The 115,343-nt window shown below is 42.8% G+C and carries 103 protein-coding genes and 1 tRNA gene (1 of these 104 running past the window's edge); 43 read left to right on the top strand and 61 right to left on the bottom strand.

Annotated elements, in window-relative coordinates; genetic code table 11:
• From dnaG to tgt, 12 genes are all read right to left on the bottom strand, one after another.
• Positions 1 to 857 carry the start of a DNA primase gene (dnaG, locus tag FHS68_RS22035; RefSeq protein WP_167275018.1) on the bottom strand. Its footprint begins 1,174 nt before the window's first position, so 857 of the gene's 2,031 nt are visible here — the first part of the coding sequence; the start codon lies at positions 855 to 857; its stop codon lies off the left edge, out of view.
• 10 nt (positions 858 to 867) lie between these two features.
• Complete coding sequence (locus FHS68_RS22030; protein ID WP_167275015.1) at positions 868 to 1,623, bottom strand: TerC family protein; 756 nt, start codon at positions 1,621 to 1,623, stop codon at positions 868 to 870.
• A 297-nt stretch (positions 1,624 to 1,920) separates the two neighbouring features.
• Positions 1,921 to 2,781 (bottom strand): glycosyltransferase, encoded by an 861-nt coding sequence (locus FHS68_RS22025; protein WP_167275012.1) that lies wholly within the window; start codon positions 2,779 to 2,781, stop codon positions 1,921 to 1,923.
• Positions 2,782 to 2,944: 163 nt separating this feature from the next.
• Positions 2,945 to 4,345 carry an O-antigen ligase family protein gene (locus tag FHS68_RS22020; protein ID WP_167275010.1) on the bottom strand — a complete coding sequence of 467 codons (1,401 nt, stop codon included), beginning with the start codon at positions 4,343 to 4,345 and terminating at the stop codon, positions 2,945 to 2,947.
• Positions 4,333 to 5,721, bottom strand: a complete 1,389-nt coding sequence (locus tag FHS68_RS22015) for a CDP-glycerol glycerophosphotransferase family protein (protein WP_167275007.1) — start codon at positions 5,719 to 5,721, stop codon at positions 4,333 to 4,335. The genes FHS68_RS22020 and FHS68_RS22015 overlap by 13 nt, the downstream gene beginning before the upstream one ends.
• The gene (locus FHS68_RS22010; RefSeq protein WP_167275004.1) at positions 5,691 to 6,416 is read right to left on the bottom strand and encodes an acylneuraminate cytidylyltransferase family protein; all 726 of its coding nucleotides are present in this window, start codon (positions 6,414 to 6,416) and stop codon (positions 5,691 to 5,693) included. The genes FHS68_RS22015 and FHS68_RS22010 overlap by 31 nt, the downstream gene beginning before the upstream one ends.
• Entirely contained in the window at positions 6,416 to 7,567 is a 1,152-nt protein-coding gene (gene neuC, locus FHS68_RS22005) for a UDP-N-acetylglucosamine 2-epimerase (RefSeq protein ID WP_167275002.1), read from the bottom strand. Before neuC ends, FHS68_RS22010 begins: the two co-directional genes overlap by 1 nt.
• A complete protein-coding gene (locus tag FHS68_RS22000; protein ID WP_167274999.1) occupies positions 7,567 to 8,571 on the bottom strand; it encodes an N-acetylneuraminate synthase family protein in 1,005 nt (334 codons plus the stop codon). Before FHS68_RS22000 ends, neuC begins: the two co-directional genes overlap by 1 nt.
• A complete protein-coding gene (locus tag FHS68_RS21995; protein ID WP_167274997.1) occupies positions 8,568 to 10,913 on the bottom strand; it encodes a GumC family protein in 2,346 nt (781 codons plus the stop codon). The genes FHS68_RS22000 and FHS68_RS21995 overlap by 4 nt, the downstream gene beginning before the upstream one ends.
• A 142-nt stretch (positions 10,914 to 11,055) precedes the next feature.
• On the bottom strand, positions 11,056 to 12,159 hold the full coding sequence (glf, locus tag FHS68_RS21990) for a UDP-galactopyranose mutase (protein WP_167274994.1): 1,104 nt from the start codon (positions 12,157 to 12,159) through the stop codon (positions 11,056 to 11,058).
• 120 nt (positions 12,160 to 12,279) lie between these two features.
• Positions 12,280 to 13,734: an OmpA family protein gene (locus FHS68_RS21985; protein ID WP_167274992.1), complete on the bottom strand. Its 1,455-nt coding sequence runs from the start codon at positions 13,732 to 13,734 to the stop codon at positions 12,280 to 12,282.
• A gap of 222 nt (positions 13,735 to 13,956) precedes the next feature.
• A complete protein-coding gene (tgt, locus tag FHS68_RS21980) occupies positions 13,957 to 15,090 on the bottom strand; it encodes a tRNA guanosine(34) transglycosylase Tgt (protein ID WP_167274989.1) in 1,134 nt (377 codons plus the stop codon).
• Between the two features lie 110 nt (positions 15,091 to 15,200).
• Between tgt and FHS68_RS21975 the strand changes: the two genes are divergently transcribed.
• From FHS68_RS21975 to FHS68_RS21960, 4 genes are all read left to right on the top strand, one after another.
• On the top strand, positions 15,201 to 16,331 hold the full coding sequence (locus FHS68_RS21975; RefSeq protein WP_167274986.1) for a glycosyltransferase: 1,131 nt from the start codon (positions 15,201 to 15,203) through the stop codon (positions 16,329 to 16,331).
• Positions 16,322 to 16,942 (top strand): 16S rRNA (guanine(527)-N(7))-methyltransferase RsmG, encoded by a 621-nt coding sequence (gene rsmG / locus FHS68_RS21970; RefSeq protein ID WP_167274984.1) that lies wholly within the window; start codon positions 16,322 to 16,324, stop codon positions 16,940 to 16,942. Before FHS68_RS21975 ends, rsmG begins: the two co-directional genes overlap by 10 nt.
• A 22-nt stretch (positions 16,943 to 16,964) precedes the next feature.
• Positions 16,965 to 17,246 carry a hypothetical protein gene (locus FHS68_RS21965; protein ID WP_167274981.1) on the top strand — a complete coding sequence of 94 codons (282 nt, stop codon included), beginning with the start codon at positions 16,965 to 16,967 and terminating at the stop codon, positions 17,244 to 17,246.
• A gap of 83 nt (positions 17,247 to 17,329) precedes the next feature.
• Positions 17,330 to 17,403: transfer RNA gene (locus FHS68_RS21960), tRNA-Asn, on the top strand.
• A 55-nt stretch (positions 17,404 to 17,458) separates the two neighbouring features.
• On the opposite strand, the gene FHS68_RS21955 is transcribed toward FHS68_RS21960, so the two are convergent.
• Complete coding sequence (locus FHS68_RS21955; RefSeq protein WP_167274978.1) at positions 17,459 to 18,208, bottom strand: Fic family protein; 750 nt, start codon at positions 18,206 to 18,208, stop codon at positions 17,459 to 17,461.
• A 71-nt stretch (positions 18,209 to 18,279) separates the two neighbouring features.
• Here FHS68_RS21955 and FHS68_RS21950 point away from each other — a divergent pair, with 71 nt between their 5' ends.
• Together FHS68_RS21950 and FHS68_RS21945 are read left to right on the top strand one after the other, a co-directional pair.
• The gene (locus FHS68_RS21950) at positions 18,280 to 18,735 is read left to right on the top strand and encodes a RidA family protein (RefSeq protein WP_167274976.1); all 456 of its coding nucleotides are present in this window, start codon (positions 18,280 to 18,282) and stop codon (positions 18,733 to 18,735) included.
• Between the two features lie 109 nt (positions 18,736 to 18,844).
• Positions 18,845 to 19,054, top strand: coding sequence for a hypothetical protein (locus FHS68_RS21945; RefSeq protein ID WP_167274974.1), 210 nt, complete (start codon positions 18,845 to 18,847; stop codon positions 19,052 to 19,054).
• Positions 19,055 to 19,314: 260 nt separating this feature from the next.
• On the opposite strand, the gene FHS68_RS21940 is transcribed toward FHS68_RS21945, so the two are convergent.
• Positions 19,315 to 19,959, bottom strand: coding sequence for a LamG domain-containing protein (locus tag FHS68_RS21940; RefSeq protein ID WP_167274972.1), 645 nt, complete (start codon positions 19,957 to 19,959; stop codon positions 19,315 to 19,317).
• A gap of 148 nt (positions 19,960 to 20,107) precedes the next feature.
• Between FHS68_RS21940 and FHS68_RS21935 the strand changes: the two genes are divergently transcribed.
• From FHS68_RS21935 to FHS68_RS21915, 5 genes are all read left to right on the top strand, one after another.
• Positions 20,108 to 22,021 carry an ATP-binding protein gene (locus FHS68_RS21935; protein ID WP_167274969.1) on the top strand — a complete coding sequence of 638 codons (1,914 nt, stop codon included), beginning with the start codon at positions 20,108 to 20,110 and terminating at the stop codon, positions 22,019 to 22,021.
• 41 nt (positions 22,022 to 22,062) lie between these two features.
• Positions 22,063 to 24,279 (top strand): phosphocholine-specific phospholipase C, encoded by a 2,217-nt coding sequence (locus FHS68_RS21930; protein ID WP_167274966.1) that lies wholly within the window; start codon positions 22,063 to 22,065, stop codon positions 24,277 to 24,279.
• 116 nt (positions 24,280 to 24,395) lie between these two features.
• Entirely contained in the window at positions 24,396 to 25,676 is a 1,281-nt protein-coding gene (locus tag FHS68_RS21925; protein ID WP_167274963.1) for an amidohydrolase/deacetylase family metallohydrolase, read from the top strand.
• 72 nt (positions 25,677 to 25,748) lie between these two features.
• Positions 25,749 to 26,984 (top strand): amidohydrolase/deacetylase family metallohydrolase, encoded by a 1,236-nt coding sequence (locus FHS68_RS21920; RefSeq protein ID WP_167274960.1) that lies wholly within the window; start codon positions 25,749 to 25,751, stop codon positions 26,982 to 26,984.
• Between the two features lie 5 nt (positions 26,985 to 26,989).
• Positions 26,990 to 28,750, top strand: a complete 1,761-nt coding sequence (locus tag FHS68_RS21915; protein ID WP_167274957.1) for a PQQ-dependent sugar dehydrogenase — start codon at positions 26,990 to 26,992, stop codon at positions 28,748 to 28,750.
• A 291-nt stretch (positions 28,751 to 29,041) separates the two neighbouring features.
• Here FHS68_RS21915 and FHS68_RS21910 read toward each other — a convergent pair whose 3' ends face one another.
• The 5 genes from FHS68_RS21910 to FHS68_RS21890 are packed head-to-tail and all read right to left on the bottom strand — an operon-like array spanning position 29,042 to position 33,182.
• Positions 29,042 to 29,449: a nuclear transport factor 2 family protein gene (locus FHS68_RS21910; RefSeq protein ID WP_167274954.1), complete on the bottom strand. Its 408-nt coding sequence runs from the start codon at positions 29,447 to 29,449 to the stop codon at positions 29,042 to 29,044.
• A gap of 58 nt (positions 29,450 to 29,507) precedes the next feature.
• Positions 29,508 to 30,533: an ABC transporter ATP-binding protein gene (locus FHS68_RS21905; protein WP_167274953.1), complete on the bottom strand. Its 1,026-nt coding sequence runs from the start codon at positions 30,531 to 30,533 to the stop codon at positions 29,508 to 29,510.
• A complete protein-coding gene (locus FHS68_RS21900; protein WP_229212018.1) occupies positions 30,530 to 31,585 on the bottom strand; it encodes a FecCD family ABC transporter permease in 1,056 nt (351 codons plus the stop codon). Before FHS68_RS21900 ends, FHS68_RS21905 begins: the two co-directional genes overlap by 4 nt.
• The gene (locus FHS68_RS21895; protein WP_167274950.1) at positions 31,582 to 32,733 is read right to left on the bottom strand and encodes an ABC transporter substrate-binding protein; all 1,152 of its coding nucleotides are present in this window, start codon (positions 32,731 to 32,733) and stop codon (positions 31,582 to 31,584) included. The genes FHS68_RS21900 and FHS68_RS21895 overlap by 4 nt, the downstream gene beginning before the upstream one ends.
• A 53-nt stretch (positions 32,734 to 32,786) precedes the next feature.
• Positions 32,787 to 33,182: a DUF5618 family protein gene (locus tag FHS68_RS21890; protein ID WP_167274948.1), complete on the bottom strand. Its 396-nt coding sequence runs from the start codon at positions 33,180 to 33,182 to the stop codon at positions 32,787 to 32,789.
• A gap of 131 nt (positions 33,183 to 33,313) precedes the next feature.
• On the opposite strand from FHS68_RS21890, the gene FHS68_RS21885 reads away from it, so the two are divergent.
• Together FHS68_RS21885 and FHS68_RS21880 are read left to right on the top strand one after the other, a co-directional pair.
• On the top strand, positions 33,314 to 34,357 hold the full coding sequence (locus FHS68_RS21885; protein WP_167274945.1) for a ligase-associated DNA damage response exonuclease: 1,044 nt from the start codon (positions 33,314 to 33,316) through the stop codon (positions 34,355 to 34,357).
• On the top strand, positions 34,354 to 35,952 hold the full coding sequence (locus FHS68_RS21880) for an ATP-dependent DNA ligase (protein WP_167274943.1): 1,599 nt from the start codon (positions 34,354 to 34,356) through the stop codon (positions 35,950 to 35,952). The genes FHS68_RS21885 and FHS68_RS21880 overlap by 4 nt, the downstream gene beginning before the upstream one ends.
• Positions 35,953 to 35,965: 13 nt before the next feature.
• Here FHS68_RS21880 and FHS68_RS21875 read toward each other — a convergent pair whose 3' ends face one another.
• A complete protein-coding gene (locus FHS68_RS21875) occupies positions 35,966 to 36,997 on the bottom strand; it encodes an acyltransferase family protein (RefSeq protein WP_167274940.1) in 1,032 nt (343 codons plus the stop codon).
• 233 nt (positions 36,998 to 37,230) lie between these two features.
• Between FHS68_RS21875 and FHS68_RS21870 the strand changes: the two genes are divergently transcribed.
• From FHS68_RS21870 to FHS68_RS21850, 5 genes are all read left to right on the top strand, one after another.
• Entirely contained in the window at positions 37,231 to 37,467 is a 237-nt protein-coding gene (locus FHS68_RS21870) for a DUF433 domain-containing protein (protein ID WP_310588628.1), read from the top strand.
• On the top strand, positions 37,467 to 37,817 hold the full coding sequence (locus tag FHS68_RS21865) for a DUF5615 family PIN-like protein (protein ID WP_167274938.1): 351 nt from the start codon (positions 37,467 to 37,469) through the stop codon (positions 37,815 to 37,817). Before FHS68_RS21870 ends, FHS68_RS21865 begins: the two co-directional genes overlap by 1 nt.
• Positions 37,818 to 37,872: 55 nt before the next feature.
• A complete protein-coding gene (locus FHS68_RS21860; RefSeq protein ID WP_167274935.1) occupies positions 37,873 to 40,335 on the top strand; it encodes a ligase-associated DNA damage response DEXH box helicase in 2,463 nt (820 codons plus the stop codon).
• Positions 40,325 to 40,966, top strand: coding sequence for a ligase-associated DNA damage response endonuclease PdeM (pdeM, locus tag FHS68_RS21855; protein ID WP_167274932.1), 642 nt, complete (start codon positions 40,325 to 40,327; stop codon positions 40,964 to 40,966). The genes FHS68_RS21860 and pdeM overlap by 11 nt, the downstream gene beginning before the upstream one ends.
• An 80-nt stretch (positions 40,967 to 41,046) precedes the next feature.
• Positions 41,047 to 41,550, top strand: a complete 504-nt coding sequence (locus FHS68_RS21850; protein ID WP_167274930.1) for a serine acetyltransferase — start codon at positions 41,047 to 41,049, stop codon at positions 41,548 to 41,550.
• Here FHS68_RS21850 and FHS68_RS21845 read toward each other — a convergent pair.
• The 7 genes from FHS68_RS21845 to FHS68_RS21815 all read right to left on the bottom strand — a co-directional run bounded on the left by FHS68_RS21845 (position 41,537) and on the right by FHS68_RS21815 (position 48,570).
• Positions 41,537 to 41,824, bottom strand: a complete 288-nt coding sequence (locus tag FHS68_RS21845) for a hypothetical protein (RefSeq protein ID WP_167274927.1) — start codon at positions 41,822 to 41,824, stop codon at positions 41,537 to 41,539. The genes FHS68_RS21850 and FHS68_RS21845 overlap by 14 nt on opposite strands.
• Before the next feature lie 129 nt (positions 41,825 to 41,953).
• Positions 41,954 to 42,166, bottom strand: a complete 213-nt coding sequence (locus tag FHS68_RS21840) for a hypothetical protein (protein ID WP_167274925.1) — start codon at positions 42,164 to 42,166, stop codon at positions 41,954 to 41,956.
• 394 nt (positions 42,167 to 42,560) lie between these two features.
• On the bottom strand, positions 42,561 to 43,478 hold the full coding sequence (locus FHS68_RS21835; protein WP_167274922.1) for an alpha/beta hydrolase: 918 nt from the start codon (positions 43,476 to 43,478) through the stop codon (positions 42,561 to 42,563).
• Positions 43,479 to 43,618: 140 nt separating this feature from the next.
• On the bottom strand, positions 43,619 to 45,622 hold the full coding sequence (locus tag FHS68_RS21830; RefSeq protein WP_167274920.1) for a response regulator: 2,004 nt from the start codon (positions 45,620 to 45,622) through the stop codon (positions 43,619 to 43,621).
• A 28-nt stretch (positions 45,623 to 45,650) separates the two neighbouring features.
• Positions 45,651 to 46,073 carry a response regulator gene (locus FHS68_RS21825; RefSeq protein ID WP_167274917.1) on the bottom strand — a complete coding sequence of 141 codons (423 nt, stop codon included), beginning with the start codon at positions 46,071 to 46,073 and terminating at the stop codon, positions 45,651 to 45,653.
• Between the two features lie 18 nt (positions 46,074 to 46,091).
• Positions 46,092 to 47,444, bottom strand: coding sequence for a sensor histidine kinase (locus FHS68_RS21820; protein WP_167274915.1), 1,353 nt, complete (start codon positions 47,442 to 47,444; stop codon positions 46,092 to 46,094).
• A gap of 1 nt (position 47,445) precedes the next feature.
• Complete coding sequence (locus FHS68_RS21815; protein WP_167274912.1) at positions 47,446 to 48,570, bottom strand: FIST signal transduction protein; 1,125 nt, start codon at positions 48,568 to 48,570, stop codon at positions 47,446 to 47,448.
• Between the two features lie 249 nt (positions 48,571 to 48,819).
• Here FHS68_RS21815 and FHS68_RS21810 point away from each other — a divergent pair, with 249 nt between their 5' ends.
• Genes FHS68_RS21810 through FHS68_RS21795 form a run of 4 tightly spaced genes read left to right on the top strand, consistent with a single transcriptional unit; the run spans position 48,820 to position 51,972 of the window.
• Complete coding sequence (locus FHS68_RS21810) at positions 48,820 to 49,866, top strand: DUF3500 domain-containing protein (protein WP_167274910.1); 1,047 nt, start codon at positions 48,820 to 48,822, stop codon at positions 49,864 to 49,866.
• A 15-nt stretch (positions 49,867 to 49,881) separates the two neighbouring features.
• Positions 49,882 to 50,547 (top strand): pseudouridine synthase, encoded by a 666-nt coding sequence (locus FHS68_RS21805; protein WP_167274907.1) that lies wholly within the window; start codon positions 49,882 to 49,884, stop codon positions 50,545 to 50,547.
• Between the two features lie 58 nt (positions 50,548 to 50,605).
• Entirely contained in the window at positions 50,606 to 50,974 is a 369-nt protein-coding gene (locus tag FHS68_RS21800) for a YccF domain-containing protein (RefSeq protein WP_167274904.1), read from the top strand.
• Positions 50,975 to 50,991: 17 nt separating this feature from the next.
• On the top strand, positions 50,992 to 51,972 hold the full coding sequence (locus FHS68_RS21795) for an NAD(P)H-quinone oxidoreductase (RefSeq protein WP_167274902.1): 981 nt from the start codon (positions 50,992 to 50,994) through the stop codon (positions 51,970 to 51,972).
• Here FHS68_RS21795 and FHS68_RS21790 read toward each other — a convergent pair.
• Together FHS68_RS21790 and FHS68_RS21785 are read right to left on the bottom strand one after the other, a co-directional pair.
• The gene (locus FHS68_RS21790; protein WP_167274899.1) at positions 51,969 to 52,724 is read right to left on the bottom strand and encodes an alpha/beta hydrolase; all 756 of its coding nucleotides are present in this window, start codon (positions 52,722 to 52,724) and stop codon (positions 51,969 to 51,971) included. The two genes, FHS68_RS21795 and FHS68_RS21790, sit on opposite strands and share 4 nt — an antisense overlap.
• A gap of 54 nt (positions 52,725 to 52,778) precedes the next feature.
• Positions 52,779 to 54,758 (bottom strand): TonB-dependent receptor plug domain-containing protein, encoded by a 1,980-nt coding sequence (locus tag FHS68_RS21785; RefSeq protein ID WP_167274897.1) that lies wholly within the window; start codon positions 54,756 to 54,758, stop codon positions 52,779 to 52,781.
• A gap of 139 nt (positions 54,759 to 54,897) precedes the next feature.
• On the opposite strand from FHS68_RS21785, the gene FHS68_RS21780 reads away from it, so the two are divergent.
• From FHS68_RS21780 to FHS68_RS21765, 4 genes are all read left to right on the top strand, one after another.
• Positions 54,898 to 56,385 (top strand): aminotransferase-like domain-containing protein, encoded by a 1,488-nt coding sequence (locus FHS68_RS21780; protein WP_167274895.1) that lies wholly within the window; start codon positions 54,898 to 54,900, stop codon positions 56,383 to 56,385.
• A gap of 63 nt (positions 56,386 to 56,448) precedes the next feature.
• Positions 56,449 to 57,861 carry a D-arabinono-1,4-lactone oxidase gene (locus FHS68_RS21775; protein ID WP_167274892.1) on the top strand — a complete coding sequence of 471 codons (1,413 nt, stop codon included), beginning with the start codon at positions 56,449 to 56,451 and terminating at the stop codon, positions 57,859 to 57,861.
• A gap of 160 nt (positions 57,862 to 58,021) precedes the next feature.
• Positions 58,022 to 58,696, top strand: a complete 675-nt coding sequence (locus FHS68_RS21770; protein ID WP_167274890.1) for a TetR family transcriptional regulator C-terminal domain-containing protein — start codon at positions 58,022 to 58,024, stop codon at positions 58,694 to 58,696.
• Between the two features lie 2 nt (positions 58,697 to 58,698).
• Positions 58,699 to 60,000, top strand: a complete 1,302-nt coding sequence (locus FHS68_RS21765; protein ID WP_167274888.1) for an ABC1 kinase family protein — start codon at positions 58,699 to 58,701, stop codon at positions 59,998 to 60,000.
• A gap of 48 nt (positions 60,001 to 60,048) precedes the next feature.
• Here the strand turns inward: FHS68_RS21765 and FHS68_RS21760 are convergent, their stop codons facing one another.
• Positions 60,049 to 61,158: an AI-2E family transporter gene (locus FHS68_RS21760; RefSeq protein ID WP_167274885.1), complete on the bottom strand. Its 1,110-nt coding sequence runs from the start codon at positions 61,156 to 61,158 to the stop codon at positions 60,049 to 60,051.
• Between the two features lie 98 nt (positions 61,159 to 61,256).
• Here FHS68_RS21760 and FHS68_RS21755 point away from each other — a divergent pair, with 98 nt between their 5' ends.
• Both FHS68_RS21755 and FHS68_RS21750 read left to right on the top strand, forming a co-directional pair.
• The gene (locus FHS68_RS21755; RefSeq protein ID WP_167274883.1) at positions 61,257 to 61,529 is read left to right on the top strand and encodes a type II toxin-antitoxin system HigB family toxin; all 273 of its coding nucleotides are present in this window, start codon (positions 61,257 to 61,259) and stop codon (positions 61,527 to 61,529) included.
• 1 nt (position 61,530) lies between these two features.
• The gene (locus tag FHS68_RS21750) at positions 61,531 to 61,902 is read left to right on the top strand and encodes a helix-turn-helix domain-containing protein (RefSeq protein ID WP_167274880.1); all 372 of its coding nucleotides are present in this window, start codon (positions 61,531 to 61,533) and stop codon (positions 61,900 to 61,902) included.
• Between the two features lie 4 nt (positions 61,903 to 61,906).
• On the opposite strand, the gene FHS68_RS21745 is transcribed toward FHS68_RS21750, so the two are convergent.
• The 3 genes from FHS68_RS21745 to FHS68_RS21735 are packed head-to-tail and all read right to left on the bottom strand — an operon-like array spanning position 61,907 to position 64,306.
• Positions 61,907 to 62,275 carry a VOC family protein gene (locus FHS68_RS21745; protein WP_167274877.1) on the bottom strand — a complete coding sequence of 123 codons (369 nt, stop codon included), beginning with the start codon at positions 62,273 to 62,275 and terminating at the stop codon, positions 61,907 to 61,909.
• Between the two features lie 48 nt (positions 62,276 to 62,323).
• Positions 62,324 to 62,773 (bottom strand): GNAT family N-acetyltransferase, encoded by a 450-nt coding sequence (locus FHS68_RS21740; RefSeq protein ID WP_167274875.1) that lies wholly within the window; start codon positions 62,771 to 62,773, stop codon positions 62,324 to 62,326.
• Between the two features lie 45 nt (positions 62,774 to 62,818).
• Entirely contained in the window at positions 62,819 to 64,306 is a 1,488-nt protein-coding gene (locus tag FHS68_RS21735) for a cryptochrome/photolyase family protein (protein WP_167274872.1), read from the bottom strand.
• Positions 64,307 to 64,395: 89 nt separating this feature from the next.
• On the opposite strand from FHS68_RS21735, the gene FHS68_RS21730 reads away from it, so the two are divergent.
• A complete protein-coding gene (locus FHS68_RS21730) occupies positions 64,396 to 65,346 on the top strand; it encodes an MBL fold metallo-hydrolase (protein ID WP_167274870.1) in 951 nt (316 codons plus the stop codon).
• Positions 65,347 to 65,359: 13 nt separating this feature from the next.
• Here the strand turns inward: FHS68_RS21730 and FHS68_RS21725 are convergent, their stop codons facing one another.
• The 7 genes from FHS68_RS21725 to FHS68_RS21695 all read right to left on the bottom strand — a co-directional run bounded on the left by FHS68_RS21725 (position 65,360) and on the right by FHS68_RS21695 (position 74,503).
• Positions 65,360 to 66,256 carry a DUF72 domain-containing protein gene (locus FHS68_RS21725; protein WP_167274867.1) on the bottom strand — a complete coding sequence of 299 codons (897 nt, stop codon included), beginning with the start codon at positions 66,254 to 66,256 and terminating at the stop codon, positions 65,360 to 65,362.
• Positions 66,257 to 66,320: 64 nt separating this feature from the next.
• Positions 66,321 to 66,602: a PIN domain-containing protein gene (locus FHS68_RS26865; protein ID WP_167274865.1), complete on the bottom strand. Its 282-nt coding sequence runs from the start codon at positions 66,600 to 66,602 to the stop codon at positions 66,321 to 66,323.
• A 72-nt stretch (positions 66,603 to 66,674) separates the two neighbouring features.
• The gene (locus tag FHS68_RS21715) at positions 66,675 to 66,866 is read right to left on the bottom strand and encodes a hypothetical protein (protein ID WP_167274862.1); all 192 of its coding nucleotides are present in this window, start codon (positions 66,864 to 66,866) and stop codon (positions 66,675 to 66,677) included.
• A gap of 71 nt (positions 66,867 to 66,937) precedes the next feature.
• On the bottom strand, positions 66,938 to 67,453 hold the full coding sequence (locus tag FHS68_RS21710) for a cupin domain-containing protein (protein ID WP_167274860.1): 516 nt from the start codon (positions 67,451 to 67,453) through the stop codon (positions 66,938 to 66,940).
• A 108-nt stretch (positions 67,454 to 67,561) separates the two neighbouring features.
• On the bottom strand, positions 67,562 to 69,160 hold the full coding sequence (locus tag FHS68_RS21705) for a SusD/RagB family nutrient-binding outer membrane lipoprotein (protein WP_167274858.1): 1,599 nt from the start codon (positions 69,158 to 69,160) through the stop codon (positions 67,562 to 67,564).
• A 10-nt stretch (positions 69,161 to 69,170) separates the two neighbouring features.
• Entirely contained in the window at positions 69,171 to 72,356 is a 3,186-nt protein-coding gene (locus tag FHS68_RS21700; RefSeq protein WP_167274855.1) for a SusC/RagA family TonB-linked outer membrane protein, read from the bottom strand.
• Positions 72,357 to 72,682: 326 nt separating this feature from the next.
• Complete coding sequence (locus tag FHS68_RS21695) at positions 72,683 to 74,503, bottom strand: sodium:solute symporter family protein (protein WP_167274852.1); 1,821 nt, start codon at positions 74,501 to 74,503, stop codon at positions 72,683 to 72,685.
• Between the two features lie 187 nt (positions 74,504 to 74,690).
• Between FHS68_RS21695 and FHS68_RS21690 the strand changes: the two genes are divergently transcribed.
• Positions 74,691 to 75,575, top strand: coding sequence for an AraC family transcriptional regulator (locus FHS68_RS21690; RefSeq protein ID WP_167274849.1), 885 nt, complete (start codon positions 74,691 to 74,693; stop codon positions 75,573 to 75,575).
• Between the two features lie 67 nt (positions 75,576 to 75,642).
• Here FHS68_RS21690 and FHS68_RS21685 read toward each other — a convergent pair whose 3' ends face one another.
• From FHS68_RS21685 to FHS68_RS26860, 3 genes are all read right to left on the bottom strand, one after another.
• Positions 75,643 to 76,710 carry a branched-chain amino acid aminotransferase gene (locus FHS68_RS21685; protein WP_167274846.1) on the bottom strand — a complete coding sequence of 356 codons (1,068 nt, stop codon included), beginning with the start codon at positions 76,708 to 76,710 and terminating at the stop codon, positions 75,643 to 75,645.
• Between the two features lie 112 nt (positions 76,711 to 76,822).
• Entirely contained in the window at positions 76,823 to 77,383 is a 561-nt protein-coding gene (locus tag FHS68_RS21680) for a cob(I)yrinic acid a,c-diamide adenosyltransferase (protein ID WP_167274844.1), read from the bottom strand.
• 119 nt (positions 77,384 to 77,502) lie between these two features.
• On the bottom strand, positions 77,503 to 77,793 hold the full coding sequence (locus FHS68_RS26860) for a BrnT family toxin (RefSeq protein WP_167274841.1): 291 nt from the start codon (positions 77,791 to 77,793) through the stop codon (positions 77,503 to 77,505).
• 140 nt (positions 77,794 to 77,933) lie between these two features.
• Between FHS68_RS26860 and FHS68_RS21670 the strand changes: the two genes are divergently transcribed.
• The 3 genes from FHS68_RS21670 to FHS68_RS21660 all read left to right on the top strand — a co-directional run bounded on the left by FHS68_RS21670 (position 77,934) and on the right by FHS68_RS21660 (position 80,336).
• Entirely contained in the window at positions 77,934 to 78,446 is a 513-nt protein-coding gene (locus tag FHS68_RS21670; RefSeq protein WP_167274838.1) for a hypothetical protein, read from the top strand.
• A gap of 12 nt (positions 78,447 to 78,458) precedes the next feature.
• Positions 78,459 to 79,679, top strand: coding sequence for an S-adenosylmethionine:tRNA ribosyltransferase-isomerase (locus FHS68_RS21665; RefSeq protein ID WP_167274835.1), 1,221 nt, complete (start codon positions 78,459 to 78,461; stop codon positions 79,677 to 79,679).
• Positions 79,680 to 79,742: 63 nt separating this feature from the next.
• The gene (locus FHS68_RS21660) at positions 79,743 to 80,336 is read left to right on the top strand and encodes a Uma2 family endonuclease (RefSeq protein ID WP_167274833.1); all 594 of its coding nucleotides are present in this window, start codon (positions 79,743 to 79,745) and stop codon (positions 80,334 to 80,336) included.
• 6 nt (positions 80,337 to 80,342) lie between these two features.
• Here FHS68_RS21660 and FHS68_RS21655 read toward each other — a convergent pair whose 3' ends face one another.
• Complete coding sequence (locus FHS68_RS21655) at positions 80,343 to 82,022, bottom strand: discoidin domain-containing protein (protein ID WP_229212016.1); 1,680 nt, start codon at positions 82,020 to 82,022, stop codon at positions 80,343 to 80,345.
• Between the two features lie 263 nt (positions 82,023 to 82,285).
• Here FHS68_RS21655 and tyrS point away from each other — a divergent pair, with 263 nt between their 5' ends.
• From tyrS to FHS68_RS21640, 3 genes are all read left to right on the top strand, one after another.
• Positions 82,286 to 83,581 carry a tyrosine--tRNA ligase gene (gene tyrS, locus FHS68_RS21650; RefSeq protein WP_167275815.1) on the top strand — a complete coding sequence of 432 codons (1,296 nt, stop codon included), beginning with the start codon at positions 82,286 to 82,288 and terminating at the stop codon, positions 83,579 to 83,581.
• Between the two features lie 73 nt (positions 83,582 to 83,654).
• Positions 83,655 to 83,864 (top strand): hypothetical protein, encoded by a 210-nt coding sequence (locus FHS68_RS21645; RefSeq protein WP_167274830.1) that lies wholly within the window; start codon positions 83,655 to 83,657, stop codon positions 83,862 to 83,864.
• Positions 83,865 to 83,924: 60 nt separating this feature from the next.
• On the top strand, positions 83,925 to 84,194 hold the full coding sequence (locus FHS68_RS21640) for a hypothetical protein (RefSeq protein ID WP_167274828.1): 270 nt from the start codon (positions 83,925 to 83,927) through the stop codon (positions 84,192 to 84,194).
• A gap of 41 nt (positions 84,195 to 84,235) precedes the next feature.
• Here FHS68_RS21640 and FHS68_RS21635 read toward each other — a convergent pair whose 3' ends face one another.
• The 3 genes from FHS68_RS21635 to FHS68_RS21625 form a co-directional block, all read right to left on the bottom strand.
• Positions 84,236 to 84,646 (bottom strand): PIN domain-containing protein, encoded by a 411-nt coding sequence (locus FHS68_RS21635; RefSeq protein WP_167274825.1) that lies wholly within the window; start codon positions 84,644 to 84,646, stop codon positions 84,236 to 84,238.
• On the bottom strand, positions 84,643 to 84,882 hold the full coding sequence (locus FHS68_RS21630; RefSeq protein ID WP_167274823.1) for a hypothetical protein: 240 nt from the start codon (positions 84,880 to 84,882) through the stop codon (positions 84,643 to 84,645). Before FHS68_RS21630 ends, FHS68_RS21635 begins: the two co-directional genes overlap by 4 nt.
• Before the next feature lie 124 nt (positions 84,883 to 85,006).
• A complete protein-coding gene (locus FHS68_RS21625) occupies positions 85,007 to 85,822 on the bottom strand; it encodes a metallophosphoesterase family protein (protein WP_167274820.1) in 816 nt (271 codons plus the stop codon).
• A 120-nt stretch (positions 85,823 to 85,942) separates the two neighbouring features.
• On the opposite strand from FHS68_RS21625, the gene FHS68_RS21620 reads away from it, so the two are divergent.
• The gene (locus FHS68_RS21620) at positions 85,943 to 86,404 is read left to right on the top strand and encodes a regulatory protein RecX (RefSeq protein WP_167274817.1); all 462 of its coding nucleotides are present in this window, start codon (positions 85,943 to 85,945) and stop codon (positions 86,402 to 86,404) included.
• Between the two features lie 81 nt (positions 86,405 to 86,485).
• Here the strand turns inward: FHS68_RS21620 and FHS68_RS21615 are convergent, their stop codons facing one another.
• Positions 86,486 to 87,481, bottom strand: coding sequence for a ribonucleoside-diphosphate reductase small subunit (locus FHS68_RS21615; RefSeq protein WP_167274815.1), 996 nt, complete (start codon positions 87,479 to 87,481; stop codon positions 86,486 to 86,488).
• Positions 87,482 to 87,722: 241 nt separating this feature from the next.
• Here FHS68_RS21615 and FHS68_RS21610 point away from each other — a divergent pair, with 241 nt between their 5' ends.
• Both FHS68_RS21610 and FHS68_RS21605 read left to right on the top strand, forming a co-directional pair.
• Positions 87,723 to 88,607: a glycosyltransferase family protein gene (locus FHS68_RS21610; RefSeq protein WP_167274812.1), complete on the top strand. Its 885-nt coding sequence runs from the start codon at positions 87,723 to 87,725 to the stop codon at positions 88,605 to 88,607.
• Between the two features lie 14 nt (positions 88,608 to 88,621).
• Positions 88,622 to 90,040 carry a hypothetical protein gene (locus FHS68_RS21605; RefSeq protein ID WP_167274809.1) on the top strand — a complete coding sequence of 473 codons (1,419 nt, stop codon included), beginning with the start codon at positions 88,622 to 88,624 and terminating at the stop codon, positions 90,038 to 90,040.
• Between the two features lie 24 nt (positions 90,041 to 90,064).
• On the opposite strand, the gene corA is transcribed toward FHS68_RS21605, so the two are convergent.
• The gene (corA, locus tag FHS68_RS21600; protein ID WP_167274806.1) at positions 90,065 to 91,009 is read right to left on the bottom strand and encodes a magnesium/cobalt transporter CorA; all 945 of its coding nucleotides are present in this window, start codon (positions 91,007 to 91,009) and stop codon (positions 90,065 to 90,067) included.
• Between the two features lie 86 nt (positions 91,010 to 91,095).
• Between corA and FHS68_RS21595 the strand changes: the two genes are divergently transcribed.
• Complete coding sequence (locus FHS68_RS21595) at positions 91,096 to 92,283, top strand: MFS transporter (protein WP_167274804.1); 1,188 nt, start codon at positions 91,096 to 91,098, stop codon at positions 92,281 to 92,283.
• A gap of 75 nt (positions 92,284 to 92,358) precedes the next feature.
• On the opposite strand, the gene FHS68_RS21590 is transcribed toward FHS68_RS21595, so the two are convergent.
• From FHS68_RS21590 to FHS68_RS21580, 3 genes are all read right to left on the bottom strand, one after another.
• Complete coding sequence (locus FHS68_RS21590) at positions 92,359 to 92,523, bottom strand: hypothetical protein (RefSeq protein WP_167274801.1); 165 nt, start codon at positions 92,521 to 92,523, stop codon at positions 92,359 to 92,361.
• 108 nt (positions 92,524 to 92,631) lie between these two features.
• The gene (locus FHS68_RS21585; protein ID WP_167274799.1) at positions 92,632 to 94,395 is read right to left on the bottom strand and encodes a RagB/SusD family nutrient uptake outer membrane protein; all 1,764 of its coding nucleotides are present in this window, start codon (positions 94,393 to 94,395) and stop codon (positions 92,632 to 92,634) included.
• 34 nt (positions 94,396 to 94,429) lie between these two features.
• Positions 94,430 to 97,690 (bottom strand): SusC/RagA family TonB-linked outer membrane protein, encoded by a 3,261-nt coding sequence (locus FHS68_RS21580; protein ID WP_167274796.1) that lies wholly within the window; start codon positions 97,688 to 97,690, stop codon positions 94,430 to 94,432.
• Between the two features lie 324 nt (positions 97,691 to 98,014).
• Between FHS68_RS21580 and uvrA the strand changes: the two genes are divergently transcribed.
• Positions 98,015 to 100,867: an excinuclease ABC subunit UvrA gene (uvrA, locus tag FHS68_RS21575; RefSeq protein WP_167274793.1), complete on the top strand. Its 2,853-nt coding sequence runs from the start codon at positions 98,015 to 98,017 to the stop codon at positions 100,865 to 100,867.
• A gap of 16 nt (positions 100,868 to 100,883) precedes the next feature.
• Here uvrA and FHS68_RS21570 read toward each other — a convergent pair whose 3' ends face one another.
• Together FHS68_RS21570 and FHS68_RS21565 are read right to left on the bottom strand one after the other, a co-directional pair.
• Positions 100,884 to 101,618, bottom strand: a complete 735-nt coding sequence (locus FHS68_RS21570) for a LytR/AlgR family response regulator transcription factor (protein ID WP_167274791.1) — start codon at positions 101,616 to 101,618, stop codon at positions 100,884 to 100,886.
• The gene (locus FHS68_RS21565; RefSeq protein WP_167274788.1) at positions 101,615 to 102,685 is read right to left on the bottom strand and encodes a sensor histidine kinase; all 1,071 of its coding nucleotides are present in this window, start codon (positions 102,683 to 102,685) and stop codon (positions 101,615 to 101,617) included. The genes FHS68_RS21570 and FHS68_RS21565 overlap by 4 nt, the downstream gene beginning before the upstream one ends.
• A 359-nt stretch (positions 102,686 to 103,044) precedes the next feature.
• Here FHS68_RS21565 and FHS68_RS21560 point away from each other — a divergent pair, with 359 nt between their 5' ends.
• On the top strand, positions 103,045 to 106,026 hold the full coding sequence (locus FHS68_RS21560; RefSeq protein WP_167274785.1) for a TonB-dependent receptor: 2,982 nt from the start codon (positions 103,045 to 103,047) through the stop codon (positions 106,024 to 106,026).
• A 71-nt stretch (positions 106,027 to 106,097) separates the two neighbouring features.
• Here FHS68_RS21560 and hemC read toward each other — a convergent pair whose 3' ends face one another.
• The 7 genes from hemC to FHS68_RS21525 form a co-directional block, all read right to left on the bottom strand.
• Positions 106,098 to 107,030, bottom strand: coding sequence for a hydroxymethylbilane synthase (gene hemC / locus FHS68_RS21555; protein ID WP_167274782.1), 933 nt, complete (start codon positions 107,028 to 107,030; stop codon positions 106,098 to 106,100).
• Positions 107,031 to 107,050: 20 nt separating this feature from the next.
• Complete coding sequence (rimK, locus tag FHS68_RS21550) at positions 107,051 to 107,953, bottom strand: 30S ribosomal protein S6--L-glutamate ligase (RefSeq protein ID WP_167274780.1); 903 nt, start codon at positions 107,951 to 107,953, stop codon at positions 107,051 to 107,053.
• 37 nt (positions 107,954 to 107,990) lie between these two features.
• Positions 107,991 to 108,458, bottom strand: a complete 468-nt coding sequence (locus FHS68_RS21545) for an ATP-dependent zinc protease family protein (protein WP_167274777.1) — start codon at positions 108,456 to 108,458, stop codon at positions 107,991 to 107,993.
• Entirely contained in the window at positions 108,455 to 109,573 is a 1,119-nt protein-coding gene (locus FHS68_RS21540; RefSeq protein ID WP_167274775.1) for a DNA polymerase III subunit, read from the bottom strand. The genes FHS68_RS21545 and FHS68_RS21540 overlap by 4 nt, the downstream gene beginning before the upstream one ends.
• Before the next feature lie 28 nt (positions 109,574 to 109,601).
• Positions 109,602 to 110,789, bottom strand: a complete 1,188-nt coding sequence (locus FHS68_RS21535) for a putative sugar nucleotidyl transferase (RefSeq protein WP_167274772.1) — start codon at positions 110,787 to 110,789, stop codon at positions 109,602 to 109,604.
• Positions 110,790 to 110,924: 135 nt separating this feature from the next.
• Positions 110,925 to 111,191 carry a type B 50S ribosomal protein L31 gene (locus FHS68_RS21530; protein WP_167274769.1) on the bottom strand — a complete coding sequence of 89 codons (267 nt, stop codon included), beginning with the start codon at positions 111,189 to 111,191 and terminating at the stop codon, positions 110,925 to 110,927.
• Between the two features lie 126 nt (positions 111,192 to 111,317).
• Positions 111,318 to 112,229: a sugar phosphate isomerase/epimerase family protein gene (locus tag FHS68_RS21525; RefSeq protein ID WP_167274767.1), complete on the bottom strand. Its 912-nt coding sequence runs from the start codon at positions 112,227 to 112,229 to the stop codon at positions 111,318 to 111,320.
• A gap of 438 nt (positions 112,230 to 112,667) precedes the next feature.
• Between FHS68_RS21525 and FHS68_RS21520 the strand changes: the two genes are divergently transcribed.
• The gene (locus FHS68_RS21520) at positions 112,668 to 115,112 is read left to right on the top strand and encodes a ribonucleoside-diphosphate reductase subunit alpha (protein WP_167275813.1); all 2,445 of its coding nucleotides are present in this window, start codon (positions 112,668 to 112,670) and stop codon (positions 115,110 to 115,112) included.
• Positions 115,113 to 115,343: the final 231 nt, after the last annotated feature.

Here is a 115,343-nt window from a genome sequence, read left to right as displayed (position 1 = left end):
TCTGTGTAGCCTTCCACCAGATAGCAATGATCCAGCTGGCGGATTGCGTTTTTAGCCTGAAATATGCCGTAGAGAACGTCACTTTTATGATATACATCGGTTTCAGGCGAATTTAAATATTTTGGCTGATTCGCCCCCTTTTGGTTTGCGTTAGCCTTGTCAGATTTTAGGATCCGGGCACCAAAAGCGATTACCTTACCGGATACATGGTGTATAGGAAAAATGACCCGCCCCCTGAACCGGTCGTAACCTGTTGTCTGGCGATCTCCCGGACGGCTTCCTTCTCTGTGGATAAGTAAGCCGGCTTTCTCCAATATCTCGGGCGAATAACCCTTCTCCAGTGCCTCTCGTATAAACGAATCCCAGGTATCGAGGCTATAACCGAGCTCGAACTTCTTACGAATCTCATTCGTAAATCCACGTTCCCGAAAATAGCTTAGCCCGACGGCCTGGCCTTCTTCACTATCTTCTAATTGCTGGCGATAGAAGTTCTTTGCGAAATTTAAAATGATATACAGACTTTCCCGCTCGTTCTGGCGGATAGTCTCTTCATCGGTTAATTCTTCCTCTTGGATTTCAATGTTGTACTTTCCAGCCAGATAACGCAACGCTTCTCCATAACCGATGCCATCAATATCCATTACGAATTTGATAGAATCTCCTCCTGCCCCGCAGCCAAAGCATTTATAGATTTGCCGGGAGGGGTTTACATTGAAGGAAGGAGTCTTTTCATTGTGAAAAGGGCAGCAGGCAGAATAATTTGCTCCCTTTTTTTTGAGTGATACAAAATCCCCCACCACTTCCACGATATCGGCAGTCTGCTTGATGCGTTCAACGGTTTCGGGATTAATGCGCATGTTTCGTCGGTCAGTTTACACGTTCGCGGAGTTTTATCGGACCCTCTTTGGTATTTTTGTCAAGCTTCATGTTCAGCAATTCCACGAGGAAGGAGAATGCCATTGCGAAATACGCATACCCTTTTGGGATTTCATAGTGAAAAGCTTCGGCTACCAGCAGGGTACCAATCATCAACAAAAAAGACAATGCTAAAATTTTGATGGACGGATGATTATTTACAAAATCCCCGATTTTGCTTGCGAATGCAATCATGATCAAAGTTGAGGCAACGACAGCCGCGATCATGATAGGTATCTCTTTTACCAGGCCAACCGCGGTAAGTACCGAGTCAAAAGAAAAAATAATGTTGAGTAGTGCTATCTGAACCAATGCGCCTCCAAAGGTTATCGTTGCCTTGGAGGATTTTTCTCCGGATGGTAAGTCCTCAGTCTCACCTTCCAGCTTATGGTGAATTTCTTTTGTGGTACTATAAAGCAGGAAAAGTCCTCCTCCGAGTAAGATTAGGTCACGGCCACTAAAACCATGTCCCCAGAGTGTAAGCAGATCCTGTTTCAAACCGATGACCCAGGAAATTGCAAAAAGCAGGGCTACTCGAAGTACTAATGCAATAAGCAATCCTTGATTCTGTGCTTTTTTTCGTTGAGATGCTGGAAGTTTTCCGGCGACAATGGTAATAAAAATGATATTATCAATGCCGAGAACAACCTCTAATAAAGTTAGCGTTAATAAACTTATCAATGCATCCGTCGTAAAAAACGCTTCCATGAATAAAAGTTATGATGAATATTTTTCTGCGAAAGTAATCAGGTATGATAGTTTGACCAATAATTAAATAATATTTTCGTAAATTTGATGCCCTGGCTTCTTACACCCGGGCAGGACTTTAGAATTGTCCATTATTTTCTTACTAGAATTTAGAAATTCACAATCGAAAGTTTTTTTCTAATTACTTTAGTTTGTTATTTTGCGATATTGAAACTTAGTTTAGGAATTATCAAACGAGATATATAGATATTAAAAATATAGTGTGTGTATAGTGTGAAACAGGGCATGGAAATTTTTCTATGCCTTTGTTTTTTTCGGACAGTTCACATCACATACCTCGTTTTTGTCCAGGTACTTTTTGTCCAGGTACAAATTATATAAGGAAATAAGATCATCCACCGGGTCGGCGTATATCATCTGAGGAGCTTCTCTATCTAACAAATTCCCTGCCAGTACAATAGCATCCCGAAAATCAACTTTCATAATATCCCTAAAAAGCCAGCAGAAAGCTGGTCGCTCCACAGAATCGGATGCAAATATTGGAACATTTGCCTCCATCGCTTCATGGATAGACAATGATACCCCGTCGGTTGTAGTATTACGGATGAAGGCGTCCGAAATACGAAGAATGCACCGGAAATCATGAGCATACGTTACGAAAAGAACATTGGAAGGGACATTTTCAAATGTGCTCTTCATGTACTTCTCATAATTTTTCGAAGGGTCGGATATGATTAGTGCAACATCCGGTTCGCTTTTGACACGTCGGATTATATCAGATATTCCATAAGTTTCACTCCCATTTCGATCGAAAGCCAGGTTCCAGGCATTGGTACAAAGGATTATTTGATAACTTTTGATAAATGTGGTCAGGACAAAAAGTTGCTGCTCGCTTAATTCTGGAACGTCAGCTGACGATATAAATGTGGAGATCCGCCTCGCATTTTTGTTAAGAAATATTGCTTTTTGAAAGCTCCCCGCATTTTGAACAACCGGCACGGACGCTAGCCACGCGGACATGCTTACCATCCAATTTCCAAATATCCCATAGCGTCCCCAGTTTCCATGGTATGTGATGATCAACTTTTTGGCAAATATCTTGCAAAAAAGAGCGAAGATGAGCTGTTGATAGGGTTTGGATAGGTGCAGATGGATCACTTGATGGCGTACTATCTTTAAAATAATCACAAACCATTGGTCTCGTTCTAAGTCACAAAAGGAAAATCGCGTAAATTTTTTTTCTTTCAATCCCCTTACCAATCTGCTTATATGAACGGTAACCCCTCCAATTGGCGGCGGTATTTTTCCAACGATTAGTATTTTACGCATCATTGGCGGTTCTTTCCAAGACTTTGCTTTTTGCATAAAAATAATGGCAGAGCAAAAGCATAGGGGCGATGCAATTAATTGTTACGCTTTTGCCGGGAATGATGACAAAGACGGTTCCGACTGTGTGATTAAAAAGCAAGTAGAAGGTCAGGCTGATGGGCAGAAGTGCATATTTAACATTGATGCAGCTAATTTTTATGAGAGAAAATCCAAGACTTAAAAAAATGGAATACATATATACTATTCCGATAATGCCTTGTTCAGCTAATAATGTAAAAAATATGGAATGCGCTTCACGATACCCCGGGCCTAAGGTTTCAAAACTTCCAATTCCATGACCAAATAAAGGGCTTTGAAGAAACAGACCATATGCGATGGCATGAATTTCCGCACGACCGCTTGCTGTTTGTAATTTTTCAATTGCTGCGCTGATATTTTGAAAATCGCCAAACCGCAACCGCCAGAAATAAGCCAGATCCTGACGATCGGTAAAGTTTGCTAGCTCGGGAATGAAAACCAATGCGACTACTACGGCAAAAATCAGCCACCAGATTTGCTTTTGGCCCCTTATCAAAAGCAATGTGACAATGAGGTAGGGGATGATGATAAATACTGCACCTCTCGAAAATGAAAAAACCACTACGCCTAAAAAAATGAAAAGCATGAATAGGGTTGCGGGGAATGAAGCAATGCGTTGCCGACAATAAAGTAGTGTAAATGGCCAAAGTAAAATAAAATAAGCCATTGTGACATTGGTATCTGTAATATTCCTCGTTGCCAATAAGTTATCCGAGCCTTTATAATCCGCGGCCGCTATTACCAATCCAAAAGTTCCGAGACCCAGCATTGTAAATAGCAAACTTAGATAGCCTTCGATTTTAGCACAAAAGTCAGCATCATGCATTGCATGCGTGAAATACAGGAAATACATGGGCAACGTGATCAGGTACAGCAAAAAGCCTCCGATTACGATTTTGTGCAGATTGGGGGAGATCAGGAAATAGCAGAAGTTTCCGATGATCCAGGATACAAGAAACAAATTTTCACTTTGGGATAGCTTCGGATTTTTCCTGATAAAAAAGTAGAGAAAATAGAATACAAGCAACAAGAATGGAAGTAAGCGCCAGATCGAGTTTGCACCTGCCGTGAATGTGTACTTTTGAAACAAATGTAAGAATTGGGTAATGATTGGAATGCTGATGACGTGGAAAAGCTTATGCGCAGAAGATGAAAAAAGGGTTATACTGCAATAAGTATAAAAGGAAAGGACGACTAGCGATTGAAAAGGGCTTTCTCCAATGCGAAGCAACTCATCGAAGAATACGCTCAAAACAGATGTCAGCGATACAGATAGCAGCCATTTTTGTATTATTTCCCTGATCAATCCAGCCATTCTCCTATATATTTCATGGAGAATTCAACAGCGTCGGGTTTGGTTGTGTAAAGAATTGATTTGATGGCTTTTCGTAAATCCGGTTTAATGTAATTTTCATGCAGAATTTTATCAAGTGAATCAAACAAGTCGTTTTTACAAAATGCCACATCATCGACTGCTAGCTGATTTACAGGAACTTGATGGGAATAATCATAAAGTCGCCTTACCGAATGGCTCCAAGGCAAAATTTGATCGCCATCATAGGCAATGCTAATGACAGGTTTGTCGCAAGCAGCAGCATCCAGCCGAATCGTTGATGCGACTTGCACGCACACGTTACAGTTTTTTAGCATACGCGACAGAGAATCAAGATAATCCAATGGCGGCAGCCACTCCATGAACATTCTCGAAGCATCAGTTACGGGATTTTCCACATGCCAAATCCTGACTTTGCCTTCATGCAAATAAGGTTTATACAGTTCAAAGTTGTCGGCGGGATGGCATCTTACAATGAGAATGATATTTTCCCGGAGTTGCAGGTATTCTTGTAAGTGGTTGAAAATCAATTTTTGGTTGACAAAATGCTTAGCCGCGCTGGTTGCGAAAAAGATCACTTTGTCAGAAGGAGAGATGGCAAATTGGTTTCTGAATAATTGCTCTACCTCCATCTGATGCCCATCCCGAAAATGTAAATCGAATCTGGGAATGCCCGTTATGCAGATTTTCTCTTTTAATTTAAAAACTGAGTAAAATCGAATGAATTCATTGGCCATCAGTTGATTCCAAACTAGCAAGTAATCGTGTCGGGCATTGATGATGCCTTTGGAAGTAAGATTATCCCAGCTGATAATCATCCCCAACGCCTTTATGTTTTGTCTTTTTAAAAAATTCACAATGCTATTTTCTCTGATATCCAATGGGGACGAAGAAACTACGCCGTCAAAGTGATAGCTGCGCAACGATTTCGGGCTGGACAACCGAGATGAAAAAAGTATAATGAATTTCCTCAAAGGAATAAGCCCCAGCAGCGTTGCACTTCTGGTAAAAGCAAAAAATTTCAGAAAGCGTATCAATGCCCGAACTAAGACTGGTTGTTTTGAAATTTTGATTTCTTGGGTCTTAATGTCGTATGCAATGCAGAATAGCAGTTTTTCAACTTTTCGTAAGCATTTAATGATGCGAGTCTCATCCTGAACTCGAATATTCAACAACTTCACATTGATTTTGAAATACTCGTTTATCTGTAAAATTTCGTGCTGTCCAATCAATGTGGAAATAAGAGAGACCGCATATTTGTCAGCTAACTTTTTGAGCAGGCCGCTGTGTATCACATTAATTGCCGCAAAACTATTGGTGATCAAAATCAGAATTGATTTTTTAGAATGGTTTTCCATTTTTCCATGGCTATATGTGCGTTCTTCCAATCTTCGGGGGTATCGATATTTATATCAGGTTCATTGTCAGCAATAAAGCCTGCGATCGTCCCGCCTATTAATTTTCCCTGCATAATAAGAGAGGTCCTGGTAATGTAAATTTTCCCGTCCCTGTGAAAAGTGTCTGGCAAGTTTTGACGTCTGGAAATAAGCTTTTCGCCAGGGCCTACCATCTTAAGGGTCTTATCCTGGCATTCAAATGACCAATAGGGGTTAAATCGGTCTGGAATTTTTTGGACTGAAATGAGGCAATCGGCGTGCGAATGTATAATGTGCTTAATCGCATTGTCGATCAGATCGCAGCTTCGGAATGGTGAAGTAGGTTGAAGCAATACGACAAAATCAAAAGAGATTCCATGAGCCAGATAATGTAGCAGCGCATGTTTCACGACATCAATTGTTGGTGACGCATCTGTCGCTAGCTGCCTGGGACGGGTAAATGGGATCTCAATTCCGGTAAATTGTCTTGCAAAATTGAGCGTATCCAAATTGTCGCTGGAAACAATGATTTTGGTGAGCATTTTTGCCTGTAAAGCCGACTCAATGGTGTAAGCAATAAGCGGTTTGTCTCCAATCAATTTCATGTTTTTGTTCGATACACTTTTGGATCCCCCACGGGCTGGAATGATGGCAAGTATTCTTGGATTAATGTTCATTAGTAGGTTATTTTCTTTTCAAATGTGAGAGGTATCTCTGCAAGAATCTGTGCGATTTTGACACCTGCATGCCCATCTCCATACAGGAAATTGGGCGTGTAGCGACTTTGCGTTAGTTGATATTTAATGGCTGTGACAATGGAACCAGTCTCAGGTTCGGCATCCACCACATTTTTTCCCCTTTCCCTACCGGATTGCCTGCTTCCGATATTTACAGTAGGGACTCCGAGGCACGCGCCTTCGCGGATACCGGTACTCGAATTGCCGACCAGACAAGCACATTGATGAATGAGATGCAGGAAAGTCGCGTAAGGGATATTTTTGAAAAAGTGGACAGGTAAGTCTGGATTCCGTTCATGAAAGGTTCTGATACCTTTGGCTATTTCACAAGTTCCAGGATCGGAGTTGGGCCAAAACCATAAAGTTGGCATTCCTAACAATCGAACAGCTTCCAAAGTGCTGTCGATCTGAATTTTGGCGCATTCTGATTCGGACGTCACGGAATGCTGAAGTACCATTAAATAAGGATTGGAAAGATCGGGCTGCAAGCCGATGCCTCCGTACAAATAACAAGGATCAGAAACCGGTGCGGCAGTATTTAATGTTTCCAAAGCCAGATCAATGGAGGGGCAACCTGTTAAATGTACAGTTTCAGGTCGTTCACCCAGGCGGATTACTCGAGACCGGGCGTCTTTGGTTGCGACAAAGTGAATGTCTGCAAGTTTGGTGATGGCGTGCCTTACTTTTTCATCAATGTTACCTGTTACTTCTCCTCCCTGAATGTGGGCGAGCGGTATATTCATGTAACTGGCGGCAATGGCCGTCGACATGGTTTCAAACCGGTCGGCAATGGTTACAACGACATCGGGCCTAAGGTGATCAAAAATGGTAGCAAGCTCAATAATCCCCAATCCGGTTGTTTTTGCAGCAGACGTCCGGTACTCTGCTTCCAGGCAATTCGTGACGATCGCGGTGATTTCAAACCCGTCGCTCTCAATGTTCGATGCGACGTGGCCAAACTTATTTAGTAACGCACTTGCCATTACCACTAATTGAAGTTGCAGATTAGAATGCTCCTTTATCGCCGAAAGCAATGTTTTTGATCTGCTATAACTGGCTCTTGCAGAGACGACTACACAAATTTTTCGCATTAGGAAAAATGATTTTCAGTCAAAAAGTCCCACTGGTCGACATCTTTTGCCAATGCTTTTCCTAAGAGGTTCTTGTAACTTTTTACACAAACTCCATAACCTGCCGGCTTCTTGGATTCAAGATCTTCAACGGCTAATAAGTGCCCCATTTTAAGCGGTTTGTTTACCGCCAGAGACTTTCCGAAAATTGATTTCAAAGACCTGAAATCTGAAGGATCTGCTTTATTAATTGGATTGACTAAACCTATTTCAATCTGCCTGACTCCCTTTACAAGCTTATGTACCTGGTCAATAGTCAGGGAGGAGGAACTGTCAGGGCCAAACATTCTTTTATCGAAAGTGACATGAAATTCTAGCAGCCGAGCACCGAGACTTGCTGCCGCCAGACAAGCATAGATATCCCCGGAATGATCAGAAAAGCCTATTGGGATTTGATAGCGTTTGCTAAACTCGGCAATCATGTTCAATCCCCATTGGCGTGGCCTGGTTGGGTAGGCGGTTGTGCATTGCATTAACGCGAAGGAACAATGCTTGCTTTTCAGAAAATCCACTGCATAATCCAGATCAGGAAGTGAGCTCATACCTGAGGATAGGATGATGTTTTTGCCCAAATCTGATATTTTGTCCAAAATCAAAAAATCGTCAAGTTCCCCCGAACCAATTTTAATGGTAGCGACACCTATTTCATTAAGCGTTTCGACGGCCCGAACTGAAAATGGGCTTACTATGAAATCCAGTTTCCTCACTTCACAATGTTCTTTTAGCTCAACCCAATGCGTTTTTGAAAATTCCATTCTTTTCCAGTACGCCAATCTCGTGTCATCTTCATAGGAGAACGGGATCCGGAATGATTCATAAATGCTGCTTTCTGCTTCCGCAATGTGCATTTGGAACTTGATTGCATTTATTCCAGTATTGGCCAGCGCGTCGATATACGAGTGCGCGAGCCCCACACTTCCTTCATGCGCCTGCCCAATTTCTGCAATGATGTATATGTTCTTCATGAGGTTTTTGAATTAAGTTTTAGTTTTCTAATCTGCTTCATTAATGCATTTGGAGGTTTCTCAATATATCCGTAACTATATCTGTAATCAGGGAGCTGTCGGGTACCGTTTAGGATCAGATGCAATTTTGGCAACCGATTTTCTTTGAATATTTCGGCAACGTCTTCCAGTTGATCCTTGAATGTAAATTGCTGACGAATCACATAAAACGAAATATCTGCGTAGGAGCTAAGAAGCTGTGAATCAGTCACCAGACCAATTGGAGGAGTGTCGAAAATGATGTAGTCATACATTTTCTTGAATGCATGGATCATTTCCGCAACCTTGGCAAAGCACAAAATTTCTGCTGGATTTGGGGGCTCCTGACCTGAGGTAAGTATGTGAAAGGAGTAATCGCTCCCGGATACTTGAAGAAAATCTTCAATGTTCTGATTAGAGATAAGGTAGTCGGTGAACCCGGACTTTTTCAGGTTCAATGTCCCTGCCAATGTGGGTTTTCGAAGATCAAATTCAATGAGCAGAACTTTCTTGCCGGATAATGCAAGTGAAGCCGATAAATTGAGCGCAATGAATGACTTGCCTTCGCCGCCCATCCCCGATGTGATCAAAATTGTCTGACACTTTTGAGCGACAGCGATAAATAGAATATTGGTCCTAAAAATCCGGAACTGCTCGGCGACAATGCTACGTTTGTTGGAATGAAAGATTTCAGCGATAAAGTCATTTTGATGACTGATTTCTGCCAAAATGGGGACGTTGCAACTGTTGACAATTTCTGCCTTACTGCTTATTTTATTGTTAAAAAGAGCTCTGAGATGCTGTATAGCGATTGGTAATGCTAATCCGATCAGACCGGACATCATCAATACCAGTTGCTTGTTAGGCCTAACCGGAATTTTGTCTGCTTTTGGCAAATCAATTACCCTTGCATTGGCAATGGTTGAAGACCTTGAAATAGCAGTTTCAACGCGTTTTTTCAATAAATAGACATATAATTCCTGCTTCACTTGCTGTTGCCGCCAATAGTTAACTAGCATCCGTTCCTTGCCCGGGATTTGATTGATTTGACGGTGAAAACGTTCAGTAAATCGGTTCAATGCAATTATGCTAACTTTCAGCTCATTTTTTTGGGCAATAATTCCAGCTCGTAAGTCTGCTTTGAGGGTTACGATTTGTGAATCGAGTGGACGCATGGAAGGATGCGACTCGGAGACGGTCGCCAGTATTTTTTTACGCAACAATTGAATTTCATTGTATTTTTTCGCGAGATCGGTAAAGCTGTTTTCTTGCTGAAACAAAGAAGAAGGGACAGCATGCTCCGGATTTTCCGTAAGGTACTTTTCCAGAGACTCTATTATTTCCAATCTGATTGATTGTTGATTTGCTTCCTTCGCATATTGATCTGAATTATGAAGTAACAGACGCCCATTTTCCGCAATGTCTGTCAGGTGATTTCGACTGCGATACTGTTCTATATTTTTCTCTATTGCGCTCAATTCAGCTGTGACTTCATTGAGATTTTCGGTAATGTAAGCCAGTGTGCTGTCAGCAATTCTATTTTTGTCGTTTACGCTGGCCTGAGAGTAATTGATTATCAGCTGTTTCAGGATTGCCTCTCCTTTTACGGGGAGGATATCGGTAATGTTAATGTTGACAATGCTAGCCATTCTGTTGCTAGCAGATACCGATAACGCATTCGCAAAATTTTTCAGGATTTCATCTTTATCTCTGACTACAATGGAATATTTGTCGTCATGAGATGGTTCGAAACGCGTGCGGGTAAGTATTGCCAAGCCTTGCGGGAGAAGTAATGAATCTTTGAAGGTGCCCGTAAAGCTCTGATTTTGAGTTGATAGTGTGTAGGAGTTGATGCCAGATAATTCTATTTGATACGTAGCCGGAGTTAAAGAATACTCGGGTTGAAGCAAACGCAACCGAAAAGGAGACTTATCATAAATCTCGGTTGTTTTTAGGTGGCCGGTTGCGAAATATTGAACATGCAGTTGAAGGTCATCTATAACTTCTTCCAAAAGTGCACGGCTTTTCAGAATTTCAACCTCATTATCAACGCTACTCTTAATAGGTGATAGCCCGAGACCTTCGAGTAATGCTGCGTCTCCAAAGTCAGTCCCGCGTGAGTCGTCACGAATGAGCAGGGATGCACTGATCAGGTACTGAGGCGTTGTGTACCTGAGAATTAGATGAGCGATAAACAGAAGGGAGAGAAACGAAAAAATAAACCATAATCTGTTCTGCCAGGCTTCCTGCAAAATAGCAACGACTGGCAGACTTTCACGTCTGCCTTTGTGAGTTGCAACAATTTCTAAGTTTGATCCGCTCATTACATACTAGGAATGGTTAGTATGATTTAGACGGACAGTTGTAAATTAATTAACGCGTTTAGTGTAATTTTTTTTTAACCAAAAAATCCCTGCTTAGTCTTGCTGACATAAACAGGGATTGGAAGAAGATAACGCATTTTTTTTAGCCGAAATGCACTCGCACTTTTTTCAGCGCCGAGGCTACAACCTGATGCATATCGTAGTAACGATACTCTGCAAGCCGTCCGCCAAAAATCACATTTTCTTCCAAAGCAGCCAATGCCTTGTATTGATTAAAAACTCCAGTGTTCTTATCGTCATTTACCGGATAGTAAGGCTCAGCACCTTTCACCCATTCTTCGGGAAATTCGTGGGTGATAACTGTTTTCGGCTGTGTCCCAAACTCAAAATGTTTATGTTCAATGATCCTCGTAAACGGAGTTTCACCATCCGTGTAATTGACTACTGCATTGCCCTGATAGTTTTCCTGATCCAAAAGCTGATTCTCGAAGCGAAGGCCGCGGTACTCTAATTGTCCAAAACGAAAATCAAAGTATTCGTCGATTGGGCCGGTGTAAATTGTAGTTTCAGCCAGCGATGTTAATGCTTCACGCTCTTTAAAAAAATCAACACCCAGCCTTGTTTCAACATCTTTTAAAAGACCTTCGGTCAGCTTATTGTAACCGCCGATTGGAATCCCCTGATAACGGTCGTTAAAATAGTTGTTATCAAAAGTAAACCGTACTGGCAGCCGTTTAATAATAAATGCTGGCAGCTCAGTAGCTTTTCTGCCCCACTGTTTTTCGGTATAAGCCTTTATCAATTTCTGATAAATGTCGGTACCTACCAGAGAAATGGCCTGTTCTTCCAGATTTTTTGGATCTGTAATTCCGGCTTCCTCAACCTGTTCCCGGATTTTGGCCTTGGCCTCTTCCGGCGTTTTTACCTTCCACAACTGGTAGAATGTATTCATGTTAAAAGGAAGATTGTAGAGTTCTCCGTTAAAATTGGCAACGGGAGAGTTGGTATACCGGTTGAACTCGACAAAAGAATTCACATAATCCCAAACGTCTTTATCATTGGTGTGGAAAATGTGCGCCCCGTATTTGTGAACATTAATACCCTCAACGTTTTCACAATAGATATTCCCGCCCGTGTGCGCTCTACGGTCAATGACCAAGCATTTTTTTCCTCTTTTTGTCGCTTCGTGTGCAAAAACAGAACCCCAGAGCCCTGCACCTACAATTAGGTAATCGTATTCTTTCATTAAGCTGTTTTTCGATTATAATGTGGATTGTCAGTAAACGTAATAGTCAAACTATGACTGCTTTATAAAAGGAAAGGCTCCTTGCGGGGAGCCTTTCCTTTTATCTCATTCTCTTAATCACTATGGAAGAAGTTTCAATTCTACGCGACGGTTTTTCTGAAGACCTTCACGTCTTGCACTATCAGCGATTGGTTTGAATGATCCGAAGTAATCAACAATTACTTTGCTCGGGTCTGTCAAGCCTGCTTCGTTGATCAGGTAGTTTTTAACGGCATCAACCCGGCGACGTGAAAGTGCGATATTGTAACGGTCAGAAGCACGACGGTCAGTATGTCCGGCCAATTGCAGACGACAACCATTCAGATTCATCAACTTCGCCACATTTTTCAGCATTTCCTGCGCTTCTGGTTTGATGGTGTTTTTATCTGTATCGAAATTAACGTTTGCAAAAATTTCGCTGCAGGCTGCACCATTTTTGAGTGCATTTTTAACATATGCATCAAAATCAAGAACGCGACCACCACCATCTACAACGCTTCCTGCAGGCGAATTAGGCTCTTTATCAAAGAAGTCAGAAACTCCATCACCATCTGTATCAAGCAACAATCTTGGATCGATGTCTTTTGGACGATTGGCTTTTGCCACAGAGTCCATTTCTTCAAGCGTAAGAATTTTCGGTGGTTTGATTAACACCTTTGGATCAGTATATCGCAGGTGATAATACCCCCCTTCATCAGGTTTGTAATCCCATTTGCCATCTACCTTCGCAACTTTCAAAGGGTTTTTACCTAGCTTGTATGTTACCTGAACAGATCCGTAACCGTAGCTATCTAATTCAGAATTTCCTTTATGTGAAGTTTTCTGGTCACCAATGTTAAATGAGTTTGGCGTTCTATCATAATCACCGCCGTAAGTAGCATCCAGATAATCAGAATTTGTATGATTTAAACGGAAGTCAAGGCCAATATCAATCCTTTTGGTCACCTCATAGTTCACGTTCAGCCCAGTAGGAACAATCCAGTCGTTCATGCTGCCAGTATCGCGAAGTCTTACACCACCGGTCAAATCATATGCTTCGGCACTGTAAAAAACCTGTCCTATACCAACATATGCATCAACCTTCCAACGCTTCATTTTATTGGGCCCCATTAAAAGCCCTTTCAAGTTGACCGTTCCGGCTACTGAAACATCAAAATAATTACCCTCAAAATAACGGTTATACATCCGACGTTTCATACCCCTAAGGTTACCAATAGAAAGATCAAGACGAGATCCAAACCAGTATGAAAGCTGCTTATTTAAAGTCAAACCGCCTTGAATTGTTCCGGATTCTTTATGGCTGTCGGAATTGGTTTTCGTTACAGGCCAAAAATCATATTCTCTTAAATCTCCAAAAAACATTGATGGGCCAATGTGTGCAGAAACTGACCATGTGTTCAGTTTGTATGGGCCATCATACGTTGCTTTTGGATTGTAATCCGGAGAATTCGGTTGCTCTAGTGGTTGTGCCAATGAAGGCAGCGCCATCATTGCCGCCAAGGCAAACGAACAAATCAACTGGGATACTTTTTTCATACTATTCAAGTTAGCGTTATTGAGATTAACTAGGATTGATCGGTAGTCAATTATGAGTAAAGTTATATATTTATTTCATGGCCAATTGCATATTAACCAAATGCCTAGTGCGACAAAAATAGGTTAACAATATCATTTAATCAACCGAACTTGAGACAAATGGAAAAGTTTCCTGATAATAAATTTAAAATTTACCCGAATGAAACGCCCTTTTTTGAACTTTCAAAGCCGCTGAATTAATTTTTTTTCCATTTCTTTCTTCCAGAATGGGAAGCTACCGTTGATAATTTTCTCCCTCGCCGTGTTTACCAGCCATAAATAAAAAGTTAGATTGTGAACGCTGGCGATTTGCGATCCCAACATTTCTCCCGACTTCACCAGATGCCTCAAATATGCCTTACTGTAAAAAGTACTAACATATCCGCCAAGCCCTGCATCAATCGGTGAGAAGTCATCCTTCCATTTCTCATTACGGATGTTCACTGTCCCTTCGGTAGTAAAAATCATGCCATTACGTGCATTGCGGGTAGGCATTACACAGTCGAACATATCAACACCAAGTGCAATACATTCCAGAATGTTCATGGGAGTTCCTACGCCCATCAAGTATCTGGGCTTTTCTTTTGGCAAGATATCACAAACCACCTCTGTTAGCTCATACATCATGTCTGCTGGTTCTCCCACCGACAGGCCCCCTATTGCATTCCCTTCTCTTTCACATGCAGCTATGAATTCAGCAGATTGTATTCTGAGGTCTCTATAAACACTTCCCTGAACAATTGGGAAAAGTGTCTGGCTGTGACTATATAAAGGGTTGGTATGATCAAACCTTGCGCAGCAGCGCAGAAGCCACCGATGCGTCATGTCCATTGATTGGCGAGCGTAAGTATAGTCGCAAGGATAAGGAGTACATTCATCGAAAGCCATGATAATATCGGCCCCAATTGTCCGCTGAATATCCACAACATTTTCCGGCGTGAATGTGTGTACGCCACCGTCAATGTGTGACTTAAATACCACACCCTCTTCATTGATCTTCCGGCCCGTTCCGGCGAGGGAATAAACCTGATATCCTCCACTATCCGTGAGCATTGGCCTGTCCCAGCCATTGAATGCATGTAATCCCCCAGCCTTACTGATGATGTCAAGTCCTGGCCGCAAATAGAGGTGGTAAGTATTTCCTAATATAATTTGTGCTTTGATATCCTCCTTCAATTCCCGCTGATGCACTGCTTTGACCGTTCCCGCAGTGCCTACCGGCATGAAGATGGGCGTCTGTATTACCCCGTGATCCGTTTCAATAAATCCCGCTCTTGCCTTCGACCCTGGATCCTCAGCTTGTAGTGTAAACTTCATTAAATGCTTAAATTACTGATCCGCAAAAATAGGTTGCAGGTCTCTAACATTGCTGACAATGACTGTATATTTGTATTGAATTTGATAAAATTTTACTTCTCTCTTCTATTGTGGCCGATTATTTACTCTATGCGCTGGGAGCGTTTGTGTGTGTTCAGTTATTCTATTATATCTTCTTTTTTACAAGACTGGCATTTTACGGGAAAGGCGCAAATTACGGCAATGCAATGCCTGGCGTGACAGTACTGGTCTGTGCCTGGAATGAACTAGAGAACCTTACTGAACTGCTGCCCTTGCTGGATGCACAGGAATATCCGGATTTTGAAGTAATCCTTCTGGATGATCGGTCCGATGATGGAAGTGAAGAATTTATTAGGGCGAATATCCAGCAATGGAAGCACATTCGCTATATCCGTATCAGCGATCAGTTTGACCATGTAACTCCTAAAAAATACGCATTGACAGTAGGAATGAAGCAAGCCAAATATCCGATTGCCCTAATGACTGATGCGGATTGCCGGCCTTCCTCAAACCATTGGATTACTGCAATGACTTCCAGAGTTACTGAGGACAAAGAAATCGTTTTAGGGTTTTCACCTTATGCGAGAGAGGCGGGGTTGCTGAATTGGTTTATTCGCTGCGAAACATTTTATACAGCTGTCCAATACTTATCATTTGCCCTCGCCGGACTGACTTATATGGGTGTTGGACGTAATATTCTGTATAAAAAGTCCGTGTTTTTTGCCAATAAAGGATTTTATACACATAAACATGTATATGGCGGAGACGACGATATATTCCTGAATGAAGTTTCCACAAGTGCCAATACCACCATTTCAATCGAGGAAGATTCATTTGTTTATTCCAAACCAAAAACCACCTGGAAAGACTGGTTTCGTCAAAAACACAGGCACATTTCTGTTAGCAGATATTACAAGCCTCGCAATAAGTTTTTATTAGGTATGCTGTCGGGAACTCACGTTGGAATTTGGGCCGTTGGCCTGGGGGCATTGGCATTTGGGCTTATCAATCGTAATGTTTCATTTCTTCAATACCTGGGAATTGTGATTGGGGTGAGGTGGATCATTCAATGGTTCCTCTTAATTATAATTAACATTAAGCTGGATAAAACCGTGGAATGGTTTAGCTTTTTATTGATGGATTTCGCCTTGTTTATCTATTACTTAGTCTTCGGAATCCGTACCCTGACCAGACGAAGACCACGCAGAACATGGAATTAATTCATAAATATTTCCCCGACCTGACCGAAGACCAGCGCACTAAGTTTGGCCAGATGGAGGATTTGTATCAGTATTGGAATGCGCGTGTCAATGTAATTTCACGCCAGGACATTGATACATTATATGAAAGGCATGTGCTGCATTCGATGGGGATCGCAAAAGTTCAGCCATTCAAATCCGGAACAAGTATGCTTGACGTGGGAACAGGCGGAGGTTTTCCCGGAATACCGCTTGCTATCCTTTTTCCAGAGTCGCAGTTTCACCTGGTAGATAGTGTAGGTAAAAAAATAAGGGTTGTAAAGGAGATAGCCAATGCATTAAAGCTCAATAATGTAAAGGCTGAGCAAATCCGGGCTGAAAAGCTGGAAGGTTCTTATGAATTTGTGATTAGCAGGGCAGTAACGCGCATTAATCCATTTGTAGGATGGGTTAAAAAGAACATCAGCAAAAATTCATTTCATGAACTCAGGAATGGGATTTTATATCTAAAAGGCGGGGACCTTACCGAGGAACTGTCAGAATTGACAGGAAAATCGCGTATTTACGAGCTATCCAACTATTTTGAAGAAGAATTCTTTGAGACCAAAAAGGTGGTATATGTACCTTTATAAACATTTAAAATAACCAAGACTTATGAGCGAACGATATAGCGCCAGTGGATTAATGAATCCATTTTTTCCTGATGAAATCACATTCGGGGAAAAAGGTGTAACATTTAAAATCAGCAAGCTTTTTAGAAGCACCGACAATTTTGTATTCTACTCGGACATTTCAGGTGTGGAAGTAGAAAGTGGAATGTTTTTTTCAACAATTCGGGTAATCCCGAGAATGCGTCCTGAAATTATTATCAACAATTTCACCAAAGGTGACGCTAAGAAAGTCAAGGAGTTAATCTTAGAGCGGGTGCAGTCATGACATTTTTTGAGGCTAAATGTTGCGCTGTATAAATTGAATCCTTAGATTTGCACCAGAATTCGAGTAAATAACCGGATTAAGATTCCTGAATAGCTCAGCCGGTTAGAGCATCTGACTGTTAATCAGAGGGTCGTTGGTTCGAGCCCAACTTCGGGAGCCTGAAAATGAAGCACTTAGTGAGAAATCGCTAAGTGTTTTTTTTATTACAGCTTTTACAAATCAGTTTGCCCCAGTATTCTTAAAATACGGATAAAAACTTCCTTTACATTCAATGCGACCAATTGAAGAAAATTCGATTTGTCGCCATTGATCTGAGCGTCTTCTAATGCCTGATAATATTTCATACGATTGTCTGAATCACCTTTCAGAATTGCAATTGGATAACCATGCTGAAGTAAAATAAGATTCATTAAGAGTCTGCTCGTACGACCGTTGCCATCGATAAATGGATGAATAGTAACAAGCCTTTCATGTACCTCCGCTGCCAATATTACCGGATGCAGCATGTCCTTATTGATCAAATACCAATTGAAAAAACCTTCCATTTGTTCATCCAATAAGTAAGGCTGGGGAGGAATGTACCTGGCACCACTGATCAAAACCTGTACATTACGGTACTTACCAGCATTACTATTGTCGATGCTTTGTAAAATCAATTTATGAATGTTCAAAAGCTCGGGTTTTGCGAACGGTACTTTATCCCTTACCAATTCCTTGATATAGTCCAAAGCATATGCATGGTTTATAGCCTCCAAGTGTTCTTGAAGGCTCTTTCCTCCAATGGTCAATCCCTTCTCGATGACGGCAGCCGTTTCCAGTAGCGTAAGCGTGTTACCTTCGATCCTGTTACTCTCATAAGTATATTCAAGTTCAAAAGACGCGGCTATCTTGTCACCCTGAAGGTAACGAAGCGAATTGAGCCGGTCTCTCAACCCATCGATTTCTGCGAGCATTTGTTCCATTAAAGCAAATGTATCATTTTTGGCATAAGTCCACTACAATGTCAACCATCAGCATAACTCATTTTGATAAGATGAAAATTTTTATCCTTCCACTTTTATTGCTTGCATGCACAAGTTTCGGCCAGATCGTCAAATTCAGCAATCCTGCCACTGTTGCTAAGCCCAATGGCTATTCCCACGCTGCTATCATCGATCTGGGCAATTCAAAAATGGTCATAATCTCCGGCCAGATCGCGTTGGACAAACAAGGTAATCTGGTTGGGAAAGACGATATGGGAAAGCAGGCGGAGCAAGTTTTTGCTAACATTAAAAGCATTGTCGAGGATGCCGGAGGGACGATGAATGATTTGGTGAAGTTGAATTATTTTCTTTTGGATGTAGCGCAGATCCAGGCCGTGCGGAATGTCAGGGACAAATATGTGAATGTGCAAAATCCACCCGCGAGTACGCTTGTGCAGGTTAGTAAGTTGTTTAGGGACGGGTTTTTGTTAGAGATTGAGGCGACGGCGGTGATTTCGAAGAAATGATTGCGGTGTAATCTGCTATATTGCATGGAGTAAGGGATTACCTGACTACGCAGAAAAATTTGAATAAATATCTTTGTAGGAAACTCGAATTTTTGTTTGTACCTTTGAAATGAAGAAATTTAACTCTGTTCCCGAAGCATTTGAATGGTGGATTAAAAACATCTATCCTTCGCTTTCGCCAGATATAAAAAAAGGTAAGCCTGTTGTTGCATGGCGGGATTACACTTATAATCAGGGAATATCGGAAAAGCGGATGAGGGAAATTCTTATCGAGTTTGGTAATTTCAAAATAGAAACAACTATAATATATGAGCCTTGAATGGCTTTTTATTTGGGGAAATTTAATCGAGTTTCCTACAAATTTAAGAAATAAAAAGCCCGGATGGTGAGTAACGCAACCTCAGACATCCGGGACAGTCCAACAATTAAACAATCAAACCGTCACAAAACTATGGACACGCATAAAAATGCAATCAGAAATCAAGCCACCGGTGCAAATGAGAAAATTAACGGCAATGAAGGCCGATTGCTGCAGCAGTTCGATGCATTCTAATGCAGAGATAATGATCGCAAATTGCCCTACTTTTCAGGCGTAATTTCCAGATTTGCGAAAGAAGGGTCAGACATTGGCCCAGCCCAAAATCCTATTTTTCCGGATGTGAATTTGCCCAGAGTTTCTACTTCCAGACTTGGTTTAGGGGAATTATTGACATAAACTTTAATCGATTTCCCAATCACCGTGATTTTCGCATGAAACCAGCCATCGGGATTGGGGACTGGATTTACGCGATTTTCATACTTGCCGGGAGAATCGGCTCTCAGCTTTTCCCACGGGTAATTGGGCATGGAAACATATTGCACCGAGCGCGGCCGGCGAACGGTATCCGGATTCATGAAGTTGAATGGACGGAAATAAACAACATCGTTCGTCTTAAAATCCTGGACGTAGAAGGTAATCCCGACAAAACTTTGCTGTAAGACATTTTTGCCTTTTGCATCAAATTCAATCGTTCCCTCGGAGAATGTGTAATCTTTTAGCAACATAAAACCTTCCTCTTCGGCAACATCGAACCGCACCGCTTTTTTGTCGCCGTCCGTAAAAGTTTCGACTTTGCGATTGTTGATTTCCCATAAATCGGGCTTGTGCAAATCCGGGCGAAGCGTTTGTGACAGGCCCGATAGCGATGCTAGAAGAACTAACAATGATGCGAGTAAGATTTTCATAGCGGGTTGTTTGATTTTGGATAATTCACTCAGGCAAATCACGAGCGCTCCTATACCCTGCACCGTTATTTTCTCTTGCAATTTAGCATGCAATTTGTAATATTTATTCTAAGAGTTCGCCCAATTAGATTTTAGAAATTGCAGTTCGATGAAAACTCGTTTTTTGTGCGCGATTTTATTGCTCTTGACCGTCCAGACCACTTTTGGGCAGGTAGAGATAATCCGCAAATTGAAACAGACGCTTCCTCAAATCAAGGATAGTGTTCAATATGTTGATGCATTGAATAAAATTTCACTTCTTTTTTATGAACAAAATATAGACAGTACCTTTTATTATGCGCTCCAATCGCGTGATATAGCCGTACGTCTGGAGTATGCAAAGGGAACAGCCGATGCAAATAATAATTTGGGCATTGCACACGACATCAAAGGCAATCTCCAACTTGCGCTGCGCTATTACAATATAGCGTATAACCAGTACACGGCGATTGGGGACTCTTCGAACATTGTACAGACGCTGATGAATGTTGCGATGGTTTACAACATTAGCGGAAAGGATGAAAAGGCGCTCAGCAATTTCAGGCAGGCACTTTCAATAGGGAATAAAATTGTGCACGACTCCATTACCTCGTTCGCGATTTATAATTACATGCTTCTGTATCCGGAGAATTTCAAGGGAGAAGTAAGAGACAAAAACATCAGGCGGGCCCGGGCTATAGCATTGAAATACAACGATGTACGAATGCAGCAAGCCATTGACCAGTTGCAGGCCAATGACCACATTGCCAATAATCAGCGGGAAAAGGGAATCAAACTATTAAAAGAAACCCTGGCAAGAAGCTTGCAAATGAAGCTTTTCTTTTTCAGCATGGATATAATGATTCAGCTTGGTGATTTGTATCTTGAAATGGAGCCGGTTACTGCAATTGAATATTACGAACAGGCCTTAGGAATAACCAAGCAAAAAGGCTATCGCGTTTATGCCAGGGTTATTAGTGAAAAATTATTCGACTATTATGACGCCCGAAAAGATACTGCAAAGGCATACGTTTATAGCCAGCAGTTGGTAAAACTTTATGAAGAACAAGCCGAATTGGATAAAAATTCGGGTATTGACTATATTGAGTATGCGGTTAAGGATCAGGAACTTAGATCCGAACAAGACAAATCGCTGTATAAATCGTGGCTTTTGCGGCTGTTTATTGCGGTTTGTTCTCTTACTCTGCTTAGTATCTTATTCTTATGGAGGAACGGGCGGCTAACTAAAAAGACGAATGCTGTGCTGAAAATGCAATTTCGTCAGCTCGAATCGACGACAGATGCATTGGAATTAAGCAATCAGAATTATGCTAAAGTAATCAAAATCGTGGCACACGACCTGCGAAATCCAATCGGTGCTATTAATGGGATCAGCACATTAATGTTGGAAGATGATCTTTCAGCCGAAGAGCGCAAAGAGTTTGTTCAACTCATTTACGAGTCCAGCAACAGCTGCATTAAATTGATTGGCGATTTGCTTGCGACAGACTTTAATTTCAAAGAGTCAGAACTTAGGAAGGAGAAAATTAGGATCGGCGAATTTTTGCAACAGATTATTACTTTACTGATATTCAGGGCAAATGAAAAGAATCAGCGGTTGATTTTAAAAGATAATGTGGAAATCGAAATCCTGGCGGACCGCGACCGGCTTTTGCGGGTTGTCAATAATCTGGTGGTTAATGCAATTAAATTCAGCCCAACCGGAGAGAGCATTGAAGTATCGACACGACAAACCGTCGAAGGAATCATTATTTCAGTGAAAGACAATGGTTTAGGAATTCCCACCGAAGTTGCAGATAACATATTTGATCCTTTTACGGCCTCGAAAAGAACTGGTACGGCTGGTGAGCAGCCTTTTGGATTGGGATTGTATATTTCAAAACAGATTGTGGAAGCGCACCATGGTAAGATCTGGTTTGAAAGTGAGCCTGGAAAAGGAACAACATTTTTTGTGCTAATACCCCCAAACACGACACCAAATACCACCCAAAATCAATTCCCGTTGGCTTCAGCCAACGGTTAACCAAAACAAAAAGAAAGTCAACAATAACTTCATCCCTAACTATGCCAAATCTCAACCGCCGCAAATTCATCCAACTTTCGGCAAGCGCAACCGGCGCAGCGGCTGCATTGAATATGCTGCCGCCTTTGATCCAGAGAGCGCTTGCAGTGAATGCATATAATCCTTCCAAATCCATTAATGATGTGCAGCACGTGGTGATCCTGATGCAGGAAAACCGCTCGTTCGACCATTATTTTGGCACCATGAAAGGTGTTCGCGGTTTCGGCGACCGGTTTCCTGTGCCGCTGGAAAGTGGCGAAAGAGCATTTCATCAATCGGATGGAAAGAAGGTTATACCGCCTTATCGTGCAGATAAAAAAACAATGAACGCAGCGTTGATCCATGGAACGCCCCATGATTTTCCGGATACGCAAGCCGCCTGGAACCAGGGGAAATATGGATTCTGGCCGCAGTTCAAGACGCCGTTTTCAATGGCTTACTACACCCGTGAAGAAATCCCTTTCCAATATGCATTGGCTGAATCTTTTACAATTTCCGATGCATACCATTGCTCAATAGCGACTGGCACCGATCCGAACCGCATTGTCTTCTGGTCAGGTTCCAATTTCAATCCTGAAAAACGGGCAGCGGGGATTAATTGTACCGATGCCGATTCTGAACCTACAAACCTGCGGTGCTGGGTAATGCAGGACGAGAGCTTACCGGCGCCACATTACAAATACCGCGGTAATGCATTCAAATGGGATACCATTCCGGATGTTCTGCAAAAAGCCGGGATCAGCTGGCGGATTTATCAGGATCCCAAGGATAACTGGGACGGTGCAATGCACGGCTGTCTGGCTTTTGAAAGTTTCCGCAATGCCAAACCCGGGTCTCCGATCCATGAAAATGGCATGAAACATTGGTCGCTGGACGATCTTACAAAACACGTTAAAGAAAATAAATTGCCGCAGGTAAGCTGGATTCTGCCTTCGCAAAGCCAATCCGAGCATCCAAGCGGACCGTCAAGCCCCAACCGTGGAGGCGACTTTACACATCAGGTATTAACGGCAATTACCTCCAATCCTGAGGTTTGGAGCAAAACGGTTTTCTTCCTGACTTTCGATGAAAACGACGGGTTATTCGACCATTTACCTGCTCCGGCGGTGCCTTCCTACAATGCCGATGGAAGTTTGGCAGGGAAGTCGACGGTAGAGCTTTTGGGAATGTATTTTAACAATAAAAATGGCACGGCCGAATTCCCGAATCCCTTCCATGCCGATGATATGGCCAAAGGCGGGCCAGTAAGAAAGCGCGTTTATCAGGATAAAAGAGATACCATTTCCGGTACGCTACGTCCGTGGGGAATGGGGCCGAGAGTGCCCATGTACATTATTTCGCCTTGGAGCAAAGGCGGCTGGGTAGATTCGCAGGTGGCAGACCATACTTCGGTTGGGCAGTTTCTTGAAAAGCGTTTTAACATTCATCTTCCTGCTATCACGCCCTGGCATCGCACGGTGAGCAGTGACCTTAGCTCGGCATTTGATTTTGTAAATCCCAATGACCCGCGTTTCCCGGAATTGCCAGCAACAGCGAATTACGAAGATCTGGAAACGGCTTCCAAGCAATTACCACAAGCTGTGGCTCCCGCGACGGTTATGCCACTTTTTCAGGAAAAGGGAACAAAGTTTTCCAGGGCGTTACCATATGAGTTGAATACGCAGGCCAAAGTGGACAGGGATGTGAAGAAGATAAATTTGCTATTCACCAATACAGGAAAGGCCGGCGCAGTTTTTCATGTTTACGACCTGAAACATTTAGAAAGGATTCCGAAGCGCTATACCGTCGAACCCAACAAATCTCTGACCGACGACTGGCTCTTCTCGGCCGACGGTGGCGAGTATAACCTGGAAGTTTATGGTCCCAATGGTTATTTCAGACATTTTTCAGGAAATACCAATGTGCCCGAGGCTGAAATTCTTGTGAAATACGATTCCAGAAAGGGCGGGGTTGCGATTATAGTTCAATCTGGAAATAAAGCGGCCTTGGATATAAGCATTGTCTCGAATGCTTATGATTATAAGGGCCCATGGGATGCGAAAGTGACAGGCAATGCAAGTTTTCAGCAAACCTGGTTGCTGGCGGCTAGTGGAAACTGGTACGATTTCTCTGTCAAATTGAAAAATGAAGGTAGCTATTTACGCCGTTTTGCCGGCCGGGTAGAAACAGGTAAGCCAGGTATTACAGATCCCGCGATGGCATTGGATATTCAATCGTAAAGGGATTAGGAAAAATTGCGTGCACGTACACAATTCACTTGCACCTACCGGGATTTTTGTTTAAATCACATTCTCAAATGGATTGAGAATTCGGTCTATCCTAAACTCATGGAATAATGTTCTCTCGATTGAATAATTGGCCAAATATTCGCCGTGTTATAATACCGACATACCTGCTAATTCTTCTGATTACTTCCTGCTCCTCCGCCCAGGATATCGACCTGCTCTTGAAAGGCGGACACGTAATTGATCCTAAAAACAGCATTGATAGCGAAATGGACGTCGCCATTGCAGCTGGAAAAATTGTGAAAGTTGCAAAAGACATTCCCGCAAATACAGCCAAGAAAGTGGTTGACGTCAAAGGTTTTTACGTCGCTCCCGGATTTATCGACATGCATGCCCATGTTTTTAATGGTACTACCCCGGATGCATACATTGCCAATGCTTCCACAAGTTTGCCGCCGGACGGATTTACATTCAGGACCGGCGTTACTACGGTAGTGGATGCCGGTTCTTCGGGCTGGCGGAATTTCAGGACATTCAAAGCGCAAACGATCGATAAAGCGCAAACCAGGGTTTTGGCACTGCTTAATATTGTTGGTACCGGGATGGCGAGCCGCTACGAAGAGCAGGATTTGTCGGATATGAACCCGGTAATGGTGGCGAATATGATTAAAAGGCTTTTTCCAAACATCATTGTCGGCATTAAGGCCGCGCATTATTGGGGGGATTACTCGCAGGTTCAGAAGGCGGTGGAAGCTGGAAAGCTGGCGGATGTGCCGGTAATGGTTGATTTTGGAGAACACCAGCCACCGTTATCTATTGAAAAGCTTTTCAAAGAATATCTCCGTCCGGGTGATATTTTCACGCATACCTACGCGCACGGACCGCAAAACCGCGAGACGGTTGTTGATGAAAATGGGAAAGTAAAACCATTCATTTTCGAGGTTCAGAAAAAAGGATTGATCTTCGACGTGGGTCACGGCGGCGGCGCTTTTGCATGGCGGCAGGCGATACCATCCTTGCAGCAAGGTTTTAAAGCAAATGTGATCAGTACCGATTTACATACTGAAAGCATGAATGGCGGTATGAAAGGTCTGGATAATATTATTTCGAAATTTCTGAATATGGGTATGTCGCTGCCAGAAGCGATTTTGCGCGTTACCTGGAATCCCGCGCAAGTTATCAAACGTCCTGATCTGGGAACTTTGTCGGTTGGTTCCGAGGCTGATGTGACCGTTTTTAATATCAGAAAAGGCGATTTTGGTTTTCTGGATACTAGAAGATTGAAAATGAAAGGCGACAAAAAACTGGAAGCGGAACTGACTTTACGGTCAGGTAAGATTGTCTGGGATTTGAATGGGACGGCGTCGGCGGGGTGGGAGACGGAGAAATGAGTGAATTTTGAATGAGTGAATTTTGAATGAGTGAATGAATGAATGATGAATGAGTGAATGATGGCTTTTGATATGATTATTTTTTTACGGAAAAGCATCTTTGCGCTGGCAATTGTCCTGGTGAGCATGAGCGGTGTTTTTGGGCAGCGATATGAGATACTTATTCGTGGTGGTCATGTGATTGATCCAGGTAATCAAGTGGATAAAGTGCTGGACATTCTGATTGACAAAGGGAAAATCATCAAGATTGCCAGTTCAATTCCGGATTCTGCTTCCAAAATCATTGATGCCAAAGACTTGTACATTACCCCGGGTTTTATTGATACGCATACCCATGTTTTTGTCGGTCCGGAAGCTGGATTATTTGCAAATGGCGTTAATAGCGTTTCTCCCGATGATTTCACATTCAGGGCAGGCGTAACTACTGTTGTTGATGCGGGTACCTCCGGCTGGCGTAATTTTCCTCTTTTTCAGAAGCAGGTTATCGATCAATCCAAAACGAGGATATTGGCTTTTTTGAACATATCAGGTGAAGGGATGACGGGCGCGGCAAGGGAGCAAAACCTGGAAGATATGAATGCGGATTCTACGGCTGCATTGATTTTGAAATATCCTGAAAACATTGTCGGCGTGAAGATCGGACACTATAATGGCAAAGACTGGAAGCCATTTGATCGGGCTATTATAGCAGCTTCAAAATCCAAAAAACCATTGTTTGTAGAATGTCACTTGCCGGAATATCCATTGGAATACCAATTGGCCAAAATGCGGCCGGGAGATATGATCACCCATTCTTTTGAAAATATCAAAGAGCGGATGCCGATTATTGGAGACGACGGGAAAGTGAGGCTGTTTGTATTGGAAGCAAAGAAACGAGGTATTCTATTTGACTTAGGACATGGAGGCGCGGGTTTCTGGTTTGATCAGGCAATGCCTGCTGTGAGACAAGGTTTTTATCCTAATTCTTTCGGGACTGATCTCCACCGTTTCAGCATGAATTCAGGGATGAAAGATATGGCAAATGTAATGTCCAAGTTTATGGCATTGGGATTATCATTGGAACAGGTTGTTCAAATCGCGACCTGGAACCCGGCGAAGGCGATTGGGCATGAGGAGTTGGGAAATCTGAAAGTCGGCGGAGCGGCTGACCTTGCGATATTCCGGGTGAGGGAAGGGGAGTTTGGATTTACGGATTCGGGCGGTAACAGTATTACAGGTACTAAAAAATTGGAAGTTGAAATGACAATCCGTGACGGCAAAATAGTATGGGATTTGAATGGTTTGGGAGCGAAAAAGCAGAAATATTAATTACCATGAACTTTTATCAAAAAACAAAAGGAATATTAAAAAAGGTATCCATTTTCGGGCTGCTAACCATCCTGATCATTGCGGCGAGGAAACCGGAAGATAGGCTTCCCGCAGGCGACGCCGATAATGGCGGATTGGCAATACCCGATGGATTTGAAACACTGGTTGTCGCGGACAGTACTGGACAGGCACGGCATATTGTAGTAAATGAAAATGGCGACATTTACATCAAGCTGCGCTATTTCGGAAAAGGGCAAGGGGGAGGAACGGTTGCACTGCGCGATACAACAGGCGACGGAAAGGCAGATATCATTAAAAACTTCGGGACTTACAAGGATCAGAGCAGCCTTGCAAACGGGATTACGATTCACAATGGTTATCTCTATTATAGTTCTTCACTGGTTGTTTATCGCAGCAAACTGATCCCCGGCCAGCTGTTACCGGGCGAAAAATATGAAACTGTCTTAACCGACGATCACGAACATGGGACGCATTGGCACATTACTAAACCAATGGCATTTGACAATAAAGGAAATCTGTATGTTCCTTTTGGGGCACCTTCCGATGCTTGCCAGGATATGGTGAATTCACCAGGCGGTAAGCCCGGAAACGTCGGCTTAACGCCATGTCCGGATCTCGAAAAACATGGCGGCATCTGGAAATTTAGCGCGGATAAACTAAATCAGACGCAAGCGGACGGAAGTCTTTTTGCTACGGGTTTGAGAAGCATTGTAGGAATGCGCTGGAATAGTGCAGATCAAAATCTTTATGCGGTTGTGCACGGTCGGGACAATCTGCGCAGGCTGTTTCCAGAATATTTTTCATCCTGGCAAAGCGCCGTTTTACCTGCTGAAGAATTCGTGAAAGTAACCCAAGGTACTAATCTCGGCTGGCCTTATTACTTTTTTGATCAAATGAAGGGTAAGAAAATGCTTAACCCGGAGTATGGAGGCGATGGTAAAAAGGAAGCGGAGGGAGCTAAATACCAAAACCCGATCATTGGTTTTCCTGGACATTGGGCGCCGAATGACATTATGTTTTACACTGGAAATCAATTTCCGGAACGCTATAAAAATGGTGCATTCATCGCATTCCATGGATCCACAAACCGCGCCCCTTATCCGCAGGCCGGTTTTTTCGTATGTTTTGTTCCCTGGGTAAATGGTAAGTTTTCCGAGAAATGGGAAGTTTTTGCAGATGGTTTTGCGGGTATGGACCCGATTATTAATGTGAGCGACGCCAAAGCCCGTCCGATGGGATTGGCGCAGGGCCCGGATGGGTCGCTTTACATTACGGATTCAAAGAAAGGGAAGATCTGGCGGGTGATGTTTAAGGGAAACAAAAAATCATTTGGAACTGCGCAGCTTGCAGCAATGGAGAAACATAAGCTGAATGGGAATATCCGCACACCGCACGAAATTGATGATAACCTGGATAAAGAAACCAAAGTGGCCGGGCAAAAAATTTACAATACTTACTGCACACCTTGCCACCAGGGAAATGGGCTGGGTGATGGCAGTCGTTTTCCTCCTTTGGTCAATTCTGAGTGGGTTACTGAGGATAAAAGGAAACTGATCCAGGTTGTGGCGAATGGTTTGGAAGGTGAAATCAAGGTTTTAGGAAAACCTTACAATGACTTAATGCCAAAGCATGATTTTATCAATTCTGAGGAAATGGCGCAGTTGCTGACTTTTGTGCGGCAGCAATTCGGGAACATGCCTGACCGGGTTTCGGTGGAAGAAGTTAATCGGGTTTTGAAGCGGTAACATTGCAATGCAATAGGGGCAGAGGCCCCGCCGATATCTCAACCGCGGGTTTCAACCCGTAGCACCTGGTCAACGGATTGAAATCCGTTGTTAGGATATCGACCGAGCCTCTGGCTCTTGACGCTAAACCGTCCGTTTTGTGATCTTGATCTCTTCACCTAAAAATGCATTGGTCAGCCTCGAATGATCAATAAGGATAATCATGAAAAACGGTAATCCGCAACTGACCCAAGTCATTTGCGACAGACTCAATATCAGCACCGGTTTTTCGCAGGAATGTCAGCTTATCCATTATTTGGCTTTTGAAACGAGATCAATCCAGAGCGGCAGATTGTAGTAGGTTGTAACCCTGCTGATCCGACCTTCTTTTATTTCCAAAAAAGCCCCGGCAGGTAGGACATAAGATTGTCCGTAGGCTTCGGGCATGCCTTTCTCTGCTTTTTTATAAATCCCGTTAACGATGAATTCCGCGGCTACCCGCTTTCCGGTAGGCTCGCTGAGTAACACCATAACGGTTAATATTTCCTCGTAGGACTCGTCCATGCTTTGTAAAAACTCGGTAAATTTTTCAGCGCCAATGCGCACCTCTCCCTGATTTGCTTCATGGCGTACGTCGGGGTCGAGCAGGATGAGCATGCCGTTCCAATTTTTTTGATTAAAACACTGATAATATAATTTTACGGTTTCCAATGCTGTCATTATCATCAATTATTTAGTTAGCAAATATTAAAAGCAGGCGCCCAAAACTAACTAATTTTCATATACTTGTTTTGCTTTCTAAATGATGCAGCAATGCTTCAATAGAAGTTAATTTCAGCGCTTCTTGACTATTAAGCAGTTCCCAAACTGGCATACCATTTTCCTCAATAGTCCTGATTTGATTTTGAGTGTTGGGAGTCAGGCTTATTTCCCAGCCTTCTCTTTTTACAGCTCTTTTTGTCCATAATACAAGATTTTCGTCACCTTCAAGGTATAATGATAAAAAACCTGGCGCTTTGCGAATGCTGAATGTGCCGGAGGTTTTGTCAAAGGAGAAGCCCTCTTTTGAAAAAGCCGATTCAAAAGAACCATTCAGTACAAGGTCTTCCGGAACGCCTGTAACTAGTTGGCCGTCGTGTTTCAAAAGCCACAGATGATCGGCTGTTTGCAATGCGAGATCAAGTTCGTGGGTACTTAGCAAGATGGCTTTTTTCGTTTTTCTTGCCAGGGTGTGAAGCAAATCCATCATTTCAATCCGATTGGGCAAGTCCAGATGTGCGGTGGGTTCGTCGAGCAAAATGATATCTGTATCTTGTGCCAACGCCCTCGCCAGCATTACTTTTTGCCTTTCTCCATCACTTAACTGGTGAATTCGTTTGTCGAGAAGCGCTGAAACATCCGTAAAATAAACTGCTTGTTCGATCTTTTCCTTATCCGTATTGTCCAGTCTGCCAAGCCAGCCAGTATAAGGTGTTCGTCCCAAATTAATTGTTTCAAGGGCAGTGAGATTTCCGACTTCAACTCTTTCTGTCAAAACCAGGCTCAATTGCCTCGCTAAATGCTCAGGTTTAATGTCGGAAAGTGACTGCTGTTTGACGTAGATTTCTCCTGCCAACGCTGGCTGCAAACCAGCAAGTGTGCGCATCAGCGTCGATTTTCCTGAACCATTTGAGCCTAAGAGGCAAACCAGATTTCCTGGCCACAATTTCAGGTTTAGTTTGTCGGATATGGTTTTTGGCAAGCCTTTCGACCTGTAACCAATTGCCAAATTCTCGGTTGCCAGATATGGAAATTTATCGTTCATGAGAAGGACGAACGAATGTTGTTGCGACTGATAATGATCCAGATTACGATTGGGGCTCCCAGCAATGACGTGACAATATTAATCGGAACAACAGTTTGTGTACCCGGAAGTTGGGCGACGATATCGCAAAGCAACAGGAGAACAGTTCCCGTCAGACAAGTTGCCGGGATTAGGATGCGATGGTCGGAAGTGCCGAATAATGACCTGGTAATATGCGGTATTGCAATACCAACAAAGCCAATTGGGCCGCAGAATGCAGTAATGCTGCCTGTTAAAATGCTGGTACTGAACATAATGATCAATCTGGCGCGGCCAATAGAAAGTCCCATACTTCTTGCATAATTCTCTCCCAATAACAATGCATTGAGCGATTTGGAGGAAATAAAAGCTAGCGTTAATCCAAAAATGACTACGGCGGAAAGTACATATAAATGATAGGAAGTTACCGCGCTGAGCGAGCCAAAAGTCCACATAATGTATTCCTGCAATTGTTCGGGCTGACTGAAATACTGCCAGATACTAATAATTGAAAGCGTAACCGTACCGATCATCACACCTACAATCAATAAAATCACATTGTCCCGGATTCTCCCTGCAATCAAAAGGATCAGTCCTAAAACCAATCCCGATCCTAGTGAAGACATGCCTACTATCAGCCAGCTTCCGGAAATGCCGAGCTGGCTGATCGCATAGATGCTGGCGCTGCTTCCGCCTGCCAGCATGACGGTGGCTACACCCAAACCTGCGCCGGCGGTGATACCTAATTCGGAGGGACCGGCTAATGGATTTCGGAATAATGTTTGCATCTGCAAGCCACTCACGGACAGCCCGCAGCCTGCCAGGATAGCGGTAATTGCTTTCGGGAAACGGATTTTTTCAATGATAAAAAGCCAGGCGGTATTTTCTGATTTTTGAAAAAAAACAATGTTAAATACTTCGCGAAATGGGATCTGAACGGAACCCAGCATAATGTCCAGGGCAAAGAAAATAACAGCCAAAACGGTCAGACCAATGAGAATCCAGTTTCTGTTATTTTCTTTCTCGGCCATCATTGAAGCTGTTTGTAGTAAACCAACCGATGTTCTGGCAAAATTTCGGGATGAAATATCTTGATCAGATCGGCAAGGACAATGTGTGGATTGACCGTTCCAGATTCGAAAAAATCGTTGGAACCCATGTCGTTTACCTTTGCATTGTAGCTATACATTTTCCCGGATTTGAATGCTTTGAAATCGGAATATCGTGAATCCTGCGAGAGAATATCCTTTTTTGTATCGCTTTTACTAAAACCAACATTAACCCAATAATCGGCATCCAATGCAAAAGGATAGACAGCTTCAAAGTTCAGCGGCAGGCTGCCTTCTGCTTTCTTATCTTTCCAATGATAATCAGCTCCCGCATCCTGGAAGAATTTTGACATATAGCTGTCACCGCTGGGCAAAAACCAGGCATCCTTTGTGTTAAGGCCTGAAATGAGCGTTGGTTTTTCTTTGGAACCAGCAGCCAATGCAGCCAGGCGGTTATATTCTGATTCCAATTTCCCAAATTTTTCGTTGACTAGCTTTTCCTTATTTAGCAAAGCGGCGATCAACTTAACCCACTCAGCACGGGCCAGAGGCGTTTTTTCAATCCATTCCGAATTAACCAAAACAGGAATTTCAGCTTGTGTTAAAATTTGATAATGGTCCGATTTAGTACCAGGGCTTCCAACAGTAATGACCACACCCGGATGCATTTCGATCAATTTCTCCTCATTCAATCCCTGATCCCGGCCTACTTCCACTATTTTGCCAGCTTTGATTTGCGTGATAACTGATGGGGAATAAACGTATTGCAAATTCCCCAAACCGGTCAGGGTGTTTTCGGATACCAAAAACTCAAATAAACCGATGTGCATGGAAGACATGGCCACAGCGCTTTTGACCGGGATTTCTACGATTTGCGCATTTGGATAACCTTTTGGGCGGGGAGTACCTTTTTCGAGAAGAATGTATTTCAAAGTATCGGCAGGACTGATGATGCTTGCAATTTTGTAGTCTTTGAAATATTCAATGGTAAAGCCTTGTGCGTGTTTTATTTGGACTTGATTCTGGTAGTCGCTGGCTTCGGTTGTCCGCTTTTCTTCGGTTTTGGTTGATTTTTTAGTATTGCAGCCGAAAATCGATAGTGATAAAGAGATCAGAAAGAATTGTTTCAACATTATAAAATAGAAGGAGCGTTGAGCTTAAATTATAATAGGTTATGAGGAGTGAATTAGATGTAAGTGAGCATTTGTCTTACATTTTCAAGGCCTAATTGTATTGTGTTGACGGATCTTGTACCATGATAGTAACCAATAATATGCAACTCATCGTAAACATCAACTAATAGCCTAAGTAACTTTTTGTCATATTTTCTTACCCTGCTTGTATAGTCTTCAATGCTTTTTGGTTTGATAAATTTTAAACCTTCTTTTTGCTTAAGATATTCGTCCAAAATCAGCAGAGCGGCCGAATATGCCGTTCCCGCAGCCATTTTGACGTATTTGACGTCTGCATACAAATCATCCTTCTTCCCTGCTTTTTCGCTGAGGATTTGTTTTGCGTTTTCAAGATAGCGTGCCGCTTCCTCACGCGGCGGCAATAAATTTGCAATACTTTTCTTTGTCATAGTCGTGTAGTTAAGATGATTTAAATTTAGACGGAGGCTTGCCTAGAAAGTAACTCAAAAGTAGCATTTAATTTCCAAAGCCGTTGGAGCGCAAATCAGACAAATGGCACGCTTTTAATATTTTTACTTTTATGCCAGCACAACCTCTTTTACAATTCACCGGCAAAAGTATATACTGCACCGTTGCCGATGCCCACATTGATCCGTGGATACCTGTGGACAAAGCAATCATTACCCACGCACACAGCGATCACGCGCGCTGGGGAAGTAAGCATTATCTGTCACATAAGGATAGCGAGCCGATTTTGCGGTTGAGATTGGGGCAGGATATCTCTTTACAAACCGTTGAGTATGGTGAAAAATTCGTAATCAATGGCGTTACATTTTCCCTGCATCCGGCTGGACATATCATTGGATCAGCGCAGGTACGAGTTGAATATAAAGGCGAAGTTTGGGTGGCGAGTGGCGATTATAAGCTAGAAGACGATCACTTTGCAGTGCCCTTTGAGCCGGTTAAATGCAATGTATTTATTACGGAGTCTACTTTCGGGTTACCTATTTACAAATGGCAGCCGCAGCAGGAAGTCATGACAGAAATTGATCATTGGTGGGCGCAAAATAAAGCAGAAGGAAAAGCCAGTGTATTGATGGGTTATTCTTTGGGTAAAATGCAGCGAATTTTAAAAAACATTCAGTTACAGGATAAAACGATTTACGCACACGGCGCTATTTATACATTGAATGAAAGGTTGAGGCAGGCTGGTTTCGATCTGCCAGAATTGACATTGGTAACAAAGGAAACAGATCGGAAATTGTTCAAAGGATCATTGGTTCTAGCGCCGCCTTCCGTTGATAGCAGTACCTGGATCAAGAAATTCAATCCTTATTCATTGGGATATTGTTCAGGCTGGATGGCGCTGCGAGGTGCGAAAAATCGTCGTGCGGTAGATCAGGGATTTGTGCTGAGCGATCATGTGGACTGGCCGGATTTGAATAGAGCGGTAAAAGAATCGGAAGCCGAAAAAGTGTACGTAACGCACGGATATACAAGCATTTATTCGCGATGGTTGAATGAAAACGGCATTGAAGCTGGCGAAGTGAACACCATGTATGGCAATGAGGATGAAAGCGAGGAAGAAGAAGCAGTACAGGATTCAACCGTGAAAAGCTTATGAAACAATTCGCAGAACTTTTCATGAACCTGGACCGCACCAACAAAACCAATGCAAAGGTGGAGTTGATGAAGCAATACTTTCTTTCCGCATCGGATGAAGACAAGTTGTGGGCATTGACGCTATTCACCGGGCGCAGACCTTCTTTTAAAGTAAATCGAACGATGGTTAAAGAGTGGGCGGCATTGGAAGCAAACATTCCAATGTGGCTTTTTCAGGAAAGCTACCATAGCGTCGGTGATTTGGGAGAAACAATTTCATTGCTTTTGCCGAGGAACCAAACATTGGCTTCCGACAAATCGCTTACCGAATGGTTTTACTACCTCGGACTTTTGCCAGGCATGACAGACGAAGAAAAGCACGATCACATTGTGCAGGCCTGGATGCAATTGTCACAGCATGAAACTTTTGTGTTCAACAAACTTTTAATGGGCAGTTTCCGCATTGGTGTTTCACAAACTCTGGTTGTAAGGGCATTGGCGGAAGCTACGGAAACGGATTCTAATGTGATTGCCCATCGGGTTATGGGGCAGTGGGACCCGAAGGATACTACTTTTGAAAAACTCATTTTGGATAAAGGCGAAAATGACAATGCTTCCCGTCCATATCCTTTTTTCCTTGCATACCCCATTGAAGGTGACGTGTCCGACTTAGGCGACCCAAACGACTGGTTTGCCGAATGGAAATGGGATGGTATCCGTTCACAGATCATCTACCGAAATAATGAATTGTTTATTTGGACACGGGGGGAAGAGCTGTCTACGCAGAAGTTTCCTGAATTGCATTTTCTGAGCGAGGTTTTGCCAAATGGTACGGTGCTTGACGGGGAAATTGTAAGCTATCTGGATGATAAACCAATGTCCTTCAATGTATTGCAAACAAGAATTGGCAGAAAAAATCTTTCTAAAAAAGTATTGGAAGAAGCGCCGGTCGCATTTCTCGCATACGACATTCTGGAAGCCAATGGTGTTGATTTACGAGGGTTAACCCAGGAGCAGCGCCGTGCTGAATTGGAATTGATCCATAAAAATGCTCCTAACCAATTTGTATTCAATCTGTCTCCGCTCATTGATTTCAAAGAATGGCCGGTACTGCATGAGCTGCATGCACTTTCCCGACAAAATATTGCCGAGGGTTTTATGATCAAGAGGAAAGGCAGCACTTATCAGGTTGGACGGAAGAAGGGCGATTGGTGGAAATGGAAAATCAACCCGCTGAGTGTGGATGCAGTACTGATTTATGCGCAAAAAGGCTCTGGTCGACGGGCCGAACTTTTCACAGACTATACTTTCGCCGTTTGGGGAGATGATGGAAAACTGGTTCCTTTTGCAAAAGCATATTCTGGTTTAACAGATGTAGAAATTGGCCAGGTCGATTATTTCATCAAAAGAAGTGTATTAGAAAAATTTGGGCCGGTGCGGACTGTGAAGCCTGAATTGGTTTTTGAAATAGGTTTTGAAGGGATTAATGAATCATCCAGGCATAAATCAGGAATTGCAGTAAGGTTTCCAAGGATCTTGCGGTGGCGGAAGGATAAGAAGGCGGCGGAGGCAGATACACTGGAAGGGTTGAAGGCGATTTTGGAGGTTTATCGCTAATTGTCTAGAAGCCTCACTTTGACAGGTTTAAGGATTTTTTAGAATCAAATCTTCTGTCCAGTAATTGTTTCAATTTTTTCATGACTGGTTTTTCAAACCATTTGTGAATGGCAATGCTGACAAGGCACACGACGATCAACGTCACAATAAGTTCTGTCAGTTCAAATGCAACACCTTCGACTTGAAAACGCTTGAAAACAAGCCGAATAAAGGCGTATATCACAAACGGATGAACAAGGTACATGGCGTAACTGGCATCGCCCAATAAGATGGCGAGCGCATGCACCTTATTTTTTGGATTAACCTTTTCTTCCAAAATTAAGAACATGTTGGTCACACATAGCGCGGGAATTCCGAAGACTAAAAAACGATAAACGCGCGGGTCATAGAGATGATCGGCAATGATTAAATAGCCAAACGAAAGAACTCCCAGGACTATTCCTAAATTTTTAACGGATGTTGGTAAGGCATTTTTTTCCTGTTTCCAATAGTAAAATAGCAGGCTCCCAATAACAAATTCCAAAACGATACTCCCACTATAGAAAGCCAGTACATAGCTGGTAGGCGGGAAAATATTGAAAACCAATACAAATAGTGGCAGAAACAACAGGCAAATGGTCATGCCTTTTTTACTCCCAAAAAAGCCAATGCAAAGAGCGATGACCACATAAAAAAACATCTCGTAATTTAAGGTCCATCCGAGAGAAAGGATGGGGCCGCTGCCCTCAATCCGGTAGGGAATAAACAGTAATGATTTTATGACGGCGTACGAATTGATGATGACGTTACGGAACCAGGTCGGTTTGAACAGAAACAGCACTACGGTTAACAAGGTCATAAACCAGTAAATCGGCACGATTCTGACAAGACGGCGGTATAAAAATGCATCGGGATTTTTATCAACTATATAGGCCATGATAAAGCCGCTGATGACGAAGAATATATCAACACCAAAGCCGCCAACGGCGGGTTTTACAAATTCAAAATGTGCGAAAACAACGAGTAGGGCAGCAATGGCACGAAGAATTTGGATACTATTTAGCATACTTGTGTGATGGGATTGAAGTTAGTGTGTTTAAAAATAATCCCGCGACATTTTACACCTGCCCTCAGAATTTGGACAAAAGTAGCTATTTTGATTTCAATTGAGCAATGCTAGATTTTTGCATATGATCTCGTGTTTGAGCATTTTGATCAATTTAAACCGTCGCGTTACCTCTGGGCAGTTCAGACGATTGCCAAAGATTTGCTATTTTTGTGTAAGCCTCAAAAATTATAATGATGGAAAACTACCTTCAAAGAATCACTATAAATGAAGCAATTTGTAATGGTAAGCCGACGATAAGAGGTTATCGGATCACGGTAAAGACAGTTCTCGAATATTTGGCAGCCGGAGAAAGTTATGAAAACATTCTAGAAGCATATCCATTTCTAGAAGAAGCGGACATTAAAGCTAGTATTCAATTTGCTGCAAAAACCATGGATACTGAGCACCATTCAATGATCGCCGCTTAATGAATTCTTCTCGTTTTCTAATTGATGTAAATCTTCCCAAATTTTTTGCTTTCTTTAATACAGACGCATTTGAGTTTGTCATTGATATTAATGGAAAATGGCCGGATAGAGATATCTGGGAATATGCCAAGGAGCATAAATTAGTAATCGTCACAAAGGATACTGATTTTTATTATCGCTGTCTCCTTGATAATGAACCTGCCAAAGTTGTTTACTTAAAACTTGGAAATCTCCTTATTCGAGATTTGCACTTATTCTTCCAGCAGAACTGGGGAACAATTCTAAGTCACCTTTCAAATGCGAAAATGATTATTGCAACTACTGACGGAATGGATATAATAAATAGCTAGAATCCATCCGGTACAGTATTTTAGACAGCAAGAATCAATATAATCACTTCATCCTTTGACCAATTCCCCCGGACATACCCTCGCTGAACAATGGTTTAAATCCAAAAAGTGGAAATGGGCGACATTTCAGAGAGAGGCGGCAGAGGCTTATCTGGATGGGAAAAGTGGGTTGGTGAATGCACCGACGGGTAGCGGGAAAACTCATTCGCTCTGGGTGCCGATCCTGATCCGGCATATCAATGAAAAAGCCAATAAAGAACTGAAAGCAAAAAGAGGGTTACAGGTTCTTTGGATCACGCCTTTGCGTGCGCTCTCCAAGGACTTATTCCGAAATATGGAAACGGCATCCCTGGAAATGAACCTGACCTGGCGTGTTGGGATCCGGACGGGAGATACCAACATCAAAGACAAAAACGATCAGAAAAAGCAGATGCCGGATGCGTTGATCATTACACCGGAAAGTTTGCACATCCTTTTTGCACAAAAAAGCAGTTCCGAAACATTCAAAAACCTGCATACAGTTGTCGTGGATGAATGGCACGAGCTGATGGGAAGCAAGCGTGGGACACAGACTGAACTTGCGTTAGCCAGATTAAGAAGCCTCAAACCGGATCTGCAAACTTGGGGTATCTCTGCGACCATTGGAAATTTGGAAGAGGCAAAGCATGTCTTATTGGGAATGAAGTTTCCGGTTGGTAAATCCGTGGTTATCAAAGCCAATACAGATAAAAAGATCATAGTTGAAAGCATTATTCCGCCCCGGGTGGAGACATTGCCCTGGTCGGGTTATATGGGGACGAGATTGGTTGACCAGGTTGTGGAGGTTGTCAATCAGAGCAAAACGACATTACTTTTTACAAATACCCGCTCTGGGACGGAAATCTGGTACCGGACGATTATTGATAAATACCCTGAATTCGCAGGCATCATGGCACTGCATCATGCTTCTCTGGACCGCGAAATTCGTGATTGGGTGGAAGAGGCGCTGCATGATGAAAGACTAAAACTGGTTATCTGTACAGCGAGTTTGGATTTGGGGGTGGATTTCCGGCCAGTTGATACTGTGATTCAAGTCGGTAGTCCAAAAAGCATTGCGCGTTTTATCCAACGTGCTGGCAGAAGTGGTCATAGGCCGGGCGTGGATAGCAAAATCTATTTCTGCCCGACCAATGCATTGGAATTGATTGAGGCCGTTTCCTTGCGGGAAGGGGTTGCCAAAAATATGCTGGAAGACCGTCCGCCTGTTGCGCATGCGTTCGATGTATTGGCCCAATGGATGATCACTTTGGCTGTGGGCGAAGGTTTTGATGAAGCGCAATTGTTTGAAGAAGTTTGCGATGCCTACGGTTACCAATATCTGAACCGGCAGGAATGGGAGTGGCTTTTGGGATACATTACCACTGGGAGTTCGTCTTTGTTGGTTTATGATGAGTATAAAAAGGTAGAGCGGGTCGATGGATTATATAAGGTTACCAGTCGGCGTGTTGCTTTGCGGCATCGGTTAAGTATGGGCACAATCGTTTCGGAAACCGGTATTAATGTGAAATTGCAAAGCGGCAAGTATCTTGGAACGGTGGAGGAGTCTTTTGTGACGTGGATGAAACCCGGTGACGTTTTTACCTTCGCAGGAATGACCGTTGAATTTGTCAGGCTGCACGAAATGACTGTGTCAGTAAAAAAGGCCGAAGGCAAAAAAGGCTTTTTGGTTCGCTGGGCAGGCGGGAGGATGCCGCTTTCCTCTCAGTTATCCACATTTATTCGGGAACGCTTGGCCGACGCGATTGAAAACCCTCATAAGGAGCTTGAACTGGCCAAAATGAAACCTTTACTTGAATTACAGGCAAGCCGTTCAATGATCCCGAGAACTGACGAACTGCTCATCGAGCAATGTGAGACGCGCGAAGGTCATCATATTTTTATCTTTCCGTTTGAAGGTCGTTTGGTGCACGAAGGGATGTCAATTATCCTCGCTTACCGCATTAGTAAGTTGTCGCCCATCACCTTTTCAGTCGCGATGAATGATTATGGATTTGAGTTATTAAGTGATCAATATGTTGATTTTGAAAAGATTGCCATTGAAAATGACCTTTTTTCAACCAAACATCTGGTCGATGATATTTATCAAAGTGTAAATGCGACTGAAATGGCTAAAAGGAAATTCAGGGAAATTGCGGGTATTTCCGGATTGATGTTTCAGGGGTATCCGGGAAAAAATATAAAAACGCGTCAGTTGCAGGCTTCGAGTTCGCTGCTTTTTAATGTTGTGAGCAAGTATGAAGACAACAATCTGCTCGTCAAACAGGCTTATCAGGAAGTTTTGACGTATCAATTAGAGGAAGTAAGAATGCGGCTTGCGCTGGATAGGATCGCAAACCAGAAAATTATTGTTAAGCAAACCATCAAACCAACGCCATTTTCCTTCCCAATTATGGTGGATCGATTGCGCGAACAGCTAACTTCGGAAAAGCTGGATGACCGGATCCAGAAAATGATCAAACAGTATAGTAATGCAGATTGAAATCAGAGGAAACCATTTTATTTTACTGACACAAAGAGCCATTTTTTGGGAAGAAACGCAGACCTTATTAATCGGGGACCTTCATTTAGGCAAAGTTACCCATTTCAGAAAAGAGGGAATCGCAGTACCAGCGAATGCCATTGAAAACAATTTCAAAAGATTAAACGAACTCGTCCGAAACACAGGCGCGACCCGAATTATTTTCCTGGGGGACTTATTCCATGCTCAATACAATGTCGAGTGGGAGCTTTTTAAAAGCTGGCGGGCAGAGCATCAACACATTGAAATGCTGATCGTGATCGGAAATCACGATATTTTGCCGGTAAGTCTGTTCCTGGAAGCTGATCTGGAAGTGCATTTAAATGATTTTGAAGAAGGGGATTTCATCTTCACCCACCATCCCAAAGTCGAAGCCATTTCAGAAAAATTTATATTCGCCGGACATGTTCACCCTGTCTTTACAACGTATGGCAAAGGACGGCAGAGCGTCCGGCTTCCATGTTTTGTGATAGACAATCACCAGGCGATTGTGCCCAGTTTCGGAGTTTTTACCGGTGGTTACCAAATGGATCTGGCGAAGAACAGGAAAATTTACATTACTACGGAAACGAAGGTTTTTTCTGTTTGCTAGCATGTTATGAGGCGGGGCGTAGCCAAATGTCGGGCGTAATCAAATAAGCATAATACTATCAACTTATAAGTCAAACTTTAATGAACCTGTTCTCTTACATACTACAAGACTTACCTAAAAATGATAGGAATATTAAAGGCAAAATTATATTGCCCATGTTCAGGCTGGCTCAGCTGATAGAAGCCAACAAGGCTGCAAAAATCGTTTTCTTTCCCCACTTAATGTTTTACAGATTTTTTGTTGAATGGGTATTATGTATTGAAGTACCGTGGAAGGTTAAAGCAGGAAAGGGTTTGAGAATAGATCATGGACAGGCCTTAGTCGTTAACCAAAGGACGGTTATCGGAGAAAACTGTATCCTGCGTTCCTGCACTACAATTGGTAGTAAGCAGTTGGCAGACGGAACCCATGGAGGCGCTCCCAAGATTGGCAACAATGTAGACGTTGGCGCCAATGTTTGTATTCTTGGAGATATAACGATCGGAGATAACGTTAAAATAGGTGCCGGTTCGGTGGTGACTAAGAGTATTCCGGCTAATAGCATTGTTGTTGGGAACCCGGCTCGTATTATTAACGCCGTTTGACACTATTGCAATCGCCTAACTTAGCCACCAAACTTGCAACCCTCAGATTATTCACGATATGCACCCGCATTTCCGGAGTCACCCGGCTCAGATTTTCTGTAAACAAAAAATCTTCAATCATCCTGTGAAGCGACCCTATCATTTCGCCGCAACCGTCGGTTGCGAAAAATTGCCTGATGATCTCAGACTGTTTTATGAGAACTTGCTCGTTGCCGATAAGATCCATTTCCCTGCCGTTAGTTTCTTCGTTTGTTGAATTCTGAAATGTGTTCATAGATTCGTGAAAGTTTAATTGTTAATAGACTGAACTCGCCCGGAGGTTTAAGTTTGGTACACTGTAGACTCCGGGCATTTTATTTATAAAAACTAGTCGGATTTTCGGACTAATTGTGAGCAAATTTTTTTATTTTGGCGTAAAAGTGACAACCGTTTTCACATCCACATCTCCAAATTCTGATAATATTTCCTTCATTCTTTTTTCAGAAATCCCTTGTTGATAGGTGAAATCCTTCCAGGCACTTGTGTATTTCCCTTTCTTTATATCGGGGGCCAGATTGGGATAAATGCTTTTAGACCACCACTCAAAGGCTTCTGTTACCGAAGCAAACTTTTTCATTTCCCAAATATACGAATAAGTCCGAAAATCCGACAAGAAAATTTCGAGCGGCTTTCTTTTTTCTGTTAGCCGTCGGCTTAAGCCGACGGTAATTGAAATAAAAAATCAAAATATTAAAAGCTCCCTAACCTCGTCCTTGAACTCTTCGTCAATTCTCCTGCTTATCAGAAACCCTTTTATAATTTTCTGAAATTCAAAAGTTGACACCGCTCCTATTGACCAGCCAGATCAATTTGAACGCTTTCATTTTATTGATAGCACCCTGATTGTAGGCGGCAAAATAACTGATTAACTGAGCTGCTTTTTTGTAGTTATAACCCTTCATAAGTTGTGCGTGGTTGTGAGTTGCAAATATATCATTTTACTATCCAAATCACCTCGCCAGCCCAATAGCCTAATTCCCAATCGCCGCATTCTCCCTTTCCTCCCTCATCCCTTTCCTCCCCTCAACCCCTTTCATCCAGCCCAAAATCTCCCCATACCTCCCATTCCAAGGATTGAAAAATTGCGTAATCATGGGCACATGTTTCTTGTTTTCCTGAATCTGATATGGCGTTCCCGGTGCGTAATCCTGCAATGCTTTTATGAATTTTTCATTGCTTTCAATAATCGAAGGATAGCTCTTACCCCCCCGGTAGATGATCATTGGAGGCATGTTTTTGTGCAAATGATAAAGTGGGGTTGCTTTTTTCCAGATGTCGGGATTTGTTGTGAATGTATTGAGATACGTATTACCCGCGGGAAACTTTTCTTCCATTAAATAGCCATACATATCTAATCCAGCGGCATCGATCAGGATTGTTCCAACAACTGGATTTTCGATTGAGAGGTTTTTGAAATACTGATCATCTATGGAAACCAACGCAGCCAAATGACCTCCAGCCGAATGACCGGACAGAAATATTCGTTCCGGATTCCCGCCGTATTCCGCAATATTTTCTTTTACCCATTTGACAGATTTTGCGGTTGATTCAGCCATTTCATTGTACTTGGCCGACGGGCTGAGCGGGTAATCAATAATTACATAAACGACGCCACGCTTCGCCCAGTTACTTCCAATAAAATTGTATTGTGATTTTCGGCCTGAATTCCAGTTGCCTCCATGCACGAAGATGATCACGTCGTGCAATTCCTTTTTGCTTTTAGGGGCGAAAACACTCAGATGCTGGTCAGCAATAGACCTTGCGGCAGGCTGATAAAGTATATCCTTGGATCTCGTAATCCGATTGAAGGAACACCCAGAAAGGGTAAGTAAAAATGCGCCCAGGATAATGGTTAAGACGATAAGTGCGACGCGTGCTTCGGATTTCATATGTAACTATCTTTTAAGCACATACGTCAACAGATGTATTAAAGATTGTTACAAAGACAGTTAATTGTTATTCCAGGTTTTAACTGAACCGGAATTGCGGGGAATTAGTAAATGCAAGAAGTGACAAATTGCTGTCAGGTTCAGTTAGCCAAGGCTGAGGGTGCAGCTTTCGTAAATGCCAAGTGCCTGCTGATTACCTTAATGAGTTCTTCTGCCTTAAATGGCTTGGTAACAAAGTCTGTAAAGTTGCAGCTGGCAATCTCCGGAGCAGTCTGCGCAAAGGTATCGGCTGTAAATGCAATGACCGGAATGTGGGCATATTGCGGGAAACTATGCTGGATCTTTTTCATAGCGGTAATCCCATCCATGACCGGCATTTGAATGTCCATTAAGATCAGGTCAAATTCACTGCCGTCTTCCAGACTGTTCAACACTTCTTTTCCGTTGTTACAGATAACGAATTCTGCTTCCCACTTTCGAAGTAAATGCTTCAACAGTATCTGGTTAGCGGGAATATCTTCGGCCGCCAGGATCCGATAACCTTTGAGCGAAAGGATCTCGGGTGCTTTCATTCGTTCTTCTTCAAATGAGGTTCCGCCTTTTCCAAAATTCAGGATTACGCTGAATGTGGCACCTTCGCCAAGTTTGCTCTTCGCAGTAATGGTTCCGTTCATGAGCTCGGTGATTTTGCGTGTTATGCTCAAACCAAGACCAGTTCCGCCAAAATACCGGGTCGCATTGTTGTTATGTGCCTGGGAAAAACTTTCAAAAATAGCACTCAACTTGTCTTCTGAAATTCCAATCCCCGAATCTTCCACTTCAATCCGGATATCAAGATTGGAGCCGTAATCCTGGTGAAGATGGACTGAAACCTTTACGAACCCATCTTCTGTGAATTTGATTGCATTTCCGACGAGGTTAATCAGGATCTGATTAAGCCTGTATGCATCACCCATCAAAATATGGGGCACATTATCATCGAAATGAAAGCTGAGGTCAACGGATTTTTCCTTGGCCCTTACTTCGAATGTTTTAACGAGATAATCCAGCTTCTCTTTCAGATCAAATTCGAAATTTTCAAGACCAAACTTACCTGCTTCAATTTTTGAAAAGTCCAGAATGTCATTTAGGATCACCATCAGGTTATCGGCAGAATATTTGATCATTTTCAGATATTCCCTGTCCTGCCCTGCAAAATCGCTGGTCAGCAGCAAGTCAGTAAATCCAATGATGCCGTTCATGGGCGTCCTGATTTCGTGACTCATCGTGGACAGGAAGTCGGATTTGATCCGTGTAGCTTCCTCAGCGTCCTTTTTTGCCTGAATGAGTTCTTTTTCAGCTATTTTTCGGCTGGTAATGTCAATGGCAGTTCCCAATACCTCCTGCACCATTCCTTTTTCATTTCGCTTAAAAGGAACTTCACGGGTAATGATCCATACCTCGGAACCATCTTTGTGCATCAACCGGAATTCGTTCTCAACCACATCTTCATCTTTTACCCAATTCCGCATATAATGATAATGTTTGCGGAAGGTAAGCTGGTCCTGGTTATTGATGATCTGTGAAAGGCCGTTGTAGCTATCGATCATAATATCATCTTCCGAGTAGCCAAGGATCTTCCAGATCTGTTTGTTATGGAAGATATTAGTCCATTTTTCGATATCTATTACATAAATAATATTGGGTGATAACAGGGCGATTTTATTGATAAACTCCTCTTTTTCTGCCAATTTCTGACGTGCTTCCTCCCTGCCTTTTTCAACTTCTAGCATTTGGCTCATCGTATGAAAAGCCTTCGTTAGTTTCTCAGAATTAATTTCGGATTTGGGAAAATAATCGGTCGCGCCAGCTTTCATCATTTCTACTGCAATGCGCTCATCTCCCTGGGAAGTAAGGACAATTACCGGCAGATTGGGTGCCGTAGTTTTGATCTTTTTAAGTAATTCGAGGCCGCTTGTCTTGGGGAGTTGGTAATCGAGAAAAATACAGCTCGGTTGCCACGAATTGAGCATTAACAAAGCATCTTCCGCATATTTACAGATTTTGACTTCGCCGATTTCCACCTGTGACTTTTTGATAGCCCGGATCAGGTTCATAGCGTCAATATCGTCATCTTCAACAAGCAGAATCGTTAATGCATCCATAAAATCTGTCAAATTGGTGTTGAGTAAATTATTCCGGAAACTCGCAAAGCGTCCAATAACTATTTAATGTTGAAACCGCTGCGATAAACCTGTCCATAGAAAGTGGCTTCAAAATGTATCCGGCAACATTGAGGTTGAAAGCGTCGATCTTATCACTATCTTCATTAGAAGTCGTCATAACAAAAACGGATAGAGAGCTCAGCTCCGCATCCTGACGAATTTCTTTAAGAAATTCGATGCCACCCATCCTTGGCATATTCAGGTCCAGCAGCACGATTCGTGGTCTTGGAACTTCCGAGCGAAGTACCGCCAGGGCTTCAATGCCATTGGACGCTACAATCAGTGGATTGGAAATATTGTTTTTCTTGAATGCGCGCTTCACATTCATTACATCTACTTCATCGTCTTCTACCAATAATATGGTCATCGCAACAGGGTTAGAAAGGGACATTTGAGTTTTAGCTATTGATTATTGAAAAGGGTTATTTTTAAGAGATGCTTCTGGATCTTTGATTTCATTTTTTGGCCAGGTAAAGAAAAACTTCGTCCCCTCATTCATTTTGGATTCTATCCGGATTACGCCGCCTTTCTCGTCCAGGATTTTTTTCACGATAGCCAGCCCTACTCCGGTACTTTCCATTTCATCTCTGGCTTGTAATGTTTGGAAAATGACAAATATCCTTTCGTGAAATTCGGGACTAATTCCCGGGCCGTTGTCGCCAACATAAAATTCGAATTTTGTCGCATCTTCCGTCCAGCCGATCGCGATTTCTACTTCTGGCTTATCATTATATTTAATACCGTTGGAAATCAGGTTTTGCAGGATCTGGCTTAATGTAATTTTTTCGGTATCCAAAATCAGATCGAGGTTACCTTCCAGATTAAACCGCACTGTGCCCTTATTGCTGAATGTTTCGCACAAATCATCCAGAAGGGTTTTGATCACAAATCTTTCCCTGACCGTCTTAATCCTCCCGGCCCTTGAATAGGACAGGATACCATTAATCAGGCTTTCCATTCTGTGCACACGTCCCCGGAGCAGCCTGAACTGATCGATGGTTTCACCCTCCAGCATATGGCTGATATCTTCTTCGATCCACTCAGACAAATTATTGATCGCCCGTAAAGGAGCCTTCAAATCGTGGCTTACTACATAGGCGAATTGGTCGAGCTCTGCATTGATCCTTTCCAGGTCACGCATGTAAGACTTCAGTTTTTTGTCCGCATTAATCCGCTCAGTCACATCCGAAAAAGTCCCGATGTATCCGACATGCTGATCACCCGCGTATTGGTGACTTAATGAAACGCCCACCCAAATTTCCTTTTTATTGGCAGTGAAAATCTTGATCGTCGCCTCAATAGTCTGTAAATCAGATTCCAGGATCTGGTGTATTTCTTCGGCTGAATCCGAGAAGAAATCCATCCAGTTACGGTTAAGGCTCTCGCTCACCGTATAGCCGGTAATATTTTCCCAGGCGTTATTGAGGTATATAATGTTACCGCTTTTGTCAAGCTGAACCAGTACTTCGGTAATGCTGCTGACGACCTCTTCCAGGCGTTTGCTTGTCAATGCAGCCTCTTCAGTTTTTTCCTGTGCTATCCGGCTTAGTTCACGGTTCGCTTTAAATAATTCACCAGAACTTTGCTCTAAAATCAATTCCACCCTACCTAAATCATCCTGAAATTCGGAGTAAGCCTGGTGAACCGACAATAGAAAGTCCTGAATTTCAGGACTTTCTGCCAGTTCAGGAGGGAGCGACTTCCTGATCTGTCGTTTTAAGAGCCTATGATAATTAACATCTGTTATTTCGAGGGTAGGCATTTTAAGATTCTCTGAAAGTGGTGATTGTCATCGTTTGGTTATGCAATTCGCATAGCGAGTTGCGATTAAATGGCGCCAGCTCTCCGTACGAGTAAAAGCCTGTTATCACCGGATCGGCCAGTACTTCGGACACGCATTCTACTTCTTCTTCAACCATTTGTTTAAGTACCAGCTTCCGCCCGACGCAACTTACGAGCAGCGCAAATTCAGGATCGTTTTTCAAACCTTCGGAGGCAGCATGTGCCGCTTCCTCCGCACCCGTAATGAGCCGGTCATTATTGGCTTTCATAAGCCGAACGAATGATCCTTCGGGGATATCGCCGGCAAAAGTGAGGCTTTTATCCATTTCATTAATACCAAGAATAGTGCGAACAACCGGCGCACGGTCCTCGCTATCCCTCATGCTGAGCGGGAAAAGCAATCCCGAAGCGGGCAGATCTTTGGCTTTGTCGCCAAGGAACGATTTATAAAGGTCCAAGGCAGGTTCGCCGTCGATTTCAAATAAGATGTTTTCTTTGGATCTGGTAACACGCCTGTCCAGTCCAAAACTGTCCCACCCGCCGCGCGAGCCGAAACCAATCGACAAGCTTTCTCCATAAAATCCTACCGCTGCTACGCTTTCGGTTGTAACGGTGCCATCAGGTTCAACGATTACGGTTTTCTGAAAATGAGATCCGTCGCCTGCCAGGCCGCCAGTTAATGTTACCTCTGAATCCAGCCCTTCAGTCATACCTTTGACCAGGTCGGTCCCGTTCACTTTGAGGCCATCTGAAACAACAAAAATATGCCGAAGTCCCTCTTTTGGAAACTGTTCCACCAGCTGTCGGCCGGCTTCAACGCTGCTAAACTGAATCTCGTTCAGCGCAATTTTTGCACTTTTAACGAGGGTATTTTCAAACAGGATGCCAGTTATGATAATGGTGTGATCCCGAACGGAAACGTTGGCGATTTCTCCCGCCGTAGAGCATCCTGAAAAAATGGCTTCCGGAAATTGTTCGGATAAATGAGCGATTATACTGCTTTTTTCGAGCATGTCCCTGTTTCCAAACACGAAGAGCAATTGGGGGACGAAGGAAAACGCGACGCTTGTAGAAGCGTCGGTGTAAACGAATTGTTCAATTTGCATAGAGAGGGTAATTTGTAGCTGATTAAATCGATTATCAATTTACATAAAGTTTTTGATAGACGAATTAATTTTACATCTATCGCTATGTATATGTAGGAAATACAATGGCTACAATAACGAGGGAAAGGAAATTCCTTAATGGAAGATAACAGCTCCCCGGAATGGTGGGAAACCGGATGGTAGTTTCTCGGCCCGATTTACTTTTCACTTTTAGAAGAAACCATTGTGTAATTCCTAAATCGTATGCATATGAAAAAGATAATACTGGCATTCCTGCTCCTTGGATTGGCTGCTGCAAATGCTGTGTTTGCGACTGAAAAACTGAAAGATGAAAAGCTGGCGAATGAAATGGCAGCAGTTACGAATGCATTTCTCAAAACGCTGAGCTCGGACCAGCAAAAGGTAGCTTTATTGCCTTACAATGATCCGATGCGGTTTGACTGGAATTTCACTCCCAGGGCCAGGAAAGGAATAACATTCAAAGAGTTAAACCCCGACCAGGAAAAGGCGGCGATGGCGATGGTAAAGCTTGTATTGAGCCTGGAAGGATACAGCAAAGCTGAACAGATCATTGATCTCGAAAATGTATTGAGAGTTGTAGAAACCAGGCCAGCGAATGATTCCTACCGCGATCCGGAAAACTATGCATTTCTGGTTTTCGGGACACCTGGGAATGATCCCTGGGGCTGGCGGATGGAAGGGCACCACTTATCCCTGCATTTTTCGTCCATAAAAGGAGAAGTAACCTACACGCCGAGCTTTTTTGGAAGCAATCCGGGACAAGTACTGGCGGATGTTCCCCAAAAAGGTAAGCGCATTTTGAAGGCAGAGCAGGATCTTGCATTTGAGCTTTTGAATAGTCTGGACGCAGCCCAACATCAGAAAGCCAGCCTGGGAGCCAAGGCTCCCAATGAGATTTTTACATCCAATTCTCGGAAAGCTTCCCTGGAAAGCATGCAGGGAATTACAATGGGTGAGATGAAAGCGGAGCAAAAAGCGATTTTCAAAAACCTTATTATGATATATCTGACACGCTACCACATCACCTTGAAAAACCAGCAATGGGACGAATTAGAAAAAAATGACCTTAGCAAAATCCATTTTGCCTGGATGGGAGATGAAAAAGCTGAAATCGGTCCGGGCCACGGACATTATTACCGCATTCACGGCCCCACATTTTTGATCGAATTTGATAATACCCAAAACGGAGGCAACCACGTACATTCCGTTGTACGGGACCTTGCCAGCGATTTCGGAGAGGATTTGCTCAAAATGCATTATGAGAAAGGGCATTAGGAGGTACCTTTGCCCATGACTTCAACCCAGCACCGGTATTTTATCATCAATAAGCCCGCAAATATGGTTTCCCAGTTTGTAAGCTCGGATGATGTGCGGCTTTTGGGGGACATTGATTTCGATTTTCCAGAAGGGACGCATGCGATCGGAAGATTGGACAGTCATTCTGAGGGGTTGCTGATACTTACTACCAATAAAAGAGTTACTAGTCTGCTTTTTATGGGTGAAGTGCCTCACAAACGTACCTATTGGGTTAATGTGGGGCATCATGTAGGTGAAGATACCTTGCAACAGCTACGGTTGGGCATTGGGATTCTGGTTAAAGGAGGGGTTGAATATGTTACTTCTCCATGCGAAGTGGAAATCATTTCGAGACCTGAAATTTTATCAAAACATAAAAATGAAACCTGGGAACATATTCCCACTACCTGGCTGAGCATTACATTAACCGAAGGCAAATACCATCAGATCAGGAAAATGGTGCGGACTGCCGGGCACCGGTGCAAGCGACTGGTGCGGGCCAGCATTGAAGACCTCACCTTGGGCGACCTTCCGCCTGGCGGAGTGAGAGAAATAGAGGAAACAGAATTTTTCCGGTGCTTAAAAATTGATAACTGGCAATCCGCGATTTCTTCCAGCCGTTCGTCTGTGTCGCCGTCTGTAAAAAACGCTGCCGTATAATAAATGGCAAGACTAGATTTACGCCATCTATTAGCCATCTTACTTAACGCATCTCATCATGAACTTAATCGGAAACATTATCTGGCTTATTTTCGGCGGATTCATTGTCTTTCTCGAATACATGATTTCAGGATTTGTGCTCTGTCTCACCATTATTGGAATCCCTTTCGGCATACAATGTTTTAAAATCGGCTTCCTTACCTTATTTCCTTTCGGCCAGCAAGTGCGTGAAGTTCCCGGCAATACCGGCTGTCTTTCTACTATATTTAATATTGTCTGGATTTTAATAGGAGGGATCTGGATCGCATTGACCCACCTGGTGTTTGGAATAATTCTTGCCATTACCATTATCGGACTCCCTTTTGCGAGGCAGCATTTCAAGCTGATGAGTCTTTCTTTCACCCCTTTTGGAAAAGAAATTTATTAGTATTTCAATTCAATTTCATGAAAGCCGTAGTTATTACCAGTTCGGGTGATCCTGATGTTTTGTGTATGCAGTATAGGGAAATCCCAGTACTTGCAGAAAATGAAATACTAATCAAAGTGTATGCAGCAGGCGTCAACAGGCCGGACATTTTGCAACGCAAAGGCAAATATCCGCCACCTCCGGATGCTTCGAAGGACGTTCCCGGACTTGAAATTGCCGGAATAATCGAACAAGTAGGAGATGGGGTGATAGATTGGGAACAGGGTGATCAGGTTTGCGCATTGCTGACAGGCGGCGGATATGCGGAATATGCAATTGCCAATGCTGGACATTGTTTGCCGATTCCAAATGGTTTTGACTTTGTGCAAGCGGCATCGCTGCCGGAAACCGTTTCTACAGTCTGGCATAATGTATTCCAAAGGGGTAATCTGCAATCAGGAGAAAATTTTCTGGTGCATGGCGGCAGCAGCGGTATTGGCATCACGGCTATCCAATTGGCAAAAGCTTTTGGTGCAAAAGTTTTTACAACGGCCGGAAGTGACTCAAAATGTGATGCTTGTAATGCATTGGGGTCAGATTTAAGCATTAATTATAAAACCGAAGATTTCGAGGAAATCCTCAAAGAATCTGGCGTAGACGTGATTCTCGATATGGTTGGAGGGGATTATATCCCAAAAAATATCAGGTTGCTGCGAAGGGACGGGCGATTGGTTTTTATCAATACAATGAATGGTAACATAGCCAATGGCATTGATTTTGGTCTGATTATGCGAAACCGGCTAACCATTACGGGAAGCACTTTGAGAAATCGGGAGCCTGAATTTAAAGCAGCCCTCGCCAAGGAAATTAAGGAAAAAGTGTGGCCTATTATTGATAGTGGCCATTTTCAGCCGGTTATATATAAACAATTCCCAATGTCAGCTGCGTCTGATGCACATACTTTAATGGAAAGCAGCGAGCATATTGGAAAAATTGTTCTCGTGAATGATTGGGATTAGTTACCCAATTTCAACTGCTTGTTTAAAATAACCGATACCTGGTCGGCCTGGCCGTAAACCATTAAGTGTCCGGCTCCTTCGATGGTTACATCGGGTTGCACGAGTTTAATGGAGATGAGTTTGTCGTTCGTTCCATGGATGTGAAACAAATGATCGGGCTTATTTTTGCGGCCCCAGCTGCTCATTCTGTTCAAAGCCCATTTCAAAAATTTGCCATCCATATCATGCAAAATGGCCTTTAATAAGGTTTGAAGTTCTGGCGTATCCGCTCCAAAATATTTGTAAACAATGGAATTCGTCGATTTCAAAATGGGTGCTGCAAATGGGGATAACAACAAAAATTTGATTAACCCCTGATATCCCTTTGATACTGGAATGCCAGTCGGCGTGCTGGAAATGAGGATAATTTGCTTAGGTTGGATAATATCGGACATTTCGGAAGCGATTATGCCCCCAAAAGATAAGCCAACCAATTGAAACGGCCGGGTAGTGTCGATCTGCGCGATTAACCGGCTTGCATAATGCGCCAATGTTTCTTTTTTCTCCGGTTTAATCCATTCAATGTGGTTTACAACAAACTGATCATCGAGTTTCAATTTGCTAAAAACCCGCTTATCTGCACCCAGGCCACTCAAAAAGTAAACATTCATTTTGGAAGAATCCGAAAGTGAAGATTGGGAAAATGAACGCTGACTATTGAGGGCCAGACAGATGATCAATAAAATGAAGGAAACCCGAACATTAGAAAACATAAGAAACTATCGCTTTCAAAAATATACGAAGTCTCTGAAAATAACGATTCAATTTCACTTCACAAGATTGTACCGAATCCCGGCCATCAGCCATTTCCCAGGCATTTTTGATCCCAGCAAGTCACTGTATTGCACATCGAATGCATTGTCTGCCTGTACGAAAATCGCTAATGTGCGGTTGAGGAACGCATATTCAGCTTTTGCATTCAAGATAAAGTAGTTTTTGGAAATGGTTGCTTCGATGGCGCTGGCTTCCCGGGTTGCGCGTTTTTTATATAATCCGTTCAGGCTGAGCGAGAATCCTGAAATCTGATAAATCGCTGAAAAATTGGTCAGGAATTTGGCATGAGAGGATACATAAAATGAAGTTACCTGGCTGTTATTCTTGCTGTCGAGCCAGGTGAAGCCTGCATTAAAAATCAGTTTTTGATTGGCGGTGAGGGCCTTAACCGATTGAATGTCAAGTTCAAATCCAGTCGTGTTTACTTCGGCAATATTCAAAGCCAGACCAAAAGTGCCTGTTTTGGAAAGATTATCTTTGCGAGGCATTTGCGCGTAAGGCGTTGTCACATAGTCTATCAGATCATTTTGAAGCCTCTGGAAGAAAGTGCCCGATACCTTAAACTGTGATGTATTGCTTTTGGTCAAAAACCAGTCGGCACCTGCCTCATAACTGAATGAACGTTCCGCTTTTAGATTGGGATTGCCAACATTTCCGCCCGTTACTAATGTTCTGTTATAATTGTTGAACCGCTCGGTGAAGTCGGCGTCGCGTATTGTCTTTCCTGCGCTTCCCCGTATCTGCCAGCTGTTCTTTTTGTAAGATAGATTGATCTGCGGGACAAGTTCGGAACCTATGTTTTCCCGCCAATCCAATCTAACAGAAGGTGTTATCGTGAAATTCTCTCCAAAAACCTGCACAATAGATACAAATGGTGCGAGCTGGCTCAAAGCATGATCGCCCCGATCATTGGATGCAATTTTCCGGTTTTGATAATTGATACCGGCAATCAGGCTGGATTTCGGACTTAATGTTTGCTGTAAAACGGCAAGTCCTTGCCAAAGTTTCGATTTGCTACTGTTTGCAATCGCATGTGGGTTGAAAGCATATTGGTCATGGACGGCTTTGTAGCCGCCGTCGAGAGAAAATGAAGTATTATTCTTTTTGTAACCAATCCTCAATTGATTCCATGAAGTCTTTACCTTTTCGCTAGCGGTATCTGACCTTAAGACGGTGTAAAAATTTTGTGCCGCAAAGTCACGGTGATCGTAAGCGCTTCTGATAGCAACATTCCAGTTCGGCGAAAGATCATAATGAAGGGAAAGTGAGGCCGTATTATTGTGAAAAAAACCTTTGATACCGCGTTGCTGAACGCCGGTAGCATTATTAGAGAGCAAGCCGCCTGAAATGGCAAATTTATTTTTTTGATAAAAACCGCCCACATTCGCATTTTTCAAGCCATATTCTCCGGCGGCTATCATTGCATTGATGTTCGTTTTAGCCGGTAAATTATTCTCCTGATCGCCAGATAATTGTGTCTTGGCAAATGTCTTGGCGGCAAACGATTTTGCGGCAAACGTTTTTGAAATCACATGGATTACCCCGCCCACTGCGTCGGACCCATAAACAGCCGAAGACGCTCCCTTCAAAACTTCAATTCGTTCGATCTCTGAGGGTGAAATGGGGATATAACTGTTGAAATGGCCAGTATTCGGATCATTTAAACGCAAACCGTCCAGGATTACCAGTACCTGCTGAAAAGTGCCCCCCCGCAAAACAATGTCACTCTGCGAACCCATTGGCCCACGCGCCTGAATTTCAACCCCCGGAACATATCTCAAAAGGTCGTCAATGCTGTGAACAGGCAAATTCTGAAAATACGCTCCGTTAATCACCGCAATGTTCCGCCCCGTCTGCGAAGCCCTTTTTTCAATTAGCGAAGAAGTGACTGTCACCGGATCCAATGAAATTTCCTGAGCAGAAACGTAATGAGATAGACAGAAAAATGAAAGTAAAAAGTAATATCTCTTCATAAGATATCTAATTGATTATCAAAATAATAAAAATATTGGTGTCCGAAAAGTAGCTGCCAAAAAGCTAATAGCTAAAAGCTAAATTCTTCCGTAAAGATAATACCTTGCCGGCCCGTTCATATGACCCGGTTTTAATCTAATGAATAGTCCGGCTGAAATTCCTTTTAAAAATGTAATCCTGCTCGACCGGCTCTCCGGAACGGCGGTTTACCTGCAGATTGCCCACCAAATGATCAATGCGATTCAGCGCGGGGTGCTGGTATCGGGCGTCAAACTGCCCGGAACAAGACCATTGGCGGAAATGCTAGGTGTCCATCGAAAAACAGTTGTCGCTGCTTATAATGAACTGGATGCGCAAGGATGGATAGAAATATTGCCTAACAGCGGAACATTTGTAGCCAAAAGAATCCAGGTTGGTGATTTGGTGACACTTCCTTTTGATACAAAAAATCTGGTAAGCTATCCCAAACAAGCCGGTTATTCCTTTGAACGAAGTATGCTGCTGGATCGCCCCGTGTCACTTTCGAAAGTAGAGCTTGAATTTACAGATGGTCTGCCCGACGTGCGCCTTGCGCCCATGGAAAGGCTCGCAAAGGCATATTCGAGTGTACTAAAAAGGAAAAACAATAGAAAATATCTAAGTTATTCTCATGTAGAAGGCAACATTTATTTTAGAGGGAAGCTTGCGGATTATCTAAACAATACGCGGGGGCTGCACATTGGAAGCAACAACATTATCACCACGCGCGGCATTCAGATGGGCATTTATCTGGCTTCAATGCTCCTGATCAAAAAGGGCGATCACGTGGTGGTTGGTAATCTGAGCTATTATGTTGCCAATATGATTTTTCAACAAGCTGGGGCTCAAATCGCCTCGGTGCCTGTGGACGATCAGGGAATTTCGGTGGAAGCGGTCCGGAAACTTTGCGAAACCACACGCATACGGATGTTGTACATTACGCCTCACCATCATTATCCAACCACGGTAACATTGAGTGCCGAGCGTCGGGTGGAATTGCTCAATCTGTCGATCCAATACCGGTTTATCATTCTGGAAGATGACCATGATTATGATTTTCACTACAATAGCAGTCCGGTTCTCCCACTTGCAAGTGCGGATGGTGCTGGAATGGTCGTTTATGTTGGATCTTTTTGCAAGGCAATGGCACCAGGGTTGAGGGCAGGTTATATTGTTGCACCCGAAAACCTGATTTTGGAATTGGGTAAGCTCCGACGCATTATCGACAGACAGGGCGACTTAATGATGGAACAGGCGTTAGGGGAACTGCTGGACGAGGGAGAAATTCAAAGGCACATCAAAAAGGCGCAAAAGGTTTATCATCATCGGAGAGATTTGTTCGGCGAACTGCTTGAAAATCATTTGAGTAATTTCCTAACATTCAAAACTCCACCAGGAGGATTGGCCATTTGGACGGAATGGCGGAAGGATATCAACCTAATGCGGATTAGCAAAGCATGTCTGAAGCAAAATCTTCACCTGCCACAAACGCTTTTATTTCAGACGGAAAATTTAAGTGCAATGCGCCTGGGTTTTGGAAGTATGGATGAAAATGAGCTCGAAGAGTCCATCCATGTTTTAAAAAATGTCCTCGAAAAGAATGTTTAACATCAGAATTGGAAGGTTGAAATCATCAAATATTCAATTAATTTGAGGGAAAATCCATATCCAATGAAAAAGCGCACCTTTATTAAACTATCATCAGCTTTAATGACAGCTCCATTATTTTCACCATTAGATGGTTGGGCCGCACCCGGTTGGGCCGCACCCGGTTGGGCCTCAGACGGTCAGGTCGCAGCTGATTCATCAACTGTGGATAAGTTAAAAAATTGGGCAGGTAACCTGGAATACAGCACAGAAAAGCTCGATCAGGCTAAAACACTTTCTCAGGTTCAGGAAGCTGTAAAAAAATATGGTAAGGTTAAAGTGCTTGGTACGCGGCATTGTTTCAATAACATTGCGGATACGCGGGATCAATTTATATCGCTGGTAGGGGCGGAGGAGCAAATTGTTTTAGATGAAAAAAACAAAACAGTTACTGTTAATTCTGGTTTAAAATATGGGGCACTCAGCCCTTTTTTGCATAAAAAAGGCTTCGCACTTCACAATCTGGCGTCTTTGCCTCACATTTCTGTGGCTGGCGCCTGCGCAACTGCGACGCACGGTTCGGGTGAAAAAAATGGAAATTTAGCAACCGCGGTTACTGCAATGGAAATGGTATCGGCGAAGGGCGATGTTTTACAATTAAGTAAGGATAAGTATGGTGAAAAGTTTAATGCAGCGGTGGTAAACCTGGGTGCATTGGGCGTGGTGACGAAGGTAACTCTCAAAATGGAGCCTACTTTTTTAATGGGACAGTATGTGTATGAAAATGTGCCATTGGACCAACTTAAAGACAATTTCGACAAAATAGAGGGCAGCGGATACAGCGTCAGTTTATTTACCAATTGGGCCAGCAAGGACATTACTGAGGTTTGGGTAAAATATAAAATGGACAAGTCTAAATCAACAAAAACGCAACCTGACAACGAATTTTTCGGTGGAAAACTGGCTACTAAAAATCTGCATCCGATCCCCGAGTTATCCGCGGAAAATTGCACGGAACAAATGGGGGTTGCTGGTCCGTGGTATGAGCGTATGCCACATTTCAAGATGGGTTTTACGCCCAGCAGTGGAAAGGAATTGCAGACGGAATATTTTGTCCCGCGACAACACGCAGTGGACGCCATCATGGCAGTTTCGAGATTGGGCAGCCAGATCACACCTTACTTATTCACTTCCGAAATACGGACCATTGCTGCGGACGATTTGTGGATGAGTCCAGCTTACAAACAGGACTCCGTTGCCATTCACTTTACTTGGAAACAGGATTGGCCGGCAGTGAGCAAATTGCTTCCAATCATTGAAAAGGAGCTTTCTGTTTATAATATCAGGCCGCATTGGGGCAAATTATTTACGATATCCCCTGAAATTCTTGAAAAACGTTACGATAAAATGGCGGAATTCCGGGCGCTAGCGATGGAATACGATCCGAAAGGGAAATTTCGCAATGACTTTTTAAACCTCAATGTCTTCAAAAGCTGATCATAGGAAATACCGATACTTTTATTAAAATAAATGCCCTTAAATGAATGTTTAAGGGCATTTATTTTGTTGTCTAAACAGGTGTGTTCAAGGCACGAGGAGGTATTTTGTGCCGTTCATTTGAATACAAGTCACCACTTCATTTAATCCAAAACAGATAATGGCAACAAAATTAAAAGAGCTTCCGGCAGCTGCGCAGGAACTTACTGCCGATAGAATCACCGAGTTATTCATGCAATACTGCCTGGAAAACAACAAGAAGCCCGAGTCGGTTTACCTATTTTGTAAACAAAATGGCTTTGTTGAAAAGGACTTTTACAAGCACTTTTCGTCTATTGATTCTCTCGAAAAAAGTGTTTTTGTCACCTTCCACAATCTTGCGGTTAGCCTGATCAATCAGAGTGGGGATGTGCTTACGCTGGGATTTCGCGACAAACTGCTAACGTATTACTATACTTATTTTGAGATTTTGACCGCCAACAGAAGTTATGTGGTCTTTGCTTTAACGGATAGCAAAAACCGTTTGAATGGCCTTGTAAAATTGAAAGAATTCAGGACTCATTTCAAAGCATTCATTGCTGATATCAGCGCTGGTTATCTAAAAGTGAAAAGCGAACGCATCCATAAAGCGCAACAGGATGCTCTGGAGGAAGGCGCGTGGATTCAGTTGCTGGTAACATTGAGATTTTACCTGGATGACGAGTCCCTTGGCTTTGAAAAAACAGATTTATTTATTGAAAAGTCAATCAGGGCAACATTTGATCTGATTGATATCACACCTTTGGAAAGCGTGATCGACTTTGGAAAATTTATTATTAAAGAAAAGATGCGGTAGGAATGGAGACAATTGATAGCATACCAACTTCGAAAATACAGCGTGCAACCAGGTTACTTACGACAGGCGTAAAAATCGGAGGAAATTATTTAAAATATTACGGTGAGAAGATCACCAATCCGGATTTAGCGCGTGATAATCTGAATACAAACAATGCTGAAGATATTTATGATGGGCTGAAAAACCTGAAAGGCAGCGCCTTGAAAGTGGCTCAAATGCTGAGTATGGAGAAAAATTTTCTTCCACAGCAGTATGTTGAGAAATTTTCCTTATCACAATTTTCAGTACCACCACTTTCTGCGCCTTTGGTTATCAAGACTTTCAAAAGGTATTTTGGTAAATCACCCTTGGACCTTTTTGATACCTTCAATCCAAATGCAATCAATGCGGCCAGTATTGGCCAGGTGCATAAGGCTACTTTGGGCGGAAGAGACCTGGCGGTGAAAATTCAATATCCGGGCGTGGCGGAAAGCATTTCGTCGGACCTTGCGATGGTGAAGCCTATTGCCATGAGAATGTTCAATATTCCGGCGAAAGATTCGGAGAAGTATTTCAAAGAGGTTGAGACAAAATTGAACGAAGAAACCAATTACATATTGGAGATTGCACAAAGCGCGGAAATTGCCAATGCTTGTTCACACATACCAAATTTGCGGTTTCCGGAATATTACCCTGAATATTCAAGCGAGCGTGTGATCACTATGGATTGGATGACCGGAAAGCATTTGTCTGAATTCTGTAAAACCAATCCCGACCAGAATATCTCGAATAAGATCGGGCAGGCATTATGGGATTTTTATATGTTTCAGGTTCACCAATTAAGGAAAGTCCATGCCGACCCGCATCCAGGCAATTTCCTGGTCGATGATCATGATAACCTGATTGCAATTGATTTTGGGTGCGTTAAGGAAATTCCGGAAACTTTTTACAATCCATATTTTGAGCTTGCCGAACCGGAGAATCTCAACAATCCTGCGATATTTCGGGAGAAATTATTTGAGCTTGAAATCCTGTCCGGGAAAGATACGAGGGAAGAAACGATTTACTTTTCCAATCTTTTCAAGGAGGTATTGACGCTTCTGACGCAGCCGTTTCAATCAGAGAGTTTTGATTTTTCGGATGAAACTTTTTTTGGAAAATTAGCTGCCCTGGGTGAGAAGTATGCGAATGATAAGGAATTAAAGAAAATGAATGTGAACCGCGGTTCTAAACATTTCATTTACATTAACCGGACTTTTTTCGGGTTATTTAGTCTGCTGCACGATCTGAAGGCAGTTGTGGATACGAAGCAATTTGTAGTTTAATAAGTCAAGGAAGATTTCAAGAGCAGGCAATTTAATTGTCTGCTTTTTTTACGTCCCGTCGCTGCTCTTCTTCCTTTTCACCAACCTGAATAAATTATTATTCGCGTGCTCGGGCGTTTGGTCACCGAGGAGGATGCCCCAGGGTTTCAAGCCATTGACACGGTCAAATACGACCTTCATCATTGCAATGGCGGGAATGGAAAGGAACATTCCTGAAAAACCAGCCAACGCCCCGCCGACAAGAACACCTACAATTGACGCAAGAGAATTAATCCTGACTTTCGAGCCGACAATCAAAGGGATGAGCAGGTTATTGTCAATGAATTGAACGGCGATAAAAACCCCAACAACACCAAGAATCGTGTCGATCTCAGGGTGACTAATGAATGTTACCATGACCGCCAATGCGGTGGCAACCAATCCGCCAATGTAGGGAACGAGGTTGAGGATAGCGGCCATAATCGAAAGCAGCACAGCATATTGAACATTCAGAAGCAGCAAGCCTACTGAATTTAAAACAGCAACAACTGCGGTTTCGAGGAGCAGGCCAACCATATAGCCTTGGATAATGGTTTTAATTTCTCCTAGCCCTTCAAGGATTTTCTCCTTATGCTTTTCAGCGAACAAAACGACCATGAAATGCAAAAGCATGGTGCGGTAGTAAAGCAACAAAAAGGCATATATAGGGATCAGGATCAGCGTTCCAAGCGGGCCAGCTACGACGCCAAGGGTTTCCGCGCCTTGCAAATTTTCGAGTGTTTTATCCTGCGCATTTTTAAGATAGGCAGCCTGCTGACGATACGTAAAGCTGTATTCCCTCCGGATCCATCTTCTGGCGTCGCGGTAAAATTCGTCTATGTTCCGTTTAAGCTTCGGCCATTCATCCGAAAAATCCGCAAGCTGCATAGACAATAGGATGCCCACTGCTGATACGATCAATATGGCAAACAAAATAGCCAGCGTGATTGCTATGACTTTGGGAATCCCGATTCTCATCAGCCAGGCTTCCACCGGGCGAAGTAAAACAGCAATAAGTCCTGCCAGCGCGAGTGGAACAACAATGTCCTGCCCGAGATAAATGCCGACCATTAATAACCCTATTGACAAAAGGGAGAAGGCAAGTTGTTCGTAGAAGGGGCGGGTGTCAGTCGGGAGCATTTTTTAGAAATTCTAAAATGAATTGTGGTGAGCTAATTTTTTTGTAATTTTAGGGACGCACACTTATTGAAGATATATATGGTTGTAATCAGCACCGGATGATCAGGGAATTTTCCAGAAAACATCACGAATCCCTTGAAGCACTAGACAATTGGCATACCACAGTAAAAAAAGCAAATTGGTCTCATTTTCATGACGTTAAGAAAGTTTTTAATTCAGTGGACGCAATAGGAAATGATCTGTATGTTTTTAACATCAAGGGGAATCACATTAGAATGATAGTTCGGATTGCATTTAAAATTCGTACAGTTTACATAAAATTTATAGGAACTCACTCTCAGTACGACAAGGTAAATCCAGATAACCTTTAAAATGAAGAATTTAAAATACAAAACTGAGCCTGAGTATGAAGAGGCAATGGTTGAGATAGATGAATTGATGCGCCGGGGAGAAGCTAATTTATCTGAACTGGAACTGAAAAAAATTCGTAAAATGGCCCTTGCTGCCCAAGCCTACGAAATGGAGCATTACTACATTGAACCTCCCAGAACGTTTGAAGGGATGATTGAACTCCGCATGTATGAACTCAGGCTTAAACAAAAGGATCTTGCAAAAACACTTGGCGTGAGTGATGCAAAGCTTTCTTTAATCATGAATGGGAAACAAAAGCCTGATATTCCATTCATTAAAGCGGTTCATACCAAGCTGAATGTGTCTGCTGATTTCATTTTGCAGCACATATAACGCGCTATTCCAAAGTAAATTCAGGATTATAGATCAGCCCAATTACATTGCCAAAAGGATCTTTGACGGATGCTACGACGATATCCCCTTCCACATTATTCGGTGATTCGTGTGCCGTGGCTCCAAGTGTTATCAATTTTTCATATTCAGAATCAATTTGGTCGGTTCCCCAATAGGTAACCACATTGTCACTTTTTTCGGTTGTCGCGACGTCTTCCGGTTGCAAACCAAGTTCGTAACCGCCAATATTGAAACCGACATAAAATGGCTCATCGAAGTAGGGAGTGGTTTCAAATGCATTTGCAAACCATTCTTTGGCTGCATTAATGTCGCTGACCTTATAAATTGTTGTTCTTAGACCTAGGAATTTCATCGGTTTGATATTTGGGTTTTAGATTGCATTCTTGGAGACCTGCATTGGTCAAAACGTTTTTTTCATGCAGACGCTATTGTCCGTTTCGGTATCCTTACTATATCCTGAAATGTTATGATAGCCTAATTTACGATACATGGCGATCGCCTCGGGTTGTTTTTTACCTGTTTCCAATACGACAGCCTTGCTTCCAAGCCCCATTGCCCAATTTTCCAGTTCCTTTACCATAGTTGAACCGATGCCCCTTCCACGAAAAGCACTATCTACATACATTCTTTTCAATTCAACAGTCGTTTCATCCAACTTTTTGAAGCATCCGCACGCAATCGGGTCTGAGTTGAAGTAAACCAAAACAACGGTTCCAAGATCGGTTATGCGGTTGTATTCTTCGTAATCCTTTGGTTGGGTATTGTAAATGCGACAGAGCTCAATGTCCAGTTTATTGGTCAGCTTTTGAAAATCAGGATTGTTGCTGTCTGTTCTGGTAATGTTGATCATAGTTGCAAATCAATGACCTAAATTACAAGGTATGTCTGATTTAACTTATGCCAGGTTGTCCAATTTCTGCAAATAGGAGTTGGCGTTTTGCAAGTGCGCTTTTTGCTTCTCTTCTGGCAAATTGTCAAAAGTTCTGATCAACATACCGAGTCTTGGATTTTTGGTGAAAAATTTCCTGTGCTGGTCCATAAATCGCCAGAACAATCCGTCCCAGATTGGTTGCCAGTCCCCTTTCTTAAAGTCACTCATTTTGAGCAGATAATTGCTGCTGCTAATGTATGGTTTAGTTGACATCAGTCCTCCGTCGGCGAACTGGCTCATGCCGTAAACATTGGGGACCATAACCCAATCATAAGCATCAATAAACATTTCCATAAACCACAGATAAACATCATCCGGGTCAAATTCACAGAGCAGCATAAAATTCCCGAGCACCATCAGCCGCTCAATGTGATGGCAGTAACTTGTTGAAAGAATTTTTTTAATGACGATATCAATGGGATCAATGCCGGTTTCACCTTTCCAAAAAGATTCAGGGATCTTTCTTTCGAACCCCCAATAATTCCGTGTCCGTTCCCTGCTTCCCTTGAACTTATAAACCCCATGCATGTACTCCCTCCACCCGATAACCTGCCTGATATACCCTTCCAGCGAGTTCATGGGAATATTTTCGGATTTGGCCATATGAAGTACCTGATCAGCAACCTGTTTTGGCGTAAGCAAGCCAATGTTCAGCATTGGGGTGATTACGCTGTGATGCAGGAAGTGCTGGTCCGAGACCATTGCATCCTCATATTTACCAAACTCCTCAAAGCGCTTTTTCAGAAATTGGTTTAGCCAGGACTGGCTTTCTTTGAAATTGATTGGGAAGCGGATTTCACGAGGGATTTCGCCATAATTATCCGGATAGTGTTGCTCTACATATTCCCGCGCTTCTTGATGAATATCATTTTCTATGGGAAATTTGATAACCGGCGCTGTCCCATTTTTGGGGAATTTCAACCTATTTTCGGTATCAAAACTCCATTTGCCTCCTTCCGGCTGTCCCTTTTCATCAACCAAAATATTCAGCTTTTTCCTTTGCATTGCATAAAAGTCGGCCTGGAAATACCGCTTTTTATTCATGAAATACTTATCAAGGTCTTCTGCGGTATTCAGGAACATGGGTGTGTCATATTGGATCATCACAATGCCAGTCTGCTTTGATGTTTTTACAAGCCTTTTTTGCAGCCAGTCATCCGTAACATCTGCATAATGAAGGATTTCAATTCCTTGTTTTTTAAGAATAGGAATTAGCTTCCGAATGTCAGAATGCACTTCTTGCGCTTCTATATATTCAACACGCATTCCTTTTTCCTCCAAAAAGCGCTTGTAAAATTGCATGCTCGCCCGATGATGGAAGAGCTTGTGTTTGTGAAAATGATACTGATTAAAAAACAGATATTCTTCAACCATAACCACCTCTCGTTCCGGAGAGATGGCGGGATGATTTTCAAAAAGCTGATGGGGAAATATTAAGGTAATTGCTTTCACTGGATGCAGAGTTGAAATAAGCCTGTTTTACAACAATTTCCTATATTTAAGTGGAAGCCGTTGGCTTAAAAACTGATCCTAATAAAATCATGCGAATACGGATAAGCGTTACTGCAATTGTAATTTTCTCTGCCGCAAATTGTTTTGGACAAGGCGGTTTCAAGGTTGTTCCGCTGGGCGTGAAGGGTGGAGGAGATGATGGCAATCTTTCAGCATACATGGTCGCTCCAATTGGTTCAACCAATTACATCTGTTTGGATGCGGGTACGCTAAGTCATGGCATTCAAAAGGCAATTTCAAGGAAAGCATTTTCGGTTTCGGCAGATGAGGTTTTGAAAAAATACATCAAGGCGTATTTCATTTCCCATCCGCATTTGGACCATTTATCCGGCATGATTATCAATTCAACGGATGATACCGTCAAGAATTTATATGGATTTGAACATTGCATTGAAACGATCAAAAATCATTATTTCAATTGGCAGAGCTGGCCAAACATGGGAAATGAAGGAAACAACCCCGCTTTGGAAAAGTATAACTATAAAGTGTTGGCTGAAAGTCAGTTAACAGTCATCGATCAAACCGAAATGTCTGTGCAGGCATTCAGGCTTAGTCATTCCAATCCTTACGAAAGCGCTGCATTTCTAATCAAAAATGGTGAAAATTATCTGCTCTATTTCGGAGATACTGGAACTGATGAAGTGGAAAAAAGCAATAAGATGGAATTGGTCTGGCGGGCAGTTGCCCCATTGGTCAGAAATAAGACACTTATGGGAATTTTGTTAGAGGTTTCGTATCCTAATGACCAGCCAGACAGGAGGTTATATGGACATTTAACTCCCAATTGGTTTATGAGAGAGCTGAGTAATCTCGAAAAACTTGCAGGGCAAGAATCTTTAAAAAACTTGAATGTTATCGTAACGCATCTCAAGCCGACAGGAAACAACGAACAGACGATCAGGCATCAACTTACGGTGGCTAACACGTGGGGTCTGAACTTGATATTTCCTGAGCAGGGCAAATCCTTTGAACTCAAATAGAATGTTGTGTTGTTTAATTGAGCTTCGGTGGAGCCGCAGCAACCGGATTCAAAGGAATTTTAAGATCCATACCCAATTCTTCATTGAACCGCTTAATCAGATAACCAGAGAGCAGTGGAGAAGCCTCCTCGTGGTTTTGGTGAACAAAAAAATAAATGTTCCGGATACCTTCATTCGTCCAAAGCTTTAGCCTTTCGAACCAATCGTCAAGGCGCGTATAATCCGAATCCACATTGGCGCCATTGTAACGTACAAATGCTGTCGGGGTGGTCAGTCGCATGTGTAATAAATCCCGTCGACCTGCAGAGTCGGTAACGATATGGGTGATATTTTTCTTTTCTAAAACTTCGTAAAGGTCCTCACTTTTAAACGAGCCGTCGTACCAGCCGGTATGGCGTAATTCCAATGCAAGTGGGAATCCGGAAGGCCATTCTTCCAGAAATGCTTTGAGTATTTCCCAGTTTTTCGGGCCAAAATTATCTGGCATCTGAAGAAAGATCATTCCTAATTTTTCCTGCAAATGAGAAATTCCGTCCAGGTACAGATCCATTGGTTCCTTCGCATCTTTGAGACGTTTCCAATGACTTATCCCTTGATGGATTTTTGGAAAAAATCGAAAGTTGGCAGGTGTTTTATTGTACCAGGCCTCAATGGTTTCTACCGGGAAGTTATTGTAGAATGTTGCATTTAATTCAATGCTATTGAATTGAGTGGCGTAATATGCCAGTTCGTCTTTCGTCCCTTTCGGGTAAAAGCTTTTGAGATCAGTTTTATTCCACTTAGCGCAGCCAATGTAAATATCCGGTTTACCTGTTTGCGCAGCTTTACTCAGCAATTCTTTATTTGCAAGCGAATCCTCCGGTAATTTGAAATCTACATCGTCAGGGTTATCAACTTTTCCGAATTTCATGGTGGCTTAATTAATTTCTATCCTACTTAAAGGGATTTTTGATTACCAGTTTTCGATTTTGAATTCATCTTGCAGATACTTCGGAGTATAGGACAGTGCAGCCACTTTCTAACGCGGATGCAACAATTATGGAATCAAACCATTGAAACTGATAGCGATCGGCTAAAAAAATCGCCCTTTTGATCGCTGGCAATTTTACCTGAATAATTTCATTGTTGCTCTCAATCTCATTAACCACCCATTCAATTCTCTGCCAGGACAATTTGAATTTTTTGTGCAAAATATTACATGTTTCTTTTACAACCTGAGTGGATACGTAGGTATGGGTGATCCCTGCAATCTCCAATGCCGTCCGATTTTTGCGGGCTCATCATCAGCATAGCAATAGAGAATTATATTAGTGTCAAGGAAGCACTTTTCACCGTTCATTAGCATCTTCCCTGTTAAAGCGATAACCTCTGAGGCTAATTTTTATGGCGTCATAAGTTTTTTTTCTTTTTGCAACTGACGCATCCACTGATTCGGTAATGTTGATAGCTCCTATTTTTTCGAGGCCCTCTAATACAGAAAGCGCATAATTTTTTTTAATATCAACTGTAAGTGTCATCATGATGGGCCGTTTTACCAAATTTACTAAAAATGATCTTTGAAACCTTCCAGCTTTATTCGAGAAGGGAAATTTTACCGGCCAAAATCGTCCTGAACCCTGACAATATCCTCTTCGTCAGAAGGATTCGACGGATCGGTATGCTGCCATATTTCTGCTACGAATCCCCATTCGTCTACACCGACCAGCCGGTGACGCTCGCCTTTTTTAAGGTCGACGACCGTTCCAATGGGTAGCTGACGAAGCTCTGTTTCTTCATCAGTATCACTGATCACAATCCCTGCATTACCGCCGATCACTTTCCATATTTCAGCACGACGATGGTGATATTGCCACGACAATCTCTTGTTGGGTGCTACAACGAGGATTTTAGGGCTGAGTTTCTCATAACCAGCAAAGTCTGCCAGAGAAAGGTGTGGGAAAAAAGTGGAAATGAACTGAGGAGCTTCGCTTTCATCTAAAACAAAAAAACCACCCCACGGACGGGAATGATCTTTACTTACTACCGTAAATCCTTGTTCGTCTATAAACTGCTGAACTTTTGCAAAAACAGCATCCTTGTCAGCCGCTGCTGTGAACGATTGTATCATATTTATAAGAATTGATAAGAATCACGTGGATCTCAAAATTAGGATAAAAAACAAAAAGATGCCCCAAAATATTCAGGACATCTTTTGAATTATATCTACTAATTTATACTATTTGTCCCACCATACTTTGGTGATGAAATCATCAGGCAATGTGGCACCTGTTTGGTAATTCGGGTTACCAGCTACTTCATTGGTCGGATAGCGAAGTCTCACAGGTATTATTCCGCCAGTTACATTACCCGGATAGTTGGTTGGCGTTAGCTTAGGGAATCCTGTTCTTCTCCAGTCGGACCATGCTTCCCACCAGTTGAAGAATTTGTTTACCCACAATTGCTCGCCGATCATTTCCAATGCAGGTTTTGCAGTACCATAAGGATATGCTGTCAGATAAGCAGCCGCAGCAGCATCAGATACAGTCAATGTTGCATCGTAAGGTGTATACATTTGCATGGAAGCTTTTACACCGGCGTCATAATGTGATTTGGCGGTTCCGGCAATGCCTGATCCGATTTTTCTTTCGATCGCTTCGGCTAGCAGTAGCTCTACTTCTCCATAGTTCATGATCATGTATGGATCTGCATCCTGCAACATTTTTACATTGATCCTGGAATAGGTCTTAGAAACATCAACTGCTTTCCCTTCCAGTTTGTCCAGCATCGGTTGGTCGAATCCGTTGGGCATTCCTTTCTGCTTTACCGGATTTAGCTCGGTTGGCGTATACGAAGATGCAGTCCAGTCGCCGATACCACCACTTATGATCATCAAACGGGGATCATCATCTGTTGCGACAGCTTGATTGGTTCCTTTGAGGAAATTTATCAAAGTCGCGCTCAGATAAGAAGGCTGGCCGCCATCTCCCGGATTGAAAGCACGGGAAATACCGTTTTGGTTTACCCATTCACTTGGGCCATCTGCCATGGTAATCCAAACATTATCGGCATTGCTGGTAAAAACGCCACCAGCAGCTGCTTTGCTCACGTAGGTTGCTGCTTTTGCTGCATCTACATTTGAAATGCGCATTGCCAGTCTCAGCATCAAAGAATATCCCCATTTTTTCCATTTGGTGATATCACCTTTGTAAATGAAATCAGCGTCACCAAAACCTTCATCACCATTTGCGGTGTTCATACCAGCAGTAGCTTCGTCCAATTCCTTCAAAAGATCGGCATAGATTGCGTCCTGTGTATCGTATTTAGGGAAAAAAATACCTTCCATACCCTGATTAGCTTCAAAATAAGGAATGTTACCATAAAAATCGGTCAGACGGGCAAAGCTGAAAGCACGAATGATCCGAGCAGCATTACGCATATTTTTATACTTCCCTTCCGCAAAACCGCCCGGTCCCGATTGTTTCAGGATTTCTGCAACGTTTTTCAACTGGTCATTGTAAGTAAATTCAAATGGCGCGGCGTTGGTTTCGGCGTTGCTGGTATACTTGTCTCCAGGAGAAATACCTCCGCCAGAGCTGGCCAGATGCTGGATCGCGTAAGCGCACATGCCAATGTTGGTACGCCAGTCGATATACCTATTATCACCGGTTGTTCCATTGGAAGCGATGGCAAGCTCGGTTGAAGTGAATATGAAATTCAGGTCGACTTCATTCAATGCTTGCGGGTTAATGTTCAGATCATGGAGTTGTTTGGTGTCGCAACCCGTCACCAATACCACTGCCAAACCGTACTTTATATATCTTTTCAAATTTTTCATTGTTCAGTAATTAAAATGTTGCTCTCAAATTGAAACCGTAACTGCGTGTCGATGGAAATCCGAAGTAATCAAAACCTTGTGAGTTTCCATTTGCATAAGTCGACTCCGGATCAATGTTCGGCGTGTTCTTGAACAGGATAGCCAGGTTACGACCTACGAATGAAAGCGTCAAATTTTGAAGAGGAGTTTTTTCCAACAATTTCTTTGGGAATGAATATCCAAGCGTTAATTGTCTCAACTTCACGAACGAAGCATCATAAAGGTACATGGTCGTTACACCATTGGTTTCACCGCCCACAGAACCCCAGTAATTGTAAGCCTCCTGTGGAGTAAGGGTTTTAGTAAATGGCTTATACTCTGTGCCTTCCTGAACAACACCTGTAACGGTCAGCGGAGCTTCGCCTTCTCTTCCCTGCAATGATCTTTTGCTTACTCCCCATGCGTCAAGTCTCATGTTTGTGCCTGAAAGCAGGTCTCCGCCCACTTTAAAGTCAACCAGGAACGAAAGGTCAAATCCTTTGTAGTTAAATGCATTGGTAAGTCCACCTGTCATTTTAGCGATACCGTTCCCAATGATTTCATACCCATCAGAACCTACCGGACGTCCATCGCTGAAAAATACGGGCTGGCCGTCAGGAGACAGTTTCTGGACGCGGCCGGTGATCATACCAAAAGGTTGGCCCACGATATTTTTCACGTATGTATTTCTTGTACGGGGTTCGTCCATGACAAGTTCATTTACCCCATCAATCAGGGATTTAACCTTGTTGGTGTTTTTCGCCAAATTCAAAGTCACATCCCAGGTAACGCTGCTAGATTTGAGGGGGGTTACTGTCAGCAACAATTCAACCCCTCTATTTTGCAGTTTTCCAAGGTTAACCGAAGTACTACCAAAGCCGGAAGCTCTTGATATGGTCGCATTCAGGATATCGTCCGTAGTTTGTTGATCGTAGTAAGTAAAATCAACACCCAGTTTGTTGTTAAAAAGGCGGAAGTCAATACCAAGCTCAGTTTCTGTCACCGTAAGTGGTTTAAGGTTAGCGTTTGGAATGTTTCCACCGTTACCCATTGCAGAAGAAAACGAAGCCATTGAATAACCCAAGTGGGGGTTTCCATTCAATGAATAAGTCGAATTGGTTGCGTATGGCCCGATTGTAACATTACCAACCTGTGCCCATGACGCCCTGATCTTACCATAGGAGATCCAGGATGGAAGACCTTTGATCGCATCAGAGAACACGAAACTTGATCCAATTGAAGGATAAAGAATGCTGTTGGTTTTTGGATTTAATACCGAGAACCAGTCATTTCTCGCAGTCGCAGTCACGAACAAAAATCCATCATATGATATTTCGGCAGATCCCAGCAAGGAATTGATACCTGATTCTTCTGGATAATAGTCAAAGGATTTTTGTTTAACGTTATTAAGTGCGGGGAAAAACTGAACGTTGAAGCCGTTACCATAAGTGTTGATGGATTCATACTTTCTTCTCATCCTGTTGCCACCTCCGAATGCAGTGATACCAAATTTTCCAAATTCTTTGGTTACGCCAATTGTATACTCGGCATTCAATTCCTGAACATTCCAGCTACCCAGGTTTCTTGCACCACCGCGCTGATAACCAGTTCCTTCAGGAGTAAGTCCTTCCGAACGACGGGTGTATTTATCCAATCCCACGCGACCTTGGATGAACAGCCAGTCTGTGACCTGATATTTCAGCTGGCCAGAAGTGATGATCCTGTTTTTCTGATCTGATTTGATGAACTGATAAGCTGTCCAATATGGATTTTGGCCCCAGTTATTATTGGCTTGCTGTAATTCTTCACCTACTTCTTTACCCCAGATACCAAGACTTGCTGCGTCGGCTCCAGCTGGAATTGCACCAGGTTTGTCAGGATCGCCATAATAATCAAGCACATTAATGTCACCAGGTATTCTCCACAGTGTTTGAATTGCGTTTCCTGGGGAGTCAGATACATTTGGTCTGTTTTTAGCTTTTTCTTCCGAATAAAGTACCTTAGCGTCCAATGTTAGCCTTTTTCCAAATTTTGATTGGGTAGACAAAGAAATGTTAATCCTGTCAAAACCTGAATTTGGAATAATAGATTTGCTTTTCAAATTGGTAACCGAAGCGCGGAAATTTTGGGTTTCATTACCACCTGAAAAGGCCAGGTTATTAGTGAAGGCGTGGCCTGTTTTCAGGTATCTCTTGAAATTGTCACCTCCATAAGAGTAAGGATGCATTTTACCATCGAAACCGATTACCGAGCTGCCGTCATACTTAGGACCCCAAGAGTCATCACCCCAATCGTATGCCTGATTCTGGTTGGCAGGTTTGGAAGCTACTCTTTCGACATAAGAACCCGCTCCATAGGATTTCTGAAGGTCGGAAAGGTCATTAAGTTGTTCAAATACATAATTTGATCCAAATTCGATACCAACTCCTTTTCTTTTGGTTCCACGCTTGGTAGTTACGTTAATAACACCATTTGCAGCGCGTGAACCGTAAAGTGCTGCGGCGTTTGCACCTTTCAATACAGTGATGGACTCAATGTCGTCCGGGTTGATACTGGACAAACCATCGCCTTCATCGGATCCACCCCAAAGACCAGCCTGACCGAAGTTGCTGTTATCCATCGGAATACCATCGATTACGTACAAAGGCTGGTTATTGCCTTGCAAGGATTTGTTTCCCCGGATAATGACCCTGGATGACCCGGCAGGTCCCGTAGCAATCTTGCTTACATTCACCCCTGCAACTCGTCCTGCTAATGCGTTACCAAGGTTGGCTTCGCGGGCCGCAGTAAGGTTGCTGCCATTTACTTCTGTAATGGAATAAGCAAGCGCTCTTTTATCCCTGCTGATACCGAGAGCAGTCACAACTACTTCATTCAATGCAGTGGCTTCTGCTGCAAGAGCTACATTGAGGATCGTAGCGTTGGCTACTTCTTCTTTGGTTATATAACCAATGTAACTAAATGTCAAAATTTTGCCTTTTTCGACAGTAACACTATATTCTCCTTTGTCATTGGTGGAAGTACCTCTGGTGGTACCTTTTACGACTACGTTTACACCGGCAATGTCTCCGCCGCTCGCATCAGTCACTTTTCCGGATACCGTCATATCCTGTGCATAACCCGGGAGAGCGAGCACAGAGAGCAGTACCATCATGTTAATGAGTAGATTTTTTTTCATACGTTTACTTTTACTTCTGGATAGGTTAAAGAAATAATTTATACAGGGAAATATACTAAAAATTAAGTCAAATATACCACGGCTTCATACACAAATATATAGTGTTTTTTTAGCTAAAAGTGACACATATTTAACCCTATGTTAATGTAGAGTTTATATTGGAAAAGTAGAAACGTGGAAAGGGACGCGTATTGCACTTTTTTACAGCATTGGGTCATCAATTTGCTAAAAAAATTCTATGCAGTATTTTAACCAAAGTGTAAAGATGCCGTTAGCCTATATACGTGATGTTAGAGTTATATAATTGGCATGTTTAAACTGCCATTTCATAAAGTGCGATACCAAGTTTTGTAAAGTATTACTGCACAAATAATCATGACAGTAATAGCCAATGCAGTTTGCGTTGGCATCAGTAAAACCAGGAACACAGGTATGGAAGTAAGTGCAGTTTGAGCAATGATCCCGATCATCACATTGAACATATCGAGACGGAAATTAGGGTTAGGTTTAAAGGCAGGATTATCTTTTCTGACTTCAATCTCAACTGTTTTCCAGAAACCCCAGGGGTTTATATTTTGATAAAATGCTTTCAATGTTTCCATATCTGTTGCCGGGGTTAATAATGATCCTGCAATAGCTCCGACTGTGGATATTAAAAGTATGAGGGGGAAATAATACAATGGTAATGTGTCTGGGAAGTGGTACGGACAGCACATTGCGCAAATGATTCCTGCCAGCATCCCTGCAAAAAAGCCATTACTATTGAACCTCCACCAATAAAATTTTAAAACATTGGAGGCAAGGTATCCTCCATATAGGGCTGATACAATCCATAACAAAGTGCTGTTTACATCTTTCACCAACAGACCGGTCACGATACTGATGGAAACTACAGCCAGGCCAATTAAATAAGTCACCCGGGAAATTTCTTTATTCTTTGCTTTCGGATTAACTGATTTCAGGTATACGTCATTGACGAGATAAGCCTGCGCTGCATTGAATGTTCCTGCAAATGAACTCATGAAAGCGCCCATGAGCCCGACTAATACCAGGCCCAGGAGGCCCGGAGGAATGTAATTATTTAAAATCGCAGGTAAAATGCGCTCAAAGTCCATTCCGTTAGGGCCTGTGATGTTAATCCGGTCAAAAAATAGAAGCCCAAGAACGGTTACACCGATAATCAAAAGGTATCGGGTTGGCAATAGGACGATGTTGACGATCATGCTCATTAATGCCGCATCTTTTGGGGATTTCGTGGAAAGGATTTTTTGCATATCATAGCTGGGCATTGGGCCAGCGAGACTTGCGAGAATGCCTTTCACAGTCATTAGTGCGAAGAAGAAACCAAATGGTGAAAACTTATCATCTATTATTTTTTGATTCACTTCTCGAATTTTCCCACTCCAGTCTACATTCAGATTTAGTCCAAAAAAGAGGTCCGTCCAACCTTTGGGAACGGGAAGTTTCGCGGCATTTTGCAATGCCAGCATCGCAATCACGGCTATTGAAACAGAAATGATCACCATAATGATGTAGTGAATAAAATCAGCCCAGACAATGCTTTTCATCCCACCTAGAAGAGAATAGAAGACGGTGAAAACAGTGAAAACAATGCCGTAAAAATCAGAAACATTTTCAGGTGCAATGTTAAATGGGACGTAAGGGCTGAGTACCCGCCAGGGGATAAAGATTTCAATGAATTTACCCAAACCTACAAAAGCATAGGTCATAAAGCTTAAACAGCTGATCAAGGCGAACACTATTATAATATGATGTGCCAATCGGGCTTGTCTCTGATTGCCGAAACGGGTAAGCATCCATTCTGCCCCAGTGGAGACATTAGACTTCCGCAGCCAGCCAGACATATAGACCATCATAAATATCTGATTGAAAACGGGCCAAAGCCAGGGAAGCCAAATGCTTTTTACGCCATACACAAACATAATCGATACCATCCAGGCGGTACCTGATATATCGAACATCCCGGAAGCATTTGAAATCCCGAGCATCCAAAAAGGGATGGACTTTCCTCCAAGCAGATAATCATTTTTGCTGCGCCCGGCCTGTTTTCTAAGAATAATTCCGACGAATAATACGAACAGTAGGTAGGCAATAATGACAAGGAAGTCAATTGGATTCAATTTCATAGAAGGATTTTGCAAATCGGCTCCTCAACGTTCTTGGGGTTTATTCATCAATTGATTTTAAGATACGCGGAATGAACAGATATTCGAGAAAGTGATATGCAAATTTTGTTATTAATTTTGATATAGGCATATGGTATATTATCTACCCTTTGTCGGCTTAGTAAACATATTCTCAACCTGGTAATTTATGAATGAAATTTACCGTGAAATTACTCCCCTCACTCAATACGACTGTTTTACTGTTTTCACACGAAGTAAAACCATTTTTGATTTTCCACTTCACACACACGAAGAATACGAGCTCAATCTCATTCTCTCCGGAAAAGGCGTTAAACGGATCATAGGAGACCATACGGAGATCATTGATGATGCAGAACTGGTATTGGTAGGAAATAACCTTCCGCACGGTTGGCTGACGCATTCGTATAAATGGGAAGAAGGCATGCCGGAGGTGCAAGAAATAACGGTCCAGTTTCACAGGGACTTATTCGATGACAAATTTCTCAAACGCAATCAGCTTTTTTTTGTAAGGTCACTTTTAGAGAAATCGGCAAAAGGGATTGCATTTTCAAGGGAAACCATCGAGCGCCTCATGCCCAGATTTCAGGCTTTGTCACAGAAAAGTGGTTTTGATTCGATTCTCGAACTAATGTCGATCTTGCATGATCTCTCGGTTTCCCGAAACATGCGTACGCTGTCGAACAGCACGTTTACGGATGAAAATGTTAATTTCAATAGCAGGCGCATTGAAAAGGTATTTGCCTATATGCGTGACAATTATGATAAGGAAATTAATCTAGCAGGTGTTGCCAAACTGGCCGGAATGTCGGAGGTGTCATTCAGCAGGTTTATCAAAAAGCGTACTGGTAAAACATTTATTGAAAGTTTGAATGAAATAAGACTTGGTCACGCCTCCAGATATCTGATTAATACGACCAACACGATTTCGGAGATTGCCTATAAATGTGGTTTCAACAATTTGTCGTACTTCAATCGGATTTTCAAGAATAAGAATGGATGTACACCCAAAGAATTTCGGGGCAATTATTCTGGGACAAGAACATTCGTTTGAAAAAGAAAAAGGTCAAAGCAAAGACTACAATCTCTGCTTTAACCTCTATATTTTAGGAATGTGACTGCTATACTTTAAGCATCCATCCAAAAACATCATCTACCTTGCCTGTGCGGAGGTCAGTCAGATATGTTTTTACTTTATTAACAAAGGAGTCTTCGAGGATTTCAGGAAGCGGATAGTCAACGCCTTCATAGGCGATCGTTGCGAACGGAGAAATTACCACGGCAGTACCCGCTCCAAAAGCGGCTTCCAGAGATCCATCTTTTAATCCGTCAATAATTTCTTTTACACTTACCCTTCGTTCCTCAACAGGAATTCCCCAATGCTGTGCGATGGCTACAATGCTTTTACGGGTTATTCCGTCGAGCGTCGTTTCTGATACATAAGGAGTTACTAATTTTTTATCAAGAAGGAACATAATATTCATTGTTCCTGACTCCTCGATATAAGCATGCTCACGTGCATCTGTCCAAATCAGCTGATCATATCCTTCTTGTTGTGCTAGTTTGGCTGGATAAAGGGAACCGGCATAATTACCAGCGCATTTTGTTGCGCCAACACCACCTTCTGCGGCACGAATAAAATGTGTTTCAACTTTCACGCGAGGAGGTTTAGCATAATAAGTGCCTACCGGGCTTGTGAAAATGATAAAGTAGTAAGAATCAGAAGGTTTAACACCGATATATGGATCAGTTGCGAACATATATGGGCGAATATATAAGGAGCATCCGGGCTGAGAAGGTACCCATCCTGCATCAAGACGAAGTAGCTCAGTAAGCCCGTTCATGAAAATTTCTTCAGGAATAGTCGGCATGCAAAGGCGCTCAGCGGATTTGTTCAGTCTTTTCCAATTATCAATAGCTCGGAAAAGAAGGACGTCGCCTTCTTCATTTTTGTAGGCTTTCATACCTTCAAAAATGGCTTGTCCATAATGCAATGCAGCGGTTGCAGGACTTAGTGATAGGTCGCCGTAAGGAATGATCCGCGAATCATTCCATTGACCGTCGCGGTATTCTGCGATAAACATATGGTCGGAGATGTTCCGTCCAAAAACCAGGTTGTTAAAATCAACCTCTTGCAGACGCGATTTACTTGTCTGCTGAACCTCAATTTGCAATGTGTCGGCTGTCATGATGCCAGGATTTTAATTTTCAAAAGCTATTAAAAAGGGAGTTGTCTCGATTTACCCGAGTCACGCAATTTAAAAAATTAAATCTGTAAATAATCGATATTTAGTATAACAATTATTTTTTTGAAGATACCCTGGGTTTCCATGTCACTTCTTCCACTTCCAACTCGTAAGTCATTGCACGACAAAGCATAAAGAGGTAGTCGGAAAGGCGGTTGAGATAGCGGATTACAATGGCTTCGACCTCTTCACCTTGTTGTAAATGGATCACAGCACGTTCGGCACGGCGGCAAACGGTGCGGGCAACATGGCCAAATGATACGGATTGATGACCTCCCGGGAGAACGAAAGCATTTAACGGAGGAATTTTCGCTTCAATAATATCCATTTCATTTTCCAAAAAAAGGATATCCTTTTCTTCCAAATCTGGCAATATTCGTTTTGTCTGCTCAGGTTCGGAAGCGAGATGAGAGCCTATTGTAAAAAGACGGTCCTGAATTTCCTTTAAAAAATCTCTGTGGTTTTCATTGACGTGCTGATCACGAAGCAGGCCAATGTAGCTATTCAATTCATCCACAGTTCCGTACGCTTCGATTCTTACGTGCGCCTTGCTTAGCCTGGTGCCGCCGATCAGGGACGTTGTTCCCTTATCTCCGGTCTTTGTGTAAATTTTCATTGCGGCTCATTTCGATCAGTTGTTGAATTGTGCAGGGCGATTTTTCCATAGTCAAAAACTCCCTTTCAATTTCTTCCATCTCCTCTTTAGTGTGACTATTTTTTATGACTGCAACAGTCTTAGTCTTTAATGTTTTCATAATACCGTCTTTTTGTTTGAGAATTTGCGGGCCAACAACTTATTGGTCTTATCCGTCTCTCGCCAATAGTAAAAATAACAAAACAAATAACTCCTGAACTGGATAATCCTACAGCATACCTTCTCTGCTCTCTCCCCACTTGTTTTTTCTCGACTGGCAATAAATTTGGGTCATAAAACACACTTTCGACATCTGATATCGTGTTTTTTCTTTCTGGATAATCCTCACAAACATGTTTTATATTATTCTGATCCCATTCAAATTCAATCATTGACTATTTAGTGTGTGTTGCAAAAAGGAGAGTAAGTCCCCAAAGTTAACGATTCTCAATTAGGTTTTAGAAACTCCCCAACCTAATTTTGCGGCCTGATTTACTATGGCGAAATAAAACCTTTCTGAGGTTACGAATTCATGAAAATTACAACTTTTGTCATCAAAGTTTGGCGCTGGATGTCTGTCTTGTTTGTTATTGGCGCGCTGCTTTGGACGTATTCTTTATTTCCGGACATGGTAGCAGTCGATTTCTCAAATACCGGTCTGGCAGAAAGATATGTTGATAAGGAGCATATTTTTTACATCATCATGGCGCTCTTCCTGCTTAATAATGTCATCATTGCTGCCTTTGCAAAACACGTTCCGAAGATAGATGCAGACCACCTTCCAATCCTCAAAAAAAAGGTCTGGTCGCATCATCGCGAGGAACTGAATGAGCATTTAACAAACTGGCTTTTTTGCCTTGTCGCTGTTATCAATACCATTATCGGATTCAGCCTTTTTGCCTTGGCAACCATTAACAGTACACAATACAAGCTGGATGTTTTCGATTTCTCCTGGCTGTATTATGTGGGTTTAGCGTTGATCATCTTTGTTTTTGCACTTCCGATACGCTTGCTATGGCCCCCGGTTCCCGAAGATAAATTGTAAGATTTGAAGCGGATGGACTCAGGATCTCTTAATCTTCGCGATTATACATATGAATTGCCTGACGATTGCGTTGCGCATTATCCATTAACTCAGCGGGATTCATCCAAGTTGTTAGTGTATAAAAACGGGGGCATTACTCACCAGCATTTCACGGATTTACCTTCAAATCTTCCCAACAATGCTCTTCTTGTCTTCAATGATACAAAGGTAATTCCGGCCCGTGCCTATTTTAAAAAGGATACCGGGGCGATTATCGAGATTTTACTATTGCATCCGGAGCTTCCAACGCGCATCATTAACGAAGCCATGCTGGTGAAGCATCAATGTGTTTGGGAGTGCATGATCGGTAACAAAAAGCGCTGGAAACAGAATGATGAATTAAAAGCGATCATTGAAGTTGTTAGCGAACAGGTAGACCTCACTGCTACTTATGCTGATTATGACCGTAACCACGTTCAATTGACCTGGTCGGGCGAATTCAGTTTTTTAGAAATTGTGACAGCGCTCGGCGAGATTCCGCTGCCGCCTTATCTCAATAGGGATTTGGAAGAACAGGACAAACAGACTTATCAGACCGTTTATGCAGATCACGACGGGGCGGTTGCTGCACCGACTGCTGGATTACATTTTACTCAAAACACCTTTAACGAACTTGATATCAGGGGTATCAGGAAGTCTTTCTTAACATTACACGTCGGTGCAGGCACCTTCCTTCCTATAAAAGTTGAATCCATTACCGAGCATAAAATGCATTCAGAGCAAATCGTTTTTCCTAAAAAATTGATCACTGAATTGCTTCTACACCCGGAGATGATTGTTTCTGTTGGCACAACGTCCTTGCGCTCTCTGGAAAGTTTGTATTGGTTTGGAGTTAAGTTATTAAAACAGGAAAAGACTGAATTTTGGATCGAAAAATTATATCCCTACCAATTCAATAGTGTGGATTTGCCGACGGCTGAGCAATCCCTTTCCGCAATAGTTCAATTTATGGATGCTAACCACCTGGATCAGCTTATCGGGGAGACTGAAATTTTCATTTTTCCAGGATATAAATTCCGGATATGTAAAGGCTTGATCACCAACTATCACCAGCCGGGCTCCACGCTGATTCTGTTGGTTGCAGCATTTGTGGGGGAGGATTGGAAAAAGATTTATAAAGAGGCGCTTGAAAAAAAATATCGGTTTTTGAGCTATGGAGACAGTTCCCTGCTTTGGCTCGGCACCGAAGGGTAATCGAATTATGATTGTTTCAAGCAATCCCGTAATTTGCTTCCTTCACGTAAACACTCTACACACATGGGACTAGCACAAATGGCAGGATCAAAGTATACCGTACCCGAATACCTCGAAATGGAGGAACAAAGTGAAATCCGTCATGAGTATTATGACGGAGAGATTTTTGCTATGGCTGGTACGACTATGAACCACAATAGAATTGTGGGGCGATTGCGTAATCTTTTAGAAAGAAGATTTTTGCCAAGTGGCTGCGATGTTTTTGCTGAAAATGTAAAAGTCGAGGCAATCAAAGGGATGTATTATCCTTATCCAGATCTTGTAGTAACATGTGCCCCTGACGACATTGCAGGAACATACATTGTCAAGCAGCCCACTATCCTTGTCGAAGTTTTGTCAAAATCCTCAGCAGTTTATGATAGAGGATTTAAATTGTTGAGGTATAAGCGGATAGAATCGCTGGAATATTATCTTCTTGTTTCTCAAAATGAATTTGTTGTCGAGCTGTACACACGCACAGATCAACGAGATGTCTGGACTTTCCAAACCTATGAAAGCCCTTCCGATGTTATTCAATTCGAAAAGCTGGGCTTTGAAATCGCCGTTTCTTCGATCTACGAAAACATTGTTTTCATTCCCGACGAGGAGCCGATATAGCACGCGTCATTTCACGCCAATAACCGAGCTTTTCTCCGAAACCCCGTTTTCATTAAAGGCCTCAATTGCGAAGTAGTAGGGAACACCAACGTTCAATGCCCTCAGTTCAAATGTGTTGGGCTCATCATTCCAGAATTGGTAGGTCTGATAAAGCTTATCCGGTGCAATGCCCCAAAGTACATTATAACCAGTCGCACCAGAGACTTTCTCCCACTTCAAATCAGCATTACGTGAGTCTTTTTGACGGATCGCTGCGAATGTTTTCGGTGTTTGCGGCACTTTTCCAAAACCATTTCCAAAAACCCGGAACTCGCTGATTGCCAAAATAGGCGAGGCGACATAGATATGCTCATAACGCACATAACGCGCACGAACAGGATTTGCCAGTTCAATGTAGGCACAGGGCCGGTCCCGTTTAGGCTCCTGCGAAAGGTCACTTGCCAAGTCCCATTTCTTGCCATCTTTTGAAGTTAATATCTTAAATTGGGTATAAACCTTTTCCGGCTTGTTGTCAAAGATGTCCGTTTTGTAATCGGTGTAATTGATTTGTACCGCTTTTATCTCCTGTTCGGTTTCAAGGTCAATCGTTAATGTTTCTCCCGGTTTATTTTGTTTCGCTGCCCAGAATGTCCTTGGATTTTCATCCGTAATCCTGCTTGCCGCTGTGGTATCTAATGTAGATGAGGCAATTGCAGGTTTTTTATAGGAAAGTAACATCCAGCCTGTAAACAGTCCGTCGCCTTTTCCCTGCCAGGTATTGGTAGTCATTTTGTGCGGAAAATCTCCAAAACGCGTATTGGAAAACATTTGGCCGTCCTTGTCAAATCCGGCGGGATACATGACAATTCTTCGCTCCATTGCCCAATTCAGGCCAATCCAGGTTGTACCCGTGTTCCAGTAATTTCCAAAATTGTCCTGAAATGTGTTGCCATGCCCAGCCCCTGTCGCAAAACCGCCTGGCTTGTAGGAAACCGGGTTGTAGGGAGCATAAGTAAAAGGTCCCAGCGGAGCATTGCCAACATATGTACCATTAGCATAAACATTGTATTCCGTGCCAGGTGCGCCGTATTGCAGGTAATATTTCCCCTTATGTTTGGTCATCCAGGCCCCTTCCGTAAATGGTTTGAAAGGATCCGAGTGATTTGGGCCAAAACGTTCCCAGCCATGTTCGTATTGATTGAGCCAAAACATGGCCTGGTACTGACCTTTAAATGCAAGCCTTTTCGAATAGTCCAGCTCAGCGCCGAAAATGGGGTAAACATTGGATGAGCCCCAATACATATACCATTTGTCGGTATCCGGATCGTGGAAAAGCGCAGGGTCCCAGGGCCCGATGTCCTTAGGGAGACGAGGCGTCCAACGATTATAAAATTCCCAAATTCCTTTTTCAGGAGCGACGGAATAAAGTATTGGGCGAGATTCAAATGTGGATTGAAAAAGAAAGAGCGTATCGCGAACAGAAACAGCAGCCGGGGCGCACATATCCTCGAAAGGCCAGCGATTTGCGGTCAGGTATTTCCAATGGATAAGGTCCTTGGAGTGCCAGTATCCCCCAGAAATGGTTACAAACATGAAATACTCGCTATTGCCGCCCACTTTGTGATTAATAATCACCGGATCGGCTCCTGATCGGTAGCTAATTTTGTCATTCAGTTGCTCAAAGTTGTATTTGTAATCGATATCCATCGGATTACAATAGGTTGTTTGCGCTTGTGCTGTATGAATCCCTACTATAAATAAGGTGAAGCAAATGAACATCTTCAAATGCCTTTCAGTGGTTCTGCTGATGATATGATGCATAAAAATCTTTTAATCCTGCTAAAATAGACAGATTTGAGATAATAAATGACGCGGATTTTCAAAACATACCAGGTTAGCAAAGTTTTAAAAGCGATAACATTTACCTTTGCGCTTCGATTTTGAAATTAGTAATTGAATAACAAATGACGATTGATTTTATCGAGGAACTGCGGTGGCGTGGTATGCTTCATGCTATGATGCCAGGTACCAATGAGCAGCTGAATAAGGAAATGACGTCCGGCTACATTGGTTTCGATCCGACCGCCTCTTCACTCCACATTGGAAATCTTGCCACCATTATGCTGTTAGTTCATTTCCAACGGGCTGGACATAAACCTTTTGCTTTGGTAGGTGGCGCGACAGGGATGATTGGTGATCCTTCGTTTAAAGCTTCTGAACGTTCATTCCTTGATGAAGATACTTTGCGTTTCAATCAGGAAGGTATCCGCAAACAATTGCAGCAATTCCTGGATTTCGAATGCGGCGAGAATTCTGCGGAAATGGTCAATAATTACGACTGGTTCAAGGATATAGGATTTTTGCAGTTTCTCAGAGAGGCTGGTAAGTTTCTCAGCGTCAACTACATGATGTCAAAAGATTCAGTCAAAAAGCGGCTGGAGACAGGAATATCCTTTACTGAATTTTCGTATCAACTTTTGCAGGGCTACGATTTCTATCATTTATATAAAAACAAAAACGTCCGGCTGCAAATGGGCGGCTCTGACCAATGGGGCAACATAACGACCGGAACTGAAATTATCCGTCGCAAAGAAGGTGATGAAGAAGGTTATTTCAAAGCATATGCATTAACCACGCCGCTTTTGACTAAATCGGATGGTTCTAAATTTGGTAAGAGCGAGGGAGGAAATATCTGGCTGGATGCTGAAAAAACGTCGCCTTATGAGTTTTACCAGTTCTGGTTAAATCAGAGCGATGAAGATTTGCCGAGATATCTGCGTGTTTTTTCTTTAAAAACGAGAGCAGAAATTGAAGCATTGGAAGCTGGTCATGCCGTTGAGCCGCATTTGCGAATTATGCAAAAAGCTTTGGCATCAGAGCTTACGTCACGCATACATTCAGAAAAAGCATATCAATTGGTTCTAAAAGCGTCCGAGGTTTTGTTTGGAAAAGCAACTTTAGAAACTTTGCAAAGCATTGAAGAAGATGAGTTCGACACGATCTTCACTGGTGTTCCGCAAACTGAAATTACGGTTCATGAATGGAGCGAATGTCCCAATGTTACAGACCTGATTTCAACTGTAACGCGCTCGGAGATTTATGCTTCAAAAGGGGAGGCGAGACGTGCCATTCAACAGAACGCGGTAAGTGTTAACAAAATAAAAGTTACGTCAGCTGAACAATCGCTGAGCGATTTTTCGCTTTTGCAGAATCGGTTTTTGTTGATTTCTAAAGGGAAGAAGAATCATTTGATAAAGGTTGAATAAGCATTATAGTCAAGCCTCTAAAAAATAATGCTTCGGGGGCTTGACTGTTTTTCATACAAAATATTATCTTTGAATGTCAAAGTCATTTAATTCAATTGAAGAGGCGTTTGCCTGGTATTTGGAAAACATTTACAAAAACTTACCACCTGACGAGAAGAAGGGTGAGTTGGTGATGGCTTGGCGCAATTTCACTCATAAACAGGGTATCTCTCAAAAAAGAATGATTTCAATTTTAAAGCGATTCGGATTTGACGTCAATATTTCTGTGACGTATAAAAAATAATTTTTTTGCCCGTATTTGTATGAAAAACATAAACAGTTTTTAACTATAACCACTATCCAAATGATCATCAACTCGAGTGCAAGAGACGGCCAAAATCCCATGTCAGAAGCAGAAGCCCAAATGTTAAGGCTGCAACATGAAGTGGTGAGTGATTTTTTTAAAAGGGACGGTAGCGAAGAAATAGTGAATTCGCTAAATACTATGATCGAAGCTTTTCTTTTTACAGAGAATATGGAAGATGTTGCACCTGAAATGCGCGTGCACATTGCGAATAATCTTCGCGTAGTCACATTGATTACAAAGCTGGGCCAGACGAGGATAAGGTGGTAATTGAACAATGAACTCGATCAAACTTTGGTCGAGTTTATTGTTCAGCGTATCCAATCGAGCAGTTGAATGTGGTTGAGATTTTTGAAATCACGCGTATTATGCGTGATTAGCGTGAGATCATGTACTATTGCAGTAGCTCCAATCAAAATGTCAAAATCTGCTACCGGTCTACCATTTCTCCTTAAATGAGCCTTCTGCTTTCCAAATTCATGCAGTGCGTCGCCAATCGAAATTATTCTTTCCCAAAACAGCGTTTCCAGCCAGTTAAAGCGATCTCGATTTTTATCACGCTGGTTCGGTGCACTGTTTTCAATGCCGAACAATAACTCTGCTAATGTGATTTCCGAAAGATAACAGCACTCAGCTCCGACGTCACTGATTTTTTCTTTGACGTCATATTCGTTTTTGAGCAAGTGTACGCAGATATTGGTGTCGAGTAAGTATAAACTCATAGCTCGACATCTCTATTCCCGCTAAGTCGGGAATTGCGAATCATCTCATTGATCTCATCACCTGTTTCTGGGCCTTCCCAGCTTCCGGCGACTTTGTCAAGTAATGCTAATGATTCGGCTTTTGAGAGGCGTTTTTGATGTGTTTCTTTGGTGCTAAGTCCAAGGCGCTCAGCGAGTTCTTTTACCAGCGCAAAGTCTGCTTCATTCTTCGCTTCAATTGTGAGAGTATGTGTCATAACGTGCTATTAGTGTCTGTATAACTTAGAAATGATTTCGAATTTACTTAAATCTGGTAAATTCTAATAATTGAGATCGGCAATCTTGGTAGTTTAAATTTCCGTCAACGTAAACTGCTAACCCTCAACTCTTCCCCGAAAACGTATTCAAAACCGGCGCAGCCGTCGGATTATACTGATAAGACTGCCAGGTATGATCCTCGTAAATCTCCACAATGCGGTAGCCTTTGTATGTGGTGCCCCAGTTTCCCCCGAAGTGGCCGTCGAAGAAGTAAGGTTTTTTGCCGTAGATTTTGGTGCTGTCCTGGTCGTGGTCGTGGCCGTTGAAAATGGCTTTTACATTGGGTGTTTTTTCAAATAATTCGATTACTTCCTTGCAATCGATTCCATTGACAGTCCATTTGGCTGGGGTAATGTGGAGGAAAACGAAAATGCCTTTCTTTTCGCTGTATTTGGCGATTTCATTTTTCAGCCAGGTCGCGTCAGGACAAACATATTCTCCTTTTTCATTGGAAGTATCGCCAATTACAAATGCATACTCACCTTTTGCAAAACTGTGATTGGTAGGATAACCCCACGTGCTCTGCCAAACATCCAGGCCAACCTTATCGTGATTTCCGCGACTGACGTAAAATGGTACGCTCAGGTTTGAAATGGTATTTTTGAAATCGTAAAGCAACGTCGGATCATCGTGGATCAGGTCGCCATTGAAGAATAAAAAATCAACCCCTTTCTGTAACTTTTCCCTGTTCACCCAACTGATCAAATCCGAATGAAAGGTTTTAAAATCCGTGTCAGGTTGCCCATAATGACCGTCAGAGGCCACGATAAAGCGCATCGAGATTTTTGCTGGAGTCGAATCGGGTTCAGGTTTTTGGAGGAAACTTAGTCCCGGTAATGCAGGCAAAAGTTTAAGAAAAGACCTTCTTTGGAAATTCATTGCGGTAAGGTTTCGTGGTGTAGGTTAGGGGCGTTTATTATTTCAAAAATAGCTATTCATCACTGATATTTTCTTTATTCTTGCGTGTCATAAAGAATATTTAATATAAAATAACAATCCATGGATCGGCTTATCCTGCAAAAAGCGGCTTCTTATTGTGCCTACCAGGAACGGACGCAGGACGAAGTCCGGCTGCGCTTGAAGAAGTGGAATGTGTGGGGAGATGAAGCAGATGAGCTGATCGCTGAGCTCATTTCAATGAATTACCTGAGCGAAGAGCGGTTTGCGAAAACTTACGTGGGCGGCAAGTTCCGGATTAAAAATTGGGGGCGGATGAAAATCCGGCAGGAATTGCAGCGAAGGGGACTAAGCAGCTACAGCATTGAAAAAGGAATGAATGAAATAGAGGATAAGGCTTATGTTGAAGGACTTAAAGTGCTTCTGGAAAAGAAGAAAAACCTGCTTGTTAAGATTGAGGCGGATCCCCTTAGGCTGAAACAAAAGTTGGTGCGGTTTGCGCTGGGGAAAGGGTATGAAAGTGAGCTGGTCTGGCGGGAATTGGAAAATGTACTATCATCCTGAGCTTGCATTGTCATGCTGAGCGGAGTCGAAGCTCGGTGCTGGCAAGTAACGCCCTTCGACTCCGCTCAGGGTGACAATAAATTAAAAATCCGAATCAAACGAAATTTTATGCCCCGAATCCTTATCCTTTACGCCGCTCATTACACCGGCTTTCTGATACTCTCCAACGCGTTTTTCGAAGAAATTGGTTTTGCCAGGAAGTGAGATCAATTCCATGAAATCGAAGGGGTTAGCGGATCCGAATTGCTTTTCGCATCCTAATCTTTCAAGCCAGAAATCGGCGATGTATTCGATATATTGTTTCATCAGTTCGGCGTTCATGCCAATGAGTGAAACCGGCAGTGCCTCGGTGATGAATTCTTTCTCGATTTCAACGGCGTCCAGCATAATCTCGATTACTCTTGCAGGGTCAAGCTGGTTAGCGATATGCCTAGTATAAAGTAAACAAGCAAATTCACAATGCAAGCCTTCGTCTCTGGAAATCAATTCATTAGAGAAAGAAAGTCCGGGCATTAAGCCGCGTTTTTTCAACCAGAATATGGAACAGAAAGAACCGGAGAAGAAAATTCCCTCCACTGCTGCAAACGCAATGATCCTTTCCGCAAATACCGGACTGTTAATCCATTTCAATGCCCATTCTGCCTTTTTACCAACGCATGGGACGGTTTCGATTGCGCGGAGCAAATGGTCTTTTTCAGAAGGGTCCTTGATATAAGTATCGATCAGCAGCGAGTAAGTTTCCGAGTGGATGTTTTCCATTGCAATCTGGAACCCATAAAAACATTTGGCCTCAGCATATTGTACTTCACTAAGAAAGTTAACCGCCAAATTTTCATTCACAATGCCATCCGAGGCAGCAAAAAAGGCAAGTATATGGGAAATAAAATGCCGTTCTCCATCCGACAGATTATCCCAATCCTTCATATCCTGTGATAAATCTATCTCTTCGGCTGTCCAGAAAGAAGCTTCGTGGCGCTTGTACATTTCCCAGATATCGGAATGCTTGATGGGAAATAATACGAACCGCAATGGATCTTCGATCAACAGGGGTTCCTGTCTAATGAGTTCTGGAGACATAGTTAATTTGTGTATTTACGGGGATCTGAGTAATATGATAAAACTTAAACCTGACTGAGAAAGCCAGTTTCGAAGGAAGACAAATCTACATGCTTTGAGGCGAAAACTCAAGGGGAAAAGGATCAATTTGCCACGGTTGTTTAGAGAAATTCTTGTTGGGAAACACTTAACTTTGTTGCTTCCAACACATTAAATACCCTGAAAAAAGATCACGATCAGGGTTATAAAATTCTTCGCTGTTTTGAAAATTTCAGGGTTTACGATTATAAGAAATGCGGTTTTAAATGACTATCCGATCGTCGAGGCAATCACGTCGATCCTTCCGGTCGTGGATGAAATGTTGGTGAGCGTGGGTTACAGTGAAGACAATACGCTTGAATTGATCCGATCTATTAAGTCGGAAAAAATCAGGATTGTAGAGTCGGAGTGGGATTTGTCGCTAAGAGCTGGAGGTAAGGTACTTGCCGTTGAAACGGATAAGGCTTTGCGACAAATTTCACCCGATACGGATTGGGCTTTTTATATTCAGGGTGATGAAGTAGTACATGAAAAATACCATGAAGCTATCATTGAATCCTGTAAACAGCATGTTGATAACCAGGAGGTTGAAGGGCTTCTTTTTGATTATCTGCACTTTTATGGTACTTATGATTATGTGGGTGATAGCCGCAAATGGTACCGCAGGGAAATCCGCATCATCAGAAATGAAAATAAGACAGGTAAGCATGAAATATTCGCTTTTCGGGATGCCCAAGGTTTTCGGAAAGGACATACTAAGCTGAATGTCAAGCATTCAGGTGCAGCTGTGTATCATTATGGCTGGGTAAAAAATCCTGCCCAGATGAAAACGAAGATGAAGAATGTCAGCCGTTTCTGGAATGATGATACGGAATGGGAGAAAATCCTGAAATCGGAGGATATTTTTAATTATGGTGAATTCGATTCAATCAAGAAGTTTGAAGGCACACACCCCGCGGTGATGCGTGACAGGATCATGAAGCAAAATTGGAAAGTGGAATTGGACATCTCCAAAAAGAAATTCAGGTTTAAAGATGCCTTGCTGTATTGGTTTGAAAAAAGAACAGGCAGGCGGCTCTTCGAATTTCGTAATTATAGATTTATTTAGGCCTCATGTACTCAATGCCCAACATATTAAAAAGGACATTATTTGGCATACTAGCAGCTTTCCTTCTCTTAACTCTTCTCACCTACTTTTACCGATATCCGACCGGCGATGATGCCTGGTTTGGCGAACAGTCGTATTGGCTCGAGAAAACAGGTATCATTAGATCTGAGTTTTTTAGAGGGCTCTTGGGTTGGGAACGTCAGATTTTGGTAAGCCACAAACTTTTTCTGTTTTTCGGTGCCATGATGATCCGGATCTTCGGGTATCACCTGCCCGTGCTGCAATTTACAGGATTCATCTTCTTCTGCATTCTGGTATTTGAGTTGCTTATTTATGTAAAAAAGAGAGAGCAAAGTTTGTGGGTCTGGTACTTACCCGCTTTTTTGATCCTAATTTTTGCCAACCGGCTTTTGGTAAAAATGAGTTTTGAAAATCGTCCGGAAATGATGCTGGCTGCATTGGGCTTTGGGTCATTTTTGTTGTTAAACGGAGAAAATAAGCGGTTACCTAAAACTATTCTGGCTGGTATCCTGGCAGGGATGACCTTCCTCTGCCATCTTAATGGGGCTATATTTCTGGTTGCCGGATTTGTTACCCTACTATACACGCGGCATGACAAACATGCAATAGCATTTGCGATTGCTGGTAGCTTTACAATTGTGTTTTATTGGATTGATGTTGTGCAGGCGCAGGTGGGTTTTGCGACCTGGTACTACCAATTCAGCAACGATCCGGCTACGCAGGATGCATTGGGGTGGTATTCCAAATTGATTCAGTTGGTCACTTATCCACGGTTGTTCTTTCATTCTCCCGAACAGATCGCACCTTCTCTGCTGCTCACATTCATGCTCTGGCATCAGCGGAAATACCTGGCAATGCTTCCTGTTAAACTGAGGATTTACTCTCTCACTTTGTTCTTATCTTTTTGGCTGATTACCAAGGCAAACGGGGCATTATATCTGACTTTTTTTATGCCATTCATGATTGTGCTGATTTATGAGTTGTATAAAATCAGGCCCTTCGAGAATTTGGCATTGAAAGTGATCTTGGCTGCATATTTGGTCGTAGGAGCTTTTGGAATGATACAGATCATTCAAAGGAATTTTACTATGGAATATTTACCGTTTTCTTATAAAAGGCTAAGGCCAGAAATCGACAACAAGCAGACGGGATTTGTGCCATTAACATTCTTTTTTAATGAATATGAAGAATATCCGAGACTGCTAACCCACGAAAATTACAAGTTGCAGTCGAAGAAAAAAGGGATGACAACCGCTAAAATGGCCAATTGGGCCCATAACAATGGAGCTGACTTTATTGTAATGGACTACAAGTTCAGGCCGGAGCCCTATTACCCAAAGGCAGGTGTAAAAACCATTCCTTTCTATAAGCTAGCTTTCTTCGACGGCCGATTTGCTATTTACAAACGATGATGTGGTCAAATGTAGTCGTGAGCATTAAATCCATTTTTTTCTTCTAAAAAACAAGAGGACGATCACGGAGGAAAGTACCATTAAGAACAAAGATATCCAGAAGCCCCAGGGTTCATTGGTTGAGGGAATATGGGCATAATTCATACCGAAAATACCTGCAATAAGCGTTGGCGGCATAAAGATGATCGTCACAACCGTGAATATTTTGATCACCTGGCTTTGTTCAAGGTTGATCAAACCCATGAATGTATTTTGTAAATATTCCAGTCGCTCAAAATTGAAGGTGGTGTATTCCAATAGGGAGCTTATGTCTTTGAGGATAATCCTCAAATGCTCTTTGCGGTCTTCCGGAAAATACTGACTCCTCAAAATCCCGGAAAGTACGCGTTGCTTATCAATGCTGGTTTCGCGCAGCATCATGGTTATTTCCTGTAATCCACTGATTCGGATCAACACCTCCTGCCGTGCTTTTTGTTCATGGGTCAAATCCTTACTAATAGACGAAATGTCCCGCGAAATACCTTCCAATGAATCCGCATCCGCCTCGATCCGGGTTTCGAGTAAAAGGAGCATAAAATCCACTCCGCCCTGAATCGTTTCAGGACTGACCTTCATTTTTTTGACGGTATCCGCAAATGTTTTGGAATCTCCGCGTCGGTAGGTGAAGAGTACATTCTGATGCAGGATGAATGAAACCGGATACGTTTCATAGCCATCGCGATCGATTTTCAGAAAGTTGGAGTTGGCGTTAATAGTCTCATTTTGTTCGAAAAATCTGGAACTGCTTTCAATTTCCACAATTTCCTGAGGGGTTTGAAAACTGATATTGCATTTGTTTTCCACCCATTCTTCCTCCTCCGCGGTCGGAGACTGCAAATCGACCCAGACAAGGTTTTTTACCTTACCTAATTCGCGGAAATCATTCTCCCGCTTAATAATTCTGCCTTCTTTGTAGAATATACGAACCATGTCTTAAAGTTGGGAAAAAAGCGGGAAGGGGGAAAGTCGCATGTCGTATTTCTGCTTTTTTTGGAAGTAAATCGTATTTTTGCGCAATGCGAAGTACCGCTTCCCCCAGCATTTTTACGACCCAATTCTGGTTGCTGGGCCTCAGTTCGTTTCTCTTTTCGTCAAGTTTCAATATGCTTATTCCCGAGCTCCCGGGATACCTCTCAGAAATGGGAGGCGCAGAGTACAAAGGTGCAATCATTGGACTTTTCACATTAACCGCCGGATTATCACGCCCATTCAGCGGCAGACTCACCGACCGGATCGGCAGGGTTCCTGTTATGGCATTTGGCTCATTGGTTTGTTTCGTGTGCGGACTACTATATCCTATTTTCACCACAGTCATGCCGTTCTTGCTTTTACGATTAGTCCACGGATTTTCCACGGGGTTCAAGCCAACAGGTACCTCGGCATATGTAGCCGATATTGTCCCAGCGGACCGCAGGGGTGAGGCGATGGGCATTCATGGCATGTGTATGGGCGTGGGTTCAGCATTTGGGCCAGCAGTTGGGAGCATGATCAGCCAGGCGTTTTCTTTAAATGCGCTATTTTACACTTCCTCCATTTTTGCTTTACTTTCCATAGCCATTTTGTTGAATATGAAAGAAACGTTGAGGGAAAAACAGCCGCTATCAATAAAATCCTTTCAAATCACATGGCGGGATGTTTTCGAACCGGACGTTTTCAGTCCTGCATTGATCACATTCCTTTGCTATTTCAGTTTCGGCGCCGTGTCAACAATAACGCCAGATTTTAGTGAATACCTGGGATTGCAAAACCGTGGGTTCTATTTTATGGTGTTTACCCTTTTTTCAATTCTTGTCCGTTTGTTTGCAGGTAAAATTTCGGATAAACGCGGCCGCATTCCCGTAACCATTGTAGGGTGTATTATTTTAATTGCCGCAATGGTTATTACAGGTTATGCTAACACTGTTCCCCTTTTCTTAACCGGGGCTGCATTTTTTGGTATGGCAATGGGAATTCTATCGCCTGTAATTTCTGCCTGGACGGTTGATTTGAGCGGGGATCATAATCGGGGACGAGCGATTGCTACAATGTTTATTTGTCTGGAAGCGGGCATTGGGCTTGGGGCCTTTCTTTCTGCGGCATTGTTCGCAAATAATATCAAAAACCTTCCCCTGGTTTTCTTTTGCATGGCTGGTTTTGCATTGGCCGGTTTGGCTTATACGATAGTGATTTATCAATTAAAAAAGCGACGTGCCCGGGCAATTTAATAATACTTATCGGACATCGTGGCAGAACGAATGTCGTAATGGGGCAGTTTTACGACAGGATAGGCGGTGTGCACATCACTCATTGTCCTTCAGCATTCGAATAAAATCATCTTCATAGTCCTTAATTGCCTTCAGGATTTCCTGCAATTCCTTCTCTTCTGGCGTTCCTTTCTTTGCTCCAAAAATTTCGTCAGCCCTTTCCGATGCTTTTTCGTAGTCGCTTTCGTTTGTGATTTTCATTTCTTCAATCAGTTCTTAGGTTCAACAATAGAGTCAAAGTTAAATTAAATAAAAAAACCGGCCTTTTGAGCCGGTTCTTCGTTTAGGTTAAAAAGTAAATTGTTGGAATTAATATCCCGGATTTTGGGTCAATGTAGGTTTCCCGTCTAATTGGCTGTTCAAAATTTCATCCTGCGGAAGTGGATAATAAAGGTTTTTAGCAGTAAACGTTTTCCCCGCTTTATATCCTCTTTTGCTGAAAGTACGTCCAGAAGGTTCTTTTCCAGCGACTGCTTCTTCCGCATTGTATTTGTTAAGAACTTTTTCTGCGATTCCCCAGCGCACCAAATCAAAGAAACGGTGACCTTCCATTGCAAATTCTAATCTCTGCTCCATATGCGTGGCATTTCTCGCAAAATCGGCTCCTTTACTTGCAAAAGTTCCTACTGGATAAGGCTCAACTTTGTAAGTAACAGTCGGATCCTGAACAGAGCCTGTTTTGGCACGCAAACGGATTTGGTTTACATAACCTTCCGCAACTGCCAGATTGCCCAATTCAATTTCGCATTCAGCCAGCCATAACAACACGTGTGAAAGTTTGATCATACGGAAGTTGTTATTAACATTCCTTTTACTGGTGGAGTGCGTGGTGCTGTTTTCTTCTGCCAGATAGTACATCCACTTTTTACCAGTAAACGGACCTGCATAAGCCTGATCACGGATCCAGGCTGATCCAGGCATTGGACCCCAATCCAGGAAGTTTACACCACGACGTCCCACTGTCCAGTCAAGGCGTGGATCAACAGGAATTGTTTTATCCAATGTGAATGCCGCGGAAGAAACGATTCCCTGGTCATTTGGAAGGTCAACCTTATTGTAAGTGTCTAACGAACCGTCAACAGCCGTACCGATCATTGGCAGACCATTTTCTGTTTTGAATGCGTTCACAAGGTTGTGAGAAGCCTGGTAAAAACCGCAGCATCCGCGTCCCGGAGCACCGGCAGAATAGGGCCAGTTCAGGTTGTCACCCGCATTACCGTTATTTCCGTTTGTACCATCATTGACAGAGAACTGTACTTCGAAAATAGACTCACTGTTGTTATTTCCGGTTGTTCTGTAATTGTCATGATAATTGGCAACCAGTTTTTTGCCCGAATTTTTTACCACGTCGTCCAGCAATGCCTTGGCCTCGGCCCACTTTTTCTCAAACAGGAATGATTTCGCCAGGAACGATTTAGCAGCCCATTGAGTAGCTCTTCCTTTTTGAGCTTGTGTTACAGGCAAATTATCCGCAGCAAACTTGAAATCTGCTTCGATTTTAGGCCAGATATCTTCTGTATTCGGGATTTTGGTTGAATTTGGATCAGCAGCAACATAAACCGTTTCATCGATGTATGGAATTTTATTCCACATTTTTTTGGCTTCAAAGTGAAAGAAACCTCTTAGATAACGTGCTTCTGCAATCACCTGTGTTTTTTCAGCATCGGTCATATCCTTAACCAGCTCACCACTAACAATTTGGATTACTTCATTGCACCTTCCAACACCATCATATTGGTGCCACCATTTGCCCAGGAAGTAAGTATTGTCAGAAAGCCAGTTATACTGTTCAATGAACGATTGCTCAGGCTGATCACCCGCATCGGTCCCTTTCACTGCGTCATCGCTGGCAATTCCACCGAAAACATAATTCGAAACGGTCGACTGACGGCCGGTATTTCCGGATCCAACACCGTCAACCAGTGAGTAAGCACCGATTAGCAGTGCGTTCACACCATTTTTGTTACTCAATTGTTCCAAAGACGCGCGGCCTTGTGGCTTCAGATCGAAAAAGCTGTCAGAGCAGGAAAAGCTCAGTCCAATTAAGACGATTATTAAGGTTATTTTTTTCATTGTTGTTATATGAAATTTCGTGAATATCAGAGGATTAAAAACCAAAACGTAAACCGACAAGATATGATTTGGAAACTGGGTAAGCACCTTCGTCAACACCTAAGTGTTTGTCCTCGTTGTCATTACCAGATCTTCTCAGGTTAATGTCCGGATCAAGTCCTGTGTATTTGGTGAAAGTGAACAGATTTTGTCCCTGAATGTAGACTTGCGCTGAAGCAATCTTCACTTTTTTCAGGAGCACCGACGGCAATGTGTAAGTCAGCTGGATGTTTTTCACACGGAAATAGGATCCGTCTTCCAGGAAGTAAGAAGAAACCTGCTGACTGGTCGCATCACCTGAGTTAAGTCTTGGCAATTTGGCATCATCACCCGATTTTTTCCAGGAATTGTAAAGCATATCCTTGGAACGGTTGCCCTGGAACACATTGAAATCGGTCCAGTATCTTGTATAGTTGAAAATTTCGTTGCCCTGAACACCTTGTCCGAAGATAGTAAGGTCAAACGCTTTGTAACCAAGGTTCAGGTTAACACCATAGTTGAAGTCAGGGTGAGGGCTTCCGATAATCGTACGGTCAGCAGCGGTAATGATACCATCACCATTTACATCTCTGAATTTGAAAACACCTTCACGTGTATACGATCCGAATTTAGGCGCCGCATCGGCTTCTGCCTGATCTTTAATAACACCATCAACAAAGTAACCATAATAGCTGCCGATTGGGTAGCCTGCTTTTGAAGCAGACATGGCAGGAAGACGTGTGGAGAATCCAAAAATGGTCGAGTTAGGGTCATTGTTCAGTTTAACCACTTTGTTTTTGTAGTGACCAAAATTCACGCCAACTGTGTAGTAGAAATCTCCTTTTTTATCCCGGAAATTAAGACCGATGTCAAAACCTTTGTTGGTAACTTCACCAATATTGGTAAAAGGAATAGTACCGGTACCAGCAGTTCTTGGAATGGCGATCTGCGTTAACATGTCAGTCGTTTTACGATTGTACAAGTCAAGAACAAATTCCAGTTTGTTATTTAATAAAACCGCATCAAGACCAATGTTGGTAGAAGTATTGGTTTCCCATTTACCGTTTGCATTACCAAACTGTACAAGGTCAAATCCACCTACGATTGATGTTCCGGTACCATTGATATCGTAAGCATTGTTTTGTGGATCCGGGGCGTAAAGGGTATATGCATTGTAAACGTTCGGTATAAGCTGGTTACCTGTTTTACCCCATCCGAAACGAACTTTCAAATCGTCCAATACCTTTTTGGTTGGTTTCATGAAGTTCAATTCGGTCATACGCAAACCCAATGAGAATGCTGGGAAAATACCGTAACGGTTCGCTTCGGAGAAACGGGAAGATCCGTCGCGACGTAATGTAAAGTCAGCCAGGAACAAATCTTTGAAACCGTAGTTGACTTTACCAAACTGCGAAAATAATGCACTTCGTGTTGCTCCACCGCCTGCATTCGCCAAACCCGCCGCTGAACCTGCATCCAGGTAGCGGTAATCAAGGTCATCAAATGCAAAACCACTTCGGCTCGCCTGAAAGCCTGCAAAGTATGTCTTTACAGCCTCAGTACCAACTAACACGTTGAGGTTGTGGGCACCTATTATTTTCGAATAGTTCAAGGTATTGAACCAGGTAAAGGAGCGGTCCAAGTTGTTGATCACGTTCATGCTGTTTGCGTTTCTTGCCTCAGCGGCCTCAATATCCCTGTGGAAATATTCAGAACGGTTGGACTGGTTGTATTCAAGACCAAAGCTGGTACGTGCAACAAGGCCTGGTAAGATATCCACCTGTGCATACATGTTTCCGAATACGTGCGTCGCTCTTGTAATGTTGTCTTTTTCACGATACAAGCGCGCAAGCGGGTTAGGGGCATTTCCCAGGTTACTGCCGCGACTGCCTGCAAAACCATTGAATGCCGATGTATTGGTTCCGCCCAACGCAGCAGGGCCTCCGGTGATATCAAAAACAGGGATGATTGGGTGAACGCGGATCGCGAACATGATCGGGTTACTTTCGTCGTTGTTAGTGATACCCTGTCTTTCGTCATATGAAAACGTAAGGTTTTCTCCGACAGTTATTCTGCCTTTTGTAAATTCTGTATTAGCACGGATCGAGTACCTTTTGTATTTGGTGTATCTCAAAATACCGTCCTGCTTGAAATGGTTAGCCGAAATCGCATATTTGGCTGATTTTGAACCGCCTGTTGCGCCGATCTGATAGTTTGAAATCGGTGCCGGGTCGAAAATTACATCTTGCCAGTCAGTACCTTCCTTGTTAGCCTTTGTAATGTTGAATGCTGTTTTTCCAAGGGCTGGATCAGCAATGTCATTGGTGTAGGTATAATTAGAAGGAAGTTCACCATACACGTTTGGATAAATGTAATCCGCAACAGTCTGCTCACCATTTGGTCCGAACTTGTACTGCACCGATGGAGAAGTAACCGAAGGGGTTTTGCCTGCGCCAAGATCAGATTGGTAGAGATACTCCCCTAATTCTTTGGTATTCAACAAATCCAGCATTTTGCCAGGCCTTTGCGTACCTGTATAAAAATCAAAAGTAATGCTTGGCTCGCCCGGCTTTCCTTTTTTAGTTGTTATGATCACAACGCCGTTGGCAGCACGTGCACCATAAATAGATGCAGCAGATGCATCTTTCAGTACCTGCATAGATTCAATGTCGTTCGGGTTAAGCTGGTTCAGCGTTCCCTGAGTTGGAACTCCATCTATTACATAAAGCGGGCTATTATTGTTAATAGATCCAAAACCCCGGATACGTACCATGGTACCACCACCTGGTGAGTTATCATTTCCAACCGTTACGCCAGCTGCACGTCCCTGAAGCATTTGGGTAACGCTTGCCGCCGGTAACGCAGTGAGTTCTTTCGGGCTGATGACCGTTACGGCACCGGTAATGTCCTGCTTGCGCTGAGAAGCATAACCAGTTACAACCACCTCGGTCAAACTTTTAATGTCATCGACTAACGTAATGTCGATAACCGATTTTGACCCGATCACTACTTCTTGTTTGATATAACCAATAGAAGAGAATACAAGCGCAGCATCATTTCCTTTCGCCTCGATCGAGTAACGGCCGTCTGCATCTGTGACGGTTCCTGTGTTGGTACCTCTCAGCTGGACATTCACACCCGGGATGCCTGCCGCGTCTGCCGCTGAAGATACTTTACCGGTAACTTGTTTTTCCTGTGCATAGGAAGTGCTTGTACTCAGCACAGCCCACAGCAATAATGTTACGGAAGTCAAAAAGACTCGTAAATTTTGTTTCATAAAATAGGGAGTTAAAGTGTTAAGAATGTATTAGTAATTATCAATATAATATCAAAAATACAAATTGCAGGGATAATACCGTACAGTGAAGAGCATTTTGGAGATATTTATTATAATGAACAAAGCGTTACTTGTCAAAAATTTCTCGTTAATGTGCAAATTGGGAACGATTGCACATATGGCGGATGTCTTGTTATACTGCAATAAAAAACCTGCATAATTCTCGCATGGATTCACTCAAATTTAATGCAACTCAACTCCTAAATTTGTGGTTAGCTATTAAATGAAGCTTTTATCTGGTAAGCAATTAATCCAAATTTTGCCTTGGAACATTTGAATGCAACTGAACTTGCGGGTCAGGATTTAATAGAAGTGGAGGGTGCCCGTGAGCATAATCTGAAAAATATCGACGTCAATATTCCGCGTAATAAATTGGTGGTTGTGACGGGAATTAGTGGGAGTGGGAAGTCCTCGCTGGCATTTGACACAATTTATGCAGAAGGCCAGCGTCGCTACATGGAAAGCTTTTCTTCCTACGCCAGAGGCTTTATCGGTGAAATGGAAAGGCCGGATGTAGACAAGATTAGCGGTCTCTCACCGGTAATTAGCATTGAGCAAAAAACAACTTCCCGTAACCCTCGCTCCACAGTTGGCACTGTAACTGAGATATATGACTTTCTGCGGCTGCTTTATGCCCGTGCAGGCGAGGCTTACTCTTATGTGACGGGCCGGAGAATGATCAAGCAATCCCAGGACCAGATCGTCAACCAGCTTCTTTCCCAATTTTTAAAACAAAAAATTTCGTTGCTTGCCCCGGTTGTAAAGGGACGGAAAGGACATTACCGTGAGCTGTTTGTGCAGATAACGCGTATGGGCTATACGAAGGTACGGATCGATGGAGAGGTGCAGGAAATTACCGCCAAAATGCAGCTCGACCGGTATAAGGTGCACGACATTGAAATTGTGATTGATCGTGTTATTCCAAAGAAAGAGGAAGAGGATTCACAATCCCGGTACAGGTTGAGCCAATCTGTGGCCACGGCGATCAAGCAGGGCAAGGGTGCGCTAATGGTTTTGGATGAGAAAGGAGAAACGTACTATTTTTCTCAAAATCTGATGGATCCCGAGTCAGGCATCAGCTATGATGATCCGGCGCCTAATGCATTTTCATTCAACTCACCCTATGGATGGTGCCCTACCTGCCAGGGACTTGGTATGATTGAAGAAATCACAGAGGAATCTATCATGCCCGACAAATCGCTGAGCATTAGCCGAGGAGGCATTGCGCCAATGGGCGAATACCGGGAAGCATGGATATTCAAGCAGCTGGAAGTGCTGCTCAAACCATTTAAAATAACACTTCAGACATCGCTGGATAAGTTTCCTGAGGAAGCTATCAAGCTAGTATTATATGGAAGTGAGGATGCGGTTGCGGTTCCTTCCAAAAAATATCCTGGAACGGAATGGGAAACCAAATTCGATGGCATTATCAATTTCCTCAAAAGACAACAGGAGTCGGGCAATGACAAAATTCAGGATTGGTTAAAGGATTTTATGGTTACCCAAACCTGTCCGGAATGTAATGGCAAAAGGTTAAAAAAGGAATCGTTACACTTCAAAATTGATCAAAAAGACATTTCTGAATTGTCTGACAGCGATATACGTGTGCTGGCGGATTGGCTGGTTAACCTGGAAGACAGACTGGAAGAAAGGCAACGAGTGATCGGACACGAGGTACTGAAGGAGATACGGAAAAGGGTAGGCTTTTTACTGGATGTAGGATTAGACTATCTGACATTAAACCGGGCATTGCGTACGCTCTCAGGTGGAGAAGCACAACGGATCAGGCTGGCAACGCAGATTGGTACGCAGCTCACCGGCGTACTGTACATTATGGACGAGCCGAGCATTGGGTTGCATCAGCGCGATAATGTCAGGTTAATCAATTCATTAAAAAGTTTGCGGGATCTTGGCAACACCGTTCTGGTGGTTGAGCATGATAAAGATATGATGCTCGCTTCCGACTATATCCTGGACATCGGTCCTGGTGCGGGCAGGCACGGCGGCAACGTTGTGGGTGCTGGTTCACCGGAAGTTTTCTTGAAAAACGGGTCACTAACTGCGGAATATCTGAGCGGACGAGAATCCATTGAAGTTCCAAAAAAGCGCAGAAAAGGGAATGGAAACACGATTACGCTAAAAGGTTGTACGGGACATAATTTGAAAAATGTGAACATGTCGTTTCCATTGGGTACCATGATATGTGTTACTGGTGTAAGCGGAAGTGGCAAATCTTCATTGATCCACGAGACATTGTTTCCGTTGCTGAACCACTATTTTTATAAATCAAGACGAGAACCCCTTCCATACAAATCCATAGAGGGGCTGGAACATATCGACAAAGTGATCGAGGTGGACCAGACACCAATTGGCCGGACGCCCCGCTCCAATCCGGCTACTTACACCAATTTGTTTACAGATATCCGGTCACTTTTTGCCGAATTACCGGAAGCCAAAATACGCGGCTACAAACCAGGCCGATTCTCTTTCAATGTAAAAGGCGGACGTTGCGAAGATTGCGAAGGCGCAGGGATGAAAAAGATAGAAATGGATTTCCTTCCGGATGTTCACATCAATTGCGAGACCTGTAAAGGAAAACGCTTCAACAGGGAAACATTGGAAGTGCGGTTTAAAGGAAAATCGATTGCCGATATCCTGGATATGACCGTGGAAACTGCGCTGGATTTCTTTGAAAATCAGCCAAGGCTTTTAAGAAAAGTGCAGACGTTGAATGACGTCGGCTTGGGCTACATTACATTAGGCCAGCATGCTACCACACTTTCTGGAGGCGAGGCCCAAAGGGTAAAGTTATCGGAGGAACTGTCCAAACGGGATACCGGTAAAACCCTTTACATTCTGGACGAACCCACCACAGGGCTACATTTCCAGGATATTCGACATTTGTTGCATGTTTTAAATAAGCTGGTCGAAAAAGGCAATACGGTGGTAATCATCGAGCATAACCTGGATGTGATTAAAGTGGCGGATTACATCATAGACGTAGGTCCCGAAGGCGGCGCGAAAGGAGGCCGCATCATTGCAGAAGGCACGCCAGAGAAAGTTGCAAAAGTAAAGGGCAGCTTTACCGGGCACTTTTTGGCAGAGGAACTGAAATGAGTAGTGTTAGGAACCCTCACATCCATTTACTCAAAAACTGACTGAAATTTTCTTTATACTGATCGCTTACCGGAATGGTAATGCTGCCGATCTGAATTGTATTTCTGGTAACAGCGCCTATTTTGTCCAGGTTTACTATAAAAGAACGATGGACGCGCATGAATTTGGAAGAAGGCAATTTTTCTTCCAGTGCTTTCAGGCTGGTCAGCGACAGAATCGGTTTGGGGTCCGATTTAAGATGCACTTTCACATAATCTTTGAGGCCCTCGGTATATAAAATGTCATCGTATGCAATCCTTACGAGCTGATACTCGACTTTTAAGAACAGATATTCATCTTTATTGTCCGTATTTGATGCAGCGGAGGCTTTTTGTAATAATTCGACATAAGCCTGCGCTTTCGATGCAGCTCGCAGGAACTCTTCATAATTAAACGGTTTCAGGAGATAGTCAATAGCGTCTACACGAAAACCGTCCAAGGCATACTGGTTGAAAGCGGTTGTAAATATAATTCTCGGAGCACGGGTCCCGGCTTTTTCAAGTACTCGGGCGAGTTCAATGCCAGTCAGGTCAGGCATTTGAATATCAAGAAAAATGACGTCAACATGCTTGTTGTTAATCGCCTGCAATGCTTCTACGGCACTCGAATATCTGCCTGAAAGATTTAGGAAAGGGGTTTTTTCAATAAATGCGCAGACAAGTCCCAGGGCAAGGGGTTCATCATCAACAGCAATGCACTCTAATGCATTCATGCAGTTTCCAGTTCAAGGTGTACTTCGAATTCCTTTTCTTCCTTATTCTCAGTCACTTCTAGCTGGTATTTCCCCGGATAGAGCAAATCGAGTCGGCGCTGGGTATTGGCAAGACCAATTCCATTGCTGTCATCCAGTGTAGCTCTCTTATCGGTAAATAAAGTATTTCTTACTTCAACAAAAATCTTATGTCCCTGCTGACGGATCTGAATGTCGATCCGGCTGGGCTGAACGGCACTTACGCCGTGTTTGAATGCATTTTCAATGAATGGTAGAAAAAGCATTGGTGCAATGGATACATCCTGCAGGGGACTTGGCGGATCCAGGTGTACAGTCACTTTATCTGTCAACCGAAGCTGCATGAGTTGAATGTAATCTTGAGCAAAAGCAATTTCCTGACTTAATAACACGGTACCATGCTGTGTTTCGTAAAGCACATAACGCATCATTCGTGACAATTTATGTAGCGCTTCCCTCGCCGCCTCCACATCAATGACCGTTAATGCATAAATATTATTAAGAGTATTAAAAAAGAAATGGGGATTAATTTGCGCTTTGAGAAATGAAAGCTCGGAATTAATCTTTTCTTTTTCCAAGTTTTGCCTGTACGTTTTATCCAATTGGGCATTCCGCACAGCTGCGACGCTAGTACTTAGCCCGACGATCATTAATGCTGTTAGCAAAGCGAAATTATCCAGCTTATCTGAATGTTTTTTCTCGCCGTTGGCTTCTCTTGCCATGCGGAAAGCACGATCCATTTGCTCTCCGTGGTTAATAAAAATCTTCACCTGTTCCATCAATACCGCGAGGGCAACAACGGATACAATATTTAATATGATGAATTTGAAATAGCGATTTTTGGCAAGATACCTTGGGAACCAGATGTAGTAATTAAGATAAAATATAAAAACCAGTAGTGCCAATAACACAACCTGCTTGATCCAAAAAGAAACCGGGAATACAATCTGCCAGCTCAATGGTTGCCACATCAGGAACAGGGCCAGAAAGCTCCATCCTAAAAGGTGTAAGAACAACGGCGGGTATTTTCGTGCAGCACGCGTATCCATTTAGAAATTAGTTAGTTTGATATGCGTATAAACGCAATATTACAATTACAATCTTACAGGTAAATTATCAAAACACCTACTGCAATCGATCAATATAGCCGAAATGCCGACCGATTGAGCGAGACAATCTATCAATGCAAAATCCAATAGTTGTACAAACAGAATATTAGGAAATTCTACTGGGCATGGGATTTGTAAATGCATTAAAGACAGGCATTTGCGTGGGCGCAAGCCAATTTGATCGTGTGAAACGGGCCATTTGTCGGCACTTCCCCCCATTTTCATCTATTCCCTTTTTATTACAATTTAATTGGTAGTTATTTTGAAACTCGAAAAATACATTAATTGACAACCCAACCATGAAACTTAGTTTACATTTAGCACTTCTGACAATTTTATCGGCGAGCACATTGACGGCCTTTGCCCAGTTTCCTGGCGGCGGTGGCGGAGGAGGAGGAAGACCTGGCGGCGGGGGCGGTGACTTTCAGCGCGGAGGCGACAGGCAACGTCAAACTGTTATACCTGGCACGGCAGAAGACACACCAAAAGGAACTGGTAAGATTAAGGGTATCCTGATAGATTCATTAAGTAAGAAGCCTGTGGAGTTTGCAGCTTTGGCGCTTGTTGATATCAAAACAAATACACCTATTGACGGAACTACAACCGATGAGAAGGGGGAATTTGCTATGACAAAAGTAGCTTCGGGGAATTTTAAGATCCTGATTTCATTCATTGGATATAAAACCAAAACAATTAAAGACGTCAAAATCGACCGTCGTACCGAGCTCGATCTGGGTTCTATTTCACTTGGCCCTGACGTTGTGCAATTGAATGAGGTGGAAGTAGTAGGAATGGCCCAATTAATTGAAGAAAAAGTCGACAGGCTTGTTTACAATGCTGAAAAGGATATTACCAGCAGAGGAGGAGACGCCTCGGACGTGATGAAAAAGGTTCCGATGCTGACGGTGGACTTGGACGGTAACGTATCCCTAAGAGGAAGTTCTAATGTAAGGGTTTTGATCAATAACAAACCTTCAACCATCATTGCTACGAGTGTAGCAGATGCGTTAAAGCAAATTCCTGCTGATATGATTAAATCTGTGGAGGTCATTACTTCACCGTCTGCAAAATATGATGCAGAAGGCTCTGCGGGTATCATCAATATTGTTACAAAGAAGAGCACCATTCAGGGAGGAACATTAAACCTTGATACGGGTATTGGTAACAGGGGATCTAACCTGGGGCTCAGAGGAAATTATAGGTCTGGAAAAATGGGTTTCAGTCTTGGGGGATTCGGACGATTTAATTACAACCAACCTGGAAAATCTGAAAACCTTCAGGTAGGTAAAGTGGACCAATTCTCGATCAGACAAACCAGCAAATCCAATAATAAAATGGCATTTGGATCTTACAATTTCGGTTGGGATTATGAAATCGATTCAAAAACATCTCTTTCAGCGAATGTGAGATATGGGATGAGAAATATGCGGAACGCACAGGAGTTGTCTACATTCAATACGCAGAGTAATGGGGTTACCACAAATAGTTTCAGGGATGTTAATACAAAAGACCTTTCAGGAACATGGGATGTTAATGTGGATTATATTAAAACATTAGCTAAGCCGCAACAGGAACTGAGTATTTCAACGCAGTATAGCCGGAACAACCGTACCAATGATTTTGATGCCGACATATTTGCATTAACAACCACCCAAATTGGAGAGCTTTTGGGATCACAGGGAAATAACAATCGTAGTCACAACCAGGAAAGCACTGTACAGCTTGATTATCAGACACCTGTAAAAGAAAATCAATTGATTGAAATTGGAGGAAAAGGTATTTTTCGCCAGGTAGTCAGCAATTTCGACTACTATAACACAATTGCGACTCCGCAGTCGGCAAGTAGCTTGAACTATGATCAGAACGTGGCTGCGGGATATTTTTCTTATACCTATACATCTAAAAGTAGATTTACGGTGAAGGCTGGCTCACGTTATGAATATACTAGCATTGACGCGACACAAGGAGAACAGGGAAAGTTGAACATTCCAGCATATAGCAATCTGGTGCCCAGCCTTAACCTTTCGCAAACTTTTGGAAAAGGACAAACTGTAAAGCTGGGTTATAACCGTCGTCTACAACGCCCGGGTATTCAATTCCTGAACCCGAACATTAATCAGGCAAACCCTCAGAATATTACTGTTGGTAACCCTGAATTGAGACCAGAGCTAACTGACCAGGTTGAATTGGGGACCAGTTTTTTTAAGAACTCATTATATATCAACGTTTCCACATTTGCCAGGTTTACCAACAATTCTATCGAAAGCATCAGAACTCCAAATGAGCAAGGTGTGATTACGACTACTTATGGAAACATTGGGTCGAAGAAAAACTATGGTGTGAACGTTTTTGGAAACATGACATTCTTCAAGAGATGGCAGATTGGTGGAGGAGTTGACGCGTATTACGCCAATTTATCGAACAATAGCCCGAATATTTCCCTTCAGTCATCCAATAGCGGGGTCGTTGTAAGCGGACGTGTTAGGACTAGTCTTAACATTAAAAATGGCTGGGGGTTGCAGGCAGGTGGATTCATGAGAGGTAAGGAAGTGCAGTTGCAGGGAACACAAGCAGGTTTCCGAATGTATGACTTTGGAATCAAGAAAGATTTTACCAACAAGCGTGGTAGCATTGGCTTCGGAATGGAAAACTTCCTGGCACCTTCTTTCAAAATGAGAACGAGTCTTGAATCCCGGACTTTCACTCAGGAGAATACCAATTACTTATTCAACCGAGGATTCAGGGTTAACTTTTCGTACCGTCTGGGCAAAATGACGTTTGTGGAACAAAAATCCCGCCGGAAGAAATCAGTGAATAACGATGACCAGAAAAGTGATGGCGGAGGTATGGATGGCGGAGGCGGAGGTGCTACACAGAATGCAACTACTCCTGCCGTGACTGTTCCAACAATCAGACAACAAGGTGCAGGTGCTCCTGGCGGAAGACCACAGGGAGCAATGAAGCCTCTTGGTGCAGACAGTACCGCAAGGCCAACTGGACAGGGCATGCCAATGCGGTCTGGTATGAGACCAGATTCGACAATGAGAACGCCTAGCAACATGCAGGTAAAACCTGATTCACTACGTCCAGATTCAACAGCAAAACCGATGTTAATGCCTGTGGATTCAACGGTAAAGCCAATAATAATGCCTGCGGATTCCACCGTAAAGCCTGATAGTATTGCGAGACCAGCACTTCCGATTACTCCAATGAAGCAGGATTCCAGTGCCATTCCTACGAGACCAGCAACGCCTGCTGATTCGCTTCCTAAAAAGGATTGACGCTCTTATTATAAAAGCCAAGGCCCAAATCTGTCGTAGATTTGGGCCTTGGCTTTTTACTGGCTATAATGTTATGTACTTACATTCTGCTGTTTGATTTCTGCGAGAATCCTGTCCGCGCCAGCTTCCAGTAACTCGTCAGCCAATGCAGTTCCCAATTCTTCCGGAAATGCATGCGAACCACTTTGAATTTTTCTAATCAATTCTCTTCCGTCGAGACTAACAATGCCGCCCAAAATGTCAATGCTGTCTTCATGCAAAGTGGCCAGTGCAAAAACCGGAATGCTGCAGCCTCCCTGAAGCCGTTTTAGAAATGCTCTTTCAGTGAGCAGACAGGTTTCGGTATGTTCATGATTAAGCAGCGCTTTAATCAAACTCTTTTTCTTTTCTGCCAGAGAAACGGCACATTCTATCGCAATGCTTCCCTGGCCAACAGCTGGCGTAAATTCATCCAGCAATAAATGTTCAGCGATCTTATCATCATATTCCATGCGGTGCACACCTGCATAAGCGAGCAACAGCGCGTCACATTGTCCACTTTCGAGTTTCCTAAGCCGCGTTTGCAGATTTCCCCTCATATCCACTGTTCTAATGTGCGGGTAAAAATGCTTCAAAAGGGCAATGCGACGGGTTGAAGAGGTGCCTACTGTAAATAATTTGCCGCTTTTTAAAGATAGATCGAGGTCGTGGCTTACCAATACGTCGTTGGCTTTCTCGCGCTCAGTAAAAGCGATAAGTTCAAATGCTTCATCCAGCTGCGATTGGAGGTCCTTGGCGCTGTGGACGGCAATATCAATGCTGCCGTTTCTCAGCTGATCTTCCAGCTCTTCTGTAAAAACACCTTTACTACCTATCTTAGAAAGCGATCGATCAAGGATTTTATCGCCTTTTGTTTCAATGGTAACTATTTGGGTTTCTACGCCACCTTGGTTCAAAAGACTTTCAATGTAATGCGCCTGCCAGAGTGCCAGCTTGCTTCCTCGCGTCCCTATTTTTATATGCATGACTTGGATAATGTCTATTTTCAAACCCCAACAGTATCGCCTTCGTCGGTAACGATCTTATCTTCAATGTAACTAATGATTAGCGAAGCAATGTCAATGCCACTGATTTCTTCAATACCTCTTAAACCAGGCGACGAATTTACCTCCATGACCAACGGCCCTCTGTGAGATTGGAGCATATCGACGCCAGCAATTTTAACGCCAAGTGCCTTGGCTGCAGCAATGGCTGTATGCTCTTCTTCCGGCGACAATTCGATCATGCGGCCCTCGCCCCCGCGGTGCAGGTTCGATCTGAAATCACCTTCGGCACCCTGGCGCTTCATCGCTGCAATCACTTTATTTCCAATCACAAAAGCGCGGATATCGGCGCCCTTGGATTCAGCAATGTATTCCTGGATCAGAAAATTAGCCCTTAACCCATAAAAAGCTTCAATGGTGGATTTGGCGGCCTTTATTGTTTCGGCCAGAACCACACCTACGCCCTGAGTTCCTTCCAGCAATTTGATAATCACAGGCGGGCCGCCGACCAAATGGATCAATTCATTCACCTGGTCAGGGTTTTTGGCAAACACTGTTTTTGGAATATCAACTCCGGATTTAGCCAGAACTTGCATACTTCTCAATTTGTCACGCGAACGAAGGATGGCTTGTGATTTAACAGTAGTGAAAATCTTCATTAATTCAAGCTGACGTACAACAGCACAGCCAAATGCACTCACTGAGGTCCCGATTCTTGGGATAGCAGCATCAATGTCAGGGATACTCTTCCCTTTGTAGATAATAGCGGGCTTGCCACCCTCGATCATCACGAAGCATTTAACATGATCAATAACCACTGCCTGATGTCCTTTTTGCTTGATTGCCTCTACCAATCGCCTTGTGGAATACAGTTTGGGATTGGTTGATAATACGGCGATTTTCATAGAATGTTGATAAAATAAAATATGGGTCTTTCCGGGTTTACTTACCTTTTACCTTGGAACGTATAGCTCCGGATGATCGCTTGGCGTGTGACAAATTTTTTTGGGATACATCCACGATAAACCTGTTTTTTAACAATTTCCGACCGAGTAAGATAGGGTAACTCATTTTGCCTCGGTTAGCCAAGGAAAATTCGGTACGAATCTTTTTGCCAAACAATGTGATACGCGTTTTAATGACATACCTCTTTTCGTCTATTCCTGACGAGTTTCGTATGGTAGTTTCCTTAAACTCTGTCACGACATACGAATGTTGCGGGGCGCCTTTTTTAGTATCCAGATCAAAATGCAGACTTGTTTTTTCTCCGTCTTTAATGAGCCGCACCCGGGAACAATGGATGGCAGAAGTAGCGGCGCCGGAATCGATGCGGACGGGGACTTTAAACCAACCCAATTCCGGTAAATCCACAATATCAGTCGCCCCGATCACTTGCAGGGAATTTTTCATTTGCGCTGAAAAAAGAGGCCAAATGTTAGGGATAGATCCAGGAAAACCATTTTCGCTCTTACATTTCTTTCAATATGGTAGCAGGCCACATTGACTTCTTCAACCATTTTTTCCATCGCATCGAAATTGACCGTTTTAGAGAAATTCTGAACGAAAGTAAGTTCTTCATCCGGGACACGCAACAGTTCCCCTGCTCCGTTGCTCCATACCAACATGTCGCGAAAAAGCCTTAACGCATATTCCAATACTCCTTTCTGTTTTTCTTTACTCATAACGTCATAGTTATCAGCAAGTTTAACCAAATGTGAAATGTCGTATTTGTAACAAGAGCGCATCCAGGCCGCAAACCATCCCGAACGGTCACCTTCGGTTTCATGAACCAGCTTTAACGCTTCCGACAAATTCCCATCTGACAAATAGGCAATCTGGCTGGCTGTACTTACACTTACCTGGTGCTCATTGAGAAAATGGCGAACGTCTTTATCCAAAAAGGCGGAAACGGTAACGCGTTGCGTCCTGGAAATAATGGTGGTGAGTAACTTATCAGACTGATCGCTTACCAGTAAAAAGAGGGTTTTTTCCGGAGGCTCTTCCAATATTTTAAGAATGGCATTTGATGAAGAAGCGTTCATAATATCCGGTTTCCAGATGAGCAGGATCTTGTATTCTCCTTCATAGGATTTAACGGACAATTTTTTCAAAATCCCTCGCGCTTCTTCCACAGAAATATTTCCCTGTTTGTTTTCTGCGCCGATATGATCAAGCCAGTCAGGCAACACACGATATGGACTTTCGAGGACAAATGAGCGCCATAATGGAAGAAAGGCTTCGCTGGTTTTTCCGTCTATTTTTTTGGAAGTGGCAACGGGAAAGATAAAATGAAGGTCCGGGTGGATCAGTTTTGCCATTTTGCTGCATGATGCACATACACCGCACGCATCGTCGTCACGTCTATTTTCGCAATTGATATAGGTCGCAAATGCGAGTGCCAGCGCCAGCCCACCACCACCCGTTGGATAGTCAAAAAGCAATGCGTGCGCTAAATGACTTTGCTGCACGGAGCGTTTTAGCGTGTCTTTGATGTGATCAAGTCCCGGAATATCTTTGAAAAGCACGATGATTTGATTTATTGTCAGGCTTCGATTAACGTTGCAGTTGGGTTTCTTCAAACACATTACGAAGTATATCCTCTTCGGCTCCCCCAAAGGTAACGCCTCGTCGGTTAACAGTATCTTTTGCAACCTCGAGCGCCTTTTGGAAACGATATTCGGTAATTCCTTCTGCGGCCCCTCCCCACGAAAAAGATGGAATGTGTTTGTTCTGGAAACCGGCGCCAAACACGTTCACACTTACGCCCACAACACTTCCCGTATTGAACATCGTGGAAATACCTGCTTTTGAAAAATCGCCCATGATCAGTCCGCAAAAAAGCAATCCCGTATCCGCCAACGAGTTAGTGAAGTAGCTATGCAGTTTTACCAGGCTATGGTCATTCTTGAGATTGGAATTGTTAGTATTAGCACCCAAATTACACCATTCGCCAATGACTGAATTGCCCAAGTATCCGTCGTGTCCTTTATTACTATAACCAAAAAATACGCAATTGCTCACTTCTCCGCCCACCTTGCAAAAAGGTCCGATCGTTGTATTTGGACGAATCTTGGTTCCTTGAGCCAAAACTGAACTTTCTCCAATGGCAAAAGGGCCTTGAATTAAGGAGCCTTCCTGTATAAATGCGTTACAGCCAATGTAGATCGGGCCATTTTCTGCATTTAGAACAGAAGCTTTGATTACAGCGCCCTCTTCGATGAAAATCTGGTCGGGATTATAACAATGTGTGAAAGGATCCGAAATGGGCAGGGAGCTTTTACTGGCAGTAATTCTTTCAAAATCAGCCTTAATCTGTGCTCCATTGAAAGAGAAAATATCCCACACATTCCTGATCAGCGTGAGATTCCCGGTATAGGTCGCTAAATCAATACCATTTACACCTTTGGCCGCATTCCAGAATACATCTGTTCTGACAGCAAGGATCTCATTTTTCTCAGAAATCAAGCCCGATCTTGGTGCCAGTCTATTCAGCTCCTGTACGATTTCTGCATTGGGGCATAAAGCACCATTGATAAAAAGGGGATCTTCAGAAATTTTGGCTGGAAATTTTGAGCTTAGGTATGTTTCAGTCTGAAAAGAGACAGTCGTTTGCAACGCTTCTTCCCATTTTTGGGAAATGGTTCTGATCCCGCAACGGATCGCAGCGATCGGTCTGGTATATGTTAAGGGTAAAAGCTGGACGCGAAGTATTGGGTCGTCGAACAGGACTATATCAGGCATAATTCAATCAAGTACGTGCCTTCAAAGTTCGGTCATTTTATTGGTTAGGACAAAAAAAGAAGCAGTCTCAGGCATATTGCCATAAGACTGCTTTGCATTTTCTTTCTGCTGAAAAAAGCGAAATGTTAAAAGCTATTAGCTGACAACTGACTCTGCTTCTTTGTTTCCATAACGTTTTCTAAACTTATCAACACGTCCAGCAGTATCAACTAAGACGTTTTTACCAGTATAAAATGGATGTGATTGAGAAGACACTTCAACTTTATATACCGGATAAGATTTGCCGTCTTCCCAGGTAATGTTTTCAGATGTCTCTATCGTAGAACGGGTTATGAATTTGAAATCGCTTGATAGATCCCAGAAAACCACTTCTCTATATTTGGGATGAATATCTTTTTTCATTGGTATATAATATTATTTGTTCGATACAATTCTCAAAAAGGATTGCAAAAGTAAAAATTCTTCTTTTGTAAACCAAGTATTGAAACGGTATCTTTTTTAATATTAATGCAATAGGTCAAAACCGGGCTAAACTTCACTGAGCTGCTGCTTGAGAACTTCTATCCCTCTTTTTGCTTCTTTTTCAAAGTCGGTGTATACAAAGCATTCTATGGAAAGACCACCCTTATAATTGATCTTTTTCAAGGCACTCAGGTAAGGCCTGAAATCGTCTCCCTTTACGCCCGGAGGAGTACGACTTTCCTTTTCTGCAATGTGGCAATGGACAATGTGCTTGCCATACTTCACAATTTCGGTCGCAGGCTCATCCTCTTTCAGCATGTGATAGATGTCGCATAATAGCTTGATGGAAGGACTTTTCACAGCATCCACTATTTCAACTCCCTCAGACAAGCTATTAATAAAATTGGTTTCTCCCCTATTTAACGGCTCCACAGCAATAGTTACCCCATATTTCTCCGCCAGAGGCGCCATTTTTTTGGTCAGCTCAATGTGTTGTGCTTTTGCAACAGCCCTGTCAAAACCATCCGGAATGATGCGTGATGTACCACTTCCAAAAACAACATATTGAGATCCGCATTCTTTTGCCCTTTTCAAAACAAGCTCAGTCCGCTGCAAAATAGCTTCATGATTTGCATCAGGCCCTAATGTTTTAAGACTCCCGGGAAGAAGTATCACATAAGATTTGATTGGGAAGTTTTCGGATTTGAGCTGACGAAGATTTTTTTCATACTGTTCGTCCCCATCTGGTGGTATCAAAAAGCCAGCTACGGACTCTTCTATATAGGTACATCCGGATTCTTTCAGGAAGTTGGCTTTGCTATAACCTGCGTAAACACCAAGTGGAATAGAATATAGGGGTTTAGCCACTCCAAATGCCAGCGTTTCGGTCAATGCAGAGCCTGCTGCTAGTCCTGCGATAATGCCGGAGCTTCTCTTCATGAAAGTTCGCCTGTCTTGTTGCTTGATTTTGTAGTTCATATTAATGACTGATTATTCTTAATGTTTCAACTTTTGTAAAGAAAAAATGCTGACCGAAAAATAAAAGTTTACAAATTTATTTTTCCTTAAATGTGAATTTTTGGTATAATTATCTGACAATCAAATCTAATTTTAGATTAGTGGTCCGCATATTTAGCTATTCTACTAAAAAAAGTTTACAAATTTTTGAATAAATAAAAATAGATTTTTTTTTATAGAATCTCTTCATTTGTCTTTTTCTCTAAATCACTAATTATAAGATTCTTAACGATTTCTTAACCTCAATCACCTTTAATAAATCAATTTTCGATATCAAATGCGGGTTGTGAATCTGGTTATTTTAATGTTATTTCAAGAGATTTTAAACAAATCAGCTCCGAATAAAACTTCAAGTATTAACATCACTCACTTCCTAAAAACCAACATATTTTTATGTCAATGTACGTAATAAAGCGTGACGGTCGCCGCGAATCTGTGAAATTCGATAAAGTGACAGCCCGCATTGAAAAGCTCAGCTATGGCCTGGACACAAATTACATTCAGCCCATAGAAGTAGCCAAAAAAGTCGTCTCCGGAATATATGATGGGGTTACCACTGCCGAGCTGGACAACCTTGCTGCTGAAACCGCCGCTTCCATGACGACCAAGCACCCCGATTACGCTATTCTGGCGGCTCGTGTGGCAATCTCAAACCTTCAAAAAAATACATTGAAGTCGTTTTCGGCAACAATGAAACGTCTTTATACCTATATAGACTCTAAAACAGGTGAAAATGCCTCTTTGATCGCAAAGAATGTATATGAGGTAATCCGTCAGAATGCTTCTCTATTTGACTCAACCATCATTTACGATCGTGATTACGCATATGACTATTTTGGCTATAAAACACTGGAAAAGTCGTATTTACTGAAAGTTGACGGAAAAATTGTTGAACGTCCGCAGCATATGCTGATGAGGGTTGCTGTTGGTATTCATCAGGAGGATATCCAGTCTGCTATTGAAACCTACCATTTACTTTCTGAAAAGTGGTTTACGCACGCTACCCCTACTTTATTTAATGCAGGAACACCAAAACCTCAGATGTCATCCTGCTTCTTGTTGACCATGAAGGAAGACAGCATCAACGGCATTTATGATACCCTTAAAAATTGTGCACTAATATCTCAGTCCGCAGGTGGGATCGGGTTAAGCATTCATGATGTGCGGGCTACGGGTACATATATTAAGGGAACAAATGGACAATCCAATGGTATCGTTCCTATGCTTCGTGTATTTAATGATACTGCAAGGTATGTGGATCAGGGAGGTGGTAAACGTAAAGGTTCGTTTGCTATATATATGGAACCCTGGCATGCCGATATTTTTGATTTCCTTGATCTAAAGAAAAATCACGGAAAAGAGGAGCAACGTGCGCGCGATCTTTTCTATGCATTGTGGATTCCCGATCTGTTTATGAAACGCGTTGAGGCGAATGATACCTGGTCATTATTCTGTCCGCACGAATGCCCAGGACTTTCGGATACCCATAGCGGAGAGTTTGAGAGATTGTATGAGCAATATGAATTGGAAGGCAAAGCCCGCAAAACAATTAAGGCTCAGGATCTGTGGTTTGCGATCATGGAATCCCAGATTGAAACAGGCACACCATATATGTTGTATAAGGACCATGCAAACAGTAAATCGAATCAGCAAAATCTGGGTACGATAAAGTCGTCCAATTTGTGCACCGAAATTATTGAATATACTGCTCCCGACGAAGTTGCTGTGTGTAACCTGGCGTCCATTGCATTACCCAAGTTTGTAGAGCAAGGCACAGACGGTTTTATGCGCTTTGATCACAAAAGGTTATATGAAATCACAAAAGTGATTGCGAGGAACCTGAACAAAATTATCGACCTCAATTATTACCCTGTTCCAGAAGCTGAAAAAAGCAATAAAAGACACAGGCCGATCGGAATTGGAGTGCAGGGACTTGCTGATGCATTTTGTATGATGCGCATGCCTTTTGATTCAGACGAAGCCCGTCAGTTAAATAAGGATGTTTTTGAGACCATTTATTTCGGAGCCATGGAAGCGTCCATGGAACTTGCGACGCAACTTGGGCCATACGAAAGCTGGTCAGGTAGTCCGGTTTCGAAAGGAGTATTCCAGTTTGATATGTGGGGAGTTACACCTGAAAGTGGTCGTTGGAATTGGGAGAAACTGAGAAAGGACGTGGTTAAGTACGGTGTCCGCAATTCCTTGCTGCTTGCACCGATGCCAACTGCTTCCACAAGCCAGATTTTGGGCAACAATGAATGTTTCGAACCATTTACTTCTAATATATATGTAAGAAGGGTTCTTTCAGGGGAATTTGTCGTGGTTAATAAATATTTGCTTAAAGATCTTGTGAGGCTTGGACTTTGGAATGAGGAGATGAAAAACAATCTGGTGCGTGCAAGTGGATCAGTACAGCCAATTCCGAACATCCCTCAGAATATCAAAGATTTGTACAAAACAGCCTGGGAAATAAAGCAGCGCAGCTTACTGGATATGTCTGCTGATCGCGGGGCATATATCTGCCAATCCCAATCGCTGAATATCTTTATGGAGGAAGCAAATTTTGGCAAATTAACGTCGATGCATTTCTATGCATGGAAGAAGGGCCTTAAAACAGGCATGTACTACTTACGCACCCGAGCAGCTTCTGACCCAGTACAATTTACGGTTGGCAAGCAGGCCGAAGTTCAATTGGAGCCCGCAACAGTTGTTATAGCCGAAAAGGAGTTGAATTACACACAGTATGCGGAGGAGCACGCGAAGCCAGCGATTCCTCGTGACAGTCGTTCTGATATGCAATGCTCACTGGATGATCCGGAAGGGTGTGAAGCTTGCGGGAGTTGATTATATTAGCAAAAATGAAGGGGACGGCGCACATTGTTATGCGCCGTTTTTTATTTCTAAAAACTTTAAAATTTATTTTTTTGGTAATCAATTAGTTGCGACACTTTTTGGAAGTATCTCTCAAAATATTTCCGTTTTGTATTTGGAGAATAGGAAATAAGGTGGCACTTTTGCACTCCCAATCTGGGAGAAAGGTTTTGCAGACGGCAAAACGACTGGTCTGAGCAAGCT

Source organism: Dyadobacter arcticus, assembly GCF_011762185.1.
In the GTDB taxonomy this organism is placed as follows: domain Bacteria; phylum Bacteroidota; class Bacteroidia; order Cytophagales; family Spirosomataceae; genus Dyadobacter; species Dyadobacter arcticus.
Note: the sequence above shows the minus strand (reverse complement) of the source record. Positions and strands in the feature narration are given on the sequence as shown.

Bases quoted from the DNA above. Each gene is read 5' to 3' on its own strand.
- FHS68_RS22030 (WP_167275015.1), bottom strand. From the start codon at position 1,623: ATGGAAGCGTTTTTTACGACGGATGCATTGATAAGTTTATTAACGCTA.
- FHS68_RS22020 (WP_167275010.1), bottom strand. From the start codon at position 4,345: ATGGCTGGATTGATCAGGGAAATAATACAAAAATGGCTGCTATCTGTA.
- FHS68_RS22015 (WP_167275007.1), bottom strand. From the start codon at position 5,721: ATGGAAAACCATTCTAAAAAATCAATTCTGATTTTGATCACCAATAGT.
- FHS68_RS22010 (WP_167275004.1), bottom strand. From the start codon at position 6,416: ATGAACATTAATCCAAGAATACTTGCCATCATTCCAGCCCGTGGGGGA.
- neuC (WP_167275002.1), bottom strand. From the start codon at position 7,567: ATGCGAAAAATTTGTGTAGTCGTCTCTGCAAGAGCCAGTTATAGCAGA.
- FHS68_RS22000 (WP_167274999.1), bottom strand. From the start codon at position 8,571: ATGAAGAACATATACATCATTGCAGAAATTGGGCAGGCGCATGAAGGA.
- FHS68_RS21995 (WP_167274997.1), bottom strand. From the start codon at position 10,913: ATGAGCGGATCAAACTTAGAAATTGTTGCAACTCACAAAGGCAGACGT.
- glf (WP_167274994.1), bottom strand. From the start codon at position 12,159: ATGAAAGAATACGATTACCTAATTGTAGGTGCAGGGCTCTGGGGTTCT.
- FHS68_RS21985 (WP_167274992.1), bottom strand. From the start codon at position 13,734: ATGAAAAAAGTATCCCAGTTGATTTGTTCGTTTGCCTTGGCGGCAATG.
- tgt (WP_167274989.1), bottom strand. From the start codon at position 15,090: ATGAAGTTTACACTACAAGCTGAGGATCCAGGGTCGAAGGCAAGAGCG.
- rsmG (WP_167274984.1), top strand. From the start codon at position 16,322: ATGGAATTAATTCATAAATATTTCCCCGACCTGACCGAAGACCAGCGC.
- FHS68_RS21965 (WP_167274981.1), top strand. From the start codon at position 16,965: ATGAGCGAACGATATAGCGCCAGTGGATTAATGAATCCATTTTTTCCT.
- FHS68_RS21955 (WP_167274978.1), bottom strand. From the start codon at position 18,208: ATGGAACAAATGCTCGCAGAAATCGATGGGTTGAGAGACCGGCTCAAT.
- FHS68_RS21950 (WP_167274976.1), top strand. From the start codon at position 18,280: ATGAAAATTTTTATCCTTCCACTTTTATTGCTTGCATGCACAAGTTTC.
- FHS68_RS21945 (WP_167274974.1), top strand. From the start codon at position 18,845: ATGAAGAAATTTAACTCTGTTCCCGAAGCATTTGAATGGTGGATTAAA.
- FHS68_RS21940 (WP_167274972.1), bottom strand. From the start codon at position 19,959: ATGAAAATCTTACTCGCATCATTGTTAGTTCTTCTAGCATCGCTATCG.
- FHS68_RS21935 (WP_167274969.1), top strand. From the start codon at position 20,108: ATGAAAACTCGTTTTTTGTGCGCGATTTTATTGCTCTTGACCGTCCAG.
- FHS68_RS21930 (WP_167274966.1), top strand. From the start codon at position 22,063: ATGCCAAATCTCAACCGCCGCAAATTCATCCAACTTTCGGCAAGCGCA.
- FHS68_RS21925 (WP_167274963.1), top strand. From the start codon at position 24,396: ATGTTCTCTCGATTGAATAATTGGCCAAATATTCGCCGTGTTATAATA.
- FHS68_RS21920 (WP_167274960.1), top strand. From the start codon at position 25,749: ATGATTATTTTTTTACGGAAAAGCATCTTTGCGCTGGCAATTGTCCTG.
- FHS68_RS21915 (WP_167274957.1), top strand. From the start codon at position 26,990: ATGAACTTTTATCAAAAAACAAAAGGAATATTAAAAAAGGTATCCATT.
- FHS68_RS21910 (WP_167274954.1), bottom strand. From the start codon at position 29,449: ATGACAGCATTGGAAACCGTAAAATTATATTATCAGTGTTTTAATCAA.
- FHS68_RS21905 (WP_167274953.1), bottom strand. From the start codon at position 30,533: ATGAACGATAAATTTCCATATCTGGCAACCGAGAATTTGGCAATTGGT.
- FHS68_RS21900 (WP_229212018.1), bottom strand. From the start codon at position 31,585: ATGATGGCCGAGAAAGAAAATAACAGAAACTGGATTCTCATTGGTCTG.
- FHS68_RS21895 (WP_167274950.1), bottom strand. From the start codon at position 32,733: ATGTTGAAACAATTCTTTCTGATCTCTTTATCACTATCGATTTTCGGC.
- FHS68_RS21890 (WP_167274948.1), bottom strand. From the start codon at position 33,182: ATGACAAAGAAAAGTATTGCAAATTTATTGCCGCCGCGTGAGGAAGCG.
- FHS68_RS21885 (WP_167274945.1), top strand. From the start codon at position 33,314: ATGCCAGCACAACCTCTTTTACAATTCACCGGCAAAAGTATATACTGC.
- FHS68_RS21880 (WP_167274943.1), top strand. From the start codon at position 34,354: ATGAAACAATTCGCAGAACTTTTCATGAACCTGGACCGCACCAACAAA.
- FHS68_RS21875 (WP_167274940.1), bottom strand. From the start codon at position 36,997: ATGCTAAATAGTATCCAAATTCTTCGTGCCATTGCTGCCCTACTCGTT.
- FHS68_RS21870 (WP_310588628.1), top strand. From the start codon at position 37,231: ATGATGGAAAACTACCTTCAAAGAATCACTATAAATGAAGCAATTTGT.
- FHS68_RS21865 (WP_167274938.1), top strand. From the start codon at position 37,467: ATGAATTCTTCTCGTTTTCTAATTGATGTAAATCTTCCCAAATTTTTT.
- pdeM (WP_167274932.1), top strand. From the start codon at position 40,325: ATGCAGATTGAAATCAGAGGAAACCATTTTATTTTACTGACACAAAGA.
- FHS68_RS21850 (WP_167274930.1), top strand. From the start codon at position 41,047: ATGAACCTGTTCTCTTACATACTACAAGACTTACCTAAAAATGATAGG.
- FHS68_RS21845 (WP_167274927.1), bottom strand. From the start codon at position 41,824: ATGAACACATTTCAGAATTCAACAAACGAAGAAACTAACGGCAGGGAA.
- FHS68_RS21840 (WP_167274925.1), bottom strand. From the start codon at position 42,166: ATGAAAAAGTTTGCTTCGGTAACAGAAGCCTTTGAGTGGTGGTCTAAA.
- FHS68_RS21835 (WP_167274922.1), bottom strand. From the start codon at position 43,478: ATGAAATCCGAAGCACGCGTCGCACTTATCGTCTTAACCATTATCCTG.
- FHS68_RS21830 (WP_167274920.1), bottom strand. From the start codon at position 45,622: ATGGATGCATTAACGATTCTGCTTGTTGAAGATGACGATATTGACGCT.
- FHS68_RS21825 (WP_167274917.1), bottom strand. From the start codon at position 46,073: ATGTCCCTTTCTAACCCTGTTGCGATGACCATATTATTGGTAGAAGAC.
- FHS68_RS21820 (WP_167274915.1), bottom strand. From the start codon at position 47,444: ATGCCTACCCTCGAAATAACAGATGTTAATTATCATAGGCTCTTAAAA.
- FHS68_RS21815 (WP_167274912.1), bottom strand. From the start codon at position 48,570: ATGCAAATTGAACAATTCGTTTACACCGACGCTTCTACAAGCGTCGCG.
- FHS68_RS21810 (WP_167274910.1), top strand. From the start codon at position 48,820: ATGAAAAAGATAATACTGGCATTCCTGCTCCTTGGATTGGCTGCTGCA.
- FHS68_RS21805 (WP_167274907.1), top strand. From the start codon at position 49,882: ATGACTTCAACCCAGCACCGGTATTTTATCATCAATAAGCCCGCAAAT.
- FHS68_RS21800 (WP_167274904.1), top strand. From the start codon at position 50,606: ATGAACTTAATCGGAAACATTATCTGGCTTATTTTCGGCGGATTCATT.
- FHS68_RS21795 (WP_167274902.1), top strand. From the start codon at position 50,992: ATGAAAGCCGTAGTTATTACCAGTTCGGGTGATCCTGATGTTTTGTGT.
- FHS68_RS21790 (WP_167274899.1), bottom strand. From the start codon at position 52,724: ATGTTTTCTAATGTTCGGGTTTCCTTCATTTTATTGATCATCTGTCTG.
- FHS68_RS21785 (WP_167274897.1), bottom strand. From the start codon at position 54,758: ATGAAGAGATATTACTTTTTACTTTCATTTTTCTGTCTATCTCATTAC.
- FHS68_RS21780 (WP_167274895.1), top strand. From the start codon at position 54,898: ATGAATAGTCCGGCTGAAATTCCTTTTAAAAATGTAATCCTGCTCGAC.
- FHS68_RS21775 (WP_167274892.1), top strand. From the start codon at position 56,449: ATGAAAAAGCGCACCTTTATTAAACTATCATCAGCTTTAATGACAGCT.
- FHS68_RS21770 (WP_167274890.1), top strand. From the start codon at position 58,022: ATGGCAACAAAATTAAAAGAGCTTCCGGCAGCTGCGCAGGAACTTACT.
- FHS68_RS21765 (WP_167274888.1), top strand. From the start codon at position 58,699: ATGGAGACAATTGATAGCATACCAACTTCGAAAATACAGCGTGCAACC.
- FHS68_RS21760 (WP_167274885.1), bottom strand. From the start codon at position 61,158: ATGCTCCCGACTGACACCCGCCCCTTCTACGAACAACTTGCCTTCTCC.
- FHS68_RS21755 (WP_167274883.1), top strand. From the start codon at position 61,257: ATGATCAGGGAATTTTCCAGAAAACATCACGAATCCCTTGAAGCACTA.
- FHS68_RS21750 (WP_167274880.1), top strand. From the start codon at position 61,531: ATGAAGAATTTAAAATACAAAACTGAGCCTGAGTATGAAGAGGCAATG.
- FHS68_RS21745 (WP_167274877.1), bottom strand. From the start codon at position 62,275: ATGAAATTCCTAGGTCTAAGAACAACAATTTATAAGGTCAGCGACATT.
- FHS68_RS21740 (WP_167274875.1), bottom strand. From the start codon at position 62,773: ATGATCAACATTACCAGAACAGACAGCAACAATCCTGATTTTCAAAAG.
- FHS68_RS21730 (WP_167274870.1), top strand. From the start codon at position 64,396: ATGCGAATACGGATAAGCGTTACTGCAATTGTAATTTTCTCTGCCGCA.
- FHS68_RS21725 (WP_167274867.1), bottom strand. From the start codon at position 66,256: ATGAAATTCGGAAAAGTTGATAACCCTGACGATGTAGATTTCAAATTA.
- FHS68_RS21715 (WP_167274862.1), bottom strand. From the start codon at position 66,866: ATGATGACACTTACAGTTGATATTAAAAAAAATTATGCGCTTTCTGTA.
- FHS68_RS21710 (WP_167274860.1), bottom strand. From the start codon at position 67,453: ATGATACAATCGTTCACAGCAGCGGCTGACAAGGATGCTGTTTTTGCA.
- FHS68_RS21705 (WP_167274858.1), bottom strand. From the start codon at position 69,160: ATGAAAAATTTGAAAAGATATATAAAGTACGGTTTGGCAGTGGTATTG.
- FHS68_RS21700 (WP_167274855.1), bottom strand. From the start codon at position 72,356: ATGAAAAAAAATCTACTCATTAACATGATGGTACTGCTCTCTGTGCTC.
- FHS68_RS21695 (WP_167274852.1), bottom strand. From the start codon at position 74,503: ATGAAATTGAATCCAATTGACTTCCTTGTCATTATTGCCTACCTACTG.
- FHS68_RS21690 (WP_167274849.1), top strand. From the start codon at position 74,691: ATGAATGAAATTTACCGTGAAATTACTCCCCTCACTCAATACGACTGT.
- FHS68_RS21685 (WP_167274846.1), bottom strand. From the start codon at position 76,710: ATGACAGCCGACACATTGCAAATTGAGGTTCAGCAGACAAGTAAATCG.
- FHS68_RS21680 (WP_167274844.1), bottom strand. From the start codon at position 77,383: ATGAAAATTTACACAAAGACCGGAGATAAGGGAACAACGTCCCTGATC.
- FHS68_RS26860 (WP_167274841.1), bottom strand. From the start codon at position 77,793: ATGATTGAATTTGAATGGGATCAGAATAATATAAAACATGTTTGTGAG.
- FHS68_RS21670 (WP_167274838.1), top strand. From the start codon at position 77,934: ATGAAAATTACAACTTTTGTCATCAAAGTTTGGCGCTGGATGTCTGTC.
- FHS68_RS21665 (WP_167274835.1), top strand. From the start codon at position 78,459: ATGGACTCAGGATCTCTTAATCTTCGCGATTATACATATGAATTGCCT.
- FHS68_RS21660 (WP_167274833.1), top strand. From the start codon at position 79,743: ATGGGACTAGCACAAATGGCAGGATCAAAGTATACCGTACCCGAATAC.
- FHS68_RS21655 (WP_229212016.1), bottom strand. From the start codon at position 82,022: ATGGATATCGATTACAAATACAACTTTGAGCAACTGAATGACAAAATT.
- FHS68_RS21645 (WP_167274830.1), top strand. From the start codon at position 83,655: ATGTCAAAGTCATTTAATTCAATTGAAGAGGCGTTTGCCTGGTATTTG.
- FHS68_RS21640 (WP_167274828.1), top strand. From the start codon at position 83,925: ATGATCATCAACTCGAGTGCAAGAGACGGCCAAAATCCCATGTCAGAA.
- FHS68_RS21635 (WP_167274825.1), bottom strand. From the start codon at position 84,646: ATGAGTTTATACTTACTCGACACCAATATCTGCGTACACTTGCTCAAA.
- FHS68_RS21630 (WP_167274823.1), bottom strand. From the start codon at position 84,882: ATGACACATACTCTCACAATTGAAGCGAAGAATGAAGCAGACTTTGCG.
- FHS68_RS21625 (WP_167274820.1), bottom strand. From the start codon at position 85,822: ATGAATTTCCAAAGAAGGTCTTTTCTTAAACTTTTGCCTGCATTACCG.
- FHS68_RS21620 (WP_167274817.1), top strand. From the start codon at position 85,943: ATGGATCGGCTTATCCTGCAAAAAGCGGCTTCTTATTGTGCCTACCAG.
- FHS68_RS21615 (WP_167274815.1), bottom strand. From the start codon at position 87,481: ATGTCTCCAGAACTCATTAGACAGGAACCCCTGTTGATCGAAGATCCA.
- FHS68_RS21605 (WP_167274809.1), top strand. From the start codon at position 88,622: ATGCCCAACATATTAAAAAGGACATTATTTGGCATACTAGCAGCTTTC.
- corA (WP_167274806.1), bottom strand. From the start codon at position 91,009: ATGGTTCGTATATTCTACAAAGAAGGCAGAATTATTAAGCGGGAGAAT.
- FHS68_RS21595 (WP_167274804.1), top strand. From the start codon at position 91,096: ATGCGAAGTACCGCTTCCCCCAGCATTTTTACGACCCAATTCTGGTTG.
- FHS68_RS21590 (WP_167274801.1), bottom strand. From the start codon at position 92,523: ATGAAAATCACAAACGAAAGCGACTACGAAAAAGCATCGGAAAGGGCT.
- FHS68_RS21585 (WP_167274799.1), bottom strand. From the start codon at position 94,395: ATGAAAAAAATAACCTTAATAATCGTCTTAATTGGACTGAGCTTTTCC.
- FHS68_RS21580 (WP_167274796.1), bottom strand. From the start codon at position 97,690: ATGAAACAAAATTTACGAGTCTTTTTGACTTCCGTAACATTATTGCTG.
- FHS68_RS21570 (WP_167274791.1), bottom strand. From the start codon at position 101,618: ATGAATGCATTAGAGTGCATTGCTGTTGATGATGAACCCCTTGCCCTG.
- FHS68_RS21565 (WP_167274788.1), bottom strand. From the start codon at position 102,685: ATGGATACGCGTGCTGCACGAAAATACCCGCCGTTGTTCTTACACCTT.
- FHS68_RS21560 (WP_167274785.1), top strand. From the start codon at position 103,045: ATGAAACTTAGTTTACATTTAGCACTTCTGACAATTTTATCGGCGAGC.
- hemC (WP_167274782.1), bottom strand. From the start codon at position 107,030: ATGCATATAAAAATAGGGACGCGAGGAAGCAAGCTGGCACTCTGGCAG.
- rimK (WP_167274780.1), bottom strand. From the start codon at position 107,953: ATGAAAATCGCCGTATTATCAACCAATCCCAAACTGTATTCCACAAGG.
- FHS68_RS21545 (WP_167274777.1), bottom strand. From the start codon at position 108,458: ATGAAAAATTCCCTGCAAGTGATCGGGGCGACTGATATTGTGGATTTA.
- FHS68_RS21535 (WP_167274772.1), bottom strand. From the start codon at position 110,789: ATGCCTGATATAGTCCTGTTCGACGACCCAATACTTCGCGTCCAGCTT.
- FHS68_RS21530 (WP_167274769.1), bottom strand. From the start codon at position 111,191: ATGAAAAAAGATATTCATCCCAAATATAGAGAAGTGGTTTTCTGGGAT.
- FHS68_RS21525 (WP_167274767.1), bottom strand. From the start codon at position 112,229: ATGAACTACAAAATCAAGCAACAAGACAGGCGAACTTTCATGAAGAGA.
- FHS68_RS21520 (WP_167275813.1), top strand. From the start codon at position 112,668: ATGTACGTAATAAAGCGTGACGGTCGCCGCGAATCTGTGAAATTCGAT.